A 115343-nucleotide genomic window follows, 5' to 3' on the forward strand; every position below is an offset into this window, starting at 1 on the left:
TCGGGGGGGGGGGGGGGGGGGGGGGGGGGGGGGGGGGGGGGGGGGGGGGGGGGGCCCGGGGGGGGGGCCCCCCGCCCCCCCCCCCCCGGCCGGCGCGCCGCGCCCTCGGCGCGGCACCTCTGATCAATGCATCAGACTGCTACCGCAGTTCAGGAGGCCGGGAAAGCAGACGTTCGATGCGTCAAATGTGGTGTTCTCCCGAGCGTCCGCCTCCTCCCCCGGGCCTGGTGCCCTGGTCTCTTCGGAGCCTTCTGGGGCCACTCGGGGCGCATGGCAGGCATGGGACAGGGCCAGTCCCGTGTGGCTGGGCTGCGTGTGGCGGCTTGCTGCCAATGATCCTCGCTCGCTGACGGAACCAGGGTCGGGCAGCGAGCGAAGCGAGCACTTGATGATGTAGGGAAAGTCTGTCCGCGCTGCTGCTGCGGCAGCGTGTCCGGTCTTGGTTGATGCTTGACGCAGTGGCCTCACCTGCTGTTTGACACCGCTTATCTCGACCGAGGTGCCTCAGCATTCGATGAGGGACACGGAATCTTCATCGCCGCCGCGCCGGCCCGTCCTGCAGGTGTCCTCTGGGCAGACCGGTCACGCAAGAGGCTGATCCGGTGCTGGTGATGGGCGCTTGCGAGGAACGTCTTGCCTCGCCTTCAGCGACAGAGTGACTCGTTCACGCACCATGTCGACGTCGACGATCTCGACGGTGACTGCCTGACCGACTTTGATGGTTTCGCTGGGGTGTTTGAACGGCTGCTTCCCCGTTAGCTCGGGGGCGGTTGCCATCCCTTCGAGACCGCTGATGTCGATGAGGGCGCCGAAGTCGGCGATCGAAGTTACGACGCCGGAGCAGACCTGACCGCGGTGCAACGCCTTGATCTTGGCCCACCGGACGTCGCTCTGTGTCTGTTGAGTTCTCCACCGCGCTCTCAGGACACCGTCGCGATCGGGTAGGACGGCAGTGAACAGCGGGTAGCGCTCATCGAGGGCCAGAGGCAGCACCGCCGCTGCGCGGGCGTCGGCGAGGGGAGCGGTCAGTTCCTCGTACGACTCCTCATCGGCGAAGGTGCTTGTGATCCGCCCGGCCTCGTCCTCCCAGACAAGCTCGATCAGGCCTTCCTCTGGGAGGGCGTCCCGTACGGCGTCGATGTCGGTGGAGAGGTCCGGCCACACGGTCAACTGCGCACGAGGCGCGAGCCGGGCGCGGACCGCGTCGAGATTCGCGGGGGTGAGTCGATGCCATCGGGAGGCGTTTTGAACGTAGCCCTCCTCCAAGATGGCTGCTTCGCCTGTGGAGACGCACCAGGACAGTCGGTCCCAGAACGCGTCGTCAGCGGGGCGCTGCTCGCCAGGCGCGTCGTCGAATGACGGGTCATAGGGAGAGGCGTCGAGTCGCTCCGCGAACAGGCCGAGCTCACGGGCATAGGCCACCGCACGTTGGCAAGGCTTGGTGCTGCCGACATAGACGTACTGGTCCCATCCGACGTGTACGAAGAATTTGTCCTGCACTTCGAGGCGGCACCAGGCCCCGTTGTCGCGCAGCATGGCCCGCAGCAGTTCCAACGCCACAGCAAGGGGGACCTCCGCCCCGTCGTGATATCCGGTCAAGTCGGGCGGGAAGAGGGCGCCCAAGCCGTATCCGTCGACTGCCTCCTCCAGTCCGAAGTGGATCGGGCCGGAGATCGCTGGCTCACGTATCGTCAGGTGCTGCACCCCGCTGTCTTCGGCGAAGGCGGCGACGGTCGCCAAGTAGGCAGCCTCGACGGGGCCGTGGTCGCTGAGCGTGTCCTCGGGGCCCATGTAGTGGCCGTGCTCGTTGCGATCCGCCGGGTTGTACTTGGTGACTCGGTCTACGTAGGGCGGCACGTCACTGCCCTGCGATGGGGACATCGATGCCGAGCATCACCCGGACTGGACAGCTGCTGAGGCAGCGTGTGCAGCTCATGCGCCGAAGGTCAGCAGCGGGACGTTGTAAAGGTCCGGATTCTGCGGACGGGTCATGACCGGTGAGGTCACCTCGACCACGAGCATCTCGACAAGGAATTGCACCTGGGCGCTGAGCAGATGACTCGTGTGCCCGTTGGCTGAGCGGGCCTTCTCTCCGAGTGACGTATGGATGTGCGGTAGCACTGTGTCCGTCTCGGCGTCGTATGCGAGAGTTCCGCATCCCATCGCCTCGACCCCGGCCAAGTGGACCTTGCTCCACACTGGGGCCTCTGGGTCTTCCAACTTCTCGCACGCGCCGACGATCTCTGCTTCGGCGAAGCCCGCGATGAACATGGGGATGTATCCGTGCCGAACGCCGTTGCTGCGGCAGAACTCGGCGAGCGTGGGAAAGAAGTCGTCGCCGTGGTCGAAGGCCACCCCGAAGGTTCGGCCGGTGGTCAACTCGTAGCTGCGCAAGACAGTCCTCTCGGGATGTGGCCTGGGTCAGTGGATGTGGCTGAGATGCTCTGCGATCTCGCTGTGATCGGCACCGTGCATCAACAGGAGCTGGAGTAGAATCCGCGCCTTGATGGGCCCGAGAGTGTTGGCCGCGAGGAGGCCACGGGACAGCAGATCGGCTTCCGATCCGGGGAATCCGTAAGTCTGGGTCAGGACAGGTCCGGCTCCGGTGCGCGTCGCCAGGATCACCGGCATCTCCTTGGCAAGGTCTGTCAGCGCATCGACGCACCTCATAGGAACGTGTCCGGCGCCGAAGGCGGCAACTACCAAGCCGTCGACCTGGGCTCCGATGGCACGCAGTACGACCCCATCATCTCCGAGTCCGATCAGCGCCACCGCGGTCCGGGCATCGTTGCTGAGTTGCTGGCGCGGGATCTTCGGCTCTTCGGTCGGCTGGCTCCAGATCCGTACTCGGTCCTCGGCGACGTAGCCAATCGGTCCTGGGTAAGACGTGAACGCCGTAGGGCTGGTGGCGTGGGCCTTGCGTACCCAGCGGGCGGCGTGGATCTCCTCGCCGAAGACGACCACTGCCCCGGTCCCCCGGGCCTCGATGCTGGCAGCGACACGGACAGCAGAAAGCACATTGGCCGGCCCGTCGGCGCCCGCCATGCTCGCGTTGCGCATCGCCCCTGTGACCACGATCGGCATCTCGGCTGAGTACACGAGGTCGATCAGGTACGAGGAGGTTCTGCTGAGCCGGTACGCGAAATGCCTGGACGGCCGACAGGAGGTCGCCAACCGGCGCATCGAGGACCTGCTGCGCGAGTACGAATGAGCGGCGGTCCCATCTCAGATCATGACGTCAGGACATTGACCACCGACAGTTGCTGCCACATATGGAACTAGCGACGTCTTTGATGCCGTCCCCACCCGCATGAGTGACCATTCCTTACGAACCCTGCCCCTTCCCTGGCCAAACTGCGGGCATGGGGTTCAGCCGGAGACTGACCCGGTTGGTTGCCGAGGCGTCCACGTCACCGGCCACCGCGCATGTCTGGCTCACCTCACCGACTCCGACCGGCACGCCTACCTCGCAGGGCTGCGGCCAGGCAGCGACCTGGACCACCGGGGGACTCCCTTCACCGAACCCCTCCTCTGGGAGCTGCTCGCGGCCTGTCGCGATCCCCTGACGGGCCGGTCCATTGTGGGTGCCGCTGATTTCGCTGCGGCTACCTTCCACGGCGAGGCGTCGTTTGCCTCCACCACGTTCATCGGCAATGCCAACTTTGCCTCGGCCACTTTCACCGACGACGCCTGGTTCACCTCCACCACGTTCCTCGCTCATGCCTGGTTCTTGGCAGCCACCTTTGAGGCGGAGGCAGAATTCGATTTATTGACGTGTGCCGGAGTGCTCGATCTGTCGCGAGCGTCGTTCGCCCTTCCCGTCACGGTCGAAGTTGCTGCAAGCAAGCTGCTCTGCGTCGAGACGCGGTGGGAATCCAGGGCAACTCTCCGAGTGCGGTACGCCGAGCTCGACCTGTCGCAGGCGGTCTTCAGCCAGCCAAGCCTGGTCATATCAACTAGGGCTCCTTTGGGGCCCATCTATGCAGTCGCCTCGGCTGCCGAGGCTCTACTAGCGTTCGGCCGGGCTGATGCGACTGCATCCGTCGTGTCCCTGAGCGAAGTAGATGCCGCCCTGGTCGCCCTAGTTGACCTCGACCTATCACGCTGCCGCTTTTCACTGGTGCACCACTTGGACCAACTACGCATGGAAGGGGAGTGCAACTTCGCTCGCCCTCCAGCCGGCCTCCGATGGCGCGCCAGAGGACCCCTGTGGTGGAGCGCCCGGCAAGTCCTCGCCGAAGAACACCACTGGCGAGCCTTGGACTGCCACTCACGGGCAGCACGGCAAGGCTGGTGTGGTGGCCCCGACCATGCCCACCCCAGTTACACCCGTGGCCCCGCAAGCTTGGCACTGCAGTACCGACAGCTGCGCAAGGCGTTAGAGGACGGCAAGAATGATCCGGACGCGGCGGACTTCTATTTCGGCGAGATGGAGATGCGCCGAAACGACCGCGATCGGCCGTGGGGCGAACGGGTGCTGCTGGCGGGCTACTGGGCCCTGTCTGGGTACGGGTTACGGGGCGCGCGGGCACTGGGCTGGCTGCTGGGGGCTATGGCTGCCACTGTGCTGCTGATGATGTTTTGGGGGTTACCAGCAGACGACCCGAAGTCTCCCATTACTGGGCGGATAACCGGGCAGAGCATCTCATTGACGACCGACAAGACCAGTGTGGTCAAGCCCACCGGCCCGCTCCGCTCCCGTCTCACCTCCGAGCGGTGGGAGAAGTCCCTGCGGGTCGTGGTGAACTCGGTCGTTTTTCGCTCCTCCGGCCAGGACCTCACCACCACCGGTACCTACATCGAAATGGTGTCCCGCCTTACCGAACCCGTGCTGCTTGGCCTTGCCGTCCTCGCCATTCGTGGTCGCGTCAAGCGGTGACTAGCATTGGCTGGCGCCGCAGCGATTCGGTGGGACAGAGGTAGGCGTCGCATTTCGTTGGTCTGACCTGGGGGAACGCTCCATGATCCGTCCCGCGAATAGGCCGCGGACTCTGTCATACGGCCGCTTCCAGCGGCATACGGCTGCACATACGCCAAGACCCCGTCCTCAGCTAAGGCGCTGATGGCGGGGTCTTTGGGCACCTCATACTGGGTGCCCCCGGCAGGATTCGAACCTGCGCACACGGCTCCGGAGGCCGTTGCTCTATCCCCTGAGCTACGGGGGCGTTCCGTCGCCCTGCTCTGCGGCGACGGGTAGAACCCTACCAGCTCCCACACGGTCCCCGTGAACAGGTATTTCCGCCTCCCTGAGCCTGATCCGAGCTCCGGCCCCGGCGCCCGCTCACGGCGAGCTCAGGTCGCCCGCACGGGGTGGAAGTGGGCAAAACCCGGACGCAGCCCTGCTCGCGGACCTACTCTCGAGTTGTGTCAGGCGCGTCCGGCCGAGTGCTCGTTGTCGACGACAACAGGGTCATCCGGCAGTTGATCAGGGTCAACCTCGAGCTGGAGGGCTTCGAGGTCGTGACCGCGGCTGATGGTGCCGAGTGCCTGGAGGTCGTGCATCGGGTCCGCCCCGATGTCGTCACCCTCGATGTCGTGATGCCCCGCCTCGACGGGCTCCGGACCGCCGCGCTGCTGCGGGACGATCCGCGGACCCGGCATCTGCCGGTCGCGATCATCAGTGCCTGTACGCAGTACGAGGTGGAGACCGGTCTCGGCGCCGGTGTGAACGCCTTTCTCGCCAAGCCTTTCGAGCCGGCCGAGCTCGTCCGTCTCGTACGGCAGTTGATGCACCAGGAGGGCCCGCCGTCTGTCGACGGCAGGCATGGTGCCGGGCGGGCGGGGAGCGCACGGGGCTGACCGCATCGCGAAACCGGTTCGCGAAGGCCCCCCCTCCCTCCCATACGCTTGTCCCGTGACCCCCGCTGAGCTCTCCCGTACCGTGCTGCACGCCGTGTGCCGCGCGGTGGAGGACGGTGTGCTGCGCGCGCCCGTGCCCGAGAGCGTCCGCGTCGAGCGGCCGCGGCCCGGGGGGTCCGGTGACTACGCCACCAACGTCGCCCTGCGGCTCGCCGGGCCTGCCGGGCAGCAGCCCCGCGCCGTCGCCGAAATGCTGCGGGCCCGTATCGCCCAGGCCCCCGGGATCGCCGGGATCGAGATCACCGGGCCCGGCTTCCTCAACATCACCCTGGATGACGGCGCGCAGCAAGATCTCGTACGGCGGGTGCGGGAGCAGGGCTTGGCATACGGACATGGGGACTCGGCCGCCGGGGTCTCTGTCCCCTTCTATGCCGTCGACTTCCATGCCGCCGACGAGCTCCGCGCCCGCATCTGGGCCCAGACCGTCCTGAAGCTCCTTCGCGCCCAGGGCGCCGACGTCACCCACGGCGCCCCCGAAGACCTGAATGCCGTACCGGCACCCGCCCAGGACCTCCTTGAACGGCTCGGGGCCGACGCCGCCCGATGGGCCCTCCTCCGGGCCGCCGTCCACGATCACCCGCACGCCGAAGACGAGCTGCTCACGCAGCACGAAGCCAATCCCCTCTTCCGGGTGCAGTACGCCTACTCCCGCACGCGCGCCCTCACCCGCGGCGCCGAGCAGCTCGGCTTCGACAGCGCCCCCCGAACCCACGTCGACGCCCCCGCCCTCGCCACCGCCATCGGGGACTACCCCGCCGTCCTCGCCTCCGCGGCCCGCCTGCGCGCGCCCGACCGGCTCGCCCGGCATCTGGAAAGCACCGCCGACGCCCTTCTCGCCTTCCAGCACACCGTGCTTCCGCTCGGCGACGAGAAACCCATGGCCGCCCACCGCTCCCGGCTCGCGCTCGCCGAAGCCGCCGGGGTGGTGCTCGCCGGTGGCCTGTCCCTGCTCGGCATCACCGCCCCTGACTACCTGTGAGAGAAGAATGAGCCGTTCCGCACACCCCGCCGGGCCTCGCCACGCAGACGTCCTGCCCGAAGGGCACTACTCCGCCCCGCCCACCGACCTCAACGCCCTCGACGAGAAGGTCTGGGCGAGGACCGTCGCCAGAAACGACGACGGCGCCGTCACGGTCGGCGGGATCGAAGTCACGCGGCTCGCCGAGGAGTTCGGCACCCCCGCCTACTTCCTCGACGAGGCTGATTTCCGCGCCCGCTGCCGTGCCTGGGCCGACGCCTTCGGCAAGGACGCCGATGTGTTCTACGCCGGGAAGGCGTTCCTCTCGCGGGCAGTGGTGAAGTGGCTGCACGAGGAAGGGCTCAACCTCGACGTCTGCTCCGGCGGCGAGCTCACCACCGCCCTCGACGCCGGCATGCCCGCCGAGCGCATCGCCTTCCACGGCAACAACAAGTCCGAGGAAGAGATCGAACGAGCCGTGAGCGTCGGCGTCGGGCGCATCGTTCTCGACTCCTTCCAGGAGATCGTCCGCGTCGCGCACACCGCCCAGCGCCTCGGCAAGCGCCAGCGTGTCCAGATCCGCGTGACGGTGGGAGTGGAAGCGCACACCCATGAATTCATCGCGACCGCGCACGAGGATCAGAAGTTCGGGATTCCGCTCGCTGGCGGGCAGGCCGCCGAAGCCGTACGACGTGCCCTCAAGCTCGACGGGCTCGAGCTCATCGGCATCCACTCCCACATCGGTTCGCAGATCTTCGACACCTCCGGCTTCGAGGTCGCCGCCCACCGCGTGGTCCGCCTTCTCGGCGACATCCGGGACGAGCACGGGATCGAGCTGCCCGAGATCGACCTCGGCGGCGGCCTCGGTATCGCGTACACCTCCGACGACGACCCGCGTGAACCGCACGACATCGCCAAGGCGCTGGGCGAGATCGTCACCCGCGAGTGCGAGGCCGCGAAGCTGCGTACGCCCCGGATCTCCGTCGAGCCCGGCCGCGCGATCGTCGGGCCCACCGCCTTCACCCTGTACGAGGTCGGGACCATCAAGGCGCTGGAAAGCCTGCGCACATACGTCAGCGTCGACGGCGGAATGTCGGACAACATCCGTACCGCGCTGTACGACGCCGAGTACAGCGTCGCGCTCGTGTCGAGGACGTCCGAAGCCGCGCCGATGCTCGCCCGCGTCGTCGGCAAGCACTGCGAGAGCGGCGACATCGTGGTCAAGGACGCGTTCCTGCCCGCCGACCTCGCGCCTGGCGATCTCATCGCCGTGCCCGCCACCGGCGCGTACTGCCGTTCCATGGCGAGCAATTACAACCACGCACTCCGTCCGCCCGTCGTGGCGGTCAAGGACGGCGAGGCACGAGTGATCGTCCGGCGTGAGACGGAGGAAGATCTTCTGCGTCTCGATGTCGGCTGATGAAATAGACGTCTCGTAATCTGGACAAGGGATAGAAACTTCGGTCCGGTGCGTGAGACTGGATCGCACTCAAGCTTGTGAAGCAAGGAAACGAGGTCGGATGATGCGTACGCGTCCGCTGAAGGTGGCGCTGCTGGGCTGTGGAGTGGTCGGCTCAGAGGTGGCGCGCATCATGACGACGCACGCCGAAGACCTCGCCGCACGCATCGGCGCCCCGGTGGAGCTCGCCGGGGTCGCCGTCCGCCGGCCCTCCAAAGTGCGGGAGGGCATCGACCCCGCGCTGATCACCACCGACGCGACCGCCCTCGTCAAACGCGGTGACATCGACGTCGTCATCGAGGTCATCGGCGGCATCGAGCCCGCCCGCACCCTCATCACCTCCGCCTTCGAGCACGGCGCGTCCGTCGTCTCCGCCAACAAGGCGCTGCTCGCCGAGGACGGCGCGACCCTCTATGCGGCCGCCGAGGAGCATGAGAAGGACCTCTACTTCGAGGCAGCGGTCGCCGGCGCGATTCCGCTGATCAGGCCGCTGCGCGAGTCGCTCGCCGGCGACAAGGTCAACCGGGTGCTGGGAATCGTCAATGGGACGACGAACTTCATCCTGGACAAGATGGACAGCTCCGGCGCCGGCTACTCCGAGGCGCTCGACGAGGCCACCGCCCTCGGATACGCCGAGGCCGACCCCACCGCCGACGTCGAGGGCTTCGACGCCGCAGCCAAGGCCGCCATCCTCGCCGGGATCGCCTTCCACACCCGGGTACGCCTCGACGACGTCTACCGCGAGGGTCTGACCGACGTCAGCGCCGCCGACATCGCCTCCGCCAAGCGCATCGGCTGCACCGTCAAACTCCTCGCCATCTGCGAGCGCGCGGCCGACGGGAAGTCCGTCACCGCCCGCGTGCACCCGGCGATGATCCCGCTCAGCCACCCGCTCGCCTCCGTCCGCGAGGCGTACAACGCCGTCTTCGTCGAGGCCGAGGCCGCCGGGCAGCTGATGTTCTACGGTCCCGGCGCCGGCGGCTCGCCCACCGCCTCCGCGGTCCTCGGCGACCTCGTCGCCGTCTGCCGCAACAGGCTCGCCGAGTCCACCGGGCCCGGCGAGTCCGCGTACACCCAGCTGCCCGTGAGCCCCATGGGCGACGTGGTGACGCGGTACCACATCAGCCTCGACGTGGCCGACAAGCCGGGCGTGCTCGCCCAGGTCGCGACGGTCTTCGCCGAGCACGGCGTATCGATCGATACGGTTCGCCAGCAGGGCAAGGACGGCGAGGCATCCCTCGTCGTCGTCACCCACCGCGCGCCCGACGCCGCCCTTTCCGGGACCGTCGAGGCGCTGCGCAAGCTCGACACCGTGCGCGGTGTCGCCAGCATCATGCGTGTTGAAGGGGAGTAAGGGACCCATGACGACCAACGGCACCCACCAGTGGCGCGGCATCATCGAGGAGTACCGGGACCGTCTCCCGGTGACGGACACGACGCCGGTCGTCACGCTGGGCGAGGGCGGCACGCCGCTCGTCCCGGCGCAGGTCCTCTCCGAGCGCACGGGCTGCGAGGTGCACCTCAAGGTCGAGGGCGCCAACCCCACCGGGTCCTTCAAGGACCGTGGCATGACCATGGCCATCACCAGGGCCAAGGAGGAGGGCGCGCAGGCGGTCATCTGCGCCTCCACCGGCAATACGTCCGCCTCGGCCGCCGCCTATGCCGTACGGGCCGGAATGGTCTGCGCGGTCCTGGTCCCGCAGGGCAAGATCGCGCTGGGCAAGATGGGGCAGGCGCTGGTGTACGGCTCGCGCATCCTCCAGGTCGACGGGAACTTCGACGACTGCCTGAACCTCGCCCGCCGCCTCTCGGAGAACTACCCGGTGGCACTGGTCAATTCGGTCAATCCGTACCGCATCGAGGGGCAGAAGACCGCCGCGTTCGAGATCGTCGACGCGCTCGGCGACGCCCCCGACATCCATGTGCTGCCCGTCGGCAACGCCGGCAACATCACGGCGTACTGGAAGGGGTACAAGGAGTACGCCGCGGACAAGATGTCGACGCGCGCTCCCCGGATGTGGGGCTTCCAGGCTTCCGGCTCGGCCCCGATCGTCCGCGGCGAGGTGGTCAAGGATCCGTCCACCATCGCCACCGCGATCCGGATCGGCAACCCGGCCTCCTGGAAGTACGCGCTCGCCGCGCGCGACGAGTCGGGCGGTTTCATCGACGAGGTGACGGACCGTGAGATCCTGCGCGCGTACCGCCTGTTGGCCTCGCAGGAGGGCGTCTTCGTGGAGCCCGCGTCGGCCGCGTCCGTCGCGGGTCTGCTGAAGGCCGCAGAGGCCGGCAAGGTCGACCCGGGCCAGCGGATCGTCTGCACGGTCACGGGCAACGGACTGAAGGACCCGGACTGGGCGGTCGCCGGAGCGCCGCAGCCGGTCACCGTACCGGTGGACGCCGCCGCGGCCGCCGAGCACCTCGGTCTGGCGTAATTCAGCCATTTCCTGCTTCCCTGGGTTCCCTCCGGGGAAGGCAAGCCAAGCCGGACAGCGGCGTACGTAGGGGCACAGAAGGCCTACGACACGCATCGTGCGCCTCCCGTGCGCCCTATGTCGCCACTGAACCTTCCTTCGATAAGCTGTACCGAACCCGCCCCGCCGCATATGCCGCGGTGTTGTTGCCGTTACGGCCCACGGGTGTTCATACCTCTCGAAAAAATCTCGCAGTCAGAACCAAGGAGAGTCATCGAGCGATGGCCGGTCCAGCGTTCCGCGCCGCCGCCGTCCGGGTGCGCGTCCCCGCCACCAGCGCCAATCTCGGCCCGGGCTTCGACGCCCTCGGGCTGTCCTTGGGGCTGTACGACGACGTCGTCGTCCGGGTCGCGGACTCCGGTCTGCACATCGACATCGCGGGCGAGGGCGCCACGACGCTGCTCCGCGATGAGAGCCATCTGCTCGTACGGTCCCTGCGTACGGCATTCGACCTGCTCGGAGGGCAGCCGCGCGGCCTGGAAGTGGTCTGCGCCAACCGCATCCCGCACGGACGCGGCCTGGGATCGTCGTCTGCGGCCATCTGCGCAGGCATCGTCGCCGCCCGCGCCGTGACCATAGGGGGCGACGCCAAGCTCGACGACGAGGCTCTGCTGGAGCTCGCGACCGAGATCGAGGGGCACCCCGACAATGTCGCCGCCTGTCTGCTCGGCGGCTTCACGCTCGCCTGGACCGACGGCGGAGCGGCGCGCGCCATCAGGATGGACCCTGTCGATTCCGTCGTTCCGGTGGTTTTCGTCCCCAGCAAGCCGGTGCTCACAGAGACGGCACGCGGACTGCTTCCGCGCACCGTCCCCCATGTGGACGCAGCGGCCAACGCGGGCCGGGCCGCCCTGCTCGTCGAGGCGCTGACCAGGCGTCCCGAGCTGCTGCTGCCGGCCACAGAGGACCGGCTCCACCAGGAGTACCGCGCCCCGGCGATGCCGGAGAGCGTGGCCCTGGTCAACCGACTGCGCGCCGACGGCGTCCCCGCAGTCATCTCCGGTGCGGGCCCCACGGTGCTCGCGCTGGCCGAGGACGGTGTGGCCGACAAGGTCGCACGATTGGCGGGCGAGGGGTGGGCGGCCAATCGGCTCACCTTCGACGCCGCGGGCGCGAGTGTTCTGCCGCTCGCGTCGTAGTGACACGAGATTGCCGGTGATGGAGAGGGGGAATGTTTGTTGGAGCCGGTAGTGTTAACCTCAAGTCTGCAGCCGACGTCTTTGTGGCGCAGTGCTTCGTGTCCCCATTCGGGACCAACATTCTTCCGGGAGCCTCCCCAACTGCCTGAGCAGCCTGCCTGAGCAGTTTCGAGCACGCTCCGGAACCGGCACGACACCCCTCGCTTCTCCAGGAGTGGGCCGAGCAGGGGGACCTCGGGCCGGGCCTTGCACGTCTTATCTCTCCGCCGTTAATTCCCGGCGGGACCACCGCCCCGACACGGTCCGCACACAGGACCTACGTCGGACAGCACAACCGGTCGCCGAGCCAGAAGGCCGACGTCCGCTCCAGGGAAGGACCCTTCGTGAGCGACACCACCGATCTGATGGGCGTGACTGCCGACAGCAGTGTCGACACCTCCGCGCCCGCCGCAGGTGCTGCCTCTGGCACCACCTCACGGCGCCGCCGCTCCGGCACCGGCCTCGAGGGCATGGTCCTGGCCGAGCTGCAGCAGGTCGCGTCCGGCCTCGGGATCAGGGGCACCGCGCGTATGCGCAAGAGCCAGCTGATCGAGGTCATCAAGGAGGCGCAGGCTGGGGGTACCTCCCAGAGCGCAGGCTCTGGGGGAGGTTCCGCCGCTGGGGCCAAGAGCGCCGAGGCGGGCACCGGCGACGCCGAGACCAAGCCGAAGCGGCGCGCCACCTCCAAGGCGCGTACGGGTGACGATGCCGCCGTCGCGGAGAAGGCCGACAAGGCCGAGAAGGCCGTGGCCCAGCAGCAGATCGACATTCCCGGCCAGCCGGCCAGCGACGACCAGCCGGCCGGTGAGCGCCGCCGTCGTCGGGCCACCGCGCAGGCGGGCAGCCCGGACGCCAAGACAGACGCCACCGACGTCAAGGCCGTGGGGGCCGTCGACGTGAAGACGGAGGCGCAGCCGGAGGCCAAGGCCGAGGCCGCCACCGCCGTGTCCCAGGACGGCGCCGAGGGCCGTCGCGACCGCCAGGAGCGGGGCCAGCGCGGTGAGCGCGGCGACCGTGGTGAGCGGGGCGGCGAGCGCCGTGACCGTCAGCGCGACCGCCGCGGCGGCAAGGGCGACGAGCAGCAGGGCGGCCAGCGCCAGCAGCGCCAGGGCGGCCAGCAGGGCCAGCAGGGTCCGCAGGGCGCGGGTCCGCAGGACGACTTCGACGACGAGGCGGGCGGCCGTCGTGGCCGTCGTGGCCGCTACCGCGACCGCCGTGGCCGTCGCGGCCGCGACGACTTCGCCACCGGCGAACCGCAGGTCTCCGAGGACGACGTCCTGATCCCCGTCGCGGGCATCCTGGACATCCTCGACAACTACGCGTTCATTCGTACGTCCGGCTACCTGCCGGGTCCGAACGACGTGTACGTCTCGCTCGCCCAGGTCCGCAAGAACGGCCTGCGCAAGGGTGACCACGTCACCGGTGCTGTGCGGCAGCCGAAGGAGGGCGAGCGCCGCGAGAAGTTCAACGCGCTCGTCCGCCTCGACTCGGCGAACGGCATGGCGGCCGAATCCGGCCGCGGGCGCCCGGAGTTCCAGAAGCTGACCCCCCTGTACCCGCAGGACCGGCTGCGCCTCGAGACCGACCCGGGCGTCCTGACGACCCGGATCGTCGACCTCGTCGCGCCGATCGGAAAGGGCCAGCGAGGCCTGATCGTGGCCCCGCCGAAGACCGGCAAGACCATGATCCTGCAGGCGATCGCCAACGCGATCACCGTCAACAGCCCCGAGTGCCACCTGATGGTCGTCCTGGTCGACGAGCGTCCGGAAGAGGTCACCGACATGCAGCGGTCGGTGAAGGGCGAGGTCATCTCCTCGACCTTCGACCGCCCGGCCGAGGACCACACCACCGTCGCCGAGCTGGCCATCGAGCGCGCCAAGCGTCTCGTCGAGCTGGGTCACGACGTGGTCGTGCTGCTGGACTCGATCACCCGTCTGGGCCGTGCGTACAACCTCGCGGCCCCCGCCTCCGGCCGCATTCTGTCCGGTGGTGTCGACTCGACCGCGCTCTACCCGCCGAAGCGCTTCTTCGGTGCCGCGCGCAACATCGAGGACGGCGGCTCGCTGACCATCCTGGCCACCGCGCTGGTCGAGACCGGCTCGCGCATGGACGAGGTGATCTTCGAGGAGTTCAAGGGCACCGGCAACATGGAGCTCAAGCTCGACCGGAAGCTCTCGGACAAGCGCATCTTCCCGGCGGTGGACGTGGACGCGTCCAGCACCCGTAAGGAAGAGATCCTGCTCGGCGGCGACGAGCTCGCCGTCGTCTGGAAGTTGCGCCGGGTGCTGCACGCGCTCGACCAGCAGCAGGCGATCGAGCTGCTGCTGGACAAGATGAAGCAGACGAAGTCGAACGCCGAGTTCCTGCTGCAGATCCAGAAGACGACCCCGTCCGCCGGCAACGGCAACGACTGAGGTTCACCGAGGCCGCGGCCGGGAGACCTTCGCCACAGCCGTCAGGCGTGACGCGGCTCCCGCGCCCGGACTCGCCGACTGCCGAACTCGCAGGTGAGGACGGACAGTCGGGCCCCACAAGCAGTACGCCGCGCCCACCGTGCACCGCACGGTGGGCGCGACGCTTTCTCAAGGAGTTCTCAGGCTGCCGTGCAACCCTTCATGCTCCCTCGCCGTCTGGACAAGTGCGACAGACCGCGCCTGATCACCACGGCAGGGGGGCAGCGGGAACAGCGAGAGCCGAGGAGACCATGGCCGACGAGAGCAGCAGCGGCAGCCGAATACGCAGCCGCGGCAAGCGCCGCAAAAAACCCACCAAGGGCCGCAGGGCCGTGACCGTCGCCGGATGGTCCGTCGCGGGTCTGGCGCTGGTCGGAGGATCCGGTCTCGGCTGGGCCTACTTCAAGCTCAACGGCAACCTCCAGGGCGTCGACATCAACGCCGCACTCGGCGACGACCGCCCCCAGAACGTCGACAACGGCTCCATGGACATTCTGGTCCTGGGCTCCGACTCCCGCTCCGGCGCCAACGCCGAATACGGCGTGGACGAAGGCGGTGCGCGCTCCGACACCGCGATGGTCGTGCACGTCTACGAGGGCCACAAGACGGCCAGCGTCGTCTCCATCCCGCGTGACACCCTCGTCGAACGCCCCCGGTGCGCGGACGAGGAGGGCCAAGCCGTCTCCGGCGAGGAGCGCGCCATGTTCAACACGGCGTACGAGGTCGGCGGCCCCGCCTGCGCGGTGAAGACCATCGAGAAGATGTCCGGCATCCGCATGGATCACTACATCGAGGTCGACTTCACCGGCTTCAAGAAGCTCATCGACGAGCTGGGCGGCGTGAAGATCACCACCACCAAGCCCATCGACGACAGCAAGAGCCATCTGGACCTGCCGCCCGGCACGCACACCCTCAACGGGGAGCAGTCGCTCGGGCTCGTACGCACCCGCAAGAGCGTCGGCGACGGCAGTGACCTCGGCCGAATACAGCTCCAGCAGGCCTTCATGAAGGCCTTCATCAACCAGGTCAAGGACGTCGGCGTCTTCACCAACCCGAAGAAGCTCCTCGGCATCGCCGACACCGCGACCAGGGCGATCAAGCCCGACTCCGAGCTCGACTCCGTCAACGAGCTGATGAGCTTCGCCAGGGGGCTGAGCGGCCTCGGCGCGGAGGACGTGCACATGATCACGATGCCGGTGGAGTACGACCCGGCGGATCCCAACCGCGTGGTCCCGCTCAAGGCCGCGTCGCAGCAGGTCTGGACGGCGCTGGCGCAGGACAGACCGATCCCCGCATCCGCAGTCAAGGACTCCGCGGGCGACAAGGGCGACGCCGCCACGGTCGTCCAGAGCCGCTAGGGCCGGCCCCTGCGGGAATAGTTCCGGCGGTACCCCGGTTTTGGGAGTTACGGCCGGTCCTGGCAGACTGGTACGTCGGCCCCGGTTCACGTACGAGCAATCAGCGCGTACGACCCGGTGCCCTCCCGAAACTAGGAGACACCCTTGAAGCGCGACATCCACCCCGAGTACGTCGAGACGCAGGTCAGCTGCACCTGTGGCGCCTCGTTCACCACCCGTAGCACCATCGAGTCCGGCACCGTCCGGGCCGAGGTCTGCTCCGAGTGCCACCCGTTCTACACGGGCAAGCAGAAGATCCTCGACACCGGTGGCCGTGTGGCCCGCTTCGAGGCCCGCTTCGGCAAGGCTGCCGGCTCCGCCAAGAAGTAGCGAGCCACTGCGCCGGACCTCGGCCGCCCCTGACCGGGGTGGCCGAGGCCGGCGCTTTGTTGGTTCTGAGCAGCCCCTTTTTCGTGTACCAAACCCAGGAGCCACCGATGTTCGAGGCGGTCGAGGAACTGATCGGCGAACACGCCGATCTTGAGAAGAAGCTCGCCGACCCTTCGGTCCACGCGGACCAGGCGAACGCGCGCAAGCTGGGCAAGCGCTACGCCGAGCTGACCCCGATCGTCGGCACGTACCGCTCCTGGAAGCAGACCGGGGACGACATCCAGACCGCGCGTGAACTCGCCGCCGACGACCCGGAGTTCGCCGCCGAGGTCAAGGAGCTCGAGAAGCAGCGCGAGGAACTCACAGAGAAGCTGCGGCTGCTGCTCGTACCGCGCGACCCCAGCGACGACAAGGACGTCATCCTCGAGGTCAAGGCGGGCGCCGGCGGCGACGAGTCGGCCCTGTTCGCCGGCGATCTGCTGCGGATGTATCTGCGCTACGCCGAGCGCGTCGGCTGGAAGACCGAGATCATCGACGCCACCGAGTCCGAGCTCGGCGGCTACAAGGACGTCCAGGTCGCGGTGAAGACCAAGGGCGGCAACGGCGCGACAGAGCCCGGTCAGGGCGTCTGGGCGCGGATGAAGTACGAGGGCGGAGTGCACCGCGTGCAGCGCGTGCCCGCCACCGAGTCCCAGGGCCGTATCCACACCTCGGCGGCCGGCGTGCTGGTCACGCCGGAGGCGGAGGAGATCGACGTCGAGATCCACGCCAACGACCTGCGGATCGACGTCTACCGCTCGTCGGGACCCGGCGGCCAGTCCGTCAACACCACCGACTCCGCGGTGCGCATCACGCACCTGCCGACCGGCATCGTCGCCTCCTGCCAGAACGAGAAGAGCCAGCTCCAGAACAAGGAGCAGGCGATGCGTATCCTGCGCTCCAGGCTGCTGGCGGCGGCCCAGGAGGAGGCCGAGAAGGAAGCCGCGAGCGCCCGGCGCAGCCAGGTCCGCACGGTTGACCGCTCGGAGAAGATCCGTACGTACAACTTCCCGGAAAACCGCATCTCGGACCACCGTGTCGGCTTCAAGGCGTACAACTTGGACCAGGTGCTCGACGGTGATCTGGACGCGGTGATCCAGGCCTGTGTCGATGCCGACTCCGCCGCCAAGCTCGCCGACGCCCAGTAACAACCCCCTGCTCTCCCGGAGGACCAAGGTGAACCTGCTGCTTGCCGAGGTGGCCCAGGCCACCCAGCGGCTGGCCGACGCCGGCGTGCCCTCACCGCGCTTCGACGCAGAGGAGCTCGCCGCGTTCGTGCACGGCGTGAAGCGGGGAGAGCTGCACAACGTCCCGGACGGTGACTTCGACGCCCGCTACTGGGAGGCGGTCGCCCGCCGCGAGGCCCGCGAACCGCTCCAGCACATCACCGGGCGCGCTTTCTTCCGCTTTCTGGAGCTGCAGATCGGGCCCGGCGTCTTCGTGCCCCGCCCGGAGACCGAGTCGGTCGTCGGCTGGGCCATAGACGCCGTACGGGCCATGGACGTCGTCGAGCCGCTCATCGTCGATCTGTGTACGGGGTCCGGGGCCATCGCGCTCGCCATGGCGCAGGAGGTGCCGCGCTCGCGGGTGCACGGCGTGGAGCTCTCCGAGGACGCGCTGAGGTGGACCCGTAAGAACGCCGAGGGCTCGCGCGTCACCGTGCACCAGGGCGACGCCCTGACCGCGCTTCCCGAGCTGGACGGTCAGGTCGACCTGGTCATCTCCAATCCGCCGTACATCCCGCTCACGGAGTGGGAGTATGTCGCCCCCGAGGCTCGCGACCACGACCCGGACATGGCCCTGTTCTCCGGCGAGGACGGCCTGGACACCATCCGCGGCATCGAGCGCACCGCCCACCGGCTGCTGCGGCCCGGCGGTCTCGTCGTCGTCGAGCACGCGGACACCCAGGGCGGCCAGGTGCCGTGGATCTTCAGCGAGGAGGCGGGCTGGGCGGACGCGGCCGACCACCCCGACCTGAACAAGCGGCCGCGCTTCGCGACCGCGCGCAAGGCAACGCCATGACCACGCTTGTGTACGAGGAGGCCCGCTGATGGCTCGGCGATACGACTGCAACGACGCGACGGATCGCACCACCGGTCTGCGTGAAGCCGCATCGGCCGTCCGCCGCGGCGAGCTGGTCGTGCTGCCCACCGACACCGTGTACGGGATCGGTGCGGACGCCTTCGGTTCCGAGGCAGTCGCCGAACTGCTGGAGGCCAAGGGGCGCGGCCGCAATATGCCCACGCCGGTCCTCATCGGCTCCCCGGACACCCTGCACGGCCTGGTCACCGACTTTTCCGAGCAGGCGTGGGAGCTCGTCGACGCCTTCTGGCCGGGTGCGCTGACGCTGGTCGCCAAGCACCAGCCGTCGCTGCAGTGGGACTTGGGCGACACCCGGGGCACCGTCGCGATCCGGATGCCGCTGCACCCGGTCGCGATCGAGCTGCTCACCGAGGTCGGCCCGATGGCGGTCTCCAGCGCCAACCTCACCGGCCACCCGGCGCCCGAGGACTGCGACGCCGCGCAGGAGATGCTCGGCGACTCGGTCTCGGTCTACCTGGACGGCGGCCCGACCCCGGGCATCGTGCCGTCCTCGATCGTCGACGTCACGGGCAAGGTCCCGGTGCTGCTGCGCGAGGGAGCGCTCTCACCGGACGAGCTGCGCAAAGTCGTACCCGACCTCGAGGTGGCCAATTGACCGCCCCTGAGGGGCGTGGCATAGCGGAATCCTGGGGATCCTCCCGTACGGAGTCTGGAGGAAGCACCTCCACCTTCCGCATCCTCCACGTCAGCACCGGCAACGTCTGCCGCTCGCCGATCACCGAGCGGCTGACTCGCCATGCCCTGAGCGACCGCCTCGGCGATCCGCTCACGGGCGGCCTGATCGTGGAGAGCGCGGGCACCTGGGGGCATGAGGGCGCCCCGATGGAGGCCAACGCCGAGATCGTCCTTGCCGACTTCGGCGCGGACGCGACGGGATTCGTGGGCCGCGAGCTGCTCGACGAGCATGTGATCCGCGCGGACCTGGTCCTGACGGCGACCCGGGACCACCGGGCGCAGGTGATCTCGATGGGCCACTCGGCAGGCCTGCGCACCTTCACGCTCAAGGAGTTCACCCGGCTGGTGCGCGCCATAGACACGGCGACGCTGCCCGATCCCCGCGAGGGCGTCGTCGAACGCGCCCGCGCGCTGGTCCGCGCGGCGGCGGCGCTGCGAGGGTGGCTGCTTGCGCCGAGCCCGGACGCGGACGAGGTGTACGACCCGTACGGTGCGCCGATCACGTTCTTCCGGTCGATCGGGGACGAGATCAACCAGGCGCTGGATCCTGTGGTGACGGCGCTGACGGGGGTCCCGGCCCGCCACTGAGCCGACCCGGCGGTTAACCGGGGCTCCGCCCCGGACCCCCGCGCCTCAATCGCCGGCGGGGCTGGATTCGGGGTGCGACCCCGGACCCCCGCGCCTCAATCGCCGGCGGGGCTTGAAAGTCTCCCCGGCGAGGCTGAGTTTCCGCCGGGCGGGCTGAATGTCGGGGCTCCGCCCCGGACCCCGCGCCTCAATCGGCGGCGGGGCTTGTTTGCGCGGCTCCGCCCCGGGCCATGGGCTCCCACGCCCGCCCGGGCGTGGGGGAGGGCGGGTAGGGGAAACGGCCCCCGGACACCGGGCGCGCCGCCACGCCCCGGCCTACATTGGAGGGGCCGCAACCCCACGCGAGGCCCGGAGCCCACGATGCCGGTCAGCACTGCACCTACCGCCGCCCCCGCGGCATACGCGGACTTCGACGCCCTGCGCCGCCAGGACCCCGAGATCGCCGAAGTGATCCTGGGCGAGTCGGAACGGCAGAGCGACAGCCTTCAGCTCATCGCCGCCGAGAACTTCACCTCGCCCGCCGTCCTCGCCGCCCTCGGCTCCCCGCTCGCCAACAAGTACGCCGAGGGCTATCCCGGCGCCCGGCACCACGGCGGCTGTGAGCTCGTCGACGCCGCCGAGCGGATCGCCGTCGAGCGCGCCACCGTCCTGTTCGGCGCCGACCACGCCAATGTGCAGTCGCACTCCGGCTCCTCCGCCGTCCTCGCGGCGTACGCCGCGCTGCTCAAGCCCGGTGACACCGTGCTCGCCATGGGCCTGCCGTACGGCGGTCATCTCACCCACGGTTCGCCCGCCAACTTCTCCGGCCGCTGGTTCGACTTCGTCGGATACGGCGTCGAGGCGGAGTCCGGCCTCATCGACTACGACCAGGTGAGCACCCTCGCCCGGCAGCACCGGCCCAAAGCCATCGTCTGCGGTTCGATCTCCTACCCCCGCCACCCCGACTACCCCGCCTTCCGAGAGATCGCGGACGACGTCGGCGCGTATCTCATCGCGGACGCCGCCCACCCGATGGGCCTGATCGCGGGCGGCGCGGCCCCCAGTCCCGTCCCGTACGCCGATGTGGTGTGCGCCACTACCCACAAGGTGCTGCGCGGCCCGCGCGGCGGGATGATCCTTTGCGGGTCGGAGCTGGCCGAGCGCATCGACCGGGCGGTCTTCCCGTTCACCCAGGGCGGTGCCCAGATGAACACGATCGCCGCCAAGGCCGTCGCCTTCGGTGAGGCGGCGACTCCCGCGTTCACGGCGTACGCCCATCAGGTCGTCGCCAATGCCCGGGTGCTCGCCGGCGAGCTCGCGGCCGAAGGCTTCGCGGTGCTGACCGGCGGCACCGACACCCATCTGATCAGCGCGGATCCGGCCCCGCTCGGCGTGGACGGCAGGGCGGCCCGCGGCCGTCTCGCCGCGGCCGGACTGGTCCTGGACACCTGCGCCCTGCCGTACGGCGACGGCCGCGGCATCCGTCTTGGCACCGCGGCCCTCACCACGCAGGGCATGGGCGAGAACGAGATGACCCGGATCGCCGCGCTGTTCACGGCGGCGATGCGTGCAGAGGGAGAGGCAGCGCGGAAGGTACGTACGGAAGTACGCGAGCTGGCCGGTAGATTTCCCCCTTATCGGGGTTAGCCGCGAACTCGTGCAACCATCGCCGCCACCCGTATGTCCTTAAGCATGTGGCTACCAGAGCTAGGGTGTGTGGCTGAGATGGCCACCGATTCCTGTGGGGCAGCCCGTGCGTGATTATTTGCTGACGCTCTGTGTCACGGCTGCGGTGACCTACCTGCTGACCGGTCCGGTGCGGAAGTTCGCCATCGCGACCGGAGCGATGCCGGAGATCCGCGCCCGCGACGTACACCGAGAGCCGACACCGCGACTCGGCGGCATCGCCATGTTCTTCGGGCTGTGCGCGGGACTTCTGGTCGCCGACCACCTGCAGAATCTGAACAGTGTCTTCGAGCTGTCGAACGAACCGCGCGCGCTGCTCTCCGGCGCCGCCCTGATCTGGATCATCGGCGTCCTGGACGACAAGTTCGAGATCGACGCCCTGATCAAGCTCGGCGGCCAGATGATCGCCGCGGGTGTGATGGTGATGCAGGGTCTGACGATCCTGTGGATCCCCGTTCCCGGCATCGGCACGGTCTCGCTGACCTCCTGGCAGGGCACCCTGCTGACTGTCGCGCTCGTCGTCATCACCATCAACGCGGTGAACTTCGTGGACGGCCTGGACGGCCTCGCCGCCGGCATGGTCTGCATCGCAGCCGCGGCCTTCTTCCTCTACTCGTACCGGATCTGGTTCGGGTACATGATCGAGGCGGCCGCCCCCGCGACGCTTTTCACCGCCATCCTGATGGGCATGTGCCTGGGCTTCCTGCCGCACAACATGCACCCTGCCCGGATCTTCATGGGCGACTCGGGCTCGATGCTGATCGGCCTGGTGCTCGCGGCGGCGGCGATCTCGGTGACCGGGCAGGTGGACCCGGACGCCCTGAAGATCTTCGAGGGCGGCACCCGCCAGGCCACACACGCGGCGCTGCCGGTCTTCATCCCACTGCTGCTGCCGCTGACCATCATCGCGATCCCGGTCGCCGACCTGGTGCTCGCGATCGTGCGCCGTACCTGGAACGGACAGTCGCCGTTCGCCGCCGACCGCGGCCATCTCCACCACCGGCTCCTGGAGATCGGGCACTCGCACAGCCGCGCAGTCCTGATCATGTACTTCTGGTCGGCGCTGATCGCCTTCGGCGTCGTCGCTTACTCCGTGCATTCGGCGTCGATGTGGATCGTGATGCTCATCGTCGCGCTGAGCGCGGTGGGCCTGCTGCTTCTGCTGCTGCCGCGCTTCGCTCCGCGCGCCCCGCGCTGGGCGGAGGCCTTCGTGCCGCCGCGCTACCGGCGCCGCGGGACGCTGCCCCAGACGGCGCCCCCGCTCTCGTACCGAGTGGGGGAGCAGGCCGAAGAGGTGCCAGAGGAGCGCACCCCGGTCCCGGCGGGCGTCAACGGGGCGACCGCGATCGGCCCCCGTTCGCGGTTCCCGGACCGGAGGAAGGCCGGGACGCGCGGATGACGAGTCGCTGTATGGCCGCCTAATAGCAGACATATCGGCCGCTTGTCCTGCACACACGCGCGGAGTAACTCTCATGTGTGACAGTTGGCACACTCTCTGGGTAAAGACCTATTCAAATAGTTTGTGATACGGTTCACGAGACCCGGAGACAGCGCCGAAGGACCGCAGTGCGACGGCCCGTTGGCCCCGAGGCACAACTCGGGACCGGGATTACGCTCGTCCATGACGACACCACTGCCCCCACCAGCAAGCGGAGCTGCCGCCATGCCGTCCAACGACGTCCGGACTCTCCTGTACACCGCCGTACCCTCAGCTGTCGCCGGCGTAGTCGCCGTTGCGGTCAGTGCGGGCGTCGCCGGTGGTAAGGGAGCACTCGGGGCGGCGATCGGCACCCTGGTGGTCATCCTCTTCATGGGGATCGGAATGGTCGTGCTCCAGCGGACGGCCAAGTCGCTTCCGCAGCTGTTCCAGGCCATGGGGCTGATGCTCTACACCGCACAGCTGCTGCTGCTCTTCATCTTCATGGCGGTGTTCAAGGACACCACCCTGTTCAACCCCAAGGCCTTCGCCATCACCATCGTCGCGGTGACTGTCGTCTGGGTATCCGCACAGGCCCGTGCCTACCTCAAGGCAAAGATCCTCTACGTCGACCCCGAGTCCTCGAAGGGCGAAACGCCCCAGAAGACGGGGTCGTCGTCATGACAGGTAGGGCCGGGATAAATGCCCGTTCGGGATGCTGCTATCGTCCGGTGCCAACTGCGGCACTGCGGGCGCGGGCATCCGAGCTGACGCCTGTCCCATCGCGAGGCTCGACGCCGAACCGCCGCCCCCACATCCGTAAGACCACCAGTCCAGTGCCGAACCGCGGCTGCGCGCCGCGCCGACACAACGAGGTTGCCGTACCTATGCGCCACGCTGAAGGAGCCCGCGGTGAGTGCTGACCAAACGCTTGCCTTTGACGCGAGCTGCCACATCTTCACCGGATGCGGATTCCCAGCTCCGGGCCTGCACACTTTCATGTACGAGCCCATGTTCAAGGTGGCCGGCTTCGAATTCACCAAGCCGATGCTGCTCGCCTTCCTGGGCTCGGCCGTGGTAGTCGGATTCTTCTGGGCCGCCTTCCACAGGCCGAAGCTGGTGCCGGGCAAGCTCCAGATGGTCGGTGAGGCCGGGTACGAGTTCGTACGGCGCGGAATCGTCTACGAAATCATCGGCAAGAAGGACGGCGAGAAGTACGTCCCGCTGATGGTCTCGCTGTTCTTCTTCGTGTGGATGCTGAACCTCTGGTCGATCATTCCGCTCGCCCAGTTCCCGGTGACATCGCTCATCGCGTTCCCCGCGGCGCTCGCTCTGATCGTGTACGTCGTGTGGGTCAGCCTCACCTTCAAGAAGCACGGTTTCGTCGGCGGCTGGAAGAACATCACCGGCTACGACAAGTCGCTCGGTGCCATCCTCCCGCTGGTCGTCGTACTCGAGTTCTTCTCGAACATGATCATCCGGCCCTTCACCCACGCGGTCCGGCTCTTTGCGAACATGTTCGCGGGTCACCTGCTGATCGCGATGTTCGCGATCGCGACCTGGTACCTGGCCAACGGCATCGGCCTCGTCTACGCAGGCACGTCCTTCGTGATGGCCGTCGTGATGACCGCCTTCGAACTCTTCATCCAGGCTGTCCAGGCGTACGTCTTCGTCCTCCTGGCCTGCAGCTACATCCAGGGCGCGCTCGCCGAGCACCACTGAGCAAGCTCCACCCGCCACTCCAACCAGTCCTCCGGTGGCCAACCCCCACCGGGTCCTTGAAAGAGAAGGAAGAACCGGCATGTCCGCTCTCCAGACCCTCGCCGCTGTCGAAGGTAACGTTGCCTCGATCGGTTACGGCCTCGCTGCGATCGGCCCCGGCGTCGGCGTCGGCATCATCTTCGGTAACGGCACCCAGGCCCTGGCCCGTCAGCCCGAGGCGGCCGGTCTGATCCGCACCAACCAGATCATGGGTTTCGCCTTCTGTGAGGCGCTCGCCCTCATCGGCATCGTCATGGGCTTCGTCTACTAATCCGGTATCGACGACAGCCCGATTATTTTCACGGAAGGCACTGATGTGAACGCTCTGTTCCTTGCGGCGGCGGAGGAGCCCCAGCCTCCTCTCATCCCGCATCTCGACGAGCTCGTCATCGGCCTGATCGCCTTCGCCATCGTCTTCGGCTTCCTCGCCAAGAAGCTCCTCCCGAACATCAACAAGGTTCTGGAAGAGCGCCGAGAGGCCATCGAGGGTGGCATCGAGAAGGCCGATGCGGCCAAGATCGAGGCCGAGAGCGTGCTCGAGCAGTACAAGGCTCAGCTCGCCGAGGCCCGCCACGAGGCCGCCCGGATGCGCCAGGAGGCGACCGAGCAGGGCACCGCGATCATCCAGGAGATGAAGGCGGAAGGCCAGCGGCAGCGTGAGGAGATCATCGCGGCCGGCCACGCCCAGATCGAGGCCGACCGCAAGGCAGCGGCTGCGGCGCTGCGTCAGGACGTGGGCAAGCTCGCCACCGCCCTGGCCGGCAAGCTCGTGGGTGAGTCCCTCGAGGACCACGCCCGGCAGAGCCGCACCATCGACCGCTTCCTCGATGAACTCGAGGACAGCGCTTCGAAGGCCGAGGCCACGCGATGAACGGAGCGAGCCGCGAGGCGCTGGCTGTCGCACGCGAGTCCCTCGACGCGCTGACCGACAACACGTCGGTCGACGTGACGAGGCTCGCCGAGGAGCTCGCCGCCGTCACCACGCTGCTCCACCGTGAGGTGTCGCTGCGTCGGGTCCTGACCGACCCGGCGCAGGCCGGTGCGGCCAAGGCCGAGCTGGTGGGACGCCTGCTGGCCGGTCAGGTGGGCGGCGAGACCGTCGACCTGATCTCCGGCATGGTGCGTTCCCGCTGGTCGCAGTCGCGCGACCTGGTCGACGCGGTCGAGGAGCTGGCGGCCACCGCCGACCTCACCGCGGCCCAGCGGGCCGACGCGCTCGACAACGTCGAGGACGAGGTGTTCCGGTTCGGCCGGATCATCGACTCCAGCCCCGGGCTGCGGTCCGCGCTGACCGACAAGTCGGCTCCGGCGTCCGCCAAGGGCGAGCTGCTGCGCAGCCTGCTCGGCGGGAAGGCCAATCCGGTCACCGAGCGTCTGGTTGTCCGTCTTGTTACCCAGCCGCGGGGACGTAGCCTGGAGGCGGGACTCGAGTCCCTGTCCAAGCTCGCCGCGGCGCGCCGGGACCGGATGGTCGCGGTCGTCACCACGGCGGTGCCGCTGAGCGATCAGCAGAAGCAGCGCCTCGGCGCCGGCCTTGCGCGGATCTACGGCCGCGAGATGCACCTGAACCTCGACGTGGACCCCGAGGTCCTCGGCGGGATCTCGGTGCGCGTCGGCGACGAGATGATCAACGGCACCATCGCGGACCGTCTCGACGAGGCGACTCGTCGCATCGCCGGCTGACCAGCCACCAACTGAACACAGCAGTACGAGCGGCCCGGTTGGGCCGTGCAGAGATTGCAGAAGATTCCTGGGGGTCGGCCCCCAGACCCCTTAAGAAACTTCGGGCCCAACAAGGAGAGCAGGGAACCCAGATGGCGGAGCTCACGATCCGGCCGGAGGAGATCCGGGACGCGCTGGAGAACTTTGTCCAGTCGTACCAGCCGGACGCGGCCTCGCGCGAGGAGGTCGGTACGGTCAGCGTGGCCGGCGACGGCATTGCGAAGGTCGAGGGTCTTCCCTCGGCCATGGCGAACGAGCTGCTGAAGTTCGAGGACGGCACCCTCGGTCTCGCCCTCAACCTCGAGGAGCGCGAGATCGGTGCGGTCGTCCTCGGCGAGTTCAGCGGCATCGAGGAGGGCCAGCCGGTGCAGCGCACCGGTGAGGTTCTCTCCGTCGCTGTCGGCGAGGGCTACCTGGGTCGCGTCGTCGACCCGCTCGGCAACCCGATCGACGGCCTCGGCGAGATCGAGTCCGACGGCCGCCGCGCCCTCGAGCTGCAGGCCCCGGGCGTCATGGTCCGTAAGTCGGTGCACGAGCCGATGCAGACCGGCTACAAGGCCGTCGACGCCATGGTGCCGATCGGCCGTGGCCAGCGTCAGCTGATCATTGGCGACCGTCAGACCGGCAAGACCGCTCTGGCCGTCGACACGATCATCAACCAGCGCGACAACTGGCGCTCGGGCGACGTGAAGAAGCAGGTCCGCTGCATCTACGTCGCCATCGGCCAGAAGGGCTCCACCATCGCGTCCGTGCGCGGTGCGCTGGAGGAGGCGGGCGCGCTCGAGTACACGACGATCGTCGCCGCCCCGGCGTCCGACCCGGCCGGCTTCAAGTACCTGGCGCCGTACACCGGCTCGGCCATCGGCCAGCACTGGATGTACCAGGGCAAGCACGTCCTGATCATCTTCGACGACCTGTCGAAGCAGGCCGACGCCTACCGCGCCGTATCGCTGCTGCTGCGCCGTCCGCCGGGCCGCGAGGCGTACCCCGGTGACGTCTTCTACCTGCACTCTCGTCTCCTCGAGCGTTGCGCGAAGCTGTCGGACGACATGGGCGCCGGTTCGATGACGGGCCTCCCGATCGTCGAGACCAAGGCGAACGACGTGTCGGCGTTCATCCCGACCAACGTCATCTCCATCACCGACGGCCAGTGCTTCCTGGAGTCCGACCTGTTCAACGCCGGTCAGCGTCCGGCCCTGAACGTCGGTATCTCGGTCTCCCGTGTCGGTGGCTCCGCCCAGCACAAGGCCATGCGGCAGGTCTCCGGCCGACTTCGTGTGGACCTCGCCCAGTACCGCGAGCTCGAGGCGTTCGCCGCCTTCGGTTCCGACCTGGACGCGGCCTCCAAGGCGCAGATGGAGCGCGGCAAGCGCATGGTCGAGCTGCTCAAGCAGCCTCAGTACCAGCCCATGCCCATCGAGGAGCAGGTCGTCTCCGTCTGGGCCGGCACCACCGGCAAGATGGACGACGTCCCGGTCCAGGACATCCGCCGCTTCGAGTCCGAGCTGCTCGAGCACCTGCGCCGTGAGCGCAAGGAGCTGCTGACCAGCATCGCCGAGGGCGCCAAGATGTCGGACGACACCCTGCAGGCCATCGGCGACGCGATCGCCGCCTTCAAGCGTCAGTTCGAGACCTCGGACGGCAAGCTTCTGGGCGAAGACGCGCCGGTCAGCACGGCCAAGTGACGACGGAAGGGACCTGACTCATGGGAGCCCAGCTCCGGGTCTACAAGCGTCGCATCAAATCCGTCACCGCGACCAAGAAGATCACCAAGGCGATGGAGATGATCGCCGCCTCGCGCATCGTCAAGGCGCAGCGCCAGGTGGCGGCCTCCACGCCGTACGCGACCGAGCTCACCCGCGCGGTGACCGCGGTGGCGACGGGGTCGAACACCAAGCACCCGCTGACCACCGAGGTGGACGCTCCGGTCCGTGCCGCGGTCCTGCTCATCACGAGCGACCGCGGTCTGGCCGGCGGCTACTCCGCCAACGCCATCAAGGCGGCGGAGCAGCTCACCGAGCGGCTCCGCGGCGAGGGCAAGGAGGTCGACGCGTACATCGTCGGCCGCAAGGGTGTCGCGTACTACGGCTTCCGTGAGCGCAAGGTCACGGAGTCGTGGACCGGCTTCACCGACAACCCGACCTACGCCGACGCCAAGAAGGTCGCAGGACCGCTGATCGCGGCCGTCCAGCAGGACACGGCCGAGGGCGGCGTGGACGAGCTCCACATCGTCTTCACCGAGTTCGTCTCGATGCTGACGCAGACGCCGGTGCAGAACCGGTTGCTGCCGCTCAGCCTCGAGGAGGCCGCGGAAGAGTCCGGCACCAAGGGCGAGATCCTTCCGTTGTTCGACTTCGAGCCGTCGGCGGAGGACGTCCTCGACGCCCTGCTGCCGCGCTACGTCGAGAGCCGGATCTACAACGCGCTGCTCCAGGCCGCTGCTTCCAAGCACGCTGCCACCCGCCGCGCGATGAAGTCGGCGACCGACAACGCCGGGGAGCTCATCAAGAGCCTCTCCCGGCTTGCCAACGCGGCCCGCCAGGCCGAAATCACCCAGGAAATCAGCGAGATCGTCGGTGGCGCCAGCGCCCTGGCCGACGCGACCGCGGGGAGTGACAAGTAATGACGACGACAGTTGAGACGGCCGCCGCCACGGGCCGCGTCGCCCGGGTGATCGGCCCGGTCGTCGACGTGGAGTTCCCCGTCGACGCGATGCCGGAGATCTACAACGCGCTGACCGTTCAGGTCGCCGACCCTGCTCAGGACGGCCAGCTCAAGATGCTGACGCTCGAGGTTGCCCAGCACCTCGGCGAGGGCATCGTGCGCGCCATCTCGATGCAGCCCACCGACGGTCTGGTCCGCCAGGCCGCGGTGACCAACACGGGTGTGGGCATCACCGTGCCGGTCGGCGACTTCACCAAGGGCAAGGTGTTCAACACCCTCGGTGAGGTGCTGAACGTGCCCGACGCGAACAGCGAGACGACCGAGCGCTGGCCCATCCACCGCAAGGCCCCCAGCTTCGACCAGCTCGAGTCGAAGACCGAGATGTTCGAGACCGGCGTCAAGGTCATCGACCTTCTCACCCCGTACGTCAAGGGTGGAAAGATCGGTCTGTTCGGTGGTGCCGGTGTCGGCAAGACCGTTCTGATCCAGGAAATGATCTACCGCGTCGCCAACCTGCACGAGGGTGTGTCGGTGTTCGCGGGCGTCGGTGAGCGTACCCGTGAGGGCAACGACCTCATCGAGGAGATGAGCGAGTCCGGCGTCATCGACAAGACCGCCCTGGTCTTCGGTCAGATGGACGAGCCGCCGGGCACGCGTCTGCGCGTCGCCCTGGCCGGTCTGACCATGGCGGAGTACTTCCGCGATGTGCAGAAGCAGGACGTGCTCTTCTTCATCGACAACATCTTCCGGTACACCCAGGCCGGCTCCGAGGTGTCCACCCTGCTCGGCCGTATGCCGTCCGCGGTGGGTTACCAGCCGAACCTGGCCGACGAGATGGGTACGCTGCAGGAGCGCATCACCTCGACGCGTGGTCACTCGATCACCTCGATGCAGGCGATCTACGTCCCCGCGGACGACCTGACCGACCCGGCCCCGGCCACCACCTTCGCCCACCTCGACGCGACGACGGTTCTGTCCCGTCCGATCTCCGAGAAGGGCATCTACCCGGCCGTGGACCCGCTGGACTCCACGTCCCGGATCCTGGACCCGCGCTACATCGCGCAGGACCACTACGACGCCGCCACGCGCGTCAAGGGAATCCTGCAGAAGTACAAGGACCTCCAGGACATCATCGCGATCCTCGGTATCGACGAGCTGGGCGAGGAGGACAAGCTTGTTGTCCACCGTGCCCGTCGCGTCGAGCGCTTCCTGTCGCAGAACACCCACGTCGCCAAGCAGTTCACCGGCGTGGACGGTTCGGACGTGCCGCTCGAGGAGTCGATCGCCGCGTTCAACTCGATCTGCGACGGTGAGTACGACCACTTCCCCGAGCAGGCGTTCTTCATGTGCGGTGGCATTGAGGACCTCAAGGCCAACGCCAAGGAGCTCGGCGTCTCCTGAGTCCGTTGACTCGTGAAGGGGGGCGGGTGCGTCCCGCCCCCCTTCGTACGCCTACTAGAATTGACCCAACACCCGGCAGAAGTGCCGGGTGGTGACCCGAGGAGCCACCCTTGGCTGCTGAGCTGCATGTCGAGCTGGTCGCCGCGGACCGTAGCGTCTGGTCCGGCGAGGCCACCCTGGTCGTCGCGCGCACCACGTCCGGCGACATCGGCGTCATGCCCGGTCACCAGCCGCTGCTCGGTGTGCTGGAGTCGGGCCCTGTGACCATCCGTACGAGCGAGGGCGGGACCGTCGTCGCCGCGGTGCACGGCGGTTTCATCTCGTTCGCCGACAACAAGCTGTCCCTGCTGGCGGAGATCGTCGAGCTGGCGGACGAGATCGACGCCCAGCGCGCGGAGCGTGCGCTGGAGCGCGCCAAGTCGGACGAGGACGCCGCCGCCGAGCGGCGCGCCGATGTCCGGCTGCGTGCGGTGGCGGTGCACTGAGCAGCCCGCCCCGGACAGACACAGTCTCAGCCGCGGCCAGGGCTGGATTTCTCCAGACCGTGCCGCGGCTGAGGCAATGCAGGTGCACACGAGATTCGCGTGTGGGACTAGGACGAAAACGATGCGAGGAGGTCGGTGGAGATGTTCCTCGCTCTGCTTGTGAGCGGCCTGGTTGTCGTCACGCTGGTTGCGGTCGGGCTGTTCGTCTTCGGGCTGCGGCGGCGCCTGATCCAGCGCTCCGGCGGCACCTTCGACTGCAGTCTGCGCTGGAACGTCCCGGAGGAGACCGACCTCTCCGGCAAGGGCTGGGTGTATGGCGTCGCCCGCTACAGCGGTGACCGGATCATGTGGTTCCGGGTCTTCTCGTACGCCCCCCGCCCCCGGCGTGTCCTGGAGCGCTCGGCGATCGAGGTCGTGGCGCGCCGCACTCCCGAGGGCGAGGAGGAGCTGGCGCTGCTGTCAGACGCGGTGGTGCTGGGCTGCCTGCACCGCGGGACGCGGCTGGAGCTGGCGATGAGCGAGGACGCGCTGACCGGCTTCCTCGCCTGGCTGGAGGCGGCGCCGCCCGGCCAGAGAGTCAATGTGGCCTAGACGCACAGGCGCCTGGACGCACAGACGCACAGCGAAGCCCGGGAGACAGGATCTCCCGGGCTTCGTCGTTCGTACGGCTACTTTCGTACGGCTACTGCAGACCGCTGCTGATCGCGTTCGCGAGTTCGCCATTGCTGGTGTCGCCGCTGAACTCCCAGAAGAACGCGCCCTTCAGGCCCTGGTTCTTCACGTAGTTCATCTTCCCGCTGATGGTGGCCGGGGTGTCATAGCTCCACCACTGGGTGCCGCAGTGCGCGTAGGCGGTCCCGGCGACGGTGCCGGTGGCGGGGCACTTGGTCTTGAGCTCCTTGTAGTCGTCGATGCCCGGCTCGTACTTTCCGGGGGCCGGTCCGGTGGCCGAGCCGCCGGGCGCCGCCTGGGTGACGCCGGTCCAGCCGCGGCCGTAGAAACCGATGCCCAGGTTCAGCTTGCTGCCCGCGATCCCCTTGCCCTTGAGCTTCTGGATCGCCGCGTCAGAGTTGAAGCCCTGCTGCGGGATGCCGGAGTACGAGGTGAGGGGGGAGTGCGGGGCGGTCGGGCCCTGTGCGGCCCAGGCGCCGAAGAAGTCGTACGTCATCACGTTGTAGAAGTCGACGTACTGGGCGGCGCCGGCGTAGTCGGCCGCGTCGATCTTGCCGCCGGATGACGCGTCCGCGGTGATGGCCGCGGTGACGAGCTTGCTGCCGAACTTGGCGCGCATCGCCTGCATCATGTTCTTGAAGGACGCGGCGCCGCTGGTGTCGCAGGACAGACCGCAGGCGTTCGGGTACTCCCAGTCCAGGTCGATGCCGTCGAAGAGTCCGGCCCAGCGTGGGTCGTTGAGCAGGTCGTAGCAGGACTGGGCGAAGGCCGTGGGGTTCGCCGCGGCCTGGCCGAAGCCGCCGGACCAGGTCCAGCCGCCGAACGACCACAGCACCTTGATGTGCGGGTACTGCGCCTTGAGCTTCTTCAGCTGGTTGAAGTTGCCGCGCAGCGGCTGGTCCCAGGTGTCGGCGACGCCGTCGACGCTCTGGTCGGCGGTGTACGACTTCTCGTAGGCCGGGAAGGCCTCGCCGACCGTGCACTTACCGCCTTGGACGTTGCCGAAGGCGTAGTTGATGTGCGTGATCTTCGAGGCGGAGCCGCTGGTGACCAGATTCTTGACGTGGTAGTTGCGGTCGTAGACGCCCCACTCGGTGAAGTAGCCGAGCTTGACCTTGCTGCCGGGGTCGGGGTTGGTGCCGCCGGTGGTGCGGACCGCGCGGGCGCCGCTGGCCGGTCCTGTCTGGTCGGCGGTGTCACGGGCCTGCACGGTGTACGAGTAGTCCGTGCCGGCGGTCAGCCCGGTGTTCGTGTACGTCGTGCCGGTCACCGTCGCGATCTTGGTGCCGTCACGCAGTACGTCGTAGTTCTTGATGCCCTTGTCGTCGGTGGCGGCGGTCCAGGTCAGCTTCACCGAGGTGTTGGTGATGTCGGACGAGCTCGGGGTGCCGGGGGCGGACGGCGGGTTGTCGCCGGGGACGCTGCCGCCGTCGCAGGACGCGCCGTTGAGCCTGCAGCCGGAGGGGGCGCCGGAGCCGGTGCCGTTGAAGCCGAAGGAGACGGATGCGCCCGCGGCGAGAGTGCCGTTGTACGACTTGTTCTTGGCGGTCCAGTGGGTGCCGGAGCTGGTGACGTCCGCGTCCCATGCGGAGGTGACCGCGGTGCCCGAGGGGAAGTCCCACTCGACCGTCCAGGAGCTGAGCGATGTGGTGCCGGTGTTCTTCACCGTCCACTTGCCTTCGAAGCCGGTGCCCCAGTCGGAGACCTTGGTGTAGGTGGCGGTCGCCGAGGGAGCGGCCTCGGCGGGGGAGGCGAGGCCGACCATGGCGGCCAGCGGGAGGAGCAGCGCGGTCAGTCCCGCGACGGCTCTGGATCTGAGTCTGAATCTGGTGCTGTGCAGTGGGGGTTGCGTGTTCACGGGTGCTCCTCGAGGAGTTCCGGACGATCGGGGTGGTCCGTGCACTGCGCACCCTGCGTGGCTCACCGCAGTGTGTGTTGCGGTGAGAGTAGGAAGGTCTGGACCAATCGTCAATAGGTCCAGACCATAGGCGTGAGAGATGGGGGAGGGGAGAGGGGCTAGATGCCCAACTCCTGTGCCAGAACGGCTGCTTGGACCCGGCTGCGCATCTCCAGCTTGCCCAGCAGCCGGCTCACATGGGTCTTCACCGTCGCCTCCGCCATGTCGAGGTGCCCCGCGATCTCGGCGTTCGACATGCCCTTGCCGAGACACGACAGCACCTCGCGCTCGCGCCGGGTCAGCACATCGAGGATCCCGCGGTCGGGCGCGTCCGGGGACGGCGGGGGAGTCGGCGTCGCGAACTCCGCGATCAGACGGCGGGTCACAGCAGGCGCGATCAGCCCCTCGCCGCGCGCCACCGTGCGCACCGCCTCCAGCAGATCCTTGGCGTCGGTGTTCTTCAGCAGGAAGCCCGCGGCCCCCGCCCGCAGCGCCCCGAAGACGTACTCGTCCAGATCGAACGTGGTCAGTACGAGCACGTCGGCGAGCTTCTCGGCGACGACCTGCCGGGTCGCCGACACCCCGTCGAGCCGCGGCATCTGAACATCCATCAGCACCAGGTCCGGGCGCAGCTCACGGGCCAGCCGCACCGCTTCCTCGCCGTCCGCCGCCTCGCCGACCACCTCGATGTCCGGCGCGCTGCCCAGGATGAGGACCAGACCGGCGCGTACGGCGCTCTGGTCCTCCGCGACCAGTACCCGGATCGTCATGCCTTCCCGTTCCCTTCATCGACGGGCAGCTCCGCCCGTACCTGCCAGATCTTGGCGCCTACGCTGTCGGTCACCGGTCCCGCCTCGAACTGCCCGTCCAGCAGCGCCACGCGCTCGCGCATGCCGACCAGACCGGCCCCCGAGCCGGGGGCGCGCGGCCCGGGGCGGTCGCCGTACGGGCTGGTGACCCGTACCGTCAGCGTCCGCTCGTCCTGCGCCACGGTGACCGTGATCCGCCCCGGCGACGCGTGCTTGAGCGCGTTGGTCAGCGACTCCTGGATGATGCGGTACGCAGCGAGCTCGACCGGCGCGGCCAGCGCCGCTCCCGCCTCGCGGGTGTCGTCGAGCGTGAACTCCAGGCCGCTGGAGGCGCCGTTCGTCCGCGACTGACCGAGGAGCGCGTCGACACCGGCGAGTGTCGGCGCGGCCGCGGGCTCCGCGTCGCCGCCGCTGTCTCGCAGCAGCCCGATCAGCCGGCGCATCTCGGCGAGCCCGTCGACGCTGTTCTCGCGGATGACGCCGAGCGCCTCGCGGGAAGTCTTCGGGTCGTCCAGGGAGAGGGCGGCCGTGGAGTGGATCGCGATCGCCGAGAGATGGCCCGCGACCAGGTCGTGCAGCTCCCGGGCCATCCGGGCGCGCTCGGAGGCGACCGCCTGGGTGCGGTCGATCTCGGCGAGCAGGGCGGTCTGCTCGGCGCGCAGCTGGGCGGCTTCTGCGGCGTCGCGATGGGTGCGTACGCTCACGCCGGTCCAGGCCGGGACGACCGTCAGCACGGCGAAGAGGAGGCCGGGCAGAATGGCCTGTGCATCCTGGTAGACGACGAGTGCGGTGACCGTGACGGCGGCGGTGGCCACCATGGACACGGCGGGGATACGGCGTGCGGCCGCGGGTGTGCCGTACAGAACGGCCGCGTAGACCACATCCGTGAACATCGCCAGGGTGGCGACATTCCCGACGGTGAACTGGTCGGCGAGCATCGTCAGACAGCCGATCGCCAGCGCGGTGTTCGGCATCGTCCGGCGCAGCAGCTCAGCCCCGCTCATCACGGCCAGCGGCACCAGCGCCAGCGAGCGCGGTTCGAAGCCCTGGTCCCTATGGGTGTCCAGACCCAGCGACCACAGCAGCAGGCCGCCGAGGAATCCGGCCACGGCGATGAGTACGTCGTCGCGGTGCGGGCGGGGGATAGCGGTCACGGACCCATCAAACACGGCGGGCGGCGCGCGGGCCTCCACGTCCCGGGTGAGGGCCGGCCGCATTCGGCTACATCGAAGGATGCAGTGCCACTTCGTTACTGGCGATGACGATCGGCGGCCGTGCGGACGGGAGGCTGGAGGCCGGACGGAAGGGAGAGTGCCGTGATCGTCACGCTGATCGTGATCTGCGAGGTCGGCTTCTGGGTGCTGCTGCTCGGTGGACTGGCCCTGCGCTACCTGGCGAAGTTGCCGCGCCTCGGGGCGGCCGTGCTGCTCTGCGAGCCCTTGCTGGAGGTCATCCTGCTGGTCGTGACGGCGATCGACCTCAAGAACGGCGCAGAGCCGGACTGGAAGCACGGTCTCGCGGCCGTCTACATCGGCTTCACCGTGGGCCTTGGGCACCACACGATCAAGTGGGTCGACGCGAAGTTCGCGCACCGCTTCGCGGGCGGCCCGCGGCCCGTCAAGCGGCCGAAATACGGCACGGCCCGCACGGTCCACGAGTGGAAGACGGCCATCCGCTGGATCGTCGCGGCGGTGGTCGCCATGGGCCTGCTTCAGGCCGCGATCTGGTACGTCGGCGGCGACGGCGACACCGGTTCGCTGCGCAGCTGGCAGGAGACCATGTTCTTCGTCATCGGCATCAACGTGGTCATCGCGGGGAGCTACACGCTCTTCCCGAAGCAGGCCCCGAAGTCCGAGCGCGAGCCCGTGGGCAGTGAGCGTTAGCGCTCTCCGCCCGGCACCCAGAGCACGTCTCCGACCTCCTTGTTGGCCGTACGGGCCAGGATGAACAGGAGGTCGGAGAGGCGGTTGAGATACGTCGCGGCGAGCGGGTTCATGATTTCCCCGTGCACCTCCAGCGCCGCCCAGGTCGAGCGCTCCGCGCGCCGTACGACCGTGCAGGCCTGATGCAGCAGCGCCGCCCCCGGTGTACCGCCGGGCAGGATGAAGCTGCGGAGCTTCTCCAGCTCCTCGTTGAAGCGGTCACAGTCCGCCTCCAGCTTGTCGATGTAGAACTGCTCGACCCGCAGCGGCGGATACTCCGGCTTCTCGACGACCGGGGTGGCGAGATCCGCACCCACGTCGAACAGGTCGTTCTGGACGCGGACGAGGACCTTCACGACCTCCTGCGGGAGCTGCCCGAGGGCGATGGCCGTGCCGATGGAGGCATTGGCCTCATTGGCGTCGGCGTACGCCGCGATCCGCAGATCGGTCTTGGCCGTGCGGCTCATGTCGCCGAGGGCTGTCGTGCCCTGGTCGCCGGTACGGGTGTAGATGCGCGTCAGATTGACCATGCACCCAGCCTAGGTTCTCTCCGTCGATCAGGCCGGATCGGGGAGCACGGGGTGACCTGCCGCGGGATCGCCGCCGGCCGCGGACCCGACGACGTCTCCCGCGAGGCGTCATGGACCTCCGCCACCACGCGGAGGACCTGCTGGGGGAGAAGGTGCTCAAGTGGGCGGTATGTGACCCGTGATGGGCCGCGCCGGTGTGATGTCCGTCATCTGAGACGTGACGCGCATCTCTTCACCGCCACAGGGCACCTCACGGGCGCTAACCTCCGCCGGAGAGCCGAAATGTAAACAGGTGTTAAGGGGTGCCGCAGTGGCCAGGAAGCTCGCCGTCATCGGGGCCGGACTCATGGGGTCCGGTATCGCGCAGGTCTCGGCCCAGGCGGGCTGGGAAGTCGTGCTGCGCGATGTCACCGATGCGGCCCTGACCCGCGGCACCGACGGCATCAAGGCCTCGTACGACAAGTTCGTCTCCAAGGGCAAGCTCGAAGCGGCCGACGCCGAGGCGGCATTGGCGCGCATCACCACCACCACCGACCTGGACGCCGCCGCCGACGCGGACATCGTCGTCGAGGCGGTCTTCGAGAAGCTCGAGGTCAAGCACGAGATCTTCCGTACGCTCGACAAGCTCGTACGGGACGACGCCGTCCTCGCCTCCAATACCTCCGCCATCCCGATCACGAAGATCGCGGCGGTGACGGAGCGTCCGGACCGCGTCGTCGGTGCGCACTTCTTCTCGCCCGTCCCGATGATGCAGCTGTGCGAGCTGGTGCGCGGCTACAAGACGAGCGACGAAGCCCTCGCCACCACGCGGGAGTTCGCCGAATCCGTCGGCAAGACCTGCATCGTCGTCAACCGCGATGTCGCCGGTTTTGTCACCACCCGCCTCATTTCGGCGCTGGTCGTCGAGGCCGCGAAGCTCTACGAATCGGGCGTCGCGTCCGCCGAGGACATCGACATCGCCTGCAAGCTGGGCTTCGGTCACGCCATGGGGCCGCTCGCCACCGCCGACCTGACGGGCGTGGACATCCTGCTGCACGCCACGAGCAACATCTACACCGAGTCCCAGGACGAGAAGTTCGCGCCGCCGGAGCTGATGCGCCGGATGGTGGACGCGGGTGACATCGGTCGCAAGAGCGGGCAGGGCTTCTACAAGCACTGACCCTCATCGACCGATTTGGTATCACCCTCAGGGGTGAATTCGGTATCGGTTCGCTTACAGACGGCAACTTCCTCACCCACGCGGCAGTCAGTTGTTGCAAGACAGAAGAAGAACAAGACAGAAGAAGCAAAACAGGGCACTGAAGCACTCACGGGGAGCGCATATGCACATCAGGGGCGACCATGCCGAGCTGGTCGTCGGGGGCCGCCTCGACGTCCGCAGCGCGGCGGACGCCCGTACGGTCCTGCACTCGGCCGTCGACGACGGCGTCGGCGACCTCGTGCTCGACCTGACCGACCTCGACTCCTGGGATGCCACCGGGCTCGGGGTCATCATGGGCGCGCACCGGCGGGCCGGCCGGTGCGGTCGCCGGCTGGTGCTGCGCGGTGTGCCGCCACAGATGCAGAGACTGCTGGTCGCCACGCGGCTGCACCGCATTCTCGCCATCGAGGGCGGCCTCGCGGCCGAATCGCTCCCTCGGGTCTGAACCGTACGACGCTCGCAATCCTCACGAGACTGTGACGTCACGGGCGGGCTGGCACCCCGGCCGTTCGTAGATACTGAGCGAACGCCTAGGGTTCGGTCGCCTGCCGAATTGACAGACCCGTGTGACGGGCACAGCACCTCTGGGGGGCTTGGACCATGGACAACGACAGCTTCGGCGAGGGCGCGGGACAGGCGCGGCCCCCGCGCGACACCGGCACGCCCGACTTCGTACAGTCCGCGCCGGCGCTCGCCCGTACCGTCCAGCTCGTCGCGGGCGACTTCCTGCTCACCGTCAACCCCGTCGACGGCAGCGAGATAGAGCCCTGCCCGCCCGGTGGGGCCCCCTCCCAGGCCGAAGGCCATGGGAGAGAACAGTCCGCGCGGCCGACCCGGTACAGCGCCGAGGAGCGCACCGAGCGGCAGCGCGCGGCGCAGCCGCCCCTGCCGGCGGGCCCGCCCGCCCCGCGGCTCCCGCTGCTTGAGCGCGACGAGGAGCATGAGCGGCTGGTACGGCTGCTGGGCCGCGGCCGCTCGGTGCGGCTCACCGGGCCCGCGGGCTCCGGGCGCAGCGCCCTGCTCGACATCGTGGCCGAGGACTGCGCGAACCTCGCACCCGACGGGGTCGTACGCCTCAGCGGTTACCACCGCACCCCCACCGAGCTGCTGTACGAGCTCTTCGCCGTCGTCCACAGCGCGCCGCGGCACCGGCCCGACCGGGCGGGACTGCTCGAGTACGTGAGGGACATCGGCGCGATCGTCGTACTCGACGACCTGGAGTTCGGCGGCTCCGCCCTCGGCGAGCTGCTGGACGCCGCGCCCGAGTGCGCCTTCCTGGTCGCCGCCACACCCGACATCGCGGCGCCCGCCGCCGACTCGCACCTCGAAGAGGTCTTCCTCGCGGGTCTCGGCCGCAGCGCCTCCCTGGAGCTGCTGCAGCGCACCGTGGAACGGCCGCTCACCGAGGACGAGGCGAACTGGGCGGGCGACCTCTGGTTCGAGTCCGAGGGCCTGCCGCTGCGCTTCGTGCAGGCGGGCGCGTTGCTGCGGCAGCGCGACAGCCTGCGTCCCGAACCGCAGGACGAGGACTCCGACGGGTTCGGGGTCTTCGACGCGGTCGACGTCGAGGTCCCGCTGCCGACGCTCGGCGAGGGGGCCGCGCCCGCGGCGCTGCTCGCCTCCCGGCTCAGCGAGTCCGCCCGCGACACCCTGCGCTTCGCCGTCGCGCTCGGCGGCGAGGTCCCGCACCAGGCACATCTGCCGGCGCTCGTTGGTGACACCCACGCGGACGCCTCGCTCGGCGAGCTGATGCACTGCGGGCTGCTCTCCCCGGTCGGCCCCCGCTACCGGCTGGCGGCCGGCGTGATCGCGCAGCTGACGGAGAAGGGTTACGCCGACGACGCGGCCGCCCACGCCCACACCGCCGCCCAGCACTACGCCTGGTGGGCCGGACACCCCTCCGTCACGCCCGAGCGTGCTGTGGCCGAGGCGGACGCCGTCCTCGCCGCGCTGACCGCGCTGGTCCCGGGGGAAGAGGCAGGACACCCCAGCGCGGCCGTGCTGCTGGCCCGCAGCGCCGCACCCGCCTTCGCGGCGGGGCTGCACTGGGGCGCTTGGGAGCGGGCCCTGCGGATCGGCTCCGAAGCGGCCCGGATATCGGGCGAAGTGGCCGAAGAGGCGTATTTCCACCATGAGTTGGGCGTACTCGCACTCTGCACCGGCAGCCTGGAGCGTGCGCGCGCCGAGCTGGAGGCCTCGATCGGCATGCGCGGAGCTCTCGCCGACAAGCGTGGCACCGTCGCGGGACGCAGGGCGCTGGCGCTCGTCGCGGACCGCGCGGGCGGCCCCGTAGTCGGCGGACGCACCCCGGCGGGCGAGGAGGTACCGGCCGCGCGCTACGAGGAGTCGGCATCGCCGCCCGGAGGCGTGCCGGCGGCCGTGCTGCCGCTGGGGGCCTCGGGACAGTCGAAGCGGCCGGAGGAGCCCGCCACACTGGTGGCTCGGCAGGAGTCGCCCGGCGGCGCCAAGCCGCGCGGCCCTCTCGCCATCATCGGCGGCGCACGCCGCAACCTGGTAGCCGCGGGCGCGGGCGCGCTGCTCGCCGCGGTGCTCGGCACGGTGGTGACGCTGGGGGCGACCTCGGACCAGCAGGACCCGCCCGGCGGCAAGGTCAGGAACGGCCAGTCCGCGAACGAGGACGACGCGGACAACGGCCTGGACGCGGACGAGCCGGCCGCCGGTTCGACCCGCCGACCGGGCGGCACCGAGGACCCGACGGGGGCGGTGACGCCGGGCTCCAGCCCGTCGGCGGGCGACCCGTCGAAGCCGGGGGCCGAGCCGTCGTCGAATCCGTCGAAGCCGGGCGGGAAGCCGACGTCGTCAGGCAGGCCCCCGACGAATCCGGAGACCAAGCCGCCGACGACCCCGCCGACGAAGCCCCCGACGCCTTCGAGCACGCCGACGCCGACGCCGACGCCCACGCCGACCAGCCCGTCACCGTCGGCGTCGACCTCGCCCGGAGGTTCAACCTCGGCCAGCGCTCCGATCACAACCAGCAGCGCCCCCGCGTCCTCCGCGAGTTCCAGCAGCTCGCCCGTCATCTGACGGCCAGGAGAACGCAGACGGCCCCGAGCGGCATCGCCGCCCGGGGCCGTTCCCGTACCCCTGTCAGTACTGTCCCAAGACCTCAGAACAGCCTGAGCTTGTCGTCCTCGATGCCCCGCAGCGCGTCGTAGTCCAGCACCACACACCCGATCCCGCGGTCCGTCGCCAGCACCCGCGCCTGCGGCTTGATCTCCTGTGCCGCGAACACACCCTTCACCGGCGCCAGATGGGGGTCGCGGTTCAGCAACTCCAGATAGCGCGTCAGCTGCTCGACGCCGTCGATCTCGCCGCGCCGCTTGATCTCCACGGCCACCGTCGCGCCGTCGGAGTCCCGGCACAGGATGTCCACCGGGCCGATGGCCGTGGGGTATTCGCGCCGGATCAGGCTGTATCCCTTGCCCAGCGTTTCGATGCGGTCGGCGAGCAGTTCCTGGAGGTGCGCCTCCACGCCGTCCTTGATCAGGCCGGGGTCCACGCCGAGTTCGTGCGAGGAGTCATGGAGAATTTCCTCCATCGTAATGATCAGTTTCTCGCCCGCTTTGTTGATGACCGTCCAGACGCTGTCGTCACCCTCTTTGAGCGTGCAGGGAGGAGACATCCAGTTCAGTGGTTTGTACGCCCTGTCGTCCGCGTGGATGGAGACGCTGCCGTCTGCCTTGACCAGGATCAGACGGGGAGCGGAGGGAAGGTGGGCGGTGAGCCGGCCCGCGTAGTCGACGGAGCAGCGGGCGATGACAAGACGCATGGTCGGCAACGCTACTCGACACACACCGCTGCGCGCGATTCGCCCCGGAAGCCCCGTTCGTAATTGGCCGGTTGTGTTCCCAATCTCCTGGTGCGCTCCGGACGGCGCACTTACCGTGGAAGCAGGAGGTCGTCGGCCGGGCACGCTGCGTCGTCATGTGTCGTTCACATGGCGTCGTTGTCCGTCAGCCTCCTTCCCTGCCCGTAAGGCCCCGTTCACCGGGGCCGCGAGAGGAGAACCCATGTCGCTCGACGTCTCACCGGCGCTGTTGGAACAGGCCGAGCGAGGCGAGGTCGACGAAGAGGCCTTCGTCGACTGCGTCCGGACCTCCCTGCCCTTCGCATGGGAGATGATCAGTTCTCTGGTGGCTCAGCTGAAGGTGGACGGCGGGGACTTCGCCGACAACCAGACGCCTCCGCCGGACGAGCAGGCACGTGGTCAGCTGCTGCGCGCGCTCGCGAGTGACGCGATTCGCGGTGCGCTCCAGCGGCACTTCGGGGTGCGTCTGGCATTCCAGAACTGCCACCGCGTCGCGGTGTTCCCGCTGGACTCCTCGGTGGATGAGCGGCTCGCCCGCTTTACTTCCGTACGGGCCCAGTTGCTCAACCAGTCGCCCGAAATGCGCGACTGCTGAAGTCTTCTGCTGCCGCTCCGCACCGCGGGAGGTGCAACTGGTGTCGGAGCGGCAGCACCTCCGGTACGGCTCGGGACCCGGCGGTCCCGGGCTCAGCTCAGCAGCGGCAGGACCTCTGTGCCGAGGCGCCGCACATTCTCCTCGGTGGCCGCGAGATCGCCCGAGCCTTCGGCGAGCAGGGCGAAGCGCGTGATGCCGGTACGTTCCGCGGTGGCCGCGATGCGGTCCGCGGCGAGCCGCGGCGGGCCCACCGGGTGCATGTCGCAGAGCAGTTCTGTGTATGCCACGGGGTCCCGCATCGCGCGCGTACGCCCGTCGACCGTCACATGGGCGTCCAGGCCCCGCTTGAGCCAGCCCGGCATCGCCTTGAGCAGCGTCTCGGACGCATCGGCCCTGCGGTCCGCGATCTGGGCCACACCGGCCGACACATGCCCGGCATGCTCGACCTCCTCGGGCGGACGGCCCGCGGCGAGCGCGTCCGTACGCCACCGGGCGATCATCTCCGCCTTCTCCTCGTCGTCGCAGTGCATCCCGAGCAGCATCGGCAGCCCGCGCTCGGCGGCGAGCTTCACGCTCTTCGGGGACGTGCACGCGACGATCACCTCGGGGCCCCCCGGGGGACCGCCGATCAGCTCGTCCGGCCTTGGCACGACAGGGACTTCACGGAAGGTGAAGCGCTCTCCCCGGGCGGCGACGCGGGGCTCGCGCAGCCAGCGCAGCAGCAGGTCCAGGGACTCCGGAAAGTCCTTCTCGTACGCATCGAGGCCCGTGCCGAAGACCTCCAGGTCGACCCAGGGGCCGCCCCGCCCCACACCGAGGGAGAATCTCCCCCCGCTTGTGAGATGCAGCAGCGCCGTCTGCTCGCCCAGCGAGACGGGATGGGCGCTCGGCAGCACGCTCACGGCTGTCCCCACCCGGATCCGCCGGGTGCGGCCGAGCAGCAGCGCCGCGAGCGTCACGGCCGACGGGCACACGCCGTACGGTACGAAATGGTGCTCGGCGAGCCAGACCGAATCCAGCCCGGACTCCTCCGCGACCTCGGCGGACCGCACCGCTCGGTGCAGTGCCTCCCCCTGCCCCTGGCCCGGGAATTGGGCCGCCAGTACGAAAGTTCCCACGCGCATCGCCTATTGCCTCCTTGCGGCCGACGCGTCACTCCCCCTACCGGCAACAACGTCTGACACGTGCCAAAGGCACGGCCATTCGTGAGGTTGTTGCGATTTTCCGGTAACTGGCCCCTGTGGGTGCCACGGTCTCACGCTGTGCGGTACGTGTACCCCGGACCGCGGGCCGTAGGCTGGACGGGAACTGTCCGGACTTGCCCCGTGAGGTGTCACGTGTCCCCGCGCCGCAACCGCCCCCGAGGCGGCGAGAAACCGACCGAGCAGGCCGGCGAGCCGGGCGAGAGGTACGGCGGCTTCGGCCGGAGCGAGTCCTGGCAGGGCGAGCAGTGGTCGATCCGCCATGTCGCCGGCGCAAGTGCCGCCGGCAAGCGGTACCGCTGCCCCGGCTGCGACCAGGAGATCCCCTCGGGCGTCCCGCATGTGGTGGCCTGGCCGGAGCACGGCGGCGGCGTCGACGACCGGCGGCACTGGCACAAGGCGTGCTGGAACGCGAAGGACCGCCGCACCACGCGGGTGCAGCGGTCCCGTAACGCGCCGAGGTACTGAAGGCTCCGGGAGCCTCGTCCGTCCTTACACGTCGCGCGTGTTGAGCGAGGCGTACGCGCCGGCCAGTGCGGCCGCCGTCACGCCCAGCATGATCCACAGCGGGTCCCAGCCGGCCGGACCCGACTCGGTCACGGCGGTGTCGTACAGCACACCGATCTGGTTGGGGATGGAGTACTCGAAGAGGGCCTGCTGCAGATCCCGCAGCGACTCCGAGAACATGAACATGGCCAGCACCAGCGGCAGCAGCACGACGCCGATCATGACGGTGATCGCGCCCGCCGAGTGGCGGATGAGGGTGCCGACGGCGAGCGAGAGCAGGCCGAGGGTCGCGACGTAGAGGGCGATGCCGACCGTCGCGCGGAACCAGTCCTCGCCGGTGGACGAGCCCTGGTCCACGATCACGGTCTGCAGGCCGCCGACGATCGCGGTGATCACCGTGGTGAGCGTGAAGACGAGCAGGAAGAAGACGATCGCCTTGGCCGTCAGCACGCGGGCGCGGCTGGGGCAGGCGGTCAGCGTGGTCCTGATCATCCCCGTGCCGTACTCGGAGGCGATGGTCAGCACGCCCAGCGTGATCACGCAGATGGAGCCGAGCAGTACCCCGAAGAAGCCGAGGGAGAGGACCGACTGCCCCTCGAGGTCGGCGTCCGCGGCGGAGACGGCGACCGCGGAGAGCACGCCGATGCCGACCATCAGCACGATCATGACGCCGAGCGTCCACATTGTGGAGCGTACGGAACGGATCTTGGTCCACTCCGAGGCGAGGGCGTCGCCGAGGTGGGCGTTGCGCACCGGGATCGGCGAGGAGTACCCGGTGCCGGGCGCGCCCTGCGGCTGATAGGGCGCCTGCTGCTGGTAGGGGGTGGTCATCGGGCGTCCTCGGGCTTGGTCAGGTCGGCGGGGGCGGAAGCAGGCGGCATGGGCGGAGCACCGGCAGGCGCGACGGGAGCCGCGCCGGCGGGCGCGACGGGAGCCCCGCCGGCGTACGGGTTCTGGCCGGGCTGGGGCGGCGGCGGGGCGTACCAGCCCTGCTGCGGCACCTCGGGGATCTGCTGCTGCGGCGGGAGGTAGCCGATCGGCGGCTGCTGCATCAGGCCCGACTTCTGGTCGGCCGTCGAGCGGTAGTCGACCGCGCCCTGCGTCATCCGCATGTACGCCTCTTCCAGCGAGGCCTGGTGCGGCGACAGCTCCCACAGCCGGACGTCCGCGCCGTACGCCAGATCGCTGATCTGCGGCAGCGGCAACCCGGTGACCCGCAGCGCGCCGTCCGGCTCCGACATGACCTGACCGCCGGCCTCGGTGAGCGCGGCGGACAGCTTCTCGCGCTGCTGCGGCTCGGTCTGCGGCGTACGCACCCGGGCGAAGTCCGCGGAGTTGTGCGAGATGAAGTCCTTGACGCTCATGTCAGAGAGCAGCTGGCCACGGCCGATCACGATCAAGTGGTCGGCGGTGAGCGCCATTTCGCTCATCAGGTGCGAGGAGACGAAGACCGTACGGCCTTCGGCGGCGAGCTGCTTCATCAGATTGCGGACCCAGAGGATGCCTTCCGGGTCCAGGCCGTTGACCGGCTCGTCGAAGAGCAGCACCTGCGGGTCGCCGAGGAGCGCCGCCGCGATACCGAGCCGCTGCCCCATACCGAGCGAGAAGCCCTTGGAGCGCTTCTTGGCGACGTCCTGAAGCCCGACGACGCCGAGCACCTCGTCGACCCGGCGGGCCGGGATACCGGAGAGCTGCGCCAGCGACAGCAGGTGACTGCGCGCGCTGCGGCCGCCGTGCACCGCCTTGGCGTCGAGCAGGGCACCGACCTGGCGGGGCGCGTTCGGCAGCTGCCGGTAGGGGCGGCCGCTGATGGTCACATGGCCTTCGGTCGGCTGGTCGAGTCCCAGCATCATCCGCATCGTGGTCGACTTGCCCGCGCCGTTGGGGCCGAGGAACCCGGTGACGGCACCGGGCCGTACCTGGAAGGAAAGGTTGTACACGGCCGTCTTCGCGCCATAGCGCTTCGTCAGGCCGACTGCCTCGATCATGCTCCAGCCCCATCGACATTCGGGTTGTCGGGGCACAGGCCGTCCGGCCGCACGCCCCCGTAAGAGTTAGGAGGATATCCGGGCCTTGACGGTTCCAGCCAAGCAGTAACGCTAACGTTTCGACGGCGGCGCGTCGCCGCGGCCCGCTACGCGTCCCGTTTCTTGAGCACCAGATAGCCGCCGAGCAGCGCCGCCGCCACCCAGATCACCATGATCCCGAGCCCGCCCCACGGCCCGTACGGCGCCTTGTCGCTGCCCATCGCCTCAGGGACCACCTGCATGATCTTGGATCCGGCCTGGTCGGGGAAGTACTGGGCGACCGTCTTCGCCTTCGGTACGGACGCGAGGATCTGCGAGACCAGGAAGAAGAACGGCATCAGGATGCCGAGCGAGAGCATCGAGCTGCGCAGCATCGTCGCCACACCCATCGAGAACAGCGCGATCAGGCCCATGTACAGGCCGCCGCCGACCACCGCGCGCAGGACGTTGTCCGCGCCGATCGTCGTCCGGTGTTCGCCCAGCAGCGCCTGGCCGAGGAAGAAGGAGAGAAAGCTGGTCGCCATCCCGACCACCAGCGCAAGCGCCGTAGCCACCGCGATCTTGCTGAAGATGAAGGTGGCGCGCTGGGGTACGGCGGCGAGCGAGGTGCGGATCATCCCTGAGCTGTACTCCGTGCCGACCACCAGCACTCCGAAGACCACCATCGCCAGCTGACCCAGGATCATCCCGGAGAAGCTGATGAAGGTCGGGTCGAAGGTGAGCTGCTCCTGGGGCGACAGATCGTCGAACGTCGACTTCAGCAGCGCGCTGAGCGCGGCGCCCATCGCGACGGTGACGACCAGCGCGCTCACCAGCGTCCAGACGGTCGAGGAAACGGTACGGATCTTGGTCCACTCGGACTGGAGGACGGCGGGTACCGAGGCCATGGGTCAGGCTCCCTTGCTGCTCTGGTAGCTCTGGCCCCACTGGGGACCCGGTGGGGCCGCCGGGGGCGCCGCCTCACCCGTCGAATGTGCGTGGTACTCCACGGCTCCCGCCGTCATCTGCATGAACGCCTCCTCCAGCGAGGCGCGCTGCGCGCTCAGTTCATGCAGGACGAGCTGGTGCCCGGCGGCCAGCTCGCCGATCGCCTCGGTGGTCGCGCCGTCGATCTCCAGGGTGCCGTTGCCCGACTCGACCGCCGTGAAGCCCGATTCGTGCAGGACATCGCACAGGCGCTCCGGCTGCGGGGTGCGCAGCCGTACGTAACTCCTGGAGTTCTCGTGGATGAAATCGGCCATTGATGTATCGGCCAGAAGCCGGCCCTGTCCGATCACGATCAAGTGGTCGGCGGTGAGCGCCATTTCACTCATCAGATGCGAGGAGACGAAGATCGTGCGTCCTTCCGATGCAAGAGTCTTCATCAAATTGCGGATCCAGTGAATTCCTTCGGGATCAAGACCGTTGACCGGTTCGTCGAACATCAGGATCTCCGGATTGCCCAGCAGAGCCGACGCGATTCCCAGCCGCTGGCCCATTCCGAGCGAGAAGCTCTTGGTCTTCTTCCTGGCCACGGCCGTCAGCCCGACGACGTCCAGGACCTCGGCGACCCGCGAGGCGGGGATGCGGTTCGACTGGGCGAGAGTGAGCAGGTTGTTGTAGGCGCTCCGCCCGCCGTGCATCGCCTTCGCGTCCAGCAGCGCGCCGATGTACTTCAGCGGCTCCTCGAGCTCGCGGTAGTGCTTGCCGTCGATCCGCACTGTTCCGCTGGTCGGATTGTCGAGGTCGAGCATCATCCGCATCGTCGTGGACTTGCCCGCGCCGTTCGGGCCGAGGAAGCCGGTCACCACACCCGGTCTGACCTGAAACGAGAGGTGGTCGACCGCGGTCGTGGTGCCGAAGCGCTTCGTCAGGCCCTCGAGCTCGATCATGCGGCCACGCTAGATGCGCGCAAAGCCCCCCGCCACTGGAGTGGCAGGGGGCTTGACGCATTCTTGACCTACGCGACGGACCCCGCGAACGGGGACGTACTCAGCGGGTCTGCTGAGCCGGGACGCCGCGGGAGATCGGCTCGTCGTCGGGGCTGCCGGCCGCGGCAACCGCCGCACCGGTCAGCGTGGCCAGCATCTCGCGGACGTTGGTCAGCTGCGCGTTGATCGAGTCGCGGCGGTTGGTGAGCGCCGCCAGCTCGCGCTCCGATTCGCTGCGGATCCGGTCGGCCTTGGCGTTCGCGTCGGCCACGATGTCCTCGGCCTGGCGCTGCGCGGTCTCCACCGTCTGACGGGCCCGGCGCTCCGCGTCCGTACGCAGCTTCTCGGCCTCCAGGCGCAGCTGCTCCGCGCGGTGCTCGATCTCCGCCAGACGCTTCTCCGCCTTCGCCTGACGCGAAGCCAGATCCCGCTCGGACTGCTCGCGGCGCTTGGCGAGGTTCGTCTCGAAGTCCGCGGCGGCCTGGGCGGCCTTGGCGCGGGTCTCCTCGAAGAGCGCGTCGGCCTCCTCGCGCTTGGACTGCGCGTCCTTCTGCGCCTCGCTGCGCAGTGTAGAGGCTTCGCCCTTCGCCTTCTCGACGATGCGGACGCCCTCGTCCTCGGCCTTCGCCTTGCGCTCGGACGCGAACGACTCGGCGTCGTTGCGCACCTGCTGGGCGGCGGACTCGGCGAGCTCACGGTGCTGCTCGGCCGCGCGGCGGGCCTCCTCGCGCAGGTCCTTCGCCTCCTCCTCGGCGAGGCGGAGGATCTTCTCGACGCGCGCACCGAGACCGGCGTACGACGGCTCCGCGTCGCTGACCTGGGCCTGGGCGTTCTGCGTCTCGAGGTGGAGTTCCTCGATGCGCTTTTCAAGAGAGGTGATTCGGGCCAGGGCACTGTCACGGTCGGCGACGAGTTTGGTAATGCGGTCGTCCACCTGACCGCGGTCGTAACCACGCCGCACGAGCTCGAAGCCGAAGGGGGAGGAAGTGTCGCTCATGGGGTTCCTGTCGAATGAGACCGGTGAGGTGATAGGGGGAATCCTAGGGGCCTAAGCGGCGTGTCATCGAGCGGATGACCGTTTGATCTGGAGAATGTCCAACCTTTTGAGTGGCTAGCCGTCGGACGACTTGCCACTCGAACGTGTAACCCCTGCTGTCGCGCCTGCTCTGACGGCACCTCCGGCGGAGCCGCCGGTGGGTGCAGCCTTGGTCCCCCCTGACGGAGCCTCGAATGACTCCAACGCTTCAAGCACGTCCTGGACACGGGAAATCTCCGCCTGAATGTCCTCGCGCCGGCGCACCAGCACATCGAGCTCGCGCCGGCCCTCGTCGACCAGCCGCTCGGCCTCGGCCTCCGCCTCCGCCTTGACCCGCTCGGCCTCGCGGACCAGCTCGGCCTTCTTCTGCTCGGCCTCCTTGAGGAGCCCCTCGGCCTTGCGCACCGCTGCGATGCGGACCTTGCTGGCTTCCGAATTGGCATCGGACACCAGCTCCTTGGCCTTCGCTTCCGCCCCGGCCCGCTGCTCCTCCGCGGTCTTCACCAGATGATCGACGCGCTCACCGGCCGTCTTCATCTGCTCGGCCGTCTCCCGGCGGGCGCGTTCGTGCAGCTCCTCGATCTCGGCCTCGACACGGGTACGCAGCTCCTCGCCGCGCTCCCTTATGGCAGCGGAGTCCCGGCGCGCGCCGACCAGCAGCTCGTCCGCGTCCGTGCGGGCCTTCTCCACCAGGGAGTTGCCCTCCACGGTCGCCTCGGAGACCAGCCGCTCGGCCTCGTTGCGGGCCGCGCCGACCATGGTGTCGGCCTGCTCCTCGGCCTCGGTGGCCGCGCGCAGCGCCTCCTCCTGGGCCTTGTTGATCAGCTGGTCCGCCTGCTCGGCGGCGTCCGCACGGCGCTTGGCAGCCGCCTCGCGCGCCTCGTCGAGCGCACGGTCGGCCTCTTCGCGGGCCTTCGCAAGCATCTGCTCGGCAGCCGCCTCGGCGTCCGCCCTGACCTTCTGGGCCTCGGACTTGATGCGCCCGGCGGCCTGCTGGGCCGAGCCCACCGTCTCGGCCGCGTCGGCGCGCAGCCTCTCAGCCTCGCCGCTCGCCTCGGAGATCAGCTGGTCGGCCTGGGCGGCGGCGTCGGCACGGCGCTTGTCGGCGGCCTGGCGCGCCTCGTCCAGGATCTGCTCGCCGTCCGTGCGGATCGCGGCGTGCAGCCGCTCGGCCTCGCGCTCCGCCTCGGCCTTGACCTGCTCGGCGCCGGACAGCGCCTCGGCCGCCTCGGTACGCAGCCGCTCGCTCTCGCTGGAGGCCTCGCCGATGAGCCGGTCGGCCTGGGCGGCGGCGTCCGAGCGGATGCGGTTGGCGTCCTCGCGGGCTTCGGCGCGGGCACGCGATGCGTCCTGCTCGGCCGAGGCGAGCGAGTCCGTCGCTTCGGTACGCATGCGCTGGACGTACTCGGCGGTGTCGGCGCGCAGCCGGTCCGACTCCGTGATCGCTTCCCCGACGGTGCGCTCCGCGAGCGCGTTGGCCGCATCGGTCTCCTCCTGGGCCCTGGCCCGCAGCCGGCTCGCGTCTTCCGCTGCCCGCTCCCGCTCGGCGTACGCGTCGGCGCGGACCCGGTCCGCCTCCTCCTGCGCCTCGGTCCTGGTGCGGTCGGCAGCGTGCTCGGCGGCCGAGCGCAGCCCGGCGATCTCCTGCTCCGCCTGCTCCTGGAGGCCGTTGACCGAGTCACGTACCTGCTGGGCGGTCTGCTCGGCGGCGGAGACCATTTCGGTGGCGCGACGGTCGGCCTCCTCGACCAGCCGCTGTGCCTCGGTCTGCGCCTCCTCGACCCGCTTACGGGCGGAGGCCAGCAGCTCCTCGCTCTGCTCGCGGGCCAGCTCGCGCTCCTGGTCCGCCTCGCCACGCGCGGATTCGAGGATCTCCTCGGCCTCCCGGCGGCGGCGGTTCGCCTCCTCCTGAGCGGCGGCCAGCGCCTCGGCGGCCTCGGCGCCCACGCGTTCGGCGGCGGCCGCGGCCTCGGCGCGCAGCCGGTCGGCGCTGTCCTGCGCCTCGTTCTTGAGCCGCTCCGCCTCGTTGGCGGCGTCGCTGCGCAGCCGTACCGCGATGTTCTCCGCCTCGGCGCGGGTGGTCGACGCGTCCGACGCGGCCTCGGTACGCAGCCGCTCGGCCTCGTGCTCGGCCTGCGCCTGGAGCGTACGGATCCGCTCGGCGGCCTCTGCGCGCAGCCGCTCGGTCTCCTCTGAGGCCTCGCGGCGGATCCGCTCGGCCTCGCCACGGGAGCCTGCGAGGTTCTCCTCGGCGGCGGCGAGACGGGCCTCGGCCTCGGTGTGCAGCCGGGTCAGCTCCTCGGCGGCCTCGGCCTGGCGTGCCGCGATGCCGCGCTCGGCCTCCTCGCGCAGTACGGCCGCGGCCTGCTCGGCCGCGGACTTGACGCTCTCCCCCTGCTCCTCGGCCTCCGCGCGCAGCCGCTCGGCCTCGGCGCGGGTGCGCTCCAGGGTCTCCTCGGCCTGCTTGCGCAGGGTGGTGGCGCGCTCGATCGCCTCGGTGCGGACCCGCTCGCTGTCGCTGCTCGCCGTGGCGCGCATCTCGTCGGCGTCGGCGCGCGTCTTCGTCAGCAGCTCCTCGGCGGTACTGGCCGCCTCCTCGATCTGCTGGACGGCCTCCCGGCGGGCCTCGCCGCGGATCCGCTCACCCTCTGCGACCGCCTCCGCGCGCAGCTGCTCGGCCTCGCCGCGCAGCCGGCGCGCCTCCTCCTGCAGCTCGACGGTCTTGGCGCGGTACTCCTTGGTGTCGTCCTTGGCCGCGCCCTTGAGCTGATCGGCCTGCTCGGCGGCCTCGCCGCGCAGCCGGTCCGCCTCCGCCTCGGCCTCGCGGCGGATCCGCTCGGCCTCCTCGCTCGCCGCGCGGGTGGTGGCCTTGGCGTCGTCGGAGGCCTTGGTCAGGACCTCCTCGGCGGTACGGGCCGCCTTGGCGAGCTGCGCCGCGGAGTCCTCGGCCGCGACCGTACGGGCCTTGTCACCCGCGGCCGCGACCAGCTTCTCGGCCTCGTCCCGGGCGTCGGCGACCGCCTGCTCGGCCTCCGCCTTGAGCGCCTCGGACTCCTTGGTGGCCTCGCTGACCAGCCGGGCGATCTCCGCCTTGGCGGTACGGGTGCGCTGCTCGTTGACCGATTCGGCGGACGCCAGCTGCTTGGCCGCCGTCTCCTTGGCCTCGGTCAGGAGCTTCTCGGACTCCGCGCGGGCCTCGCGCAGCTTCTCCTCGGCCTCCTGGATCCGCTGCTCGGCGCTGCGGCTCAACTCGGCGGCCTGCTGGCGGGCCTGGTCCGACTCGGCGGTGGTGGAGGAGCGCAGCTGCTCGGCGTGGCTGGTGGCCTCGTGTGCCTGGTTGGAGGCGGCGTTCAGCAGGCGTTCGGCGTCCTTGCGGGCGCGCAGCAGGACCGCCTCGGCCTCCGCACGGGCGGCCTCCGCCTCGGAGCCGAGCCGCTGACGGGCCTCCTCTGCGACCCTCGCGGCCTCGGCGCGGGCGGCTGCCAGGGACTGCTCGGCCTCGGCGCGGGACTCGTCGAGCAGCCGGCGGGCCTGTGACTCGGTGCGGGCGCGGAGCTGCTCGGCCCAGGCGACGTTCTCGTTGACGTGCGTCTCGACGGTCTGGCGGCGCTCGGCCAGCTCCTGGTCCAGGCGCTGGCGGCGCTGGACCGCCTCGGAGTGCAGCTCGGCCTGGAGACGGGCCTGGTGCTCTGCGTGCTCCTGGAGGATGCGCTGGGTCTGGGCGCGGACCTCACGCAGCTCGCGCTCGGCGTCGGAGCGCAGCTGGTCGGCCTGGATCTGGGCATTACGGAGCAGCTGCTCGGCCTGGTAGCCGATGTCGGCGCTGTCGTAGGCAGGACGGGAGGCGAGGTTGCGGCGCGCCTCGTGGAGCTTGGCGCGCAAGACCTCGACCTGGTAACCGAGGTCCTCGGCGTGCTGGACGGCCTTCTCCCGCTCGGTCTTCAGCCGGTCCATCTCGGCTTCGAACCGCGAGAGGTGGTCGTCGTCAGCTCGGTGGCTCTCCTGGCGTTCGTAGCCCCGCACTGCGCGGTCCCATCCGTCCCCTGGTCGCAACTTTCTCCGTACGAGCACCGTTCGCCGGCGAACGGCCCCCCGGGGAATGGTGACAGATCCAACGGAGGGGACGCGGCGCGGCCCCGACCCGGCCCCGGCCCGGAGCGGCCTACTCTACCGGGCCGGGAATCCGGAGGTCAGTGCTCCGTTGCAGAGGTGACGAGTTCGGTGAGAACGCCGTGGCAGTCCTTGGGGTGGAGAAAGGTGATGCGGGAGCCCATGGAGCCGATACGCGGCTCGTCGTAGAGAACACGCACACCCTTGTCCCGGATCGACTGTGCGTCACCGTCGACGTCCGCGGTGCCGAAGGCGATGTGGTGGACCCCCTCACCGTTCTTGGCCAGCCACTTTCCGACTGCCGAGTCCTCGCGCGTCGGCTCCAGGAGCTGGAGGTACGAGGCGCCGCCGTCGGACGTCTCATTGATCTTGAGCATGGCTTCGCGTACGCCCTGCTCCTCGTTGACCTCGGTGTGGAACACCTCGAAGCCGTATGTGGCCCGGTAGAACTCGACAGTCTTGTCGAGGTCGAAGCAGGCAATCCCGATGTGGTCGATTCGCGTCAGCATTCCCCCAGTGCAGCGCCCGGACGGTGGTTACGCAACGTGCGCGCGATCACACCGGCCGCCCGGTGACCGCAGCCCGTACCGGTCAGTACATTTGAGGTAAACCCTCGTTCACTCCTCAGCCTCCGCGCTGGAAGGGGATCGTGCCTCATGTCAGGAACGACCGATACCACCTCAGTGATCGTCGCGGGCGCCCGCACGCCCATGGGACGTTTGCTCGGCTCGCTCAAATCCTTCTCCGGCGCTGATCTCGGCGGCTTCGCCATCAAGGCGGCGCTGGACCGGGCGGGCATCGGCGGTGATCAGGTGCAGTACGTGATCATGGGCCAGGTGCTGCAGGCCGGGGCCGGGCAGATCCCCGCGCGCCAGGCCGCGGTCAAGGCCGGCATCCCGATGAGCGTGCCCGCGCTCACCGTCAACAAGGTCTGTCTCTCCGGGCTGGACGCCATCGCGCTCGCCGACCAGCTGATCCGCGCGGGTGAGTTCGACGTGATCGTCGCCGGCGGCCAGGAGTCCATGACCAACGCGCCGCATCTGCTGTCGAAGTCACGCGAAGGGGTCAAGTACGGCGCGATCGAGATGCTCGACTCGATGGCGTACGACGGCCTCACCGACTCCTTCGAGGACATCGCCATGGGCGAGTCCACCGAGAACCACAACAAGCGCCTCGGCATCGGCCGGCGCGAGCAGGACGAGATCGCGGCGCTCTCGCACCAGCGGGCCGCGGCCGCGCAGAAGAACGGCATCTTCGAGGCCGAGATCACTCCGGTCGAGGTCCCGCAGCGCAAGGGCGACCCGGTCGTCTGCACCAAGGACGAGGGCATCCGTCCCGAGACCACGGCCGACACGCTCGGCAAGCTGCGGCCCTCGTTCGCCAAGGACGGCACGATCACGGCGGGTTCGTCGTCGCCGATCTCGGACGGCGCGGCGGCGGTCGTGGTGATGAGCAAGGCGAAGGCGGAGGAGCTCGGCCTCGAGTGGATCGCGGAGATCGGCGCGCACGGCAATGTGGCGGGCCCCGACAACTCCCTGCACTCGCAGCCGTCGAACGCGATCCGCAACGCGATCGGCAAGGAGGGCATCGGCGTCGAGGACCTCGACCTCATCGAGATCAACGAGGCGTTCGGCTCGGTCCTGGTGCAGTCAATGAAGGACCTCGGGGTGTCCCCGGAAAAGGTGAATGTGAACGGCGGCGCGATCGCGCTCGGACACCCGATCGGGATGTCCGGCGCGCGGGTGGTGCTCCACCTGGCGCTGGAGCTGAAGCGGCGCGGCGGCGGCGTGGGTGCGGCGGCGCTGTGCGGCGGCGGCGGGCAGGGTGACGCGCTGATCGTGCGTGTCCCGGGCAACGGCAAGTAGGAGCACTCACATGGTGGACGTCCCCCAGCTGGTTGCCCAGGCGAGGGAGGGCCGGCCGCGGGCCGTGGCCCGGCTGATCTCACTCGTCGAGGGGGCGTCCCCGCAGCTGCGAGAGGTGATGGCGGCGCTGGCTCCGCTGGCGGGCGGGGCCTACGTGATCGGCCTGACCGGCTCGCCCGGTGTCGGTAAGTCGACTTCCACGTCGGCGCTGGTGACGGCGTACCGGCGGGCCGGCAAGCGGGTCGGCGTCCTGGCCGTCGACCCGTCCTCGCCCTTCTCGGGCGGGGCGCTGCTCGGCGACCGGGTCCGGATGTCTGAGCACGCCTCCGACCCGGGCGTCTACATCCGCTCGATGGCCACGCGCGGGCACCTGGGAGGCCTCGCCTGGGCCGCGCCGCAGGCGATCCGCGTCCTGGACGCGGCCGGCTGCGACGTGATCCTGGTGGAGACGGTGGGCGTTGGCCAGTCCGAGGTCGAGATCGCGTCCCAGGCGGACACGTCGGTCGTCCTTCTCGCCCCCGGGATGGGCGACGGCATCCAGGCGGCGAAGGCGGGCATCCTTGAGATCGGCGATGTGTACGTCGTCAACAAGGCGGACCGGGACGGGGCGGACGCGACGGCCCGCGAGCTGAACCACATGCTGGGGCTGGGCGAGTCCCGCGGTCCCGGCGACTGGCGCCCGCCGATCGTCAAGACGATCGCGGCGCGGGGCGAGGGCATCGACGAGGTGGTCGAGGCGCTGGAGAAGCACCGCGCGTGGATGGAGGAGCACGGCGTGCTCCCCGAGCGCCGCGCCCGCCGAGCGGCGGGCGAGGTGGAGACGATCGCGGTGACGGCGCTGCGGGAACGGATCGGGGACCTGCACGGGGACCGGCGGCTGGGCTCGCTGGCGGAGAGGATCGTGGCGGGGGAGCTGGATCCGTACACGGCGGCGGACGAGCTGGTGGCGGGGCTGACGGAGGGCTGAGGCGACGGGGTTCGTCCCCGCGCCCCGCCCCTCCCGGGGTTACCGTCACCGCGGCCGGCGGTCTCGAAGTGACGGGCTCGCGCGGCCAGTTGGCGCGCGTGCTGGGCAAAGCGTACGGACCTGCCGCCTGAGCGGACCTGCCGCCCGACGGACGGTCCGCCTGCCGGCGGCTACTGCTTGCCGCGCCGTCCGCGCAGATGCTCGGCCACCGGCGACAGCGACTCCCGCAGATCGGCCAGCGCCTCCGGGGTCAGCAGGTCGATGAAGTGCTTGCGTACGGACGCGACATGATGCGGCGCGACCTTCTGCATCGTCTCCATGCCCTGCTCGGTCAGCACCGCGTAGAGCCCGCGCCGGTCCGACTCGCAGTTCTCTCTGCGGACCAGTCCCGCGTTCTCCATGCGGGTGATCTGGTGGGAGAGCCGGCTCTTGGACTGCAGCGTCGCCGCGGCGAGGTCGCTCATCCGCAGCCGCCGCTCCGCCGACTCCGAGAGGTTGACCAGGATCTCGTAGTCGTTGTTGGTCAGGCCGAACGGTTGGAGGTCCTTCTCGAGCTGGTGCATCAGCAGTCTGCTGACGTCCAAGTGGGTGCGCCAGGCGCACTGCTCGTCATCGGTCAGCCAGCGGGTGGCCGTCTCGGTCTCCATATATAGAATCTACCTAAGAAGTTGAAAGACGGACGAAGTCGGGGGGTGTGACGCCTGGCACCCGGGCGCGCGAGAAGCTGCACGGGAAACCGCACGAGAAACCGCACGAGAAACCGCACGAGAAGCGACCGCGCACAAGGGTGCAGGCGTTCGACGTCACACTCCGCAGACTACCGCTCACAGGCCGAAGCGACGCTGGAGGTCCCCCAGCTGACCCGGAAGCCGGGGCGTGGACCCGTGTTGACCTGGGACTCCGCCCCCCGCGTGACCGCCCGGGACGCCCGCCTGCTGCGGCACCGCGCCCGTCGGCGTCTCCGCCATCAGCGCCTCGGTCGACTGCAGCAGCACCGTCCCAGCGCCGACGAACTCGAACTGGTGCTCCTCGCCGGAGGCCCCGCCGATCCCCGTCATCGCCCGCAGGCCGCCCATTACGCCTGCCATATAGCTGTGGTCGTAGTGGTGGCAGGGGGAGGGGCAGTCCGCCCAGCCCACCAGCGCCTGCGGATCCACCCGGATCGGCGGCTCCATGAAGACCACCGGACCATTGGACGCGGCCACGAACTTCCCCGTGCCGATCAGCGTCAGAAAGCCCGGCACGATGGACTGCTTCAGCGCCAGGGTCGGCTGGTACGCCAGCAGATTCCCGGACCGGATCGTCAGATTCCCGTTGTCCAGGTCGTACGAATTCACATCGAAGGCGCGGTCGGCGAGCAGCATCTTGCCGCTGCCCTCCGCCACCACCCAGTCGCTCGCGTGCAGCGGCGAGTGGAACGAGGTGCGCAGCAGCCGGTCGAACCGGCCGTGGCCGATGCCGTTGAAGTCGATGCGCCCGTAGTAGGCGATCATCTTCCCCTTCTGCAGGAACCACTGACTGCCCTTGAGCTCCACGCAGAAGGTGTACGGATTGACGTTGTCGTCGCTCGGCAGCGTCATCGGGTCGAACGTCCCCTGGGGCCCTGCGGCCCCGGGGATACCCCATTCAGGACCGGTCACAGCTTCTCCTCCGAGGCCTGTACGTACACCGCGCCACTGCCGCTCAGCTCCAGCTGGAACGCCTCGCCCGAGCCGCGCCCCACCATGTCGCGCCAGCCCAGCGCGGTGGAGAGCTTGTTGCGTACGTCACCGTGGTGCGCGACGTACGCCTGCGGGTCCACGTGGACCGCGCGCCCCGGCGTGATCGGCAGCTCGATCACACCGCCGTGCGCCATCACCGCCACCGCGCCATGGCCCTTGAGCGTGGTCGTGAAGAGCCCCTGACCGGTCACCTGGCCGCGCACCATGCCCATGACCCCGCCCTGCGAGCCCATGAACATCGTGCCCTGCTGCAAGGTCCCGTCGAAGGCGAGCAGCCGGTCCGCCTCGACGTACAGGGTGTCGCCGGCGAGGTTGATGACCTGGATGTGGTGGCCGCCGTGGCCGAACATCACGGTGCCGCTGCCCTCCACCGTCATCAGCGGCGTCGCCTCGCCCGCCACCCGCCGGCCGATCATCGACGCAATGCCGCCCTGGCCACCCTGAATGTTCGGGGTGAACGTGACGTCGCCCTTGTACGCGAGCATCGCGCCGCGCTGGCTGAACATCTTCTGGCCGGGGGCGACCGTCGCCTCGACCATCCTGGAATTGATCTCGACGAACGGCATCAGACGTCGCCCCCGATGGTGTTGCGCTCGCTGGGCTGCACGTACACCAGACCGTCGCCCTCGAAGCGGATCTGGAAGGCCTCGCCCGAGCCCTCGCCTATGAAGGTGCGGAAGGACACCCCGGACTGGAACTCCTGCCGCAGATTGCCCTGGTGCGCGATGTACGCGCCGGGGTCGACGGACAGCGGGTACTGGGGCGTCACCCGCAGCACCACCGCGGCGCCGTCAGACATGATCGCCGCCTGGCCGGTGCCCTCGACGGTGGTGGTGAACAGGCCATTGCCGCTCGCACCGCCGCGCAGCCCGGTGAAGGTCGTCCCGGTGCGCAGCCCGCCGTCTGTGCAGAGCAGATTGCTCGCCTCGACATAGAGCTTGTCGCCGTGCAGGTTCACCAGATTGATCTCGGACGCGCGATCGGCGAAGTAGCAGGTGCCCTGCCCCTTCACTTCCATCACGGTCATCTGCTCGCCGGTGATGCGGCGGGTGACCATCCCGCGGATGCCCTCACCGCCGCCGGACATCTTTTTGAACGCCATCTGGCCGTCGTAGGCGACCATCGAGCCGTTCTTCGCTTTGACGGCGTCGCCGGTCATGTCGACGGCGAGCACCTTGCTGCCCTGGAGTCGGAACGTTGCCACGGAGTGACGTTAACCGGTGGTTCCGCCCCAGAACAGGGTCCTCAGGGAGGATCCCGACCCTGACACTGTGTCTTTCCGGGGCCACCCCGGGCCCCGTCCGGCAGAGTGGGCTGCCACAATGGACCGGGCGCTTGTGCATGGGTTCACAAGAGCCCTGCAAGATAAGTAGGTCCTCCCTCACCACCGAAGGTGCCCCCGTGGACATCAAGACCGCCTCGTCCCTCCACCGCCTCCGCCTGGTCTCCGCGCCGGAGGCCGTCTCCTTCCTCCTCCTGCTCGTCTGCTCGGTGCTCAAGCGCACGACGGAGTTCAACGCGGTCCCGGTCATGGGCGCGATCCACGGCGTGCTCTTCATCCTGTACGTGCTCTTCTGGCTGGACGCCTGGAACCGCACCAAGTGGAACGTGAAGACCGCGGCCGTCTACTTCGTGCTCTCCGTCCTCCCCTTCGGCGGCTTCGTCGCCGAGCGCAAGCTGAAGCGCGCGGCCGAGGACGAGGTCATCGCCTCCCGCGCCCGCCGCGAGGGCAAGGTCAACGCGTGATCGTCGCCTTCTCGGTCACTCCGCTGGGTGTCGGCGAGGACGTCGGCGAGTACGTCGCTGACGCTGTGCGCGTCGTCCGCGAGTCCGGTCTGCCCAACCGTACGGACGCGATGTTCACCTCGATCGAGGGTGACTGGGACGAGGTGATGGACGTCGTCAAACGTGCCGTCGCCGCGGTCGAGGCCCGCGCCCCGCGCGTCTCCGTCGTCCTCAAGGCCGACATCAGACAGGGCGTCACCGACGGTCTCAGCTCCAAGGTCGAGACGGTGGAACGGCATCTCTCCGCCTGAACCGGAACGGTGGGCTGCGACACCGCCGGCGCGATCCCCAGGGGCGTCGGCCCGTACAGCACCTGATGTCCATGGCGGCGCGCGGTCAGCAGGCAGCATCGCGCAGGACAGCAGCGCGGAGCATGAGCGCGGACCGAAAGGCGAGACGGGGCTGACCGCCATATGAGCACTCGGTAGGGTCGGTGCCGTGCCGAAGCCGCTCAGCCTCCCCTTCGACCCCATCGCCAGAGCCGACGAGCTCTGGCAGCAGCGATGGGGCCCCGTGCCCTCGATGCCCGCGATCACCTCGATCATGCGCGCGCACCAGATCCTGCTCGCGGAGGTCGACGCCGTCGTCAAGCCGTACGGACTGACCTTCGCCCGCTACGAGGCACTGGTGCTGCTGACCTTTTCCAGGGCCGGCGAGCTGCCGATGTCCAAGATCGGCGAGCGGCTGATGGTCCACCCGACCTCGGTGACGAACACCGTGGACCGGCTGGTGAGGTCCGGTCTGGTCGACAAGCGGCCCAATCCGAACGACGGGCGCGGCACACTCGCTTCCATCACAGAGAAGGGCCGGGAGGTCGTGGAGGCGGCGACCCACGATCTGATGGAGATGGACTTCGGGCTCGGCGCGTACGACGCAGAGGAGTGCGCGGAGATCTTCGCGATCCTCCGCCCGCTGCGCGTCTCCGCGCGCGATTTCGAGGACGCGGGCTGAGTCGGACCCGTATGGCGTAACCCCGGGTCGTGCGCTGTTCCGCGCCGACGCGGGAATGCCCGTCAGAGGTGTTCACCCCTACCGGGCGATCGCCTCCTCCCCGGGTCCGTGGGCATTTTCCGGGCGGTTACGCTCGTACGCATGAAACAAAGCGTGCTGTCCCGTTACCGGGTGATGGCGTACGTCACCGCCGTCTGGCTGCTGGTCTTCACCGCGGCGATCATCCTGAAGTACGTCTTCGACACCGGCGACACCATGCTGATCTCGCAGGTCCACGGTGTGCTGTTCATCATCTACGTGATCTTCGCCTTCGACCTGGGCTCCAAGGCGAAGTGGCCGTTCGGCAAGCTGCTCTGGGTGCTGGCCGCCGGCTGTATCCCGGTGGCCTCCTTCTTCGTCGAGCCGAAGATCACCCGCGAGATGCGTCCGCTGGTCACGGACGGCGACGCGGCGACCGCCGAGGCGTAAACCTCCCGGATCCATCTGAGCCCCGTACCCATGTGCGGGGCTTCAGCCATCGACATTTACTAGGACGTCCTAGTAAATTCAAGGTATGGACGCTGACGCCATCGAGGAAGGCCGCCGACGCTGGCAGGCCCGTTACGACAAGGCCCGCAAGCGGGACGCGGACTTCTCCACGCTCTCCGGGGACCCGGTCGAGCCCATGTACGGGCCCAGGCCCGGGGACACCTACGAAGGCTTCGAGCGGATCGGCTGGCCGGGGGAGTACCCCTTCACCCGCGGCCTGTACCCGACCGGATACCGCGGCCGCACCTGGACCATCCGCCAGTTCGCCGGCTTCGGCAACGCCGAGCAGACCAACGAGCGCTACAAGATGATCCTGGCCAACGGCGGCGGCGGGCTCTCCGTCGCCTTCGACATGCCGACCCTGATGGGCCGTGACTCCGACGACCCGCGCTCGCTCGGCGAGGTCGGTCACTGCGGAGTCGCCATCGACTCCGCCGCCGACATGGAGGTCCTGTTCAAGGACATCCCGCTCGGCGATGTGACGACGTCCATGACGATCTCCGGGCCCGCCGTCCCGGTCTTCTGCATGTATCTGGTCGCCGCCGAGCGCCAGGGCATCGACCCGGCCGTGCTCAACGGCACGCTCCAGACCGACATCTTCAAGGAGTACATCGCGCAGAAGGAGTGGCTCTTCCAGCCCGAGCCGCATCTGCGTCTGATCGGCGACCTGATGGAGCACTGCGCGTCGGGCATCCCCGCGTACAAGCCGCTCTCGGTCTCCGGCTACCACATCCGCGAGGCGGGCGCGACGGCCGCGCAGGAGCTCGCGTACACCCTCGCTGACGGCTTCGGCTACGTCGAACTGGGCCTGAGCCGCGGCCTGGACGTGGACACCTTCGCGCCCGGCCTGTCCTTCTTCTTCGACGCGCACCTCGACTTCTTCGAGGAGATCGCCAAGTTCCGTGCGGCACGCCGGATCTGGGCGCGATGGATGAAGGAGGTGTACGGCGCGCAGACCGACAAGGCGCAGTGGCTGCGCTTCCACACCCAGACCGCGGGTGTCTCGCTCACCGCTCAGCAGCCGTACAACAACGTCGTACGCACCGCGGTGGAGGCGCTCTCCGCGATCCTCGGCGGCACCAACTCCCTGCACACCAACGCCCTGGACGAGACCCTCGCCCTGCCCAGCGAGCAGGCCGCGGAGGTCGCGCTGCGCACGCAGCAGGTGCTGATGGAGGAGACCGGCGTCGCCAATGTCGCCGATCCGCTGGGCGGCTCCTGGTTCGTCGAGCAGCTCACCGACCGTATCGAGGCCGACGCCGAGAAGATCTTCGACCAGATCAAGGAGCGCGGCCGTCGGGCGCACCCGGACGGGCAGCACCCGATCGGCCCGGTCACCTCCGGCATCCTGCGCGGCATCGAGGACGGCTGGTTCACCGGCGAGATCGCCGAGTCGGCCTTCCGCTACCAGCAGTCCCTGGAGAAGGGCGACAAGCGGGTCGTCGGCGTCAACGTCCACCACGGCTCGGTCACCGGCGACCTGGAGATCCTGCGGGTCAGTCACGAGGTCGAGCGCGAGCAGGTACGGGTCCTGGCGGACCGCAAGACCGGCCGTGACGACGCGCGAGTCCAGTCCTCGCTGGACAAGATGCTGGCCGCGGCCCGGGACGGCTCGAACATGATCGAGCCGATGCTGGAGGCGGTCCGCGCAGAGGCCACGCTGGGCGAGATCTGCGATGCGCTGCGGGACGAGTGGGGGACGTACACCGAGCCGCCCGGCTTCTGACGTTCCGTACGGCCTGTACGGCAGCCCGCTCCGCGCTTGCGGGGCGGACTGCCGGGCTTTCGCCGGTGATCCTTCTTCTGGCCCTTCTGCCGGCTCTCTGGTTCAGCTCTGCAGCGAGGCCAGCCCCGACACCAGCAGCATCGTGAAGCTGCGCGCCCACACCTCGTCCACCGGCTCCGCGCTGACCAGCGCCCGGTGCACCACCGCTCCCGCGATCACATCGAAGATCAGGTCCGCGCTGCGGGCCGCCGCCTCCGGATCCTCCTCGTACGGCAGCTCGCCGCGGGCCTGCGCGCGAGCCCGGCCCTCGAGCACCAGCCGCTTCTGACGGTCGACGATCGCCGAGCGGATCCGTACGCGCAGCGCGTCGTCGCGGGTCGACTCCGCGACCACCGCCATCAGCGAGGTCTTCGCCTCCGGCCGGGCGAGCAGCGACGCGAACTGCAGCACCACGCCCTCCACATCGGCCGTCAGACTTCCGCGGTCGGGGAGTTCGAGCTCGTCGAAGAGCACGGCGACGGCGTCGACGACAAGCTCGCTTTTGTTCGTCCAGCGGCGGTACAGGGTGGTCTTGGCGACTCCGGCGCGGTTGGCCACATCCCCCATCGTCAGCTTCGACCAGCCCAGCTCGACGAGCGCCGCCCGCGTCGCCTCGAGGATCGCGGTGTCGGCCTCGACGCTGCGGGGGCGTCCCGTACGTGCCGTACGTGCCGTTTTGGAGCGGGTGTAGCTGCACATGACGGCGACCATACCGGCGGGTAGGCATTCTGCTGTGAGCCAGTTCACCGGAGGAATCTCACACGGGGTGGTGCGAGTGCAGTTACGCTACGACTCGTAGCGAAAGCCTAGACCGGCTCGAGCGACGACCACTGGCGCCAGGTGGGGACCCGGTGCCGAACATTTTCGCCAGTGCGGCGGTCTCTTGGCCGTCCTTTTCACATGCGCGCGCGAAGGGGGGAGGATGTACGCATGCAGCCTAGGAACATGTCCATGAGCGGCGTCGTCGACCTTGCCGCGGTGAAGGCGGCCAGTGAGGCCAAGGCCAAGGCGGAGGAGGCCCGTGCCCAGGCCGCCCGCCAGGGCGGCGGCGGTGCCGTACCCCCTTCGAGTCTTGTGATCGACGTCGATGAGGCGGGCTTCGAGCGCGACGTCCTCCAGCGCTCCACCGAAGTCCCGGTCGTCATCGACTTCTGGGCCGAGTGGTGCGAGCCGTGCAAGCAGCTCAGTCCGCTGCTGGAGCGGCTGGCGCAGGAGTACGGCGGCCGGTTCGTACTTGCCAAGATCGACGTCGACGCCAATCAGATGCTGATGCAGCAGTTCGGGATCCAGGGCATCCCGGCTGTCTTCGCAGTGGTGGCCGGTCAGGCGCTGCCGCTCTTCCAGGGCGCCGCCCCTGAGGCCCAGATCCGCCAGACGCTGGACCAGCTGATCCAGGTCGCCGAGGAGCGCTTCGGTCTGACCGGCATTGCGGTCGACCCGGACGAGGCGGGCGTCGAGGCGTCGGGCGCGGAGCCCGTCGTGCCCGAGGGTCCGTACGACGCCTTGCTGGAAGCGGCCGTACAGGCGCTGGACGCGGGCGACTTCGGCGGCGCGGTCCAGGCGTACAAGAACGTGCTGTCCGACGACCCCGCCAACACCGAGGCGAAGTTGGGCCTCGCCCAGGCCGAACTGCTCGCCCGCGTACAGGACTTGGATCCGCAGAAGGTACGCCAGGAAGCGGCCGGTGATCCGGCCGATGTGCAGGCCCAGATCGCGGCGGCCGATCTGGATCTGGTCGGCGGCCATGTCGAGGACGCCTTCGGCCGGCTGGTCGAGACGGTGCGCCGCACGACGGGCGAGGAGCGTGACGCGGCACGGGTGCGGTTGCTCGAACTCTTCGAGGTCGTCGGCCCGGAGGACCCGCGGGTGACGGCGGCGCGCTCGGCGCTGGCGAGAGTGCTGTTCTGAGCCATGTTTGAAAGACATGTGACGAACGCTCTGTTCCGTCAGGTCTGACGGTTTCGCGGCGGCGGCGCCGGCGAGGCACCGCCGCCGTTTTGGCGACACAGTGACAAAAGGCGGCTGCGCTTTACCAAAACTTGGTAATCGCAGGCTCTGTTACTCCCAGTAAATCAAGCCTCTTGTTCTGTCCGCTTATCTGCGGCAATCCACCGTTCTGGCACACCACTGTGCGGCACCCTGTGTGGCCACCCGGCGTCAGGCCGTCGTGGCGTGGTTATCAGGCCGTTACTAGTGAGTAACGAACCCCCTTGTGCCCTGGCCTGGAATGGACCAACATCGGCGACGCTCGGTCCAATACCGCACCAGCTCGGCCCCCAGCCGTGCCGCGGGAACTTGGGTCCCCACCGAGTCGGCCGGCGGCAGTGGCGCCGGTCGCGGACAGGGGGGTTCCTGCCGAACGGCAGGGCCTGTCCGGCAGGTTGTGCGTGATGCGTCAGGCGCGACCAGTGGTTGTCGCTCGGGGGTGATCGCCGGTGTTTCGGACGCAGCTAGCGCCTGAAAGTACGGGCGCTCTCCTTCCCGAGGACGTAGCACTTCTCCCATCCCAGGACGGACCCACGGTCCGGACCGGAGATGTACGTCCGAGAAGGAGGAAAGTCATGGAGTCTGTGGCTCGTGGCGGAACCAGATGGAAGCGGTTCGCCCTAGTCATGGTGCCGAGTGTGGCCGCAACGGCCGCGATAGGCATCGGCCTGGCACAGGGGGCGCTCGCCGCTTCCTTCAGCATTTCCGGCCAGGAGTTCAAGGTCAAAGCCAAGAGCCTGACCGGTACCAACTTCGTTCAGTACGGCAGCGTGGCATCCGGTAAGACGCTGGACGGCAAGGACTTCGCGGCTCCGGTCGCGGTGTCCGGTTTCAAGACCGCCACCATCGTCGACATGTGCCAGTCGGTCGTCACTCCCAACGTGCCGTTCATCGGCAACGTGAGCCTTGAGCTGAGGGCCGGTCAGGACGCGAAGAAGCCGGTCGAGGCCACGGACATCTACCTGGATGTCTCGGACCTCAAGGCGGACGCCGCGTTCGAGGACATCGACATCGGCGTCGCGGCGGGTCAGCTCAAGGACCCGGGCATTCAGCCCGGTACCAGGGCCAACCCGTACGGCTTCGCACAGCGCGCGAAGGTGGCGAAGCTGACCGGCGTTGAGCAGAAGGCGTGGGCGACCACGGCCGGCACGTTCAAGCTCAGCGGTCTGCAGCTGAAGCTTCACAAGGGCGTCAAGGAGTGCTTCTAGGAGCGTCCGCTCCAGTCGGCACTTTGGACGGGCCGGGGCCGTCTGTACGAGGCCCCTGCCCGATCCACCCATCTCACACTTCTTTGAGTAAGACCGTTCCAGGGAGCTGTTTTCCATGAGCGCCGAGTCCACTGGTTCCCGCGGATTCACCTACTGGCGGCTGCGCTTCCGCGCATGGCGTGGCAACCGGCCCTTCTGGGCAGGCCTGTTCACCCTGCTCGGTGGCATCCCGATCGCCTACTTGCCGTACGCCGACCTCCGGCTCGGCAATCTCACGATCGCCATGGCCACCACGGCGGGAGCGGGCTCGCTGATCATCGGCGTCCTGCTGATGACGCTCGGCCTGACGATGTGGTTCCACTCCGTCGTCCGGGTGTTCGCGGGTGTCGCCACGATCGTTCTCGGGCTCATCTCGATCCCGGTCGCGAACATCGGCGGGTTCCTGATCGGATTCCTGCTCTCTCTGATCGGTGGAGCGATGTCCATCTCCTGGGCACCGGCCAAGCCGGCGGCCGAGCCCGTCGAGCGGTCCGAGCCGGAAGAGACCCCTGGCCCGGACAGCGATGCGAGTGACCCGTTTTTTCCCGAGCCGCGCGCTGACGAGGGATACGACCCGAACGTGACCGGAACGACTGCCCACGCCAACGGCGGGAGGAACAGTGCGGGGTGACGAAACGCAGCTGAGCACGGCTGATGGTGGTGATTCCACCAGGGTGAAGTCCGGGCCGCGGCATGCGGCTCCAAGGAAATCGCTCCTGACCAAGCTGCAGATACCCGCGAGCAAGGCGATAGCCCTGGCCGCCATGCCCACTGCCGTATTCGTGGGCATGGGACTCACCCCCAGGCTGGCAGTTGCGGACGACAAGGACATCCCCTTCGCCCCGGGTCCGTGTGTGACCCGCTCGGACGAGCCTGCGGAGTCCGAGTCGCCGAAGCCGTCGGAGTCGGAGAAGCCCTCCGAGTCTCCGTCGGAGGAGCCAGAGCCGACCCCGAGCGGTTCGGCGGGCGGCAACGACGAGGACGAGCCGAAGCCGGGCACGACCCCGTCGGCCTCTGACGCGGGCGAGCCCGCGGACGCGAACGCGCCCTCGACGAGCCCGGCTCCCACGCCGAGCGAGACGCAGACCAGGAACCCGCTGGACCCGCTGGGTGTCGGCGAAGCGATCAAGGACATCCTGGACGGCCCCGACGAGGAGCCGACCAGCAGCCCGACGCCGAGCGCCACGGCGACCACCGAGCCGACGCCGTCGACAACTCCGTCCGCGAAGCCGTCCACCGAGCCGTCCACCACGCCCTCCACCAAGCCGTCCACGGAGCCCACCGACACGGTGGACGAGGTGGATGAGACGGTGGACAAGACCAAGGACGCCATCAAGGACGCGGCGGACAAGGCCGGGGCGACGACCGAGGAGCTGGACGAGGCGGTCAAGAGCCTCGACCCCAAGTTGGACGTGGACATTCCGGACGGGGCCAAGCCGCCCTTCCCGTGCCCGACCACGGACCCGAAGGCGCTCGCCGCGGCGGACCTGGAGCCGGGCCTCCCGCTGCTCCCGGACGACCCGTGGATCCTGGAGACCTCGAAGCTCACACTGAACGGCCTGGACTACAAGGGCATCGTCGAGGTGAAGACGGGCAGCGGAAAGATCAAGAAGGTACTGAAGTTCACGGCTTCGAGCGTGGACATCAAGGACCTCCACCAGCTGGTCGTCGGCCCGAACGGGACGACCGCGCATGTCGAGGCCTCCAAGGGCTCCACCTCGACGATCCGCAACGGCACGGTGACGATGTACACGGAGGAGCTGAAGGGCAACCTCTTCGGCCTCATCCCGGTCACCTTCAGCCCGCAGACCCCTCCGCCGCTGAATGTTCCCTTCGCCTTCTTCACCGACGTGAAGGTGACGCAGGCGGGCCAGTTCGGCGGGACGCTGACGGTTCCCGGCCTGCACAACCACTTCACCGGTGGCAACTAAGCCCTTCCGGGAGCCGCACAAGGCTGTGGGCCGCACCTCGACTTCAGGTGCGGCCCACAGTCGTTTCTATGACAGCGGTTTGACCATGACGGCGAAGACCGGGGAGTCGGCGAATGGCTGTCGCTCACCGACCTTCCGATACCCCCAACCCTCGTACCGTGCTTGAACCTTCGCGTGCGTGGTGTCGACGAGCAGAACCGCGATGTCTTCCTTCAGGTTCGCCAGCAATGCTTGATGAAGCCGGTCTGCGACGCCCGTCTTGCGCCACTCAGGACGCACCATCAGTTCCGATACGGCGTACGTTCGCGCCTTCTCCGGCGCAGGCTTGAGATGGTCGCGCCACCACTCACGCCCCTCGTTGAGTGGAGCTCCGTACGCAAAGCCGATCGCATTGTCACCGGCGTAGCCAATGACACACGTGAACTCGGCATGGGCGCCCCAGTGATCCACGAACCACGGAAATCGCTGACTGAAGGGATCGTCCGGCGAATACTCCGGGATCGTTGCGTGCACGTCGAGCAGCGTCTGGCGTATGGCCGGAAGGTCTTCGTGTCGATAGTGTCGCAGCTCGATCATGGAATTCAGCTCCACTTCGCGCGCAATCGGTCGGTCAATTCTGCTGCCTGCTGAGACTTCGGCGCATGGTCCTGAACCGAGCGGTGAAAGTCGCCAAGCTCGGTGCGGATGCGCCCGGGGATCTCTGCGCCCTCCATGATGCTGAATACATCGCTGGCCGTTGCGCACGCAAGATCGAGATCGCCCTGGTGAAGCTGTGCGAGTGCCAGGCGGACGGTGGACAGCGCCCTGTTGCGGCGATATCGGTCCGGCGTGATGGCCAGGGCTCTGTGGGATGACGCTTCAGCTTCCGCCGACAATCCCAATCGCTGCTGAACGATGGCGGTGATGGCGAGCAACTCGGCGGGGCCGTAGAAGCCAATCCAGCTGGGTCGCGATACGGGCCTTGCTTTGTCCAGGGCTTCCTCGGCGTATCCGAGGCTTCGCAGAGCGGTATGCCGGTCGTTCCGATTGGAGTGGCCGATTGCGAGCCTTGCGTGCGCGAGCGAAGCGAAGAGCGGATCGCGGCGAGTGATCGGCAAAGCCTGCGCGGCTTGCGCCGCTGAGATCGCATCGGTGTGTCGCCGTCGTTGCCGGGAGAGCATTGCGATCTGGTTCCACGCGCTGAACTGTGCTGCGCTGTCCTGGGCCATTCCGGCGAAGACCATGGAGCGCCCCAGGTGCTGCTGCGCCTGGTCGAGCCGACGGTCGTCGATACAGGACCATGCCGCCCTGGTGGTGTAGTCGGCGGCGACGCTGAAGAGCCTCTGGCGAACGCGCTCACTCACGCCGCTCTGCTGCAACCTGAGAGCCAGCTGAGCACCCGCCAAGGCAGCTTCTTCCAGTGCGGAATGCCCTCCGCGCCGGTCGTCCAGCGTCGTCAGGTGGTCGAGCCCGTCCTGGAGCCGCTCTACGTCCGCAGCCCCAACCCGGCGCGATGCAGGGACAAACGATGCGGCTGCGGTTCCGGTGGCAGAGGTGATGAAGGTACGTCGCCGCACGGGATCCTCCGGAGGCACTGCGGTACGGGGCGGGCTGAACCCGAGGTCCTTGACCGGGCAGTCGAAGACCCTCTCCAGTGCAACACAGGTGCGCCCGATGGGGCGTCGGGTCTTTCCACTCACCAGGTTGCGAACCGTGCGGTCGGAAACATCGCCGGGCCTGCCGGTGATCTCATCGAGCGCGTCATTCATACGACGCGCCAACTCCTCCTGAGTCAGGCCGAGTTCGATCATCCGGCTCTTGAGTGCGACGTTGGACACCATGTGATCGGAAGTAGCCCGCCGTTCCTCTTCGGGCCAGGCGGCGAGTCATGAGGGTGCAAAGTTTTCCGGTCGCCGGCGGGAGCGGGGACAACGTCCCTTCCTGTTCGCTCGCATTCCCGCGGTCGTTGACTGGTTGCAGTTCATCGGCCGTGCAGCATCGAGTGGAAAAGGCCTGCCCGTGAAGAGCGATACACCCCGCACCGTAAGTGACCATGAACTCGTCGCGCCCGCAGGTGAGTTCGGCATGCGATTCACCTCCAGTCCACGTGGTGCCCGCCTCGCGCGGCGATTGGTGGCTCACCGACTCGACGACTGGGGCTATCCGTATGCGTCGGAGGCCAACGAGACGGTCACCCTCATCGCGGCTGAACTCACAGGCAACGCTGTTCGGCACGGGCATGTCCGCGGGCGGGACTTTCACGTCCGACTGGTCCTGACGGCATCCGTGATCCGAATCGACGTTACTGATACCCGAACCGAGGAACAGCCGTTAGTTTCCTGTGCGGCCGACCCCGAAACTGACGGCGGCCGCGGGCTCTTCCTCGTTTCCCAGCTGGCAACCCGCTGGGCTGTTATCCCTCGTCCATCAGGTCCAGGAAAGACAGTCTGGGCCGAGCTGCAGGTGTGATAGCCGATCAGAGCTCAGGCTGCGTCTGATTTGGGTACAGAATCGCCCGCTGTCCTTGCCGAAGTCGATCCGCTGGTTGGGGGCGGGGTGGGGGATGCGGCGAGCTGTGAGGGAGGCGTGTGCATGTCCGCTCAATAATTCCAAAGAATCTTCCCGGCTGAGGACTCGGCGTTCTAGGGTGTCCAAGCTGTGGTCGCCCGAACCGGCGCGCGGGCGTGCAAGTTCTGGGCTGCTGGCGGCGGAGCCGAGACGATCGGCAGAGAGGCCTTCGCCTCGGTGGGGGTGAGCTTCCTGTGAGCGGCCTCTTCGACGATCTCGACCGGATGGATCTCGACGCGCAGGTGTGCCGCTGGTCCGCTCCTGATGTCCGGGAGGCCGAGGGCGACGTCAGTGAGTGGATGGCGGCTGCCCAGCAGTTCGCCGCCAGGCTTCAGAGGGACTGCGCACGGCTCTCGGACAAGCAGTGGCAGGCGGCAGCGCAGGCGTGGTCGTCCCTGCTCGCGGCAGCAGAGCATTCGACGGGCCCGCAGAGCCACGAGTGGCTGATGCGGGACTTGTGGCTGAGGGCGTCGCTGTTCGACGCGGTGGGCCCGCGGCAGGGCGTACCGCTGCTCGACGCGGGGCTTGTGCTCGAACGGGCGCTGGACGCCATGCCCATGACGTCGCAAGCGGCGTCCGAGCTCGCCCCGGGCTGGCGTGAGCTGGCGCGCGAGCAGATCCTCGAACTGCGCACCATCCGACGTTTGCTCGCCCCGGCGAGGCTGCTCGACTCGCTGCTCGCGGAGCACCCGCGCCGAGGCGAATACGAGGTCTGGCGGGAGGTGGCCGCGCAACTTCCGTGATATGCGACGGCGCCGGCCTCCACCGGAGGCCGGGGCACCGTCATGTCTGTACACGGACGGTGCGCGGTCGGCCGCGCTGCTTGCCGCCCAAGAGGTGCACCCGCACCATGTTCGTCCACGGCGCACAGGAGGCGTTGACGCATCTCACCGGTCGTGGAGCACCCTCGGGCGCGTGACCGGTACCACCGTGAGCAGGTCGTCCAGCCCCTTGAAGTCGTCCGGGTTGGTGGTGAACAGCGGAAGGCCCTCAGCGATCGCGACGGCCGCAATCATCAGATCCACAACGCGACGCCTTGGCTTTCGGCCCGCGGCGATCACGGCCGCGCAAACCCTGCCATAAATGCGAGCCGCCTCCACGCCGAAGGGAATGGGATCGAACTCGCTCTCTGCGCGCTGTAGTACATCGAGTCGTCTGGCTCGCTCGGCGTACTCGTCGTAGTCGCTCTGTTCCTCGTTTCTGCGGACCTCGTGAGGTCCCGCGGAGAGCTCGGCGAGGGTGATGGCGCTGATCGCCACCTCGGCGGGCAGCTCGTCGGGATCCACCCACTTCCGGAGGATCATGATGTTGGTGTCGAGCAGACCCTGCAGGTGCGCGACGGGCACTTCGGCGGATCTTTCAACGGGCATACGGGTCGTCCGCTTCCTGCTCGGCCGTCATGTCCTGATCCGCGCGGAAGGCGTCGAGCGAGATGTCGGGAGCGGACCGCGACAGTGCCGCGAACTCTCCACGGGGGACGAAACGCCTGCGTCGACGCAGCGGGATCAGCTCACCGATCCGGTGCCCGTCGCGCGTGACGGTGAACGACTGCCCGTCCTGCACTGCGTCCATGATCTCTTTGGATCGGTTGCGGAGATCGCGTTGGGTGATCTCGGGCTGCGTGCTCATGGCTCCACGGTACGCCGTTAGTGACGCCACGTGCCACAGGGTGCTACACACGCGCCGTACCGCTGCTGTCTGGGCGATCCGGGATTCGCCGCCCCATCAGGAAGGGCGGCACCCCGGTTCCCAGGAACCGGGGTGCCGCCCTCGTCAGCTGTGGGGCAGGCGCGTCAGGCGCGGTGCTCGCCGCCCAAGTGGTGCACCCGCACCATGTTCGTCGTCCCCGGGACTCCCGGAGGCGAGCCCGCCGTGATGATCATGATGTCGCCCTCGTTGTGCCGCTGGAGCTTCAGCAGCTCCGCGTCGACCAGGTCGACCATCGCGTCCGTGTTGTCCACGTGCGGAACCACATACGACTCCACGCCCCAGCTCAGCGCCAGTTGGCTGCGGGTCGCCGCCTCCGTCGTGAAGGCCAGGATCGGCTGGGCCACGCGGTAGCGGGACAGGCGGCGGGCCGTGTCGCCGGACTGGGTGAAGGCGACCAGGGCCTTGCCGTCCAGGAAGTCCGCGATCTCGCAGGCCGCGCGGGCCACCGAGCCGCCCTGGGTGCGCGGCTTCTTGCCCGGGACCAGGGGCTGGAGGCCCTTGGAGAGCAGCTCTTCCTCCGCCGCGACGACGATCTTCGACATCGTCTTGACCGTCTCGATCGGATACGCGCCGACCGAGGACTCGGCCGAGAGCATGACCGCGTCCGCGCCGTCCAGGATCGCGTTCGCGACGTCGGACGCCTCGGCGCGGGTCGGGCGGGAGTTGGTGATCATCGACTCCATCATCTGGGTCGCCACGATCACCGGCTTGGCGTTGCGGCGGCACAGCTCGACGAGGCGCTTCTGCACCATCGGGACCTTCTCGAGCGGGTACTCGACGGCCAGGTCACCGCGCGCGACCATCACGCCGTCGAACGCCATCACGACGTCCTGCATGTTCTCGACCGCCTGAGGCTTCTCCACCTTGGCGATGACCGGGACCCGGCGGCCCTCCTCGTCCATCACCTTGTGGACGTCCTTGACGTCGCTCGCGTCCCGTACGAAGGAGAGCGCGACCAGGTCGCAGCCCATCCGCAGGGCGAAGCGCAGGTCGTCGACGTCCTTCTCGGACAGGGCCGGGACATTGACGGCCGCGCCGGGCAGGTTGATGCCCTTGTGGTCGGAGATCACACCGCCCTCGACGACGATCGTCTTGACCCGCGGACCCTCGACCTCGACGACCCGCAGCTCGACATTGCCGTCGTTGATCAGGATCTGGTCGCCCTTGGACACATCGCCGGGCAGGCCCTTGTAGGTAGTGCCGCAGATCGACTTGTCGCCGACGACGTCCTCGGTGGTGATGGTGAATTCGTCGCCGCGGACCAGTTCGACCGGCCCCTCGGCGAAGGTTTCCAGACGGATTTTGGGGCCCTGGAGGTCGGCGAGCACGCCGACCGCGCGGCCGGTGTCGTCCGACGCCTGGCGCACGCGGTGATACCGCTCCTCGTGCTCAGCGTGGGTTCCATGGCTCATGTTGAATCGGGCCACGTTCATGCCGGCCTCGATGAGCGCTTTCAGCTGCTCGTAGGAGTCGACGGCGGGGCCAAGTGTGCAGACGATTTTGGAACGGCGCATAAGGCGGATCCTATCGGTTTGTTTCGATGCGGAATATTCCGTCTAGTGGAAAGTACAAATGGGCGGGCTGCCGCTCAGGCGAGGGCAGCTGGGGGCCGTTCTCAGTCGCCCTCCGGAGCGACCAGAGCGAAGGTCTGCTGGGCGATCTCCAATTCCTCGTCCGTCGGAACCACGGCCACCGCGACCCGTGCGTGGCCGGGCGAGATCAGACGCGGTTCGCCGTTGCGTACGGCATTCAGGTCCGCGTCCACCGCAAGCCCCAGCTCCTCCAGGCCCGCGACGGCTGCCTCGCGCACCGGCGCAGCGTTCTCACCGACCCCGGCCGTGAACACGATCGCGTCCACCCGGCCGAGTACCGCGTAATACGCGCCGATGTACTTCTTCAGCCGGTGGATGTAGATGTCGAAGGCGAGCCGGGCGCGCTCGTCCCCCTCGTCGATCCTGCGGCGGATCTCCCGCATGTCGTTGTCGCCGCACAGACCCATCAGACCGCTCTTCTTGTTGAGCAGTTCGTCGCTCTCATCCGCCGACATTCCCGCGACCCGCTTGAGGTGGAACGTAACCGCGGGGTCGATGTCACCTGAGCGGGTGCCCATCACCAGGCCCTCCAGCGGCGTCAGTCCCATCGAGGTCTCCACGCACCGGCCGCCCGCGACCGCAGACGCGGATGCCCCGTTGCCCAGGTGCAGGACGATGACGTTCACCTCGGACGGGTCCTTGCCCAGCAGGGCCGCGGTCCGGCGGGAGACGTACGCGTGCGACGTGCCGTGGAAGCCGTAGCGGCGGATCCGGTGTGCGTCCGCCGTCTCGACGTCGATCGCGTAGCGGGCCGCGGACTCCGGCATCGTCGTATGGAAGGCGGTGTCGAAGACCGCCACCTGGGGGAGATCCGGGCGCAGCGCCCGGGCGGTACGGATGCCGGCGATGTTCGCCGGGTTGTGCAGCGGGGCCACCGGGACCAGCCGCTCCACCTCGGTGAGCACCTCGTCGGTGATCACGGTCGGCGCGGTGAACCTCTGGCCGCCGTGGACCACCCGGTGGCCGATCGCCGCCAGCTCGGGGGAGTCCAGGCCCAGCCCGTCCTGCGTCAGCTCGTCGGCGACCGCCTTGAGCGCGGCGCCGTGATCGGCGATCGGGCCGGTGCGCTCGCGCTTCTCGGCGCCGTCACCGGTCAGCGGGGTGTGCACGAGGCGGGAGGCCCCCTCGCCGATCCGCTCGACCAGCCCGACCGCCAGACGCGAGGAGTCACTCATGTCGAGCAGCTGGTACTTCACCGACGAGGAGCCGGAGTTGAGGACGAGGACCCGGGTGGCATTCGCGGTCACGGCGGTGGTGCTTTCTGTAGGCGTGGTCATATGGATGCGGTCTGCACGGGCTGTGACTGGATCGCGGTGATCGCGACCGTGTTCACGATGTCGCTGACGAGCGCGCCCCGCGACAGGTCGTTCACCGGCTTGCGCAGACCCTGCAGCACCGGTCCGACGGCCACGGCGCCGGCCGAGCGCTGCACGGCCTTGTAGGTGTTGTTGCCGGTGTTGAGGTCCGGGAAGATCAGCACCGTCGCCTCGCCCGCTACCTCGGAGTCCGGCAGCTTCGTCGCCGCGACGGACGGCTCGACCGCCGCGTCGTACTGGATCGGGCCCTCGATCCGCAGGTCCGGACGCAACGCCCGCACCAGCTTGGTCGCCTCCCGCACCTTGTCGACGTCCGCGCCGGAGCCTGAGGTGCCCGTGGAGTACGAGAGCATCGCGATCCGCGGCTCCACGCCGAAGCGGGCCGCCGTCACCGCCGACTGGACCGCGATGTCCGCGAGCTGCTCGGCGTTCGGGTCCGGGTTGACCGCGCAGTCGCCGTACACCAGCACCTTGTCGGCCAGGCACATGAAGAAGACCGACGAGACGATCGAGGCTCCCCCAGCGGCTCCCCCAGAGGCTTCGCCCTGGGAGGTGCCCCCAGGCTTCGTCTTGATGATCTCGAAGGCGGGGCGGATCGTCGCGGCCGTCGAGTGCACCGACCCCGACACCATGCCGTCGGCCAGGCCCTCCTCGACCATCAGGGTGCCGAAGTAGTTCACGTCCGCCACCACGTCGTACGCCAGCTCCACCGTCACGCCCTTGTGGGCGCGCAGCCGTGCGTACCGCTCGGCGAAGACCTGGCGCAGCTCTGAGGTCTGCGGGTCGATCAGTTGGGTGGCGTCGGCGCTCAGGTCGATGCCGAGGTCCGCGGCCTTCTTGCGGATGACGTCCGTGTCGCCGAGGAGGGTCAGCTCGCAGACGTCGCGGCGCAGCAGCACGTCGGCGGCGCGCAGCACCCGCTCCTCGGTGCCCTCGGGCAGCACGACGCGACGGCGGTCGGCGCGGGCCTGCTCTAGCAGGTCGTGCTCGAACATCATCGGGGTGACCCGGCCGCTGCGGGCCACCGAGATACGGGCCAGCAGGTCGCCGGTGTCGACATGCCGCTCGAACAGGCCCAGCGCGGTCTCCGCCTTACGCGGCGTCGAGGCGCTCAACTTGCCTTCCAGCGCGAAGAGTTCGGCCGCGGTGGGAAAGCTGGTGCCGGCGACCAGGACCACCGGGGTGCCGGGCGCGAGCCGGGAAGCCAGCGTCAGGACCTGCTCGCTCGGCCGCTCGTTCAGCGTCAGCAGTACGCCCGCGATGGGCGGGGTGCCGGCGGAGTGCGCGGCCAGCGCGCCCACCACCAGATCGGCGCGGTCGCCGGGGGTGACCACCATGCAGCCGGGGGTCAGTGCGTTCAGGACGTTGGGCAGCATCGCGCCGCCGAAGACGAAGTCCAGCGCGTCACGGGACAGGCCCGCGTCGTCGCCGAGGAGAACCGTGCCGTGCAGCGCGTAGGCGATCTGGGCGACCGTGGGGGCGGCGAGGGCCGGCTCGTCGGGCAGCGCGTAACAGGGCACCGGGAGGCGGGCCGCCAGCCGCTCGGCTATGCTCTCGCGCTCCTCGGGGATGACCCGGTTGGCGACCATGGCGAGGATGTTGCAGCCCAGGGCCTCGTACGCGCGGTAGGCATTACGGGTCTCGGCCCGCACCGACTCGGCGGTCTGGCCCTTGCCGCCGACCACCGGGATCACCGAGGCGCCGAACTCATTGGCCAGCCGGGCATTGAGTGCGAGCTCGTCGGGCAGCTGCGTGGCGTGGTAGTCGGTGCCGAGGACGAGTACGACCTCGTACTCCCGCGCCACCTGGTGGAAGCGCTCGACGAGCCGGGAGACCAGCTCGTCGGTGCCCTTCTCGGCCTGCAGCGCGGCGGCCTCGTGGTAGTCGAGGCCGTAGACGGACGCGGGGTCCTGCGACAGCCGGTAGCGGGCACGCAGCAGGTCGAACAACCGGTCGGGGCCGTCGTGGACCAGCGGACGGAAGACGCCCACCCGGTCCACCTGGCGGGTCAGGAGCTCCATGACTCCCAGCTCGACGACCTGCCGGCCGTCTCCGCGGTCGATCCCGGTTACGTACACGCTGCGCGTCACGCATGCTCTCCCGTCATGTCCATGTTTGTGCATACAAAAAAGCCGCTTGGGGCGGCATTGCCCTCTTGACAATACCTCTGCGGGTGGATAAGGCGCCCGCCGGGCGAGGCCTGGTCCAAAGGCCCGCGAGCGAGGGCCCGGCGCAGTACGGCGGAGTAGCTGAAAGCGCGGGTTCCCCGGGGTCCGTGGAACAATCGAACCTGGGCTCACATGTACCAATGACGAGCAGGAGACACAGCACGATGCGCATCGGAGTTCTCACGGCAGGCGGCGACTGCCCGGGCCTGAACGCAGTGATCCGGTCGGTCGTGCACCGGGCTCTGACCGGCCACGGCGACGAAGTCATAGGTTTCGAGGACGGGTTCAAGGGGCTGCTCGACGGCCACTACCGGCCGCTCGACCTCAACGCCGTCAGCGGCATTCTCCCCCGCGGCGGTACGATCCTGGGCTCCGCGCGCCTCGAGCGCGGCCGGCTGCGCGAAGCCGCCGAGAGTTCCGCGGAGTTGGCGAAGCAGTACGGCATCGACGCGCTCATCCCGATCGGCGGCGAGGGCACGCTCACCGCGTCCCGGATGCTCTCCGACGCGGGGATGCCCGTCGTCGGCGTGCCGAAGACCATCGACAACGACATCTCCGGCACCGACCGCACCTTCGGCTTCGACACCGCCGTCACGGTCGCCACCGAGGCCATCGACCGCCTCAAGACCACGGCCGAGTCGCACCAGCGCGTCATGGTCGTCGAGGTCATGGGCCGGCACGCGGGCTGGATCGCGCTGGAGTCCGGCATGGCGGGCGGCGCGCACGGCATCTGTCTGCCCGAGCGGCGTTTCCAGGTCGAGGACCTGGTCAAGATGGTCGAGGAGCGATTCTCACGCGGCAAGAAGTTCGCGGTGGTGTGCGTGGCGGAGGGCGCGCATCCGGCAGAGGGCTCGATGGATTACGCGAAGGGCGCGATCGACCAGTTCGGGCACGAGCGCTTCGAGGGCATCGGCAACCGCCTCGCCGCGGAGCTGGAGCTGCGGCTCGGTAAGGAGGCGCGGCCGGTGATTCTCGGTCATGTGCAGCGTGGTGGCACGCCGACCGCGTACGACCGGGTGCTGGCGACGCGCTTCGGCTGGCATGCGGTGGAGGCGGCGCACCGCGGCGAGTTCGGCATGATGACCGCGCTGCGCGGGACGGACGTGGTGATGGTGCCGCTGGCGGCGGCGGTCGCCCAGCTGAAGACCGTGCCCGAGGACCGGGTGTACGAGGCGGAGTCGGTCTTCTGACCCTGCGTGCTTCGGCTTCGGCTTCTGCTTTGACGTTGACTCCTGCTTCGGCTTCGGCTGCCGAGTGGCCTTGACCGTGACCCCCGTGCGCGATCAAGGCCACTCCTTTTTCGCCTTGGATGGCGCAGATCACTCTTGAGTTGACTGGAGTGAATCGCAAGGCTGTTCCGCGTCCGGGACATGTCCCGACCCTGTCCCAGCAGGTGAACGTCGAAGGGGAGGGACGCATGGACTCCGACGGACCCGCCGCTCCGGATCCCGAACAGGCCCGGAGCTCTGCCGAGTTCGTCGCGCAGATGCAGGCGCTCAAGGACTGGTCCGGCCTGACCTACCGGGAGTTGACCGCTCGGGCGGATGCGGTCGGCGACGTACTGCCGCGCTCGACCGTCGCCAATATGCTCAGCCGCAGCACGGTGCCGCGCGAGGAACTCGTGGCGGCGTTCGTACGCGCCTGCGGCTGCGGCCCCGGGACGGCCGAGACCTGGCTGCGCGTTCGCAAGGAGCTCAGCCGGCGCGAACGGCCGTCAGCCGAGGTCCCGGAGTACGCCGTCGGCGAACCGGCACCGGCAGCGGGACCGGGAACGGAACCGGGACCGGGACCGGCAGCGGGACCGGGACCCGGCGCCGAGGAGTCCGGGCCGCCCGAGCCGCCGCGCAGACCGTGGCTCGCCCGTGCGTTGCTGCCGACGGTGGTCGTCGCGCTGGGCGGGGTCGCGCTGGCGGTGACGCTCGCCTCCTTCGACTCCGACGAGCGGGAGAAGAAGCAGAGCACGGAGCCCGGCTCTTCGCGGCCCGCCTCTGCGCAGCCGGGCTCGTCTCAGCCCGGCACTCTTCAGCCCGGCCCTCTTCGGCCCGGGCCCGTACGGATCAGGGCCGTCCATTCGGGTCTGTGTCTGGCAGAGGAAGGCGGGCAGAACGGGCAGCTGTACCAGCAGCCGTGCTCGCCCGACACCACCCCGCGCTTCAGCCTGAAGGGCCTCGAACCCGCCTGGCGGATCGTGACCTTCCACAGGACATTCGGCGAGGGCTGCACCGGTGTCAAGGAGAAGTCGATGGAGGTCGGCGCGCCGGTCGAAGACCAGGAGTGCGGCAAACGCGGCCCCGCAGAGGCCTTCCGGCTGGAGCCGGTGGGGAAGCCGGTGCGCGGCTACCGGATGCGGCCCCTGCACAGCGACCTGTGCGCCGGGGTGCCTGAGGCCGCCACGCAGCCCGGCGCCGAGATACGGCAGCTGACCTGCACCAAGGACGCGAAGGGTCAGTTGTTCGCGTTTGACCGGGAGACCGGCACGCCCTAGCCGTGCGCCAGTTCCCAGAAGTGGTCCACTATCCGGTCCAGGAACTCCCGGCCCGGCTCCCCGGTGTCCTGTGACGTGGCGCCCCAGCTGAGGGTGGCCACCATCCTGGACTGATAGGCGGCGTGCAGCTCCTGCAGCACGCCCTCGAGGTGGCCGCGGTCCATCGGCAGCATCTTCCCGACCGGGCGTACGTACGCCTGCCAGCGCGCCTTCATCGCGTCCCGCAGCAGATCGGCGAGGTCCTCGTCCCGGCCGGTCGCGGTCAGCAGCTCGCGGGGGCCCAGTTCCAGCGCCTCGGCGAGCGCGCTGGTCTGCCGCTCGTTGCCGCGCCAGCGCCCCGACTCCTCCATCCGCCCGTACGAGGTGGCGTCCACGCCCACCCGCCGAGCCAGGTCGTCGGGGGCGAGGCCGCGCGCCATCCGGTGCTCGCGCAGGGTGGTCGCGGCGGTGAGCAGATCGGTGGGCGCGCACCACAACACCCCCGCGAGCGCCGTCAGTTCGTGCGCTCCGGGGGCGTCGAGTCCGCGTTCCCAGGCGACCACCGTGTCGGGGGTGATGTGGAGCCCGTACTGGGCACGGAGGCCGTACGCGACATGGCCGGGAGCCATTCCGAGGGCCTCGCGCAGTCGGCGTGCGGCGGGGGCGTTGAAGGGTGGGGAGGGGGTGTGGTGCACGTGCACACGCTAGGGGGCCACAGGAGCCGACGACTACGGTTCGTTCACCCAGAGCAACTTATCGTAGGAACGTCCGAGCTGATCGTTACCACTTGGTAACGTCACGTGACGATACAGGCCGGTCCATCACCCCTTGACGGCGCCCCCCAGCGCGAACCCCCCGCCCAGCCTCCGGGCGATCAGCATGTACAGCACCAGCACCGGCGCCGAGTACAGGATCGAGAACGCCGCGAGCTGCCCGTAGATCACCGAGCCGTAGTTGCCGAAGAAGCTGAAGATCGAGACGGACGCGGGCAGCTGCTCGGGGGAGAGGATCAGCATGAACGGTACGAAGAAGTTCCCCCAGAGTTGGATGAAGGTGTAGATCGTCACCACGGTCAGTCCCGGACCCATCAGCGGCAGCACGACCCTGGTCAGCGTCTGCAGACTCGACGCCCCGTCCGTCCAGGCCGCCTCCTCCAGGACCACCGGGACGCCGTCCATGAAATTCTTCATCAGCCAGATGGAGAGCGGCAGTTGGGACGTGGCGAGGAAAAGGCCCGTGCCGTACATCGTGTCGATCAGATCGACCTGCACGAACAGTCCGTAGACCGGGACCATGACCGCGGTGATCGGCAGACACGTCGTGAACAGGATCGTCAGCAGATACGGACGGCCCCAGCGCGAGTGATGGCGCGAGAGCGGATACGCGGCGAGCGCCGCGCACACCACCGTCAGCACAGTCGCGCCGCCGCACAGCAGCAGGCTGTTGAGCATCGGCGTGAAAGTGATCTCGTCGGTGAGCACCGCGTCGAAGTTGTCCGCGGTGAACGACGAGGGCGCCCGCACCCGCAGATCCGCCTCCGTGTCCACCGAGGCCAGCAGCAGCCACACCAGCGGAATCGCGAAAGCCGCGGCGGTCAGCAGCAGCGCGGCGTCGGCGGTGAGCCGGGCCCGGGTGGTCCGGCGCATCACACCTCCACCTTCATCAGACGCAGATAGACGATCGAGAACAGCGAGCCCACCAGCAGAAGCAGCAGCGCCACCGCCGTGCCGTAGCCGATCAGGCTCTTCAGGAACGCCTGGTCGTACATGAACACCGGCAGCGTCTGGCTGCGATTGCCCGGGCCGCCGCGCGTCATCGCCCAGATCAGGCCGAAGACCGACAGCGTCGAGAGGGTGTTGAGCATCAGATTGGTGCCGATGGAGCGGCGGATCATCGGCAGCGTGATGTGCCAGATCCGGCGCGGGCCGCTCGCCCCGTCGACCTCCGCCGCCTCCGTGATGTCGCGCGGGATCTCGGCGAGCGCGGCGGAGTAGATCAGCATCGAGAAGGCGGTGCCGCGCCAGACATTGGCGAACGACACCGCAAGGATGGGAAGGGTGAACAGCCAGTTCTGGGACGGCAGATGGAGCCAGTCCAGCAGGGCGTTCAGCGTTCCCTCGCGGCGGAAGAAGGTGTACAGCAGGAACGCCGCGACGATCTCCGGCAGCACCCAGGCCGTGATGACGAGGGTGCCGGTGAGGGTCCGTACGGGACGGGACGCGGCCCGCATCAGGCCGGCCAGCGCCAGGCCCAGGGTGTTCTGGCCGACCACGGCCGAGACGAAGGTGAAGACGAGCGTGAGCCAGACGGCGTTACGGAAATCGTCGTCGGCGAAGGCCCGGCGGAAGTTGTCCAGGCCGACGAAGTCGGAGCCGGACGCGCCCGTCAGCTGCGTGTCGGTGAAGGCGATCCAGACGCAGTAGCCGATCGGTCCCGCCAGAAAAAGAAGCAGAAGGATGGTGGCGGGGGTGAGCGGTACCCACCGCCACCATCCCGTTCTGGTGGCGCTCACTTGGTGAGGACCGCGCCGTCGACGATCGTACTCAGCTGGTCGTCGTACGCCTTCGCCGCTTCCGCCGGCGATGCGTCACCCGTCGTCACGTTCTCCATCGCCTCGCCGATCGCCGTCGAGACCTGCGGATAGACGGGCAGCGCGGGCCGGTAGTGGGTGTACTGCACCAGACCGGTGAAGAAGTCGATGCCCGGCATGGACTTCAGATACTTCGGGTCGGCCGCCACGTCCTTGCGTACGGCGATCTGCGCGGCGACCACGCACCACTGCGTCGCGTTCTCCGCTGTCTGCAGCGTCTTGATGAAGTCGAAGGCGAGATCCGGGTTCTTGGCCTTCTGCGGGATCGACCAGGCCCAGCCGCCGGACATGGACACCTTGCCGGGCGCCTGCCCCCTCTGCGTCGGCATCGGGGTCTGGGCGAGCTCCTTGCTCCACTCCGGCCACTCCTTGGGGCCCTTGTTGATCCAGTTCTGGCCCATCCAGGAGCCGTCCAGGGAGATGGCCAGCTTGCCCTCGGGGAGCCACTCGGTGGCGACGCGTGTGCCGACGTTGGGGTCGAGGGCGTCCGAGACGTCGGGTCCCAGCTTCTCCGCGTAGACCGTCCGTACGAAGTCGAGCGAGTCCTTGAAGCCCTTGCCGCCCGCGACCCACTTCTTGGCGGAGGCGTCGTAGAGGGGGTCCTCGCCGGTGCCGTACAGCAGCATCTCGAAGCCCTGCATCACGGCAGCCTCGCCGGGGCCCTTGCCGGTGTAGACGTTGAGCGGGATGACGCCGGGTACCTTCTGTTTGACGGTACGGGCCGCGGTGAGGATCTCCGCCCAGTTCCTGGGCTGCCAGTCGGCGGGCAGGCCGGCCTTCGCGAAGATCGCCTTGTTGAACCACAGGCCGCGGGTGTCGGTGCCGTCGGGGATGCCGTACGTCCTGCCGTCCTCCGCCTTGGCCGCGGCCTTCGCCGTGTCCACGAACTGGCTCCACTGGTCCCACTTGGGGAGGTAGGCGTCCAGTGGCTTCAAGTACCCGGCCTTGATGTCGGAGTTGATGCGGAAGGTGTCCTCGTAGACCAGATCCGGGGCGGTCTTGGGGGAGCGCATCATCTGCTGCGCCTTGGTGGCGTAGTCGTTGTCCGGGGCCTGGATCGGGATGAGCTTGATCTTCTTGCCCGGGTGTTCCTTCTCGAACTGCTTCTTGGCGGCCTCGAGATGGGCGTCCTTGAAGCGGATCTTGTTGTCGGTGGACCTGTTGTAGGCGACCTTGACGGTGTCGGGGTCGCCGCCGGCGTCGCCGCCGCAGGCCGTGAGCGTTGCCGCGGCTAGTGCCGTGACGGTGGTGACGAGGATCAGTGGGGCGGTGGGGCGCACGGGCACGACCTCCTCTGAGCCGGGGGCGTCCGAGCCGGAGGGCTGCGGGCACGGGGGCTGCCCGGTGACCGTAGGACCGGCCCGTTCACAGGGTCAATCCCCGTGCAGGCCAAGGTCGTTGGGGCGGCCACTCAATGTGCGGCGGGCTTCCAGCGGTACTGGAACTCGGGCCGCCCGATCTGCCCGTACTGGGGGCTGCGCACGGCCCTCCCCTCGGTGACGAGATGCTCGAGATAGCGGCGCGCCGTGATCCGCGAGATGCCGACGGCGGCGCCGGCCTCGGCGGCGGTGAGCCCGGCGGCGGATTCGCGCAGGGTACGGGTGACGGCCGTCAGCGTGGGGGCGCTGAGCCCCTTGGGCAGACCGCCGCCCTCGGGCGCCCGGAGCGCGGAGAGCGCCCGGTCGACCTCGTCCTGGCCGCTGGCCTCACCTGCGGCGGCGCGGAACTCGGCGTACCGGCGCAGGCGGTCGCGGAGGGTGGCGAAGGTGAAGGGCTTCAGGACGTACTGGACGACCCCGAGGGAGACGCCTTCGCGGACGATCGCGAGATCGCGGGCGGAGGTCACGGCGATGACGTCGGCCGAGTGACCGGCGGCGCGCAGCGAGCGTACGAGGTGGAGGCCGTGCCCGTCGGGCAGGTAGAGGTCGAGGAGGAGCAGATCGACCTCGGCGCGTTCGAGAATCCGTACCGCTTCGGCGCGCGAGTGCGCGACCCCGGCGACGGCGAACCCGGTGACGCGGCCGACGTAGAGGGCGTGCGCGTCGGCGGCGACGGGGTCGTCCTCGACGACGAGAACTCTGATGGGCTCGCCGCTCACGGGGACACCTCCGCGGTGCGCGGCAGCCGGGCACTAGGCGCGGCGGGGCGCGGGGGAGGCGCGAGCGGGGCGGTGGTCATGCCGGGACCTCCGCCGTGTGCAGCGGCAGCCGTACGGTGAACTCCGCGCCGCCGTCCGGGCCCTGGGCCAGCACCACAGTGCCGCGGCTGCGGTGCGCGGCCTGCTGGACCAGCGCCAGGCCGAGCCCGCGCCCCGCGCCTCGGGTGGACCAGCCGCGCCGGAACACCTCGTCCGCGTCGGCCGGGTCGATGCCCTCGCCCGAGTCCGCGACGCGCAGCAGCAGTTCGTCGTTGTCCGCGCGCGCCGTGACGGAGACCCGGGCACGCAGCGGCCGTCCGGCGGGCCGGGGTTCGAGCGGGTCGCCCCAGCCCGCCGCCTCCGACGCCGCGTCGACCGCGTTGTCGATCAGGTTGCCCAGGATCGTCACCAGGTCACGCGCGGGCAGCGACGGCGGGAGGACCCCGTCGTCGATCCGGCTGTCCTCCGTGAGGACCAGCTCAACGCCCCGCTCGTTCGCCTGCGCCGCCTTGCCGAGCAGCAGCGCGGCCAGCACCGGTTCGCCGACCGCGCCGACGACCCGGTCGGTCAGGTCCTGGGCCAGTTCCAGCTCGGCGGTCGCGAAGTCGACCGCCTCGTCCACGCGGCCGAGCTCGATCAGCGAGACGACCGTGTGGAGGCGGTTGGCCGCCTCGTGCGCCTGCGAGCGCAGGGCCTGGGTGAAGCCGCGCTCAGAGTCCAACTCGCCCGAGAGCGCCTGGAGTTCGGTGTGGTCCCGGAGTGTGACCACAGTCCCGCGCTGCTTGGCGCCGACGACCGGGCTGGTGTTCACGACGATGACGCGGTCGGCGGTCAGATGCACCTCGTCGACCCGCGGCTCGGACGCCAGCAGCGCGCCCATGAGCGCGGCCGGCAGCCCGAGTTCGGCCACCGGGCGGCCCACCGCGTCGTCGTCCAGTCCGAGGAGCTCGCGCGCCCCGTCGTTGAACAGGGCGATCCGCCGCTGCCCGTCGAGCATCATCAGCCCCTCGCGCACGGCGTGCAGCGCGGCTTGGTGGTAGTCGTGCATGTGGCTCAGCTCGGCCGCGTTCATGCCGTGAGTATGCCGTCGCAGCCGGGCATTGATCACGTATGTGCCGATGCCGCCCAGCGCGAGCGCGGCCCCCGCCACGCCGAGCAGCGCGGTGACCTGCTTGCGCGCCTGCTCGCTGATCTTCTGGATGGTGATGCCCGCGCTGACAAGCCCGGTGATCTTCTTGCCGTCGTATACCGGGACCACCGTCCGCACCGAGGAGCCGAGCGTGCCCACGTACGTCTCTGTGTGCACCTTGCCCCGCAGCGCAGGGCCGATGTGCCCCAGATACGTCTTGCCGATCTGGCCCGGCTCGGGGTGCGTCCAGCGTGTCCCGTCCGGGGTCATGATCACCACGAAGTTGACCCCGGTGGCCTTGCGCAGTGCCTCCGCGTACGGCTGGAGCCGCGCCGACGGGTCGTCGGAGCGCGCGGCCTCGATGACGGAGGGTGAGCGCGCGGCGGCCGCCGCCGTCGCCCGGGTCTGCAGGCGCGCGGTCTCCTCGGCCTGCGAGCGGTCCGTGACGTATGCGAAGAGCGCGCAGCCCGCCACGATCGCGGCGACCAGCACGACCTGCATGGCGAAGAGCTGGCCGGCGAGGCTGCGGGGAACGGGTATGCGCATGCAACAAGTCTGCCTGGCCGATTTTATGTGAACGAAACGCACGCAACGGTGACCCGTGTCACAGCCTCCTGAATAGTCACGGACATCCATCGGGACATGGACGCCCAATTCAACGAGGAGGCACCCCGTGGCTGCTGGAGCCGTCAGGCGGGACCGTACCCACTATCTCTATATCGCCGTGATCATCGCGGTGGTGCTCGGCATCGCCGTGGGCCTGGCCGCCCCCGATTTCGCCACCGAACTCAAGCCGCTCGGTACCGGCTTCGTGAACCTGATCAAGATGATGATCTCGCCGATCATCTTCTGCACGATCGTGCTGGGCATCGGCTCGGTACGAAAGGCCGCCAAGGTCGGCGCGGTCGGCGGCATCGCGCTCGGCTACTTCATGGTCATGTCGCTGGTCGCCCTCGCCATCGGCCTGGTCGTCGGCAACATCCTGCACCCGGGTGACAGCCTGGCGGTGACCGACGCGGTCAAGGAGGCGGGCCAGGGACAGGTCGGGGAAGAGGCCAAGGACACGGTCGAATTCCTGCTCGGGATCATCCCGACCACGATGGTCTCCGCCTTCACCGCGGGCGAGGTCCTGCAGACCCTCCTCGTCGCGCTGCTCGCCGGCTTCGCGCTGCAGGCGATGGGTTCGGTCGGCGAGCCGGTGCTGCGCGGTGTCGAGCACATTCAGCGGCTCGTCTTCCGCATCCTCGCCATGGTGATGTGGGCCGCGCCGGTCGGCGCCTTCGGCGCGATCGCCGCCGTCACCGGCTCCGCCGGTCTGGACGCCCTCAAGAGTCTCGCCGTACTCATGATCGGCTTCTACGTCACCTGCTTCCTCTTCGTCTTCATCGTGCTCGCCGGGTTGCTGCGCATCGTGGCGGGGCTCAACATCCTCACGCTCTTCAAGTACCTGGGCCGTGAGTTCCTGCTGATCCTGTCCACCTCCTCCTCCGAGTCCGCGCTCCCGCGGCTCATCGCGAAGATGGAGCACCTGGGCGTGAGCAAGCCGGTGGTCGGCATCACCGTCCCGACGGGTTACTCCTTCAACCTCGACGGCACCATGATCTACATGACGATGGCCTCGCTCTTCATCGCGGAGTCGATGGGCGACCCGATGTCGATCGGGGAGCAGATCCCGCTCCTTCTCTTCCTCTTCGTCGCGTCGAAGGGCGCGGCGGGCGTCAGTGGAGCCGGGCTGGCCACGCTGGCGGGCGGTCTGCAGTCGCACCGGCCGGAGCTGGTCGACGGCGTCGGTCTGATCGTCGGTATCGACCGCTTCATGAGTGAGGCGCGTGCGCTGACCAACTTCGCGGGCAACGCGGTCGCGACGGTGCTGATCGGTACGTGGACGAAGGAGATCGACAAGGTGCAGGTCGACGAGGTGCTGGCCGGGCGGCTGCCGTTCGACGAAGAGACGCTCCTGGACGACGGTGCGCCGCAGACGGCCGGGGACGTGTCTCTGGCCAAGGACGCGGACGTGCCGGAGCAGCGGGACGCGGACGGGGTGCCCGCGAAGGTCTGACGGACGGCGGGCGGGGCGTGAAGCGGCTGGGCGGCGGGCGGCCTGACGGGCCGGATCACCGCCCAGCCGCTGACCGCGGGCGGATGAGCGATCAGCCGCCCGCGGTCAGCGCCTCGCCCGCACTCGTACGCGCATAGTGCCGGCCCCGCCCGCCGAGGCACTTCACCGCCGGCACTGTTGCTGTAACGGCAAGAAGAATTGCGTATCTGTCCCTGCGGGTCGCAGGGTGCCGGTATGACTGAGATGGACAAGCGAAACGTCGTTGATCTGGATGTCGTGGTCGTCGGGGGTGGAGTCGCCGGCTTGTCCGGTGCACTGACTCTGGCCCGGGCCCGGCGTTCGGTGCTGGTGGTCGACTCCGGGGAGCCGCGCAACGCTCCCGCTTCCGGAGTGCACGGGTTCCTGTCCCGTGACGGGGTCGCGCCCAGCGAGCTGCTGCGGGCGGGCAGTGAGGAGGTCACCGCCTATGGCGGGCAGATCGTGGCGGACCGTGCCGTCACCGCCTGCCGTGCCGGTGAACGCTTCGTGGTGGATACCGAGGGCGGCCAGAGCTTTTCGGCACGGCGGCTGCTGATGACCACCGGACTCGTCGATGAACTCCCCGAAATCCCCGGTCTGCGCGAGCGATGGGGGCGTGACGTGCTGCACTGTCCGTACTGCCACGGCTGGGAGGTGCGCGATGCGCCGATCGGGGTGCTGGCCACCGGTCCGCGAGCGGTGCACCAGGCGCTGCTGTTCCGCCAGTGGTCCGCGGACGTGACTCTGTTTCTGCACACGGGAGACGACCCGGACGAGGAACAGTGGGGGCAGCTGGCCGCGCGCGGGATCACCGTGGTCGACGGAGAGGTCGAGGCTCTCGAAATCCGTGACGACCGCCTCTCGGGAGTGCGACTGGTCTCCGGGCAGCGTGTGCCGGTGCGGGCTCTGGCTGTGGCGCCGCGATTCGAGGCGCGCGGTGGGGTGCTGTCGGGCCTCGGCCTGACAGCCGTGGAGCACCCGCTGGGCGTGGGGAGCCATGTGGAGTCGGACGCGAGCGGGTTCACCGGCGTGGCCGGGGTGTGGGTGGCGGGCAACATCACCGACCTCATGGGCGGAGTCGTCGGCGCCGCGGCCGCTGGAATGCAGGCCGCGGCGGCGATCAACGCCGACCTGGTGAAGGCCGACACCGATGCCGCGGTGGCCCGCCGGGCGGCGGCTCGGTCGTCCGATGTGTTGACTCCGGCCCCGGAGGCCGCGAACTGCGAGCGGGTCCTGGGCGAGCGCCGTCACGGGCTCGACGGATTCCCGCGTCCCGGCCGGGCCGCGGAGCAGTGACACCCGCGTGCCGCGCTGTGCGCAGGACGCCCGCCCGGGGTCAGGTCGAGCGGGCGCGCAGATGGGCCCGTTCGCCCTGCTGGCCGAACAGGACGAGCAGTTCGACGGGTTCGGCGCCGGCCGCCCCCAGCCAGTGCGGGACGTGGGTGTCGAACTCCGCGACCTCACCAGGTTTCAGGACCAGGTCCTGGTCCCCGAGGAGCAGTCGCAGCCGGCCGTCGAGGACGTAGAGCCACTCGTACCCCTCGTGCACCTTGGGGTCGGGATCGACCTCCCCGCCCCGGGGCGGGATCACCAGTTTGTACGCCTGCATCCCGCCGGCCCGGCGGGTCAGCGGCATGAAGGTCATCCCGAAGCGGCGCACCGGACGGATGTGCACACGCGGGTCCCCGGTGTGCGGCGCCCCGACCAACTCGTCCAGCGGGACGCCGTAGACGCGCGCGAGCGGCAGCAGCAACTCCAGGTTCGGCCGCCGCCCGCCGCTCTCCAGCCGCGACAGCGTGCTCTCCGAGATGCCGGTCGTCGCCGCCAATTCGGCCAGGGTGACGCTCCGCTGCCGTCGGAGTTCTCGCAGGCGAGGCCCCACGGCGGCCAGCACGTCATTCAGCTCGTCCATACCGGACACCTTGCCGAAGCGGCATGAAACATTGCAAGTCAGCGACCTGGCGGATCACTCTCGACCGTGAACGGGCCCCATCCCCCATGAACGGCAACGCCACCCACTCGACGAACAGATTGGCGTCAGCATGAGCGACCGCACTCACGACACGAACCACGTCAGCGAAGCCGAACGCTTCTGGGAAGGCCACTACGGCAGCCACGAACGCGTGTGGAAAGGCAGCCCGAACCCCGTGCTGACCGAGACCGCCGGGCTACTGTCACCCGGCAACGCGCTGGACCTGGGCTGCGGAGAGGGAGGCGACGCCGTCTGGCTGGCAACCCACGGCTGGCAGGTCACCGCGGTCGACGTCTCCGCAACCGCCCTGGAGCGCACGGCCGTTCACGCTGCCGCGGCCGGCGTCGACGACCGCCTCACGACCGAGCGGCACGACTTGGCCCGCACCTTCCCCGACGGCGCCTTCGACCTCATCTCCGCCCAATACCTGCACACTCCCCTGGAGTTCCCCCGGGCGCGCGTCCTCCAGCAGGCGGCCCGGGCGCTGACTGCCGGCGGGTTGCTGCTCATCGTCGACCACGGCTCGGTCCGCCCCTGGGCCTGGAACCCCGACCCGCACACGCGCTTCCCCACACCCGATGACGTCTTCAGCGGCCTGGAACTGGACCCGGCCCGCTGGCAGGCCGAACGCCTCGACCGCCCCCAGCGCCTCGCCACCGGACCGGACGGACAGACCGCCACCGTCACCGACAACGTCATCGCCGTCCGGCGTCGGACCGCGTGACGACAATCCGCCGAGGACCGGGACGCCCCGGCCCGCAGTCCGCAAGCCGTCCGTCGGGCGTCCCGGCCCCGGAAACGGACTGGAGTTCAGTCGAAGGGGATCCGTACGACGGACTGGTTGCCGACGCCGACCGTGCTGGGGCCGCCGCCGATGGCGCTCCAGACCTCGATCCGGACCTTGCCGTTCGCCAGATCGCCGAGCGATCCGGTGGCCGACTTCAGGCCCTTCGCCTGCGTGTAGTGCTCGTAGCCCGCCACGGGATCGGTGGCGAAGTAGTGGTACGTCTCCGTCCGGTCCCAGGTCCCGTCGCCCGTACGGTCGTAACTCACCCTGATCTGCTGGCCGTTGGCGACCGTTGAGCCCGCGTCGACGAAGAGATCGAACTGTGTCGACCCGCCGTTGTACTTCCGGGTGATCCCGGAGGAGGTGAAGACCTGCGGGTTGTGCGGGGTGCCGTCGTAGTTGGCGCCGCCCGCCGACGCCAGGCTCACCGTCGAGGCCGATGCAGCGGCGTCGCCCGCGCCGCCTCCCGTACGCAGATACAGCTGCGAGGAGCCGGACGGCGGCGGGGTGGTGGGCGGATCGGTGGGCGGCGGGGTGGTCGAGCCGCCGCCCCTGGTCCAGACGGCGACGTAGTCGACGAGCATGGGGTGGCCGGGGACGGTCGCGGGGGTGGGGGTCTTGCCGGCCAGCGCGTCGGGGAACGCGCCGCCGATCGCGACATTGAGCAGAATGAAGTAGCCCGCGTGATCGGTCATGTTCGCCCAGGTCCCGGCGTCCATACGGTTCTGGTTGACGCTGTGGAAGAGCTGGCCGTCCACGTACCAGCGCAGCTCATTGGGGGAGACGGAGCGGTCCCACTCGAAGCGGTAGGAGTGGAAGGCGGACTGGCAACTCGCCCCGGGACAGGCGCGGTTGTTGGCGATGCCGCTGGTCTCGTTGCAGGGGCCGCCGGGGTTGACGCCGCAGTGCAGCACGCCCCAGACGGAGTTGATCCCGTTGACGTTCTCCATGATGTCGAACTCGCCGATGGACGGCCAGTTCCAGAAGTTTCCGCGGTAGGGGGATCCGAGGGCCCAGAACGCCGGCCAGTAGCCGAGCGCCGCCTGGCCGGTGACGTTGGGCATCTGGATACGGCTCTCGATACGCAGGGTGCCGCCCGCGGGAGCCTTGAAGTCGGCGCGCCGGGTCTCGATGCGGGCGGAGGTCCAGTTGCCCGCGCCGTCCCGGAGCGGGGTGATGCGCAGATTGCCGTTGCCGTCGTGGCTGACGTTGTCGGGACTGCTGGTGTAGTTCTGAATCTCGCCGGTGCCCCAGTTGCCCGGCCCGCCGGGGTAACCGTGGCCGGTGTCTATCTGCCAGTTGGCGGACGAGGGCAGGGTGCGGTTGCCACCGTTGAAGTCGTCGCTCCACTGGAGGTTCCAGCCGGGCGTGGGGGGTACGTCGCCGCGCGCCGACCCGGAGCCGGTGACGGCGATGAAGCCGGCCAGGGCGACCGCGAGGGCGACGAGGACGGTGAGGAAGGGGGTGCGTCTGATGCGGCTCGTGCTCAAGGAACACCTCCGGGAGGGTGGTGCCGAGGGTGGTGCCAAAGGGTGGCGCCGAGGGATGTGAGAGCGCTCTCAGAGAGTTTTGTAGATGTAGACAGTGCAGCCGTCAATGGCTGTGCACCCTTAACTTCCTGAACCCAGCGATTAGTTGTGCTGAGTGGCTGGTCATGAGCGGGGGCCGCCGCTGCGTCCGCAGAGCTGACTGTGCTGACCTCGCCGACCTCGATGTTTACCTTTCGGTGGGTACCTGACTTATTTGTAGGTACTTGTGGGGGAGTGTGCAGCGAAGAAGCATTGTCGTCATGTCCACCACCCAGAACAACTCCCTCACTTCTGTCACCGCCCGCACTTCGGTCACCGTCATCGGCCTCGGCGCGATGGGCCAGGCGCTCGCGGGTGCCCTCCTCGACGCAGGCCACCTGATCACTGTCTGGAACCGCTCTCAGGGCAAGGGCGACGAGCTCGTCGCGCGCGGCGCGGTCCGCGCCGCGACCGCAGAAGAGGCCGTACGCGCAAGTGAATTGACCCTTGTCTGCGTCGTCGACTACGACGCCTCCCACGCGATCCTGGCCCCGCTCGCCGACGCCCTCACGGGCCGTGTCCTGGTCAACCTCACCTCCGACACCCCAGAGCGCTCCCGGGAGGCGGCGGCCTGGGCGCAGTCCCATGGCATCAGCTACCTGGACGGCGCGGTGATGGTGCCGACTCCGCTCATCGGCTCGCCCGATGCGCTGCTCTTCTACTCCGGCGTGCAGGGTGCTTTCGAGCGCCACGAATCCACCCTCAAGGCGCTGGGAGGCAAAGCCGCCTTCGTCGGCACGGATCCCGGACTCGCCGCGCTCTACGACCTGTCGCTGCTCGACTTCTTCTACGGCAGCATCTCGGGCCTGGTCCACGCGTACGCTCTGGCCACGGCCTACGGGGTCAAAGCAGCGGACATCGCCCCGTATCTCAACACCATCGTCCAGATCCTGCCGCCCATCGCGGAGTACACGGCAGCCAACATCGACGCGGGGAAGTACCCGGGGGCGCAGGCCAACCTCGGCATGATGGCCGCGGGCGTGGAGCACATCCTGCACGCCGCGCGCACCCGCGGGCTCGACGTCTCCCAGTTGGAGGCCGTCAAGTCGGTCGCGGACCGGGCGATCGCGAAGGGCCACGGCTCCGACGACTGGGCGAGCACGTACGAGGCACTGCGGGACTGAGCGGGTTGCCGTGACGCGCCTTGACGCCGACGTCAACGACGGCGGTCAGTCGACGGGGTGCAGGGCTGAGCGCAGGGTGCCGATGGCCTGGGTGATGGCGCCCTCGGCGGCATTCGTCCCACGCAGGGCGTTGAGCATCACGAAGTCGTGGATGACGCCCTGGTAGCGGACGGCGGTGACGGGTACGCCCGCGGCGCGCAGCTTGCCGGCGTACGCCTCGCCCTCGTCGCGCAGGACGTCGGCCTCGGCGGTGATGACCAGGGCCGGGGGCAGACCGGTGAGCTGTTCGGTGCCGGCGCGCAGGGGCGACGCGGTGATCTGGGCGCGCTCGGCCTCGTCGGTCGTGTACTGGTCCCAGAACCACCGCATGCCGTCGCGGCGCAGGAAGTAGCCCTCGGCGAACTGGTGGTATGACGGGGTGTCGAACGCGGCGTCGGTCACCGGGTAGAAGAGCACCTGCTGGACCAGCGGGACATCGCCCCGCTCCTTGGCCATCAGGGTCAGCGCCGCGGTCATGTTGCCGCCGACCGAGTCGCCGGCGACCGCGATGCGCGTGGCGTCGAGGTCGCTGTGGAGGCTCTGGCGGGCTACCCACTGGGCGACGGCGTAGTTCTGCTCTATGGCGACCGGGTAGCGGGCCTCGGGCGAGAGGTCGTACTCGGGGAAGACGACCGCGGCCCCGGCGCCGACGGCCAGTTCGCGGACCAGACGGTCGTGGGTGTGCGCGTTGCCGAAGACCCAGCCCGCGCCGTGGATGTAGAGGATGACGGGGAGGGGACCCGTGGAGCCGGCCGGGCGGATGATCCGTGCCCGCACGCTGCCGGTGGGACCGCCCTGGACCGTCACCCACTCCTCGTCGACGGCAGGCTTGGCGATCTCGCCCGACTGGGCGTCATCGACTGCCTTGCGGCCCTCGGTGGGCGGCAGCTCGTACAGGTACGGCGGGTTGGCCGTGGCCTCGGCGAACGCGGCGGCGGCAGGTTCGAGAACGGGTCGTTCCGTGTTCTGGTTCATGCCGTGAAGACTAGCGTCCAATTTCCTCGGGCGCAAGTCAATCGTGCACGAGGTAATCGGGAACTAGGTAAGTGTGGGCGAGGTAAGCTGAGTGTGGCGTTGTCGATGAGAGGGAGAGGGGAGAGGCGGATGACCACTGCCCAGTCCGCGGCCTCGGAGCCGGCCGGGGTCCTGAAGGGCGTTTCCCTGCTGCTCGACGACCAGTTGTGCTTTGCCCTGTACGCGGCTTCGCGGGCTGTCACCGGCCGCTACCGCCCGCTGCTGGACGGCCTGGGGCTGACCTATCCGCAGTACCTGGTGATGCTCGTGCTCTGGGAGCACGGCTCGGTGCCCGTCAAGGAGCTGGGATCCGCGCTGCAGCTCGACTACGGCACCCTGACGCCCCTGCTCAAGCGCCTGGAGGCGAACGGACTGCTCCGGCGTGAGCGGGACCCCGGGGATGAGCGGCTGGTCGTGGTCAGCCTGACCGATGACGGTGTCGCACTGCGCGAGCGGGCCAAGGGTGTTCCACCCGCCATCAGCGACGCCATGGGGCTGACGCCCAGCGAGGCCGAGGACGCGAGGCGTCTGCTGCGCCGGCTGACCGGCAACGTCACCGGTCGCCCGTAACCGGCTCGAGTTCCCCGGCCCGCCGGCGCCCGTCGTCGCGCGGCCACGGTCAGCTCAGGCTTCGGCCTGCCGATATGTCCATGCACAGAAAAGTACCCCGGCGCCGAATTGACGGCCGGGGTATTTCTCTGCGTATATTGGATGTTTCCGTGCCCATGCGCAATAGAATGCATGGAGAAGTTCACAGGTGACACCATATCGCGTCAGGAGCTGAATTGTCAACCGAGGAATTGCATAATGAACAGCAATTCGTCTCCCTGCTCTACGAGCGCCTTGACGCACTCCGCGAGCAGGCCGAAGCCGCGGTCAAGACGACGATCGGGCAGGTCAGCACCGGTTTGCAGGCCCGGGTCGAGCGGGATGTGCTCGTTGCCCAGCAGTCCGGGCTGCTCTCCGGACTGAATGCGGTGGACTCGGGGCTCTGTTTCGGGCGTATCGATATGAAGGACGGCGCGCACCATCACATCGGGCGTATCGGAATGCGGGAGGGCGATTCGGAACGCACCCCGCTGCTCATCGACTGGCGCGCACCGGTCGCAAGGCCCTTTTACCTCGCCACCGGGTACGAGCCGATGGGGCTGCGCCGACGGCGGCACATCACCACCAAGGGGCGCACCGTCACCGCCCTTCACGACGAGATCCTCGACCTCGCCGACACCACCCGCACCGGGTACGAGGAACATGACGCGGACGCCGTGCTGCTCGCCGCGCTCGGGGCCGCGCGCACCGGGCGGATGGCCGACATCGTGCAGACCATCCAGGCCGAGCAGGACCGCATCATCCGGGCGTCGCGGCACGGCGTCCTCGTCGTCGAGGGCGGGCCCGGCACCGGGAAGACCGCGGTCGCGCTGCACCGGGCGGCGTATCTGCTCTACGCGCACCGCGAGCAGCTGGCCAGGCGCGCCGTGCTGATCGTGGGGCCCAACCCGGCGTTCCTCGGCTACATCGGCCAGGTGCTGCCTTCGCTCGGTGAGACGGGCGTGCTGCTGTCGACCATGGCCGAGCTCTTCCCCGGTGTACGCGCCACCGGCACCGACACACCCGAGGCCGCCGAGGTGAAGGGGCGCGCCGAGATGGCCGATGTGCTGGCCCGTGTCGTACGCGACCGGCAGGCGCTGCCCGAGTCTGTGCCCGAGAGCGACCGCGAGCGCGACCCCGAGACCGACCAGGAGGATCCGGACATCCTGCCCGGACCCGCGCTGGAGATCGAACACGAGGGGTACGGAATCCTGCGGCTCGATCGCGAGATGGCGTACGACGCCCGCGACGGTGCCCGCGCCACCGGGCTGCCGCACAATCTGGCCCGGCCGCACTTCGCCTTCCGGATCATCGACGCGCTGACCGCCCAGCTCACCGACCGGCTCGGCGCGGATCCCCTCGGCGGGCCGAACCTCCTCGGCCCCGACGACATCGCCCAGCTCGGCAAGGAGATCGCCACCAGTGCCGAGGTGCACGCGGCGATCGACGAGCTGTGGCCCCCGCTCACCCCGGAGCAGCTCGTCGCGGACTTCCTCGCCGCGCCCGAGGTGCAACTGGCCGAGAAGGACGCGGAGTTGGTCCGTCGGATCGCCGGACCCTGGACACCCGCCGATGTGCCGCTGCTGGACGAGGCCGCCGAACTCCTCGGCGTCGACGACAGCGCCCAGCGCGCCGCAGAGGAGGCCGAGCGGCAGGAGCGGATCGCCTATGCGCAGGGCGTGCTGGAGCTCTCCGCGGGCTCGAAGACGTACGAGTTCGAGGACGAGGAGTCCGAAGTGCTCGCCGCGCACGACATCATCGACGCCGAGCGGATGGCGGAGCGCCAGGAAGAGGCCGACCACCGCAGCGCCGCCGAGCGTGCCGCCGCCGACCGGACCTGGGCCTTCGGGCACATCATCGTCGACGAGGCGCAGGAGCTCTCGGCGATGGCGTGGCGGCTGCTGATGCGCCGTTGCCCCACCCGATCCATGACCCTGGTCGGCGACCCGGCCCAGACAGGCGACGCGGCGGGCTGCGGCTCGTGGCAGCGGATTCTCGAGCCGTACGTCGGCGACCGCTGGCAGCACACCCGCCTCGAGGTCAACTACCGTACGCCCGCCGAGATCATGGAGCTCGCGGCGGACGTACGGCGGAGCGAGGACCCGGCCTTCGAGCCGCCGCGCTCGGTGCGCTCGACGGGCGTGAAGCCGTGGGAGGCGGCCGTGTCCCCGGACGAACTGGCCGGTACCGTCGCCGAGCTGGTGGCCGGTGCGCCCCACGAGGGACGGCTCGCGGTGATCGCCCCCGGCGGGCTCCAGGCCGCCCTCGCGGCCGAGTTGCCCGACGCCGGCCAGGGGGCCGAACCGGACCTCACCAAGCCCGTCGTGCTGCTCGACCCGCGGCAGGCGAAGGGCCTGGAGTTCGACACGGTGATCGTCGTCGAGCCGGAGCTGATCCGCTCCGGCTCGGTACACGGCACGAACGACCTCTATGTGGCGCTCACCCGGGCGACCCAGCGCCTGGGCGTGGTGCGTACGGAGCACGGCCGGGACGGGTGAGGCTTGGTCTCAGGCTGTCGAGGCTCGGTCTCAGACCGGCCGCAGCCACAACGTCGCCAGCGGCGGCAGCGTCAGCTGAATGCTCGCCGGGCGGCCGTGCGACGGCACCGACTCCGGCTTCAGCGGGTCCGGGTTGAGCACATCGCTGCCGCCGTACCGCGCACCGTCCGTGTTGAGAGCCTCCCTCCACGCCTGCACCGCGTCCGGCACACCGAGCCGGTACTCGTGCCGCACCACCGGCGAGAAGTGGCACACGGCGAGCAGCGGCGCGCCCGAGGCGTCGTAGCGCAGGAACGAGAAGACATTGTCCTCGGCGGCATCGCCCTCCACCCAGGCGAAGCCCCCAGGGTCGGTGTCCCGCTGCCAGAGCGCCGGGGTGGCGCCGTACACCGTGTTCAGATCGCGCACCAGATGCCGCACCCCGCGGTGGTCCGCCTCCGCCGCGTACGACGGGTCGAGCAGCCACCAGTCCGGGCCGTGGCCCTCCGACCACTCGGCGCCCTGCGCGAACTCCTGGCCCATGAAGAGGAGTTGCTTGCCCGGGTGGGCCCACATGAAGCCCAGATAGGCGCGGTGGTTGGCGCGCTGCTGCCACCAGTCGCCCGGCATCTTGCTCACCAGCGACTGCTTGCCGTGCACCACCTCGTCGTGCGAGATCGGCAGCACATAGTTCTCGCTGTACGCGTACACCATCGAGAACGTCATCTCGTTGTGGTGGAACTTGCGGTGCACGGGCTCGTGCGAGACATAGCCCAGGGAGTCGTGCATCCAGCCCATGTTCCACTTCAGGCCGAAGCCGAGGCCGCCGAAGCCGCCCGGGCCGACATGGTGGGTGGCGCGGGTGACCCCGTCCCAGGCCGTGGACTCCTCGGCGATCGTCACGACGCCGGGGCAGCGCCGGTAGACGGTGGCGTTCATCTCCTGAAGGAAGCCGACCGCGTCCAGGTTCTCCCGGCCGCCGTGCACATTCGGTGTCCACTCGCCCTGCTCGCGGGAGTAGTCGAGGTAGAGCATCGAGGCGACGGCGTCCACCCGCAGGCCGTCGATGTGGAACTCCTCGCACCAGTACGTCGCGTTGGCGACCAGGAAGTTGCGCACCTCCTTGCGGCCGTAGTCGAACTCGAGGGTGCCCCAGTCCGGGTGCGCGGCACGCGCCGGGTCCTCGTGCTCGTACAGCGGGCGGCCGTCGAACTCCGCGAGCGCCCAGTCGTCCTTCGGGAAGTGCGCCGGCACCCAGTCGACGATCACGCCGATGCCCGCCCGGTGCAGGGCGTCGACCAGATGGCGGAAGTCGTCGGGAGTGCCCATTCGGGAGGTCGGGGCGTAGAAGCCGGTGACCTGATAGCCCCAGGAGCCGCCGAAGGGGTGCTCCGCGACCGGCATGAACTCCACATGCGTGAAGCCCAAGTCCTTTACGTACGCGGGGAGTTGCACAGCGAGCTGGCGGTAGGTCAGGCCCGGCCGCCAGGAGGGGAGATGCAGCTCGTAGACGGAGAACGGCGCCTCGTGCACCGGCCGCTCGCCGCGGTGCTCCATCCATTCCTCGTCATGCCACACATGGTGCGACTCCGTCACGATCGAGGCGTTGGCGGGCGGCACCTCGGCGCGCCGCGCCATCGGGTCGGCCCGCAGGGTGTGCGAACCGTCCGGGCGGGTGATGTCGAACTTGTAGAGCGCGCCCTCGCCGACCCCGGGAACGAACAGCTCCCAGACACCCGTCGAGCCGAGCGAGCGCATCGGGTGGCCGGTGCCGTCCCAGTAGTTGAAGTCGCCGACGACCCGCACCCCTTGAGCGTTGGGCGCCCACAGTGTGAACCGGGTGCCGGTGACGCCCCGGTGCGCCATCGGATGCGCGCCAAGCGCCCGCCACAGCTCCTCGTGCCGCCCCTCGCCGATCAGATGCAGATCGAGCTCGCCGAGCGAGGGCAGGAAGCGGTACGGATCCTGCACCTCGATCTCGATCTCGGTCCCGGAGTCGGTGCCGTCGTCGTACGCGACCAGCAGCTGGTACTCCGGGGCCGCGCGCAGCGGCAGCACACCCGAGAAGAACCCGCCGCCGTCCTCGTGCAGCTCGGCCCGCAGCCCCTTGGCGAGCACGGTCACCGACCGCGCGAACGGACGCAGTACCCGCAGCTCCACACCACCCCGCAGCTCGTGCGCGCCGAGCAGCGCGTGCGGATCGTGATGGGCGCCGGCCAGCAGCCGCTCCCGGTCACCGTCCGCGAGCGGCCGCGCGGCCCGCACGCCATGGCCGGCACCGGCCCGCGGCTTCGGCGCCGCGGTCTTCTTGGCCAGGGGCGCGCGGTCGGCCGCCCGTTTGGGCACATCGGGGTCGGAGGAATTGCGGGACGGGGGGCGGGCGCTCACGGGGGTCGGCCTCCTTGAGGCAGTGGGGATCAGGTGGTTGCGGCCAGGCGGTCGATCGCCGCCATCGGCACCGGAAGCCAGTCCGGGCGGTGCCGCGCCTCGTAGACGACCTCGTACACGGCCTTGTCCGTCTCGTACGCGCGCAGCAGTTCGGGATCGGCGCGGGGATCGTCGCCGCCGGCCTCGGCGTAGCCCTCGCAGTACGCCGTACGGCAGCGCTCCGCCCAGTCCGGGTTCCACGGTCGGTGCGTGCGGGCCGCGTAGTCGAACGAGCGGAGCATGCCGGCCACATCGCGCACCGGGGGCTGTGGCCTGCGGCGTTCACCGAGCGGCCGGGCGGGCTCGCCCTCGAAGTCGATGACCGACCAGTGGCCGTCGCCGTGCGGGCCGCCGCCGCGCAGGGTCTGTCCCAGATGGAGATCGCCGTGGACGCGCTGGGCCCGCCAGGCGCGGCCGCGACTGCCCATCGCGGCCAGCGCGTCGAAGGCGGCCCGCAGCCGTGGCACGTAGGGCAGCAGCGCGGGCACCGCCTGCGCGGCCGCTTCAAGGCGCTGGGTCATTGCGTCCGCCAGGTGCTCGGTCTGCGGCCGGCGCACCATCACGGTGGGCAGCTCGCCCGCGAGTGCCGTGTGCACCTCGGCGGTGACGCGGCCGAGCGCGCGGGCGTCGTCGGTGAAGGACCGCCCGGCGGCCAGCGAGTCCAGCGCGAGCAGCCAGCCGTCCTGCGAGCCGCGCAGGAACGGCTGCAGCACACCGAGGGTGCACGGCTCGGGCGAGGTGGCCTCGTACCAGGCGACCGGCACCGGGACCCGGTCGCACCCGGCGCGGGCCAGCGCGAGCGGCAGCTCCAGATCGGGGTTGGGGCCGGGGTGAACGCGACGGAAGAGCTTGAGGATGTACGCATCGCCGTACACCAGCGAGGAGTTGGACTGCTCTGCGTCCAGTCGGCGCGCGGCGAGACCGGCGGGGATGGCGGGGGCGCGGTCGAACCGGTCGAAGCGCAGCGGACCGAGAGCGCCCGGCGTGCGCAGCCGCTCCAGGATCAGCTCCGCGAGCCGCGGATCGTGCAGGCCCTCGTAGACGGTCCGCCCGGCCAGCGGGCCCTCGGCCAGATGGCCGATCAGCGCGGGCGCGAGATGCGGCGGCAGTGTCTCGCGTACGCCGAGGAGGAGTTGGTAGCAGTCCTGAGAGGAGGGGGCCGGAAGCCCTGGTTGCTTCACCCGCAGCAGCAGATGCAGCAGCCCGGGACCCGACCCGCCGTCCAGCGGCAGCAGCTCGGTCGCCGAGACGAGCGAGAACCCGGTGACCGGGTGGCCCTTGCCCGCGAACCACCGCTGGCGGGGCAGCCAGGCGTGCAGCAGCGGGGCGAGCGACGGGAGAAGAGCGACGGGAGTCCGGGTGGATGCAGCCTCCGACATGGCATCGCGTCCTTTCCCCGAGATGCACTCCAATGGCGCTGTATGCGCAGAGTGTCCCGGATTACAGCAGTGGCTGTCCGGCGGCGCGCGGGGATGAAGGGGAGAGTGCCCGGTGCGGGGCGGCGGAAACCGCCCCGCGGGAGGTACCTCTCGTTACTTTGGGTCAGCCGGTTACGGTGTCCTTTCTGATCCGGAACCAGTAGAAGCCGTGGCCTGCGAGAGTGAGCAGATAGGGCCACTGGCCGATGGCCGGGAACCGCACCCCGCCGATCAGCTCCACCGGATGCCGTCCGCTGAAGGCCCGCAGATCGAGCTCGGTGGGCTGCGCGAACCTTGAGAAGTTGTGCACGCAGAGCACGAGATCGTCCTTGTACTCGCGGGTGAAGGCGAGTACGGCCGGGTTCGACGACGGCAGTTCGGTGTACGAGCCGAGCCCGAAGGCACGGTTCTGCTTGCGGATCTCGATCATCCGCCGGGTCCAGTGCAGCAGCGACGACGGCGAGGCCATCGACGCCTCGACATTGGTGACCTGGTAGCCGTAGACCGGATCCATGATGGTGGGCAGATAGAGCCGGCCGGGGTCGCAGGAGGAGAATCCGGCGTTCCGGTCGGGTGTCCACTGCATCGGGGTCCGTACGGCGTCCCGGTCGCCCAGCCAGATGTTGTCGCCCATCCCGATCTCGTCGCCGTAATACAGAATCGGTGAGCCGGGCAGCGACAGCAGCAGCGCCGTGAACAGCTCGATCTGATTGCGGTCGTTGTCCAGCAGTGGCGCGAGCCTTCGGCGGATGCCGATATTGGCGCGCATCCGCGGGTCCTTGGCGTACTCCGCGTACATGTAGTCGCGCTCTTCGTCCGTGACCATCTCGAGGGTGAGCTCGTCGTGGTTGCGCAGGAAGATGCCCCACTGACAGTTCTGCGGGATCGCCGGGGTCTTGGAGAGGATTTCGGAGACCGGATAGCGGGACTCGCGCCGTACGGCCATGAAGATCCGTGGCATCACCGGGAAGTGGAACGCCATGTGGCATTCGTCGCCGCCGGCCGTGAAGTCGCCGAAGTAGTCGACGACGTCCTCCGGCCACTGGTTGGCCTCGGCGAGGAGCACGGTGTCCGGGTAGTGCGCGTCGATCTCCTTGCGCACCCGCCTGAGGAAGGAGTGGGTGGCGGGCAGGTTCTCGCAGTTGGTGCCCTCCTCCTGGTACAGGTACGGCACGGCGTCAAGACGGAAGCCGTCGATGCCCAGGTCCAGCCAGAAGCGCAGCGCCGAGACGATCTCCTCCTGCACCGCGGGGTTCTCGTAGTTGAGATCCGGCTGGTGGGAGAAGAAGCGGTGCCAGTAGTACTGCTTGCGCACCGGGTCGAAGGTCCAGTTGGACGTCTCGGTGTCGACGAAGATGATCCGGGCGTCCTGGTACTGCTTGTCGTCGTCGGCCCAGACGTAGTAGTCGCCGTAGGGTCCCTCAGGGTTGCTGCGGGACTCCTGGAACCACGGGTGCTGATCGCTGGTGTGGTTCATGACGAAGTCGATGATGACGCGCATGCCGCGCTGGTGCGCGGCGTCCACGAACTCCACGAAGTCGGCGAGGTCGCCGAAGTCGGGGAGGACGGCGGTGTAGTCGGAGACGTCGTAACCGCCGTCCCGGAGAGGGGACTTGAAGAATGGTGGCAGCCATAGGCAGTCCACGCCCAGCCACTGCAGATAGTCCAGCTTGGCGGTGATGCCCTTGAGGTCGCCGATGCCGTCGCCGTTGCTGTCCTGGAAGGATCGCACCAGGACTTCGTAGAACACGGCCCGCTTGAACCAGTCGGGGTCGCGGTCCTTGGCGGGGGTGTCCTCGAACAGGTCGTGGACGGGTTCATTGACGATCATGATGTGGGTGACCCTCCGATCGGCGGGGACGGTCGCAGAACGACGATGTGCGCGGGCGTGATGCCCGGCTCGAGGCGCACATAGTTGGCCCTGCCCCAGTGATAGGTCTCGCCGGTGAGCTCGTCGCGCACCGGTGCGCTCTCGTGCCAGTCGAGGCCGAGTTGCGGCATGTCCAACGAGACCGTGGCCTCCTGGGTGTGGTGGGGGTCGAGGTTGGCGATCACAATGACGGTGTCGCCGGTGTTCGGTCCCGAAGGGCCCTCGGCGGATTTCGAGTAGGCGATCACCGCGTCGTTGTCGGTGTGGTGGAAGTGGATGTCGCGCAGCTGCTGCAGCGCGGGGTGGCGGCGCCGGATCCGGTTGAGAGAGGTGATCAGGGGCGTGATGGTGCGACCCTCCCGTTCCGCCGACTCCCAGTCGCGCGGCCGTAGTTGGTACTTTTCCGAGTCCAGATACTCCTCGCTTCCGTCTCGCACGGGGACGTTTTCGCACAGTTCGTAGCCGGCGTAAACACCCCAGGAAGGCGACAGCGTCGCGGCCAGCACCGCTCGCACCTCGAACGCCGGGCGGCCGCCGTGCTGGAGGTAGGCGTGCAGGATGTCCGGGGTGTTCACAAAGAAGTTGGGGCGCATGTACGAGGCGGCGTCGCCGGAGAGCTCGGTGAGGTACTCGGTCAGCTCCTGCTTGGTGTTGCGCCAGGTGAAGTACGTGTACGACTGCTGGAAGCCGATGGCGGCGAGGGTGTGCATCATCGCCGGCCGGGTGAACGCCTCGGCCAGGAAGATCACGTCCGGGTCCGAGCGGTTGATGTCCGTGATCACCTTCTCCCAGAAGACGACGGGCTTGGTGTGCGGGTTGTCGACGCGGAAGATCCGTACGCCGTGGTCCATCCAGAAGCGCAGGATGCGCACGGTCTCGTTGACCAGCCCGCGCAAGTCCTGGTCGAAGGCGACCGGGTAGATGTCCTGGTACTTCTTGGGAGGGTTCTCGGCGTAGGCGATGGAGCCGTCCGCGCGGTGGTGGAACCACTCGGGGTGCTTCTCCACCCAGGGGTGGTCGGGTGAGCACTGGAGCGCGAAGTCCAGGGCGACCTCCATGCGCAGGGCGCCCGCCGTCTCGACGAAGTGGTCGAAGTCCTCGAACGTGCCGAGGTCGGGGTGGAGCGCGTCGTGGCCGCCGTCGGCGGAGCCGATGGCCCAGGGGACGCCGACATCGTGGGCGCCGGGGGAGAGGGTGTTGTTCGGGCCCTTGCGGTGGGTGGTGCCGATGGGGTGGACGGGCGGCAGATAGACGACGTCGAATCCCATCGCGGCGACGGCGGGCAGCCGCTCGGCGGCGGTGCGGAAGGTGCCGGACACGGGCGGCTCGCCCTCGGTGACGACAGCGCCCTCGGAGCGCGGGAACAGCTCGTACCAGGAGCCGAAGAGCGCGCGCCGGCGCTCCACCATGAGGGGCAACGGGCGGGAGGCGGTGACCAGTTCGCGCAACGGGTTGCGGGTGAGGGCGGCGCGGGCGTCGGGGGCGAGGGCCGCGGCGAGCCGGGCGGCGGCGGGCCGCGCCTCGTCGCGCAGCGCGTCGACGGCGGCGAGCACGGCCTCCCGGCCGTCGCGCTTGGGCACCCCGGCGGCGGCGCGCTCGTACAGCGCGGCGCCCTCGGCGAGCACCAGCGCGGTGTCGATGCCGGCGGGGATCTTGATCTGTGCGTGGTGCCGCCAGGTGGCGACCGGGTCGCTCCAGGCCTCGACGGCGTACGTCCAGCGCCCTTCGGAGTCCGGAGTGACGTCGGCGCCCCACCGGTCGGTGCCGGGCGCGAGTTCGCGCATGGGGCTCCAGGGTCCGGGGCGTCCGCTCGGGTCGCGCAGAACGACGTTGGCGGCGACCGCGTCATGGCCCTCGCGGAAGACGGTGGCGGTGACCTGGAAGGTCTCACCGGTCACGGCTTTTGCGGGCCTTCTTCCGCAGTCGAGTTGGGGGCGGACGTCCAGGACGGGGATGCGACCGATCATGAGATCACCTGAGGGCTGTGCGGGCAGGGCGGATTGAGCAGGATGGTCCGTTTTAGGGATACGGGTGCTTCTTTGTAGCTGCTCGGCCGACGACTGGCGTGCTGCGGGCATGGCCGCTCCTGTCCGCGTTCACTCGGGTGGGCGGAAAAGAATGTTGAGAGGGGTGCGGTGGGCCTGCGTACCGAATGAGCCTTCCCATGGGGTTCGGGTGGGCAATCCGGTGGATTGTTAACTACTAGGGCGTAGGTGGGTGCACAAGGTCTTCGCGGTGCGGGATGCGGGATCGGGGTTTCTGCTGGGGGTCCGGGGGTCTTCTCCCGGGGGATGCGGCACTGCTCGGGCGCAGCTGGGTGCACAAGGTCTTCGCGGTGCGGGATGCGGGATCGGGTTTCCGTCGACCCGTACAGCACGCGGGCCCCGACGCATTTCGCGTCGAGGCCCGCACCCGCACCCGTACCTCCCTGCCGCCTCAGATCACCGCGCCCCAGCTGGGCTCAGCGCCCCAGCTCGGCTCGGGCCTCCTCGTCGCCCTCATGACTGTTCCCCCGACCACATCTGCCACGGCTGACGCGCCACCCACTCGTCCACCGGCGACGGCTTCAGCGACAGCGCCTCCGCAGACGCGCCCTTGTCGCCCGCCATCAGGCCGGGCTCCAGCCCCGTCGCCATGTAGTGGTAGATCCCCGCCACCCCGGCCGCCGACTCGGCGCCCAGGATCTGCGCGAGGCCCTGCTCGAAGACGAGCGGCTCCAGCGGTACGTAGCGGACCTCGCGCCCGAGCCCCTGGCCGAACGCCGTCGCCAGTTCATGGCCCGTCAGCGTCCGCGCGCCGCCGATGTCGAAAGTGCGGCCCGCCACGCCGTCCACCGTGAGCGCCGCGTAGACCGCCTCGGCCAGGTCCCGGTGGGAGATCCACGCGGTCGGCGCGTCGGCCGGCAGCGGGTAGGCGAGCACGCCCTCGTTCACCAGGGCCGGGCCGTTCCACGGGCTGAAGAGGTTGTCCAGATAGACCGGCGGGCGTACGACCACCAGCTCCACGCCGCTCTGCGTGAGGCTCTCGCGGAACACCGTCTCGGCGAGCCTGCGGGTCTCGAAGGCCGCGACATTCGTGGTCCGGTCCGGGATGCGGGTGTTCGCGTTGTAGACCAGCCGCCGCACCCCGGACTCGCGCGCCGCCTTCGCGATGTACTGGGCGTACCGCATCACCTTCTCGGCCTGGTACACCAGCGGCAGCATCACCGCCGCGTGCGTGGCCCCTTCGAAGAGCTGGCGTACGTCCTCGTACCGCCCGAGGTCGCCGCCGGCGACAGAGACGCCGGGGAGCTCCGGGCGGTCCGCCGCGGGCTTGCGGCTCAGCGTGCGGACCCGGTGCTTCCGTTCGGCCAGCAGACGGGCCGTCGCGCCGCCCTGGAAGCCGGTCGCCCCCACGACCGCTACGCGCATCGGAATGTGATCGGACATGTGTCTGGAGAGCCCTTCGATAGGGTGTGGCTGCTGCCGTGCACGGCTCTTCCAGGCTCGCGTCGGCGAGTTCGGCCGATCAATTAACAAACCGGGGCGGAGGTTGAAGGATCGTCCAATGCAAGCGACGGACAGCGAAAGCGACGACCTCCTCAGCGAGCTGCTGAAACCCCTGCGTCTGACCGGGGTTTTCGACAGCCGATGGCACGTCAGCGCTCCCTGGGCCATCGAGGGCGACGCGGAACAGAGCTGCGCCGTCCTCCACTTCATCACCGAGGGCGGCTGCTGGATCACCGGCGAGGACCAGAACCCGCTCGAACTGCACGCCGGCGACCTCGCCCTGTTCCCGACCGGCACGGCCCACCGGCTCTCCGACCGGCCCGACCGGCGGGGCGTCGCGCTCGGCGCCGTACTCCCCGAACGGCAGCCCGGCACCTCCGGCGAGATCAGGATCGAGGGGGACGGGCCGGAGAGCCGGCTGCTCTGCGCCGGGCTGCACTACGACGCGTCCGCCGCCACCGGCCTCTATCAGGCGCTGCCCTGGGCGCTGGTGCTCGACGGCTCCCAGGTGGACAAGGAGCCGCTGCTGCGCGACACGCTGCGGCTGCTCGCCGCCACCGACCGCCCGGTCGGACCCGGCGACCGGCTGGTGACGCTGCGCGCCTTCGAGATGGCGCTGGTGCTCGCGCTGCGCCCGCTGCTGCGCGAACTCGCCGACAACCCCTCCTCGCTGCCCGTGCTGCGCCATCCCGGCATCAGCAAGGCGATGGTGATCATCGCGACGCGGTTCGCGGAGCCCTGGACCATCGAGTCGCTCGCCCGCAAGGTCGGCATGTCCCGCTCCGCCTTCACCGCCGCCTTCCGGGAGCTCGTCGGCGAGGCGCCCGCCCGGCATCTGACGGGGCGGCGGATGCAGGAGGCGGCCCGGCTGCTCGGCGAGACCTCGCTGCCCCAGTCGGCCGTGCCCGTGCGCGTCGGATACCAGAGCGCCGTCGGCTTCCACCTCGCCTTTCGCAAGTGGTATGGGATGACGCCGGGCGAGTACCGATCGGGAAGCCGCTCAGCTGCATGACTGGCCGGTTCTTAATCACCGCTGGACGGTCGTTCATTGCCCTGCGTCCTCGGCGGGAGACAGGCTCGACCGAGTCGAGAGCCATTCCGCTTGCGCCGTTTGAGGAGAGACGTTGACCAGGTCCGGCCAGGAATACCTCGAATCGCTGTGTGACGGGCGCGAGGTGTGGCTCGACGGCGAACGGGTCAAGGACGTCACCCGGCACCACGCCTTCCGCAACACCGCGGCGTCGATCGCGCACCTCTACGACCTGGCACACGACTCCGAGCACCGCGATGTGCTCACCTCCGGCGGGTTGCACCGCGCCTTCGCCGTTCCCCGCAGTTACGAGGACCTGGTCGCACGGCGCAGGGCGTACAAGGTGTGGGCGGAGTCGAGTTTCGGCTTCCTGGGCCGTACGCCCGACTACATGGCGGGCGGCGCCGCGGGCTTCGCGGCCGTGCCGCAGGTGTTCACCACCGACTCCTTCGACGGCGCCGAGAACGCCCTCGCGTACCACCGCAGGCTCGCAGAGAATGACCTGTACTCGGCTTTCACCATCAGCAACCCGCCGTCCGGCGAGGGGGACGACGACCTGGTGGTGCGGGCCGTCGCCGAGAAGGACGGCGGCATCGTGGTGCGCGGCGCCAAGATGATCGGCACCGGCGCGGTCTTCGCCGACGAGGTGATCGTCGGCACGATCGAGCCGCCGGCCCCCGAGGACGTGGAGCACGCGCTGTGCTTCTCGGTGCCCGTCGACACTCCTGGCCTGAAGTTCGTCTCGCGTACGTCGTACGAGGCACAGGCCCGCAGCGTCTTCGACAACCCGCTCTCCTCCCGCTTCGACGAGAACGACGCGCTGCTGGTGTGCGACGACGTCTTCGTACCGTGGGAGCGAGTGCTGACCTACCGCAACGTCGAGGCGACCGCCGCGATGTGGTGGCAGACCCCCGCCTATCTCAACTTCGGGCACCAGGCGGCCACCCGCTTCTGGACCAAGCTCGAATTCCTCACCGGTCTCGCCATCCTGCTGACCCGCACCAACAAGACGTACCAACTCCCGGCCGTCACCCAGGCGGTCGGGCGGCTGCTCGGCATGGTCGCCCAGGCCAAGGCCTTCGTGCTGGCCGCCGAGGCCGACTGCGAACAGGTCGACGGCGGCCGCGGCGGCGTCATGCCCGGCCAGGAGATCTCCTTCGCCCAGCGCATCATGGCCGGCGAGCTCTACCCGCGCGCCGTCCAGGAGATCAAGCTGCTGGCGGGCGGCGGGGTCATCCAGCTGCCCGCGTCCGCCGGGGATCTGCTCCACCCCGAGCTCGGTCCTGTCGTGAGGAAGTATCTGCGTGCGCCAGGAACCCCGGCCGAGGACCGGGTCAAGCTGCTCAAACTGGTCTGGGACGCGCTCGGTTCGGAGTTCGCCGGACGCCATGAGCAGTACGAGCGCTTCTACCACGGCGCCCCGCACGTGTATCTGACCATGCAGACGCGGGCGGGCGGCGCCGAGAACTGCGAGCAGCTGGCCCAGTCCTGTCTCGACGGCTACGGCCTGGGGACCGAGAAGTGACCTCGGCCCGCCCGGGCGCCGCGCTCGCGCTGCTCGCCTCCACCCAGCTGCTGCTGATCATGGACACCGCGATCATCAACGTCGCGCTGCCGTCGGTCGGCGAAGACCTCGGCTCCGGCTCGGCCGGGCTCTCCTGGGTCGCCAACGCCTACCTGATCACCTTCGGCGGGCTGCTGCTGCTCGGCGGCCGCACGGCCGATCTCCTCGGTCACCGGCGGCTCTATCTCACCGGGCTCGGCCTGCTCGCCGCCGCGTCCGCGGCCGGCGGCCTCGCCGGGACGGCGGGCACGCTGATCGCCGCGCGGGCCGCACAGGGCGTGGGGGCCGCCCTTGCCGCCGCGGCCGCCTTCGCGTTGCTGCTCAACCTCTTCCCGCACGGGCCGGGTCGGCACAAGGCCCTCGGCGCGTTCGCCGCGATGGGCGGACTCGGCGGCGTGCTGGGCACCGTACTCGGCGGAGTGCTCACCGATCTGCTCGGCTGGCGCTCCACGTTCTGGCTCAATGTGCTCGTCGCCCTCGCACTCGGGCTGCTCGCACCGCGCCTCCTCGACGGGGGGACGCGCAGCGCACAGCGCGGCTTCGACTTCGGCGGCGCGCTCACCGCCACCGGCGGCCTCGGGCTCGTCGCCTACGCACTCGTCGGCGCGGGCGAGTCGGGCTGGACCAGTGCCCGCACCCTCGCCGCGGGCGGTGCGGGCCTCGTGCTGCTGGCCGCATTCGCCGTACTGGAATCGAGGATCGCCCACCCACTCGTGCCGCCGGCCGTGCTGCGGCGGCCCGCGCTGCGCGACGCCAACGTCCTCAGTGCGCTCGCCCAGATGGCGCTCTTCCCGATGTTCTTCCTGGTCAGTCTCTATCTGCAGAGCGTGCTCGGACAGTCCCCGCTGACCGGCGGTCTCGGCCTGCTGCCGCTGTCACTCGTCGTCGTCGCCGTCGCGCCGCAGACCGGCCGCCTCATCTTCCGGGTCGGGCTCAGATCCACCATGACGCTCGGCTTCGCACTGCTCTGCGCCGGCATGGTGTGGCTGGCGCTCGCGCTCACCGCCGACGGCACCTTCGCCTCCACCGTTCTCGCGCCCAGCCTGGTCCTCGGCGTCGCCCTGCCGCTCGTCATGGTCACCACCAATGTGGCCGCCACCGCAGAGGCCGCGCCCGAGGAGACCGGACTCGCCTCCGGACTCATCAACACCAGCCAGCAGTTCGGCTCGGTGCTCGGACTCGCCGTCCTGGTGGCCGTCGCCACCGCCTCCGGCGGATCGTCGGCCGCCGCCCAGACCGCCGGCTTCCGCTCCGCGCTGCTGGCCGGCGCCGCCTTCGCGGCCCTGGCCGTCCTGCTCTCCGTACGGCTGCGGCCGGCCGTGCCCGCCATGGCGCCACGGCGCCAGGACCCTGTGGGCGGCCCCGTGGAGTGACGTGTGCGGCGAGAGCGTGCGGTGTACGCGTACGCATGCGGCGAAAGCGGCCGGTGACTGCGTGACGCGACCAGACCCGCATCCCACCCAATGAACCGATGTTGCCCGAGGGGGGCATTCCGTTGACCTTGTACGACCTTGTCGCGCCCGGTCTCGATCTGCACGACGAACCGCGCTACCGGATAGCCGAGATACGCGCGGCCGACCCGCTCGGCGCCGATGCCCTGCTCGCTGCGCTGCCCGGTATGAACGCCCACGCCGATGCGCCCGCGCTCACCGTCGCCCTGCGCACCCTGGTGCCCGACCCCGACCGGGTGGCCGCACTCGCCGTCACCGACGCGCTCGCCGCCATGCGCGACCTCGGGATCCTCCTCGGCTCGCTCAAACGGCACGGCGTCGAGCCCGTCGCCGCCGTGCCCGAAGTCCTGCCGGTGCTCGAAGAGCTGGGCCGGCGCACCGACATGGTGCCCCGCGACACGGTGCACCACTACACGACGTGGAACCCCCTCGGCGCCCGGCAGCGGATGTACACCGGTGACCGGATGGAGAGCAGTCTCCAGGACGCGGTCCGGATGGTCTTCCCCAGCCTGGTCGCCTCGCTCGACACCTGCGCGGAACTCGCCCGCCTCGAACCGTACGACCCGGGCTTCGTCCACGCACTCGACCGCACCGCCCAGCATGTGCAGTCGATGGTCGACTCCATCGACTTCACCGTCGCCAATGTCTCCCCGGCCTTCTTCGCACGGGAGATGCGCTCCTACTTCGAGGAGATCGACGTCGCGGGCGTCGACTACCTCGGCCCGGCCGCCGCCCAGGTGCCTCTCTGGCTGGTCGATCTGACGCTGTGGCAGTGCGACCGCAGCAGTCCGGCGTACGACGCCTTCCTCGACGATTCGGTGCAGTACAGCCTCCCGTCCTGGCGCGACCACTACGCCAAGCACAAGGGCGGCACCTCCGCGGTCTCCAAGCTGTCCGCCGCCGTCAGCTGGGAGGCGACCGACCGGCTGCCCCCGCAGCTCGCGGCGTCCGCAGCCTCCCTCGCCCGCGTGCTCCGCATCCTCAAGACCTTCCGCGCCCGCCATATGACCATCGCGCGCAAGGCGTACAGCGACGAGTTACGGCTGTACGACGTGGGCAGCGGCGGCGCCCCGATCGAGCTGCTTCGCTCGGTGCTCTACCTGACCCGGGACAACGAGACCCTCGTACACCGTTCCGTCGAGCGGCCGCGCACTCCCGCTGCCTGACCGTCCCAGGAGGTCCGACCCCATGACCCACATCATGATCGCCGGTGGTGGAATAGCCGGGCTCAGCGCCGCACTGGCCCTGCACACCGCGGGATTCGAGCGCGTCACCGTCGTGGAGGCGGCCAGTGAGATCCAGCCGGTCGGCGCCGGGCTGAACATCATGCCCAACGCGGTACGTGAACTCGACGCTCTCGGGCTGCTCGACCGGCTCGAAGAACGCGCCTTATGCACCCGCGAGCTGCGCTACTACCACCGCAGCGGCGGCCTGATCTCCCGCGAGCCGCGCGGCCTCGGCGCCGGATACCACTGGCCGCAGCTCTCCATCCAGCGCGGCGAACTCCAGCTCGCGCTGGCCGACGCGGTACGCACCCGGCTCGGCCACGGCGCGCTGGTGTGCGGCGTCAAGGTCACCGGCCTCGAACCGCTTCCCGACGGCCGCCCCCGCGTCCAGCTGGAGCACCGCGACGGCGCCCGCCGCGGCAAGGCGTCCCTCGAACCCGACGTCCTCATCGGCGCCGACGGCATCCGCTCGACGGTCCGCGCGGCCCTCAACCCCGGCGAGGGCGAGCCGCCGTGGAACGGCATGCTGGTGTGGCGCGGCGTCTCCTCGCTGCCCGCCGACCGGATCGGCGCCTTCATGTTCATCGCGGGCGACGACCGTCAGAAGGCCGTCGTCTACCCGATGACAGAGCCGGCCAGGGACACCGGCGAGGTGCTGGTCAACTGGGCGCTCGCGATGCCCGCCGAATCCGTCGGGGACTCTACGCGCGGCGACTGGAACCGGCCGGTGCCCGTCGCCAGATTCCTGCACCACTACGAGGGCTGGGAATTCGACGGCGTCAGCGTCCCCGAGGTGCTCCGGGCGGCCGAAGGCGCCTTCGAGTACCCCATGGTGGACCGTGAGCCGCTGCCGCGCTGGTCCCTCGGACGTACGACGCTGATCGGCGACGCCGCACACGCCATGTACCCGATCGGGTCCAATGGCGCGACCCAGTCCATCGTGGACGGCCGGGCCCTCGCCCACGCCATGGCCATGCACCGCGACCCGGCCGACGCGCTCGCCGCGTACGAAGCCGGGCGCAGGCCCGCCATGACCGAGCTTCAGCGGGCCAACCGGCGGCTGGGCCCCGAGGTTGTCATCAACCTCGCCCACGAGCGGGCCCCCGGCGGCTTCACCGACATCCACGAGGTGATCCCGCAGTCGGAACTCGCCGAGATTTCCGCACGGTATGCGGCCACCGGGGCGTTCGACCCGCAGACCGTCAACCAGGGCTCTCCCTACGGTTCGACGGTGCGTGCGCCACGCTGAACGCCCCGGCGGGCATCCGCCGTACGGCCGTGCGCCGTGGCTGCGAGGGCAGGGCCGGCACTACCGTCTGTGGGTGACGGAGAGGCGCACACCGTCGTGCGTCCCCTCGGATGTGTACCTCCCCTGCGAAGGTGGGACCCGTGAAGGCCATTCGTCGATTCACCGTCCGCCCCGTCCTCCCCGAACCGCTCCGACCGCTCAGCGACCTCGCGCGCAATCTGCGCTGGTCCTGGCACACCGAGACCCGTGACCTCTTCCAGGCTGTCGACCCCGAGGGGTGGCAGGCGGCAGGAGGTGACCCCGTGCGGCTGCTCGGGTCCGCGTCCGCCGCCCGGCTGGCAGCGCTGGCCCAAGACCGCCGTTTTCTGCGCAGACTGGCCGCCGTCGCCGACGACCTGGACGACTACCTGCACGGGCGCAGGTGGTACCAGGCGCACAGCGGCTCCGCCGCGGACAGCGGGCCCACCGGGCCCGAATTCCCGGCAGCGGTCGCCTACTTCTCACCCGAGTTCGGCGTCACCGCCGCACTGCCCCAGTACTCCGGCGGCCTAGGCATCCTCGCCGGCGACCATCTCAAGGCCGCGAGCGACCTCGGCGTACCGCTGATCGGCGTCGGGCTGCTCTACCGCCACGGCTACTTCCGCCAGTCGCTGTCCCGTGACGGCTGGCAGCAGGAGCACTACCCCCTGCTCGACCCCAACGAGCTGCCGGTCAGCCTGCTGCGGGAGCCCGAAGGGACACCCGCCCGGGTGTCCCTCGCGCTGCCCGGCGGGCGCTCGCTGCACGCCCACATCTGGGTGGCGCAGGTCGGCCGCGTACCACTGCTGATGCTCGACTCGGACGTCGAGGAGAACGGCCCCGGCGAGCGCGATGTCACCGACCGGCTGTACGGCGGCGGCAGCGAGCACCGGCTCCTGCAGGAGATGCTGCTGGGGATCGGGGGCGTACGGGCGGTGCGGACGTACTGCCGGCTGACCGGCCATCCGGCCCCCGAGGTGTTCCACACCAACGAGGGACACGCCGGCTTCCTCGGCCTGGAGCGCATCCGCGAACTGGGGGAGTCCCCCGAAAGCGGCGGCCAGGGCCTGGACTTCGACTCCGCGCTGGAGGCCGTGCGCGCCGGGACCGTGTTCACCACCCATACCCCGGTCCCCGCCGGGATCGACCGCTTCGACCGCGAGCTCGTCGCCCGGCACTTCGGGGAGCGCGGGGAACTGCCCGGAGTGCCGGTGGAGAAGGTGCTCCAGCTCGGCATGGAGACCTATCCGGGCGGCGAGGCCAACCTGTTCAACATGGCGGTGATGGGGCTGCGGCTGGCCCAGCGCGCCAACGGCGTCTCCACCCTGCACGGTGCCGTCAGCCGCGGCATGTTCGCCGGGCTGTGGCCCGGCTTCGACGCCGAGGAGGTGCCGATCACCTCCGTCACCAACGGTGTGCACGCGCCGACCTGGGTGGCTCCCCAGGTGTTCCGGCTCGGCGCGCGCCAGATCGGCACGAGCCGGGCCGAGGACGCCCTGTCCGTCGGCGGATCCGAACGCTGGGACTCCGTCGCCGACATCCCGGACGACGACATCTGGGAGCTCCGCCGCGAGCTGCGCGAACAGCTGGTCATGGAGGTACGGGACCGGCTGCGGGCCTCCTGGCGGCAGCGCGGCGCGGGCGCCGCGGAACTGGGCTGGATCGACGGGGTGCTGGACCCCGACGTGCTGACCATCGGCTTCGCCCGCCGGGTTCCCTCGTACAAGCGGCTCACCCTGATGCTGCGCGACCGCGACCGGCTGATGGAGCTGCTGCTGCATCCGACCAGGCCGGTCCAGATCGTCGTCGCGGGCAAGGCGCACCCGGCGGACGACGGCGGCAAGCGTCTCGTACAGGAGCTGGTGCGGTTCGCGGACGATCCGCGGGTGCGGCACCGGATCGTCTTCCTGCCGGACTACGGCATGGCGATGGCGCAGAAGCTGTATCCCGGCTGCGACGTCTGGCTCAACAATCCTCTGCGCCCCCTGGAGGCGTGCGGGACGAGCGGGATGAAGGCCGCGCTCAACGGCTGTCTCAATCTGTCCGTGCTGGACGGCTGGTGGGACGAGTGGTTCGAGCCGGACTTCGGCTGGGCGATTCCGACGGCCGACGGCTCGGCGACCGACGAGGACCGCCGTGACGAGCTGGAGGCGGGCGCGCTGTACGAGCTGATCGAGAACCGGGTGGCGCCCCGCTTCTACGACCGGGGCGCGGGCGGGCTGCCGCAGCGCTGGATCGAGATGGTCCGCCGCACGCTGACCACGCTCGGCCCCAAGGTCCTCGCGGGCCGCATGGTGCGGGAGTACGTGGAGCGGTTGTACGCCCCCGCCGCCCGCGCCCACCGGTCCATGGACGCGGACGCGGCCCGGGAGCTGGCGGCCTGGAAGGCGCGGGTGCGGGTGGCCTGGCCACAGGTGGCCGTCGACCATGTGGAGGCCCTGGAGGAGGCCGCTGCGGAGAGCACGGCGGAGCTGGGTGCGACGCTCGCGCTGCGGGTGCGGGTCGCCCTCGGCGAACTCCAGCCGGACGACGTGGAGGTGCAGGCGGTGGCCGGCCGCGTCGACTCCGACGACGCGATCGCCGACGCCCAGACCTCCCCGCTGAAGCCGGCGGGCGGTCCGGACATGGAGGGCCGCTGGGTCTACGAGGGGCCGCTCTGCCTGGACCGCACGGGCCCGTTCGGCT

General features: G+C 69.3%; 102 protein-coding genes and 1 tRNA gene (1 of these 103 running past the window's edge). 60 read left to right on the plus strand and 43 right to left on the minus strand.

Going from position 1 to position 115343, the window contains the following annotated elements:
- Positions 1-582: 582 nt before the first annotated feature.
- The 3 genes from ACFYWY_RS04065 to ACFYWY_RS04075 all read right to left on the minus strand — a co-directional run bounded on the left by ACFYWY_RS04065 (position 583) and on the right by ACFYWY_RS04075 (position 3084).
- Positions 583-1740, minus strand: a complete 1158-nt coding sequence (locus tag ACFYWY_RS04065) for a S1 RNA-binding domain-containing protein (RefSeq protein ID WP_389179282.1) — start codon at positions 1738-1740, stop codon at positions 583-585.
- A gap of 192 nt (positions 1741-1932) precedes the next feature.
- Entirely contained in the window at positions 1933-2394 is a 462-nt protein-coding gene (locus tag ACFYWY_RS04070; RefSeq protein ID WP_389179285.1) for a PPC domain-containing DNA-binding protein, read from the minus strand.
- Positions 2395-2421: 27 nt separating this feature from the next.
- Positions 2422-3084: an asparaginase domain-containing protein gene (locus ACFYWY_RS04075; RefSeq protein ID WP_389179288.1), complete on the minus strand. Its 663-nt coding sequence runs from the start codon at positions 3082-3084 to the stop codon at positions 2422-2424.
- Between ACFYWY_RS04075 and ACFYWY_RS04080 the strand changes: the two genes are divergently transcribed.
- Complete coding sequence (locus ACFYWY_RS04080; RefSeq protein WP_389179608.1) at positions 3068-3211, plus strand: hypothetical protein; 144 nt, start codon at positions 3068-3070, stop codon at positions 3209-3211. The genes ACFYWY_RS04075 and ACFYWY_RS04080 overlap by 17 nt on opposite strands.
- Before the next feature lie 99 nt (positions 3212-3310).
- Positions 3311-4879, plus strand: a complete 1569-nt coding sequence (locus tag ACFYWY_RS04085; RefSeq protein WP_389179291.1) for a pentapeptide repeat-containing protein — start codon at positions 3311-3313, stop codon at positions 4877-4879.
- 214 nt (positions 4880-5093) lie between these two features.
- Here the strand turns inward: ACFYWY_RS04085 and ACFYWY_RS04090 are convergent.
- A tRNA-Arg gene (locus ACFYWY_RS04090) sits at positions 5094-5165 on the minus strand.
- Between the two features lie 151 nt (positions 5166-5316).
- On the opposite strand from ACFYWY_RS04090, the gene ACFYWY_RS04095 reads away from it, so the two are divergent.
- From ACFYWY_RS04095 to ACFYWY_RS04215, 25 genes are all read left to right on the plus strand, one after another.
- Entirely contained in the window at positions 5317-5799 is a 483-nt protein-coding gene (locus tag ACFYWY_RS04095; protein ID WP_389179294.1) for a response regulator, read from the plus strand.
- Between the two features lie 55 nt (positions 5800-5854).
- Positions 5855-6838, plus strand: a complete 984-nt coding sequence (nrtL, locus tag ACFYWY_RS04100) for an ArgS-related anticodon-binding protein NrtL (RefSeq protein WP_389179297.1) — start codon at positions 5855-5857, stop codon at positions 6836-6838.
- A gap of 7 nt (positions 6839-6845) precedes the next feature.
- Positions 6846-8237, plus strand: coding sequence for a diaminopimelate decarboxylase (lysA, locus tag ACFYWY_RS04105; RefSeq protein ID WP_389179300.1), 1392 nt, complete (start codon positions 6846-6848; stop codon positions 8235-8237).
- Positions 8238-8340: 103 nt separating this feature from the next.
- Entirely contained in the window at positions 8341-9630 is a 1290-nt protein-coding gene (locus tag ACFYWY_RS04110) for a homoserine dehydrogenase (protein WP_389179593.1), read from the plus strand.
- 7 nt (positions 9631-9637) lie between these two features.
- Positions 9638-10708, plus strand: coding sequence for a threonine synthase (gene thrC, locus ACFYWY_RS04115; protein WP_389179303.1), 1071 nt, complete (start codon positions 9638-9640; stop codon positions 10706-10708).
- A 260-nt stretch (positions 10709-10968) separates the two neighbouring features.
- Positions 10969-11886, plus strand: coding sequence for a homoserine kinase (gene thrB / locus ACFYWY_RS04120; protein ID WP_389179305.1), 918 nt, complete (start codon positions 10969-10971; stop codon positions 11884-11886).
- 383 nt (positions 11887-12269) lie between these two features.
- Positions 12270-14339, plus strand: coding sequence for a transcription termination factor Rho (rho, locus tag ACFYWY_RS04125; protein ID WP_389179308.1), 2070 nt, complete (start codon positions 12270-12272; stop codon positions 14337-14339).
- 290 nt (positions 14340-14629) lie between these two features.
- Positions 14630-15736 carry an LCP family protein gene (locus tag ACFYWY_RS04130; RefSeq protein WP_389179311.1) on the plus strand — a complete coding sequence of 369 codons (1107 nt, stop codon included), beginning with the start codon at positions 14630-14632 and terminating at the stop codon, positions 15734-15736.
- Positions 15737-15880: 144 nt separating this feature from the next.
- Complete coding sequence (gene rpmE / locus ACFYWY_RS04135) at positions 15881-16105, plus strand: 50S ribosomal protein L31 (protein WP_215092884.1); 225 nt, start codon at positions 15881-15883, stop codon at positions 16103-16105.
- A 107-nt stretch (positions 16106-16212) separates the two neighbouring features.
- Positions 16213-17292, plus strand: a complete 1080-nt coding sequence (gene prfA / locus ACFYWY_RS04140) for a peptide chain release factor 1 (RefSeq protein WP_389179314.1) — start codon at positions 16213-16215, stop codon at positions 17290-17292.
- A 28-nt stretch (positions 17293-17320) separates the two neighbouring features.
- On the plus strand, positions 17321-18166 hold the full coding sequence (prmC, locus tag ACFYWY_RS04145; protein WP_389179317.1) for a peptide chain release factor N(5)-glutamine methyltransferase: 846 nt from the start codon (positions 17321-17323) through the stop codon (positions 18164-18166).
- 28 nt (positions 18167-18194) lie between these two features.
- Positions 18195-18842 (plus strand): L-threonylcarbamoyladenylate synthase, encoded by a 648-nt coding sequence (locus ACFYWY_RS04150; protein WP_389179320.1) that lies wholly within the window; start codon positions 18195-18197, stop codon positions 18840-18842.
- Positions 18839-19510: a protein-tyrosine-phosphatase gene (locus ACFYWY_RS04155; RefSeq protein ID WP_389179323.1), complete on the plus strand. Its 672-nt coding sequence runs from the start codon at positions 18839-18841 to the stop codon at positions 19508-19510. Before ACFYWY_RS04150 ends, ACFYWY_RS04155 begins: the two co-directional genes overlap by 4 nt.
- 360 nt (positions 19511-19870) lie before the next feature.
- Positions 19871-21136 (plus strand): serine hydroxymethyltransferase, encoded by a 1266-nt coding sequence (gene glyA, locus ACFYWY_RS04160; protein WP_389179326.1) that lies wholly within the window; start codon positions 19871-19873, stop codon positions 21134-21136.
- A gap of 106 nt (positions 21137-21242) precedes the next feature.
- Positions 21243-22574, plus strand: a complete 1332-nt coding sequence (locus ACFYWY_RS04165; protein WP_389179329.1) for an MraY family glycosyltransferase — start codon at positions 21243-21245, stop codon at positions 22572-22574.
- A 264-nt stretch (positions 22575-22838) separates the two neighbouring features.
- Positions 22839-23276, plus strand: coding sequence for a hypothetical protein (locus ACFYWY_RS04170; RefSeq protein ID WP_389179332.1), 438 nt, complete (start codon positions 22839-22841; stop codon positions 23274-23276).
- 228 nt (positions 23277-23504) lie between these two features.
- On the plus strand, positions 23505-24314 hold the full coding sequence (gene atpB, locus ACFYWY_RS04175; RefSeq protein ID WP_389179336.1) for a F0F1 ATP synthase subunit A: 810 nt from the start codon (positions 23505-23507) through the stop codon (positions 24312-24314).
- A 79-nt stretch (positions 24315-24393) separates the two neighbouring features.
- Entirely contained in the window at positions 24394-24624 is a 231-nt protein-coding gene (atpE, locus tag ACFYWY_RS04180; RefSeq protein WP_137993321.1) for an ATP synthase F0 subunit C, read from the plus strand.
- Positions 24625-24669: 45 nt separating this feature from the next.
- On the plus strand, positions 24670-25224 hold the full coding sequence (locus tag ACFYWY_RS04185) for a F0F1 ATP synthase subunit B (protein ID WP_389179340.1): 555 nt from the start codon (positions 24670-24672) through the stop codon (positions 25222-25224).
- The gene (locus tag ACFYWY_RS04190) at positions 25221-26036 is read left to right on the plus strand and encodes a F0F1 ATP synthase subunit delta (RefSeq protein WP_389179343.1); all 816 of its coding nucleotides are present in this window, start codon (positions 25221-25223) and stop codon (positions 26034-26036) included. The genes ACFYWY_RS04185 and ACFYWY_RS04190 overlap by 4 nt, the downstream gene beginning before the upstream one ends.
- A gap of 131 nt (positions 26037-26167) precedes the next feature.
- Positions 26168-27760: a F0F1 ATP synthase subunit alpha gene (atpA, locus tag ACFYWY_RS04195; protein WP_389179346.1), complete on the plus strand. Its 1593-nt coding sequence runs from the start codon at positions 26168-26170 to the stop codon at positions 27758-27760.
- 20 nt (positions 27761-27780) lie between these two features.
- Positions 27781-28698 carry a F0F1 ATP synthase subunit gamma gene (locus ACFYWY_RS04200; protein WP_389179349.1) on the plus strand — a complete coding sequence of 306 codons (918 nt, stop codon included), beginning with the start codon at positions 27781-27783 and terminating at the stop codon, positions 28696-28698.
- Positions 28698-30140, plus strand: coding sequence for a F0F1 ATP synthase subunit beta (gene atpD / locus ACFYWY_RS04205; RefSeq protein WP_389179352.1), 1443 nt, complete (start codon positions 28698-28700; stop codon positions 30138-30140). The genes ACFYWY_RS04200 and atpD overlap by 1 nt, the downstream gene beginning before the upstream one ends.
- A 110-nt stretch (positions 30141-30250) precedes the next feature.
- The gene (locus ACFYWY_RS04210) at positions 30251-30625 is read left to right on the plus strand and encodes a F0F1 ATP synthase subunit epsilon (RefSeq protein ID WP_389179355.1); all 375 of its coding nucleotides are present in this window, start codon (positions 30251-30253) and stop codon (positions 30623-30625) included.
- A gap of 141 nt (positions 30626-30766) precedes the next feature.
- A complete protein-coding gene (locus tag ACFYWY_RS04215) occupies positions 30767-31216 on the plus strand; it encodes a DUF2550 domain-containing protein (protein ID WP_389179358.1) in 450 nt (149 codons plus the stop codon).
- A gap of 91 nt (positions 31217-31307) precedes the next feature.
- Here the strand turns inward: ACFYWY_RS04215 and ACFYWY_RS04220 are convergent, their stop codons facing one another.
- The 3 genes from ACFYWY_RS04220 to ACFYWY_RS04230 form a co-directional block, all read right to left on the minus strand.
- On the minus strand, positions 31308-33155 hold the full coding sequence (locus ACFYWY_RS04220; RefSeq protein WP_389179361.1) for a glycosyl hydrolase family 18 protein: 1848 nt from the start codon (positions 33153-33155) through the stop codon (positions 31308-31310).
- Between the two features lie 158 nt (positions 33156-33313).
- The gene (locus tag ACFYWY_RS04225; RefSeq protein ID WP_389179364.1) at positions 33314-33964 is read right to left on the minus strand and encodes a response regulator; all 651 of its coding nucleotides are present in this window, start codon (positions 33962-33964) and stop codon (positions 33314-33316) included.
- Positions 33961-35157, minus strand: coding sequence for a sensor histidine kinase (locus ACFYWY_RS04230; protein WP_389179367.1), 1197 nt, complete (start codon positions 35155-35157; stop codon positions 33961-33963). The genes ACFYWY_RS04225 and ACFYWY_RS04230 overlap by 4 nt, the downstream gene beginning before the upstream one ends.
- Positions 35158-35319: 162 nt before the next feature.
- On the opposite strand from ACFYWY_RS04230, the gene ACFYWY_RS04235 reads away from it, so the two are divergent.
- The gene (locus ACFYWY_RS04235; protein ID WP_389179370.1) at positions 35320-35886 is read left to right on the plus strand and encodes a hypothetical protein; all 567 of its coding nucleotides are present in this window, start codon (positions 35320-35322) and stop codon (positions 35884-35886) included.
- Here ACFYWY_RS04235 and ACFYWY_RS04240 read toward each other — a convergent pair.
- Positions 35883-36455 (minus strand): cob(I)yrinic acid a,c-diamide adenosyltransferase, encoded by a 573-nt coding sequence (locus ACFYWY_RS04240; RefSeq protein WP_389179373.1) that lies wholly within the window; start codon positions 36453-36455, stop codon positions 35883-35885. The genes ACFYWY_RS04235 and ACFYWY_RS04240 overlap by 4 nt on opposite strands.
- 310 nt (positions 36456-36765) lie before the next feature.
- Here ACFYWY_RS04240 and ACFYWY_RS04245 point away from each other — a divergent pair, with 310 nt between their 5' ends.
- From ACFYWY_RS04245 to ACFYWY_RS04255, 3 genes are all read left to right on the plus strand, one after another.
- Positions 36766-37614, plus strand: a complete 849-nt coding sequence (locus tag ACFYWY_RS04245) for a 3-hydroxyacyl-CoA dehydrogenase family protein (protein WP_389179376.1) — start codon at positions 36766-36768, stop codon at positions 37612-37614.
- Between the two features lie 163 nt (positions 37615-37777).
- Positions 37778-38101, plus strand: coding sequence for an STAS domain-containing protein (locus tag ACFYWY_RS04250; protein WP_100109176.1), 324 nt, complete (start codon positions 37778-37780; stop codon positions 38099-38101).
- A gap of 155 nt (positions 38102-38256) precedes the next feature.
- Positions 38257-40701: an ATP-binding protein gene (locus ACFYWY_RS04255; RefSeq protein WP_389179379.1), complete on the plus strand. Its 2445-nt coding sequence runs from the start codon at positions 38257-38259 to the stop codon at positions 40699-40701.
- Between the two features lie 82 nt (positions 40702-40783).
- Here ACFYWY_RS04255 and nucS read toward each other — a convergent pair whose 3' ends face one another.
- Entirely contained in the window at positions 40784-41446 is a 663-nt protein-coding gene (gene nucS / locus ACFYWY_RS04260; protein WP_389179382.1) for an endonuclease NucS, read from the minus strand.
- Positions 41447-41687: 241 nt separating this feature from the next.
- On the opposite strand from nucS, the gene ACFYWY_RS04265 reads away from it, so the two are divergent.
- On the plus strand, positions 41688-42080 hold the full coding sequence (locus ACFYWY_RS04265) for an SCO5389 family protein (protein WP_389179385.1): 393 nt from the start codon (positions 41688-41690) through the stop codon (positions 42078-42080).
- 92 nt (positions 42081-42172) lie between these two features.
- On the opposite strand, the gene ACFYWY_RS04270 is transcribed toward ACFYWY_RS04265, so the two are convergent.
- Positions 42173-43204, minus strand: coding sequence for an LLM class flavin-dependent oxidoreductase (locus ACFYWY_RS04270; RefSeq protein ID WP_389179388.1), 1032 nt, complete (start codon positions 43202-43204; stop codon positions 42173-42175).
- A 213-nt stretch (positions 43205-43417) separates the two neighbouring features.
- On the opposite strand from ACFYWY_RS04270, the gene ACFYWY_RS04275 reads away from it, so the two are divergent.
- Positions 43418-43750, plus strand: coding sequence for an ATP/GTP-binding protein (locus tag ACFYWY_RS04275; RefSeq protein ID WP_389179390.1), 333 nt, complete (start codon positions 43418-43420; stop codon positions 43748-43750).
- Positions 43751-43774: 24 nt separating this feature from the next.
- On the opposite strand, the gene ACFYWY_RS04280 is transcribed toward ACFYWY_RS04275, so the two are convergent.
- The 7 genes from ACFYWY_RS04280 to mce all read right to left on the minus strand — a co-directional run bounded on the left by ACFYWY_RS04280 (position 43775) and on the right by mce (position 53381).
- On the minus strand, positions 43775-44620 hold the full coding sequence (locus tag ACFYWY_RS04280) for an ABC transporter permease subunit (RefSeq protein WP_389179393.1): 846 nt from the start codon (positions 44618-44620) through the stop codon (positions 43775-43777).
- A complete protein-coding gene (locus tag ACFYWY_RS04285) occupies positions 44617-45777 on the minus strand; it encodes an ABC transporter ATP-binding protein (RefSeq protein WP_389179396.1) in 1161 nt (386 codons plus the stop codon). Before ACFYWY_RS04285 ends, ACFYWY_RS04280 begins: the two co-directional genes overlap by 4 nt.
- A 146-nt stretch (positions 45778-45923) precedes the next feature.
- Positions 45924-46703 (minus strand): ABC transporter permease, encoded by a 780-nt coding sequence (locus ACFYWY_RS04290; RefSeq protein WP_389179400.1) that lies wholly within the window; start codon positions 46701-46703, stop codon positions 45924-45926.
- 3 nt (positions 46704-46706) lie between these two features.
- Positions 46707-47687, minus strand: coding sequence for an ABC transporter ATP-binding protein (locus ACFYWY_RS04295; protein WP_389179402.1), 981 nt, complete (start codon positions 47685-47687; stop codon positions 46707-46709).
- Positions 47688-47787: 100 nt separating this feature from the next.
- Positions 47788-48723, minus strand: a complete 936-nt coding sequence (locus ACFYWY_RS04300; RefSeq protein WP_389179405.1) for a cellulose-binding protein — start codon at positions 48721-48723, stop codon at positions 47788-47790.
- Positions 48724-48837: 114 nt separating this feature from the next.
- On the minus strand, positions 48838-52785 hold the full coding sequence (gene scy, locus ACFYWY_RS04305; RefSeq protein WP_389179408.1) for a polarized growth protein Scy: 3948 nt from the start codon (positions 52783-52785) through the stop codon (positions 48838-48840).
- Between the two features lie 167 nt (positions 52786-52952).
- Complete coding sequence (gene mce, locus ACFYWY_RS04310) at positions 52953-53381, minus strand: methylmalonyl-CoA epimerase (protein ID WP_266535898.1); 429 nt, start codon at positions 53379-53381, stop codon at positions 52953-52955.
- 147 nt (positions 53382-53528) lie between these two features.
- On the opposite strand from mce, the gene ACFYWY_RS04315 reads away from it, so the two are divergent.
- Positions 53529-54737 carry an acetyl-CoA C-acetyltransferase gene (locus tag ACFYWY_RS04315; protein ID WP_389179412.1) on the plus strand — a complete coding sequence of 403 codons (1209 nt, stop codon included), beginning with the start codon at positions 53529-53531 and terminating at the stop codon, positions 54735-54737.
- A 10-nt stretch (positions 54738-54747) separates the two neighbouring features.
- On the plus strand, positions 54748-55704 hold the full coding sequence (gene meaB / locus ACFYWY_RS04320; protein ID WP_389179415.1) for a methylmalonyl Co-A mutase-associated GTPase MeaB: 957 nt from the start codon (positions 54748-54750) through the stop codon (positions 55702-55704).
- Between the two features lie 170 nt (positions 55705-55874).
- Here meaB and ACFYWY_RS04325 read toward each other — a convergent pair whose 3' ends face one another.
- The 4 genes from ACFYWY_RS04325 to ACFYWY_RS04340 all read right to left on the minus strand — a co-directional run bounded on the left by ACFYWY_RS04325 (position 55875) and on the right by ACFYWY_RS04340 (position 58629).
- Complete coding sequence (locus ACFYWY_RS04325) at positions 55875-56351, minus strand: MarR family winged helix-turn-helix transcriptional regulator (RefSeq protein ID WP_307661042.1); 477 nt, start codon at positions 56349-56351, stop codon at positions 55875-55877.
- Between the two features lie 177 nt (positions 56352-56528).
- Positions 56529-57284, minus strand: coding sequence for an AIM24 family protein (locus tag ACFYWY_RS04330; protein ID WP_389179596.1), 756 nt, complete (start codon positions 57282-57284; stop codon positions 56529-56531).
- A 56-nt stretch (positions 57285-57340) separates the two neighbouring features.
- Entirely contained in the window at positions 57341-57991 is a 651-nt protein-coding gene (locus ACFYWY_RS04335; RefSeq protein ID WP_389179418.1) for an AIM24 family protein, read from the minus strand.
- The gene (locus ACFYWY_RS04340; RefSeq protein ID WP_389179421.1) at positions 57991-58629 is read right to left on the minus strand and encodes an AIM24 family protein; all 639 of its coding nucleotides are present in this window, start codon (positions 58627-58629) and stop codon (positions 57991-57993) included. The genes ACFYWY_RS04335 and ACFYWY_RS04340 overlap by 1 nt, the downstream gene beginning before the upstream one ends.
- A gap of 197 nt (positions 58630-58826) precedes the next feature.
- Between ACFYWY_RS04340 and ACFYWY_RS04345 the strand changes: the two genes are divergently transcribed.
- The 5 genes from ACFYWY_RS04345 (at position 58827) to ACFYWY_RS04365 (ending at position 62415) form a co-directional block, all read left to right on the plus strand.
- Positions 58827-59171, plus strand: coding sequence for a DUF3817 domain-containing protein (locus tag ACFYWY_RS04345; protein ID WP_389179424.1), 345 nt, complete (start codon positions 58827-58829; stop codon positions 59169-59171).
- Positions 59168-59461 carry an MTH1187 family thiamine-binding protein gene (locus ACFYWY_RS04350; protein ID WP_307661037.1) on the plus strand — a complete coding sequence of 98 codons (294 nt, stop codon included), beginning with the start codon at positions 59168-59170 and terminating at the stop codon, positions 59459-59461. The genes ACFYWY_RS04345 and ACFYWY_RS04350 overlap by 4 nt, the downstream gene beginning before the upstream one ends.
- 187 nt (positions 59462-59648) lie before the next feature.
- The gene (locus ACFYWY_RS04355; RefSeq protein ID WP_389179428.1) at positions 59649-60161 is read left to right on the plus strand and encodes a MarR family winged helix-turn-helix transcriptional regulator; all 513 of its coding nucleotides are present in this window, start codon (positions 59649-59651) and stop codon (positions 60159-60161) included.
- A gap of 141 nt (positions 60162-60302) precedes the next feature.
- Complete coding sequence (locus ACFYWY_RS04360; protein WP_389179432.1) at positions 60303-60629, plus strand: DUF3817 domain-containing protein; 327 nt, start codon at positions 60303-60305, stop codon at positions 60627-60629.
- 85 nt (positions 60630-60714) lie between these two features.
- Positions 60715-62415: a methylmalonyl-CoA mutase gene (locus ACFYWY_RS04365; protein ID WP_389179435.1), complete on the plus strand. Its 1701-nt coding sequence runs from the start codon at positions 60715-60717 to the stop codon at positions 62413-62415.
- A 102-nt stretch (positions 62416-62517) separates the two neighbouring features.
- Here the strand turns inward: ACFYWY_RS04365 and ACFYWY_RS04370 are convergent, their stop codons facing one another.
- Complete coding sequence (locus tag ACFYWY_RS04370; protein WP_389179438.1) at positions 62518-63153, minus strand: TetR/AcrR family transcriptional regulator; 636 nt, start codon at positions 63151-63153, stop codon at positions 62518-62520.
- A gap of 231 nt (positions 63154-63384) precedes the next feature.
- On the opposite strand from ACFYWY_RS04370, the gene ACFYWY_RS04375 reads away from it, so the two are divergent.
- The 4 genes from ACFYWY_RS04375 to ACFYWY_RS04390 all read left to right on the plus strand — a co-directional run bounded on the left by ACFYWY_RS04375 (position 63385) and on the right by ACFYWY_RS04390 (position 67618).
- On the plus strand, positions 63385-64362 hold the full coding sequence (locus ACFYWY_RS04375; protein WP_389179441.1) for a tetratricopeptide repeat protein: 978 nt from the start codon (positions 63385-63387) through the stop codon (positions 64360-64362).
- Between the two features lie 653 nt (positions 64363-65015).
- Complete coding sequence (locus tag ACFYWY_RS04380; RefSeq protein WP_389179444.1) at positions 65016-65648, plus strand: DUF6230 family protein; 633 nt, start codon at positions 65016-65018, stop codon at positions 65646-65648.
- Between the two features lie 115 nt (positions 65649-65763).
- Positions 65764-66318 (plus strand): DUF6114 domain-containing protein, encoded by a 555-nt coding sequence (locus ACFYWY_RS04385; protein WP_389179447.1) that lies wholly within the window; start codon positions 65764-65766, stop codon positions 66316-66318.
- Positions 66308-67618 (plus strand): hypothetical protein, encoded by a 1311-nt coding sequence (locus tag ACFYWY_RS04390; protein ID WP_389179450.1) that lies wholly within the window; start codon positions 66308-66310, stop codon positions 67616-67618. Before ACFYWY_RS04385 ends, ACFYWY_RS04390 begins: the two co-directional genes overlap by 11 nt.
- A gap of 66 nt (positions 67619-67684) precedes the next feature.
- Here ACFYWY_RS04390 and ACFYWY_RS04395 read toward each other — a convergent pair whose 3' ends face one another.
- Together ACFYWY_RS04395 and ACFYWY_RS04400 are read right to left on the minus strand one after the other, a co-directional pair.
- Complete coding sequence (locus ACFYWY_RS04395; protein ID WP_389179452.1) at positions 67685-68194, minus strand: GNAT family N-acetyltransferase; 510 nt, start codon at positions 68192-68194, stop codon at positions 67685-67687.
- Between the two features lie 5 nt (positions 68195-68199).
- Complete coding sequence (locus ACFYWY_RS04400) at positions 68200-69438, minus strand: helix-turn-helix transcriptional regulator (RefSeq protein WP_389179455.1); 1239 nt, start codon at positions 69436-69438, stop codon at positions 68200-68202.
- Between the two features lie 244 nt (positions 69439-69682).
- Here ACFYWY_RS04400 and ACFYWY_RS04405 point away from each other — a divergent pair, with 244 nt between their 5' ends.
- Entirely contained in the window at positions 69683-70066 is a 384-nt protein-coding gene (locus ACFYWY_RS04405) for an ATP-binding protein (protein ID WP_389179599.1), read from the plus strand.
- Positions 70067-70359: 293 nt separating this feature from the next.
- Positions 70360-70908 (plus strand): hypothetical protein, encoded by a 549-nt coding sequence (locus ACFYWY_RS04410; RefSeq protein WP_389179458.1) that lies wholly within the window; start codon positions 70360-70362, stop codon positions 70906-70908.
- Between the two features lie 144 nt (positions 70909-71052).
- Here the strand turns inward: ACFYWY_RS04410 and ACFYWY_RS04415 are convergent, their stop codons facing one another.
- From ACFYWY_RS04415 to pta, 5 genes are all read right to left on the minus strand, one after another.
- Positions 71053-71535, minus strand: a complete 483-nt coding sequence (locus ACFYWY_RS04415) for a type II toxin-antitoxin system VapC family toxin (protein ID WP_389179460.1) — start codon at positions 71533-71535, stop codon at positions 71053-71055.
- Positions 71525-71794 (minus strand): type II toxin-antitoxin system Phd/YefM family antitoxin, encoded by a 270-nt coding sequence (locus tag ACFYWY_RS04420; RefSeq protein ID WP_389179463.1) that lies wholly within the window; start codon positions 71792-71794, stop codon positions 71525-71527. The genes ACFYWY_RS04415 and ACFYWY_RS04420 overlap by 11 nt, the downstream gene beginning before the upstream one ends.
- Positions 71795-71958: 164 nt before the next feature.
- Positions 71959-73389 carry a pyruvate kinase gene (gene pyk, locus ACFYWY_RS04425; RefSeq protein ID WP_389179466.1) on the minus strand — a complete coding sequence of 477 codons (1431 nt, stop codon included), beginning with the start codon at positions 73387-73389 and terminating at the stop codon, positions 71959-71961.
- A gap of 101 nt (positions 73390-73490) precedes the next feature.
- A complete protein-coding gene (locus tag ACFYWY_RS04430) occupies positions 73491-74744 on the minus strand; it encodes an acetate kinase (protein WP_389179468.1) in 1254 nt (417 codons plus the stop codon).
- The gene (gene pta / locus ACFYWY_RS04435; protein ID WP_389179471.1) at positions 74741-76873 is read right to left on the minus strand and encodes a phosphate acetyltransferase; all 2133 of its coding nucleotides are present in this window, start codon (positions 76871-76873) and stop codon (positions 74741-74743) included. Before pta ends, ACFYWY_RS04430 begins: the two co-directional genes overlap by 4 nt.
- A gap of 242 nt (positions 76874-77115) precedes the next feature.
- On the opposite strand from pta, the gene ACFYWY_RS04440 reads away from it, so the two are divergent.
- Both ACFYWY_RS04440 and ACFYWY_RS04445 read left to right on the plus strand, forming a co-directional pair.
- A complete protein-coding gene (locus ACFYWY_RS04440) occupies positions 77116-78141 on the plus strand; it encodes an ATP-dependent 6-phosphofructokinase (protein WP_389179473.1) in 1026 nt (341 codons plus the stop codon).
- Positions 78142-78368: 227 nt separating this feature from the next.
- Positions 78369-79436: an RICIN domain-containing protein gene (locus ACFYWY_RS04445; protein WP_389179476.1), complete on the plus strand. Its 1068-nt coding sequence runs from the start codon at positions 78369-78371 to the stop codon at positions 79434-79436.
- Here the strand turns inward: ACFYWY_RS04445 and ACFYWY_RS04450 are convergent.
- The 6 genes from ACFYWY_RS04450 to ACFYWY_RS04475 form a co-directional block, all read right to left on the minus strand.
- Positions 79433-80044, minus strand: coding sequence for a helix-turn-helix domain-containing protein (locus tag ACFYWY_RS04450; RefSeq protein ID WP_389179602.1), 612 nt, complete (start codon positions 80042-80044; stop codon positions 79433-79435). The genes ACFYWY_RS04445 and ACFYWY_RS04450 overlap by 4 nt on opposite strands.
- Before the next feature lie 192 nt (positions 80045-80236).
- Entirely contained in the window at positions 80237-81061 is an 825-nt protein-coding gene (locus ACFYWY_RS04455) for a carbohydrate ABC transporter permease (protein ID WP_389179479.1), read from the minus strand.
- Positions 81061-81927: a carbohydrate ABC transporter permease gene (locus ACFYWY_RS04460; RefSeq protein ID WP_389179482.1), complete on the minus strand. Its 867-nt coding sequence runs from the start codon at positions 81925-81927 to the stop codon at positions 81061-81063. Before ACFYWY_RS04460 ends, ACFYWY_RS04455 begins: the two co-directional genes overlap by 1 nt.
- Entirely contained in the window at positions 81924-83291 is a 1368-nt protein-coding gene (locus ACFYWY_RS04465; protein WP_389179485.1) for an ABC transporter substrate-binding protein, read from the minus strand. Before ACFYWY_RS04465 ends, ACFYWY_RS04460 begins: the two co-directional genes overlap by 4 nt.
- Before the next feature lie 125 nt (positions 83292-83416).
- Positions 83417-84103, minus strand: a complete 687-nt coding sequence (locus tag ACFYWY_RS04470) for a response regulator (RefSeq protein WP_389179488.1) — start codon at positions 84101-84103, stop codon at positions 83417-83419.
- A gap of 76 nt (positions 84104-84179) precedes the next feature.
- Complete coding sequence (locus tag ACFYWY_RS04475; protein ID WP_389179491.1) at positions 84180-85817, minus strand: ATP-binding protein; 1638 nt, start codon at positions 85815-85817, stop codon at positions 84180-84182.
- A gap of 127 nt (positions 85818-85944) precedes the next feature.
- On the opposite strand from ACFYWY_RS04475, the gene ACFYWY_RS04480 reads away from it, so the two are divergent.
- Both ACFYWY_RS04480 and ACFYWY_RS04485 read left to right on the plus strand, forming a co-directional pair.
- On the plus strand, positions 85945-87330 hold the full coding sequence (locus ACFYWY_RS04480; protein ID WP_389179494.1) for a cation:dicarboxylate symporter family transporter: 1386 nt from the start codon (positions 85945-85947) through the stop codon (positions 87328-87330).
- Between the two features lie 234 nt (positions 87331-87564).
- Entirely contained in the window at positions 87565-88644 is a 1080-nt protein-coding gene (locus ACFYWY_RS04485; RefSeq protein WP_389179497.1) for an NAD(P)/FAD-dependent oxidoreductase, read from the plus strand.
- A gap of 40 nt (positions 88645-88684) precedes the next feature.
- Here ACFYWY_RS04485 and ACFYWY_RS04490 read toward each other — a convergent pair whose 3' ends face one another.
- Complete coding sequence (locus ACFYWY_RS04490; RefSeq protein WP_389179500.1) at positions 88685-89260, minus strand: helix-turn-helix domain-containing protein; 576 nt, start codon at positions 89258-89260, stop codon at positions 88685-88687.
- Positions 89261-89390: 130 nt separating this feature from the next.
- On the opposite strand from ACFYWY_RS04490, the gene ACFYWY_RS04495 reads away from it, so the two are divergent.
- Positions 89391-90044, plus strand: coding sequence for an SAM-dependent methyltransferase (locus tag ACFYWY_RS04495; protein ID WP_389179503.1), 654 nt, complete (start codon positions 89391-89393; stop codon positions 90042-90044).
- A gap of 86 nt (positions 90045-90130) precedes the next feature.
- Here the strand turns inward: ACFYWY_RS04495 and ACFYWY_RS04500 are convergent, their stop codons facing one another.
- On the minus strand, positions 90131-91597 hold the full coding sequence (locus ACFYWY_RS04500; protein ID WP_389179506.1) for a glycoside hydrolase family 16 protein: 1467 nt from the start codon (positions 91595-91597) through the stop codon (positions 90131-90133).
- Positions 91598-91896: 299 nt separating this feature from the next.
- On the opposite strand from ACFYWY_RS04500, the gene ACFYWY_RS04505 reads away from it, so the two are divergent.
- The gene (locus ACFYWY_RS04505; protein WP_389179509.1) at positions 91897-92799 is read left to right on the plus strand and encodes an NAD(P)-dependent oxidoreductase; all 903 of its coding nucleotides are present in this window, start codon (positions 91897-91899) and stop codon (positions 92797-92799) included.
- 45 nt (positions 92800-92844) lie between these two features.
- On the opposite strand, the gene ACFYWY_RS04510 is transcribed toward ACFYWY_RS04505, so the two are convergent.
- Positions 92845-93813 carry an alpha/beta hydrolase gene (locus tag ACFYWY_RS04510; RefSeq protein WP_389179512.1) on the minus strand — a complete coding sequence of 323 codons (969 nt, stop codon included), beginning with the start codon at positions 93811-93813 and terminating at the stop codon, positions 92845-92847.
- A gap of 129 nt (positions 93814-93942) precedes the next feature.
- On the opposite strand from ACFYWY_RS04510, the gene ACFYWY_RS04515 reads away from it, so the two are divergent.
- Together ACFYWY_RS04515 and ACFYWY_RS04520 are read left to right on the plus strand one after the other, a co-directional pair.
- On the plus strand, positions 93943-94422 hold the full coding sequence (locus tag ACFYWY_RS04515) for a MarR family winged helix-turn-helix transcriptional regulator (protein ID WP_389179515.1): 480 nt from the start codon (positions 93943-93945) through the stop codon (positions 94420-94422).
- Positions 94423-94637: 215 nt separating this feature from the next.
- Positions 94638-96938 (plus strand): HelD family protein, encoded by a 2301-nt coding sequence (locus ACFYWY_RS04520; RefSeq protein ID WP_389179518.1) that lies wholly within the window; start codon positions 94638-94640, stop codon positions 96936-96938.
- Between the two features lie 30 nt (positions 96939-96968).
- On the opposite strand, the gene glgB is transcribed toward ACFYWY_RS04520, so the two are convergent.
- From glgB to ACFYWY_RS04545, 5 genes are all read right to left on the minus strand, one after another.
- The gene (glgB, locus tag ACFYWY_RS04525; protein WP_389179605.1) at positions 96969-99233 is read right to left on the minus strand and encodes a 1,4-alpha-glucan branching enzyme; all 2265 of its coding nucleotides are present in this window, start codon (positions 99231-99233) and stop codon (positions 96969-96971) included.
- Between the two features lie 101 nt (positions 99234-99334).
- Entirely contained in the window at positions 99335-100723 is a 1389-nt protein-coding gene (locus ACFYWY_RS04530) for a maltokinase (RefSeq protein WP_389179520.1), read from the minus strand.
- Between the two features lie 163 nt (positions 100724-100886).
- Positions 100887-102593, minus strand: coding sequence for a maltose alpha-D-glucosyltransferase (gene treS / locus ACFYWY_RS04535; protein WP_389179522.1), 1707 nt, complete (start codon positions 102591-102593; stop codon positions 100887-100889).
- Positions 102590-104599 carry a maltotransferase domain-containing protein gene (locus ACFYWY_RS04540; protein ID WP_389179525.1) on the minus strand — a complete coding sequence of 670 codons (2010 nt, stop codon included), beginning with the start codon at positions 104597-104599 and terminating at the stop codon, positions 102590-102592. The genes treS and ACFYWY_RS04540 overlap by 4 nt, the downstream gene beginning before the upstream one ends.
- Before the next feature lie 531 nt (positions 104600-105130).
- The gene (locus ACFYWY_RS04545; protein WP_389179528.1) at positions 105131-106060 is read right to left on the minus strand and encodes an SDR family oxidoreductase; all 930 of its coding nucleotides are present in this window, start codon (positions 106058-106060) and stop codon (positions 105131-105133) included.
- A 118-nt stretch (positions 106061-106178) separates the two neighbouring features.
- Here ACFYWY_RS04545 and ACFYWY_RS04550 point away from each other — a divergent pair, with 118 nt between their 5' ends.
- The 6 genes from ACFYWY_RS04550 to glgP form a co-directional block, all read left to right on the plus strand.
- Positions 106179-107132, plus strand: coding sequence for an AraC family transcriptional regulator (locus ACFYWY_RS04550; RefSeq protein WP_389179531.1), 954 nt, complete (start codon positions 106179-106181; stop codon positions 107130-107132).
- Positions 107133-107244: 112 nt separating this feature from the next.
- Positions 107245-108675, plus strand: a complete 1431-nt coding sequence (locus ACFYWY_RS04555; RefSeq protein ID WP_389179534.1) for a 4-hydroxyphenylacetate 3-hydroxylase family protein — start codon at positions 107245-107247, stop codon at positions 108673-108675.
- Positions 108672-110087: an MFS transporter gene (locus ACFYWY_RS04560; RefSeq protein ID WP_389179537.1), complete on the plus strand. Its 1416-nt coding sequence runs from the start codon at positions 108672-108674 to the stop codon at positions 110085-110087. The genes ACFYWY_RS04555 and ACFYWY_RS04560 overlap by 4 nt, the downstream gene beginning before the upstream one ends.
- 122 nt (positions 110088-110209) lie before the next feature.
- The gene (locus ACFYWY_RS04565; RefSeq protein ID WP_389179540.1) at positions 110210-111331 is read left to right on the plus strand and encodes a monodechloroaminopyrrolnitrin synthase PrnB family protein; all 1122 of its coding nucleotides are present in this window, start codon (positions 110210-110212) and stop codon (positions 111329-111331) included.
- 22 nt (positions 111332-111353) lie between these two features.
- Positions 111354-112640 carry a flavin-dependent oxidoreductase gene (locus ACFYWY_RS04570; RefSeq protein ID WP_389179543.1) on the plus strand — a complete coding sequence of 429 codons (1287 nt, stop codon included), beginning with the start codon at positions 111354-111356 and terminating at the stop codon, positions 112638-112640.
- 140 nt (positions 112641-112780) lie between these two features.
- A protein-coding gene (gene glgP / locus ACFYWY_RS04575; RefSeq protein ID WP_389179546.1) for an alpha-glucan family phosphorylase crosses the window boundary here: on the plus strand, positions 112781-115343 show its 5' portion. 113 nt of this gene lie beyond the right edge of the window; only the first 2563 of its 2676 coding nucleotides appear in the window; its start codon is at positions 112781-112783; the stop codon falls past the right edge of the window.

Origin of the sequence: Streptomyces sp. NPDC002870 (assembly GCF_042888505.1) — a bacterium.
In the GTDB taxonomy this organism is placed as follows: domain Bacteria; phylum Actinomycetota; class Actinomycetes; order Streptomycetales; family Streptomycetaceae; genus Streptomyces.

Bases quoted from the DNA above. Each gene is read 5' to 3' on its own strand.
- ACFYWY_RS04075 (WP_389179288.1), bottom strand. From the start codon at position 3,084: ATGCCGATCGTGGTCACAGGGGCGATGCGCAACGCGAGCATGGCGGGC.
- ACFYWY_RS04085 (WP_389179291.1), top strand. From the start codon at position 3,311: ATGAGTGACCATTCCTTACGAACCCTGCCCCTTCCCTGGCCAAACTGC.
- lysA (WP_389179300.1), top strand. From the start codon at position 6,846: ATGAGCCGTTCCGCACACCCCGCCGGGCCTCGCCACGCAGACGTCCTG.
- ACFYWY_RS04110 (WP_389179593.1), top strand. From the start codon at position 8,341: ATGCGTACGCGTCCGCTGAAGGTGGCGCTGCTGGGCTGTGGAGTGGTC.
- thrC (WP_389179303.1), top strand. From the start codon at position 9,638: ATGACGACCAACGGCACCCACCAGTGGCGCGGCATCATCGAGGAGTAC.
- thrB (WP_389179305.1), top strand. From the start codon at position 10,969: ATGGCCGGTCCAGCGTTCCGCGCCGCCGCCGTCCGGGTGCGCGTCCCC.
- ACFYWY_RS04130 (WP_389179311.1), top strand. From the start codon at position 14,630: ATGGCCGACGAGAGCAGCAGCGGCAGCCGAATACGCAGCCGCGGCAAG.
- prfA (WP_389179314.1), top strand. From the start codon at position 16,213: ATGTTCGAGGCGGTCGAGGAACTGATCGGCGAACACGCCGATCTTGAG.
- ACFYWY_RS04150 (WP_389179320.1), top strand. From the start codon at position 18,195: ATGGCTCGGCGATACGACTGCAACGACGCGACGGATCGCACCACCGGT.
- glyA (WP_389179326.1), top strand. From the start codon at position 19,871: ATGCCGGTCAGCACTGCACCTACCGCCGCCCCCGCGGCATACGCGGAC.
- ACFYWY_RS04170 (WP_389179332.1), top strand. From the start codon at position 22,839: ATGCCGTCCAACGACGTCCGGACTCTCCTGTACACCGCCGTACCCTCA.
- atpE (WP_137993321.1), top strand. From the start codon at position 24,394: ATGTCCGCTCTCCAGACCCTCGCCGCTGTCGAAGGTAACGTTGCCTCG.
- ACFYWY_RS04190 (WP_389179343.1), top strand. From the start codon at position 25,221: ATGAACGGAGCGAGCCGCGAGGCGCTGGCTGTCGCACGCGAGTCCCTC.
- atpA (WP_389179346.1), top strand. From the start codon at position 26,168: ATGGCGGAGCTCACGATCCGGCCGGAGGAGATCCGGGACGCGCTGGAG.
- ACFYWY_RS04200 (WP_389179349.1), top strand. From the start codon at position 27,781: ATGGGAGCCCAGCTCCGGGTCTACAAGCGTCGCATCAAATCCGTCACC.
- atpD (WP_389179352.1), top strand. From the start codon at position 28,698: ATGACGACGACAGTTGAGACGGCCGCCGCCACGGGCCGCGTCGCCCGG.
- ACFYWY_RS04215 (WP_389179358.1), top strand. From the start codon at position 30,767: ATGTTCCTCGCTCTGCTTGTGAGCGGCCTGGTTGTCGTCACGCTGGTT.
- ACFYWY_RS04225 (WP_389179364.1), bottom strand. From the start codon at position 33,964: ATGACGATCCGGGTACTGGTCGCGGAGGACCAGAGCGCCGTACGCGCC.
- ACFYWY_RS04240 (WP_389179373.1), bottom strand. From the start codon at position 36,455: ATGGTCAATCTGACGCGCATCTACACCCGTACCGGCGACCAGGGCACG.
- ACFYWY_RS04250 (WP_100109176.1), top strand. From the start codon at position 37,778: ATGCACATCAGGGGCGACCATGCCGAGCTGGTCGTCGGGGGCCGCCTC.
- ACFYWY_RS04255 (WP_389179379.1), top strand. From the start codon at position 38,257: ATGGACAACGACAGCTTCGGCGAGGGCGCGGGACAGGCGCGGCCCCCG.
- nucS (WP_389179382.1), bottom strand. From the start codon at position 41,446: ATGCGTCTTGTCATCGCCCGCTGCTCCGTCGACTACGCGGGCCGGCTC.
- ACFYWY_RS04265 (WP_389179385.1), top strand. From the start codon at position 41,688: ATGTCGCTCGACGTCTCACCGGCGCTGTTGGAACAGGCCGAGCGAGGC.
- ACFYWY_RS04270 (WP_389179388.1), bottom strand. From the start codon at position 43,204: ATGCGCGTGGGAACTTTCGTACTGGCGGCCCAATTCCCGGGCCAGGGG.
- ACFYWY_RS04280 (WP_389179393.1), bottom strand. From the start codon at position 44,620: ATGACCACCCCCTACCAGCAGCAGGCGCCCTATCAGCCGCAGGGCGCG.
- ACFYWY_RS04285 (WP_389179396.1), bottom strand. From the start codon at position 45,777: ATGATCGAGGCAGTCGGCCTGACGAAGCGCTATGGCGCGAAGACGGCC.
- ACFYWY_RS04290 (WP_389179400.1), bottom strand. From the start codon at position 46,703: ATGGCCTCGGTACCCGCCGTCCTCCAGTCCGAGTGGACCAAGATCCGT.
- ACFYWY_RS04295 (WP_389179402.1), bottom strand. From the start codon at position 47,687: ATGATCGAGCTCGAGGGCCTGACGAAGCGCTTCGGCACCACGACCGCG.
- ACFYWY_RS04300 (WP_389179405.1), bottom strand. From the start codon at position 48,723: ATGAGCGACACTTCCTCCCCCTTCGGCTTCGAGCTCGTGCGGCGTGGT.
- mce (WP_266535898.1), bottom strand. From the start codon at position 53,381: ATGCTGACGCGAATCGACCACATCGGGATTGCCTGCTTCGACCTCGAC.
- ACFYWY_RS04315 (WP_389179412.1), top strand. From the start codon at position 53,529: ATGTCAGGAACGACCGATACCACCTCAGTGATCGTCGCGGGCGCCCGC.
- meaB (WP_389179415.1), top strand. From the start codon at position 54,748: ATGGTGGACGTCCCCCAGCTGGTTGCCCAGGCGAGGGAGGGCCGGCCG.
- ACFYWY_RS04325 (WP_307661042.1), bottom strand. From the start codon at position 56,351: ATGGAGACCGAGACGGCCACCCGCTGGCTGACCGATGACGAGCAGTGC.
- ACFYWY_RS04330 (WP_389179596.1), bottom strand. From the start codon at position 57,284: ATGACGCTGCCGAGCGACGACAACGTCAATCCGTACACCTTCTGCGTG.
- ACFYWY_RS04335 (WP_389179418.1), bottom strand. From the start codon at position 57,991: ATGCCGTTCGTCGAGATCAATTCCAGGATGGTCGAGGCGACGGTCGCC.
- ACFYWY_RS04360 (WP_389179432.1), top strand. From the start codon at position 60,303: ATGAAACAAAGCGTGCTGTCCCGTTACCGGGTGATGGCGTACGTCACC.
- ACFYWY_RS04365 (WP_389179435.1), top strand. From the start codon at position 60,715: ATGGACGCTGACGCCATCGAGGAAGGCCGCCGACGCTGGCAGGCCCGT.
- ACFYWY_RS04370 (WP_389179438.1), bottom strand. From the start codon at position 63,153: ATGTGCAGCTACACCCGCTCCAAAACGGCACGTACGGCACGTACGGGA.
- ACFYWY_RS04375 (WP_389179441.1), top strand. From the start codon at position 63,385: ATGCAGCCTAGGAACATGTCCATGAGCGGCGTCGTCGACCTTGCCGCG.
- ACFYWY_RS04380 (WP_389179444.1), top strand. From the start codon at position 65,016: ATGGAGTCTGTGGCTCGTGGCGGAACCAGATGGAAGCGGTTCGCCCTA.
- ACFYWY_RS04385 (WP_389179447.1), top strand. From the start codon at position 65,764: ATGAGCGCCGAGTCCACTGGTTCCCGCGGATTCACCTACTGGCGGCTG.
- ACFYWY_RS04395 (WP_389179452.1), bottom strand. From the start codon at position 68,194: ATGATCGAGCTGCGACACTATCGACACGAAGACCTTCCGGCCATACGC.
- ACFYWY_RS04400 (WP_389179455.1), bottom strand. From the start codon at position 69,438: ATGGTGTCCAACGTCGCACTCAAGAGCCGGATGATCGAACTCGGCCTG.
- ACFYWY_RS04405 (WP_389179599.1), top strand. From the start codon at position 69,683: ATGCGATTCACCTCCAGTCCACGTGGTGCCCGCCTCGCGCGGCGATTG.
- ACFYWY_RS04415 (WP_389179460.1), bottom strand. From the start codon at position 71,535: ATGCCCGTTGAAAGATCCGCCGAAGTGCCCGTCGCGCACCTGCAGGGT.
- ACFYWY_RS04420 (WP_389179463.1), bottom strand. From the start codon at position 71,794: ATGAGCACGCAGCCCGAGATCACCCAACGCGATCTCCGCAACCGATCC.
- pyk (WP_389179466.1), bottom strand. From the start codon at position 73,389: ATGCGCCGTTCCAAAATCGTCTGCACACTTGGCCCCGCCGTCGACTCC.
- ACFYWY_RS04430 (WP_389179468.1), bottom strand. From the start codon at position 74,744: ATGACCACGCCTACAGAAAGCACCACCGCCGTGACCGCGAATGCCACC.
- ACFYWY_RS04440 (WP_389179473.1), top strand. From the start codon at position 77,116: ATGCGCATCGGAGTTCTCACGGCAGGCGGCGACTGCCCGGGCCTGAAC.
- ACFYWY_RS04445 (WP_389179476.1), top strand. From the start codon at position 78,369: ATGGACTCCGACGGACCCGCCGCTCCGGATCCCGAACAGGCCCGGAGC.
- ACFYWY_RS04450 (WP_389179602.1), bottom strand. From the start codon at position 80,044: ATGGCTCCCGGCCATGTCGCGTACGGCCTCCGTGCCCAGTACGGGCTC.
- ACFYWY_RS04455 (WP_389179479.1), bottom strand. From the start codon at position 81,061: ATGCGCCGGACCACCCGGGCCCGGCTCACCGCCGACGCCGCGCTGCTG.
- ACFYWY_RS04475 (WP_389179491.1), bottom strand. From the start codon at position 85,817: ATGCGCATACCCGTTCCCCGCAGCCTCGCCGGCCAGCTCTTCGCCATG.
- ACFYWY_RS04485 (WP_389179497.1), top strand. From the start codon at position 87,565: ATGACTGAGATGGACAAGCGAAACGTCGTTGATCTGGATGTCGTGGTC.
- ACFYWY_RS04490 (WP_389179500.1), bottom strand. From the start codon at position 89,260: ATGGACGAGCTGAATGACGTGCTGGCCGCCGTGGGGCCTCGCCTGCGA.
- ACFYWY_RS04495 (WP_389179503.1), top strand. From the start codon at position 89,391: ATGAGCGACCGCACTCACGACACGAACCACGTCAGCGAAGCCGAACGC.
- ACFYWY_RS04505 (WP_389179509.1), top strand. From the start codon at position 91,897: ATGTCCACCACCCAGAACAACTCCCTCACTTCTGTCACCGCCCGCACT.
- ACFYWY_RS04510 (WP_389179512.1), bottom strand. From the start codon at position 93,813: ATGAACCAGAACACGGAACGACCCGTTCTCGAACCTGCCGCCGCCGCG.
- ACFYWY_RS04515 (WP_389179515.1), top strand. From the start codon at position 93,943: ATGACCACTGCCCAGTCCGCGGCCTCGGAGCCGGCCGGGGTCCTGAAG.
- ACFYWY_RS04530 (WP_389179520.1), bottom strand. From the start codon at position 100,723: ATGTCGGAGGCTGCATCCACCCGGACTCCCGTCGCTCTTCTCCCGTCG.
- treS (WP_389179522.1), bottom strand. From the start codon at position 102,593: ATGATCGTCAATGAACCCGTCCACGACCTGTTCGAGGACACCCCCGCC.
- ACFYWY_RS04540 (WP_389179525.1), bottom strand. From the start codon at position 104,599: ATGATCGGTCGCATCCCCGTCCTGGACGTCCGCCCCCAACTCGACTGC.
- ACFYWY_RS04545 (WP_389179528.1), bottom strand. From the start codon at position 106,060: ATGTCCGATCACATTCCGATGCGCGTAGCGGTCGTGGGGGCGACCGGC.
- ACFYWY_RS04550 (WP_389179531.1), top strand. From the start codon at position 106,179: ATGCAAGCGACGGACAGCGAAAGCGACGACCTCCTCAGCGAGCTGCTG.
- ACFYWY_RS04570 (WP_389179543.1), top strand. From the start codon at position 111,354: ATGACCCACATCATGATCGCCGGTGGTGGAATAGCCGGGCTCAGCGCC.